The organism is Halomonas sp. GFAJ-1 (genome assembly GCA_002966495.1).
Taxonomy (GTDB): domain Bacteria; phylum Pseudomonadota; class Gammaproteobacteria; order Pseudomonadales; family Halomonadaceae; genus Vreelandella.
On record CP016490.1, the window covers coordinates 3,399,362 to 3,514,704 of the forward strand.

The 115,343-nt window shown below is 53.9% G+C and carries 108 protein-coding genes, 3 tRNA genes and 1 pseudogene (2 of these 112 running past the window's edge); 46 read left to right on the top strand and 66 right to left on the bottom strand.

Annotation, left to right across the window (positions count from 1 at the left end; genetic code table 11):
- The 7 genes from BB497_15310 to BB497_15340 form a co-directional block, all read right to left on the bottom strand.
- On the bottom strand, window positions 1-580 hold the 5' portion of the coding sequence (locus tag BB497_15310) for a hypothetical protein (protein AVI63978.1). Its footprint begins 3,692 nt before the window's first position; 580 of the gene's 4,272 nt are visible here — the first part of the coding sequence; it begins with the start codon at window positions 578-580; its stop codon lies beyond the left edge, outside the window.
- A 202-nt stretch (window positions 581-782) separates the two neighbouring features.
- Window positions 783-1,409, bottom strand: coding sequence for a helix-turn-helix transcriptional regulator (locus tag BB497_15315; protein AVI63979.1), 627 nt, complete (start codon window positions 1,407-1,409; stop codon window positions 783-785).
- Window positions 1,409-2,839, bottom strand: a complete 1,431-nt coding sequence (locus BB497_15320) for a secretion protein HylD (protein AVI63980.1) — start codon at window positions 2,837-2,839, stop codon at window positions 1,409-1,411. The genes BB497_15315 and BB497_15320 overlap by 1 nt, the downstream gene beginning before the upstream one ends.
- Window positions 2,839-5,016, bottom strand: a complete 2,178-nt coding sequence (locus BB497_15325) for an ABC transporter (GenBank protein ID AVI63981.1) — start codon at window positions 5,014-5,016, stop codon at window positions 2,839-2,841. The genes BB497_15320 and BB497_15325 overlap by 1 nt, the downstream gene beginning before the upstream one ends.
- Window positions 5,017-5,080: 64 nt before the next feature.
- Entirely contained in the window at window positions 5,081-6,877 is a 1,797-nt protein-coding gene (locus BB497_15330; GenBank protein AVI63982.1) for an agglutination protein, read from the bottom strand.
- Between the two features lie 248 nt (window positions 6,878-7,125).
- Window positions 7,126-8,016, bottom strand: coding sequence for a drug/metabolite transporter (locus BB497_15335; GenBank protein AVI63983.1), 891 nt, complete (start codon window positions 8,014-8,016; stop codon window positions 7,126-7,128).
- Complete coding sequence (locus BB497_15340) at window positions 8,013-8,282, bottom strand: selenoprotein W-like protein (protein AVI63984.1); 270 nt, start codon at window positions 8,280-8,282, stop codon at window positions 8,013-8,015. Before BB497_15340 ends, BB497_15335 begins: the two co-directional genes overlap by 4 nt.
- A 95-nt stretch (window positions 8,283-8,377) precedes the next feature.
- On the opposite strand from BB497_15340, the gene BB497_15345 reads away from it, so the two are divergent.
- From BB497_15345 to BB497_15360, 4 genes are all read left to right on the top strand, one after another.
- Window positions 8,378-9,691, top strand: a complete 1,314-nt coding sequence (locus BB497_15345; GenBank protein AVI63985.1) for an MFS transporter — start codon at window positions 8,378-8,380, stop codon at window positions 9,689-9,691.
- Between the two features lie 291 nt (window positions 9,692-9,982).
- Window positions 9,983-10,420, top strand: coding sequence for a histidine kinase (locus tag BB497_15350; GenBank protein AVI63986.1), 438 nt, complete (start codon window positions 9,983-9,985; stop codon window positions 10,418-10,420).
- Between the two features lie 182 nt (window positions 10,421-10,602).
- Entirely contained in the window at window positions 10,603-10,815 is a 213-nt protein-coding gene (locus BB497_15355; GenBank protein AVI63987.1) for a hypothetical protein, read from the top strand.
- 246 nt (window positions 10,816-11,061) lie between these two features.
- A complete protein-coding gene (locus BB497_15360; GenBank protein AVI63988.1) occupies window positions 11,062-12,723 on the top strand; it encodes an energy-dependent translational throttle protein EttA in 1,662 nt (553 codons plus the stop codon).
- A 126-nt stretch (window positions 12,724-12,849) separates the two neighbouring features.
- Here BB497_15360 and BB497_15365 read toward each other — a convergent pair whose 3' ends face one another.
- From BB497_15365 to BB497_15395, 7 genes are all read right to left on the bottom strand, one after another.
- Window positions 12,850-13,008: a DUF1328 domain-containing protein gene (locus BB497_15365; GenBank protein AVI63989.1), complete on the bottom strand. Its 159-nt coding sequence runs from the start codon at window positions 13,006-13,008 to the stop codon at window positions 12,850-12,852.
- Between the two features lie 184 nt (window positions 13,009-13,192).
- Window positions 13,193-13,834 (bottom strand): 2-octaprenyl-3-methyl-6-methoxy-1,4-benzoquinol hydroxylase, encoded by a 642-nt coding sequence (locus tag BB497_15370; GenBank protein ID AVI64376.1) that lies wholly within the window; start codon window positions 13,832-13,834, stop codon window positions 13,193-13,195.
- Window positions 13,835-13,884: 50 nt separating this feature from the next.
- Window positions 13,885-14,226, bottom strand: coding sequence for a histidine triad nucleotide-binding protein (locus BB497_15375; GenBank protein ID AVI63990.1), 342 nt, complete (start codon window positions 14,224-14,226; stop codon window positions 13,885-13,887).
- A gap of 70 nt (window positions 14,227-14,296) precedes the next feature.
- Window positions 14,297-15,169: a phosphoribulokinase gene (locus tag BB497_15380; protein ID AVI63991.1), complete on the bottom strand. Its 873-nt coding sequence runs from the start codon at window positions 15,167-15,169 to the stop codon at window positions 14,297-14,299.
- Window positions 15,169-15,609 (bottom strand): hypothetical protein, encoded by a 441-nt coding sequence (locus tag BB497_15385; GenBank protein AVI63992.1) that lies wholly within the window; start codon window positions 15,607-15,609, stop codon window positions 15,169-15,171. Before BB497_15385 ends, BB497_15380 begins: the two co-directional genes overlap by 1 nt.
- Window positions 15,610-15,664: 55 nt before the next feature.
- Window positions 15,665-16,951 (bottom strand): phosphoribosylamine--glycine ligase, encoded by a 1,287-nt coding sequence (locus BB497_15390; protein ID AVI63993.1) that lies wholly within the window; start codon window positions 16,949-16,951, stop codon window positions 15,665-15,667.
- Window positions 16,952-17,082: 131 nt separating this feature from the next.
- A complete protein-coding gene (locus BB497_15395) occupies window positions 17,083-17,559 on the bottom strand; it encodes a polyhydroxyalkanoate synthesis repressor PhaR (protein ID AVI63994.1) in 477 nt (158 codons plus the stop codon).
- A gap of 134 nt (window positions 17,560-17,693) precedes the next feature.
- On the opposite strand from BB497_15395, the gene BB497_15400 reads away from it, so the two are divergent.
- A complete protein-coding gene (locus tag BB497_15400) occupies window positions 17,694-18,407 on the top strand; it encodes a 16S rRNA (uracil(1498)-N(3))-methyltransferase (GenBank protein ID AVI63995.1) in 714 nt (237 codons plus the stop codon).
- Between the two features lie 44 nt (window positions 18,408-18,451).
- On the opposite strand, the gene BB497_15405 is transcribed toward BB497_15400, so the two are convergent.
- The 11 genes from BB497_15405 to BB497_15455 form a co-directional block, all read right to left on the bottom strand.
- On the bottom strand, window positions 18,452-19,024 hold the full coding sequence (locus tag BB497_15405; protein AVI63996.1) for a hypothetical protein: 573 nt from the start codon (window positions 19,022-19,024) through the stop codon (window positions 18,452-18,454).
- A gap of 27 nt (window positions 19,025-19,051) precedes the next feature.
- A complete protein-coding gene (locus tag BB497_15410) occupies window positions 19,052-20,311 on the bottom strand; it encodes a murein transglycosylase (protein ID AVI63997.1) in 1,260 nt (419 codons plus the stop codon).
- Between the two features lie 73 nt (window positions 20,312-20,384).
- Window positions 20,385-20,831, bottom strand: a complete 447-nt coding sequence (locus tag BB497_15415; GenBank protein AVI63998.1) for a hypothetical protein — start codon at window positions 20,829-20,831, stop codon at window positions 20,385-20,387.
- Entirely contained in the window at window positions 20,812-22,263 is a 1,452-nt protein-coding gene (locus tag BB497_15420; GenBank protein AVI63999.1) for a deoxyribodipyrimidine photolyase, read from the bottom strand. Before BB497_15420 ends, BB497_15415 begins: the two co-directional genes overlap by 20 nt.
- A gap of 411 nt (window positions 22,264-22,674) precedes the next feature.
- On the bottom strand, window positions 22,675-23,079 hold the full coding sequence (locus BB497_15425; protein AVI64000.1) for a Na+/H+ antiporter subunit G: 405 nt from the start codon (window positions 23,077-23,079) through the stop codon (window positions 22,675-22,677).
- Window positions 23,072-23,341 carry a pH regulation protein F gene (locus tag BB497_15430; GenBank protein ID AVI64001.1) on the bottom strand — a complete coding sequence of 90 codons (270 nt, stop codon included), beginning with the start codon at window positions 23,339-23,341 and terminating at the stop codon, window positions 23,072-23,074. Before BB497_15430 ends, BB497_15425 begins: the two co-directional genes overlap by 8 nt.
- Window positions 23,341-23,814 (bottom strand): cation:proton antiporter, encoded by a 474-nt coding sequence (locus tag BB497_15435; protein AVI64002.1) that lies wholly within the window; start codon window positions 23,812-23,814, stop codon window positions 23,341-23,343. Before BB497_15435 ends, BB497_15430 begins: the two co-directional genes overlap by 1 nt.
- The gene (locus tag BB497_15440; GenBank protein AVI64003.1) at window positions 23,811-25,412 is read right to left on the bottom strand and encodes an NADH/ubiquinone/plastoquinone; all 1,602 of its coding nucleotides are present in this window, start codon (window positions 25,410-25,412) and stop codon (window positions 23,811-23,813) included. Before BB497_15440 ends, BB497_15435 begins: the two co-directional genes overlap by 4 nt.
- Window positions 25,409-25,756, bottom strand: coding sequence for a cation:proton antiporter (locus tag BB497_15445; protein AVI64004.1), 348 nt, complete (start codon window positions 25,754-25,756; stop codon window positions 25,409-25,411). Before BB497_15445 ends, BB497_15440 begins: the two co-directional genes overlap by 4 nt.
- Before the next feature lie 18 nt (window positions 25,757-25,774).
- On the bottom strand, window positions 25,775-26,206 hold the full coding sequence (locus BB497_15450; protein ID AVI64005.1) for a Na(+)/H(+) antiporter subunit B: 432 nt from the start codon (window positions 26,204-26,206) through the stop codon (window positions 25,775-25,777).
- A complete protein-coding gene (locus BB497_15455) occupies window positions 26,199-28,547 on the bottom strand; it encodes a Na(+)/H(+) antiporter subunit A (protein AVI64006.1) in 2,349 nt (782 codons plus the stop codon). The genes BB497_15450 and BB497_15455 overlap by 8 nt, the downstream gene beginning before the upstream one ends.
- Window positions 28,548-28,598: 51 nt before the next feature.
- Between BB497_15455 and BB497_15460 the strand changes: the two genes are divergently transcribed.
- The 7 genes from BB497_15460 to BB497_15490 all read left to right on the top strand — a co-directional run bounded on the left by BB497_15460 (window position 28,599) and on the right by BB497_15490 (window position 34,833).
- Window positions 28,599-28,841, top strand: a complete 243-nt coding sequence (locus tag BB497_15460) for a hypothetical protein (protein ID AVI64007.1) — start codon at window positions 28,599-28,601, stop codon at window positions 28,839-28,841.
- An 81-nt stretch (window positions 28,842-28,922) separates the two neighbouring features.
- On the top strand, window positions 28,923-31,751 hold the full coding sequence (locus BB497_15465) for a monovalent cation/H+ antiporter subunit A (GenBank protein AVI64008.1): 2,829 nt from the start codon (window positions 28,923-28,925) through the stop codon (window positions 31,749-31,751).
- The gene (locus BB497_15470) at window positions 31,751-32,092 is read left to right on the top strand and encodes a Na+/H+ antiporter subunit C (protein AVI64009.1); all 342 of its coding nucleotides are present in this window, start codon (window positions 31,751-31,753) and stop codon (window positions 32,090-32,092) included. Before BB497_15465 ends, BB497_15470 begins: the two co-directional genes overlap by 1 nt.
- Entirely contained in the window at window positions 32,092-33,624 is a 1,533-nt protein-coding gene (locus BB497_15475) for a monovalent cation/H+ antiporter subunit D (protein ID AVI64010.1), read from the top strand. Before BB497_15470 ends, BB497_15475 begins: the two co-directional genes overlap by 1 nt.
- Entirely contained in the window at window positions 33,624-34,115 is a 492-nt protein-coding gene (locus tag BB497_15480) for a Na+/H+ antiporter subunit E (GenBank protein ID AVI64011.1), read from the top strand. The genes BB497_15475 and BB497_15480 overlap by 1 nt, the downstream gene beginning before the upstream one ends.
- Window positions 34,109-34,378: a K+/H+ antiporter subunit F gene (locus tag BB497_15485; protein ID AVI64012.1), complete on the top strand. Its 270-nt coding sequence runs from the start codon at window positions 34,109-34,111 to the stop codon at window positions 34,376-34,378. Before BB497_15480 ends, BB497_15485 begins: the two co-directional genes overlap by 7 nt.
- Before the next feature lie 11 nt (window positions 34,379-34,389).
- Window positions 34,390-34,833, top strand: coding sequence for a Na+/H+ antiporter subunit G (locus tag BB497_15490; GenBank protein ID AVI64013.1), 444 nt, complete (start codon window positions 34,390-34,392; stop codon window positions 34,831-34,833).
- A gap of 26 nt (window positions 34,834-34,859) precedes the next feature.
- Here BB497_15490 and BB497_15495 read toward each other — a convergent pair whose 3' ends face one another.
- A complete protein-coding gene (locus tag BB497_15495; protein ID AVI64014.1) occupies window positions 34,860-35,933 on the bottom strand; it encodes a ferrochelatase in 1,074 nt (357 codons plus the stop codon).
- Between the two features lie 111 nt (window positions 35,934-36,044).
- Between BB497_15495 and BB497_15500 the strand changes: the two genes are divergently transcribed.
- Both BB497_15500 and BB497_15505 read left to right on the top strand, forming a co-directional pair.
- Window positions 36,045-37,625, top strand: a complete 1,581-nt coding sequence (locus BB497_15500) for a deoxyribodipyrimidine photolyase (GenBank protein AVI64015.1) — start codon at window positions 36,045-36,047, stop codon at window positions 37,623-37,625.
- Window positions 37,622-38,017, top strand: coding sequence for a thiol-disulfide oxidoreductase (locus BB497_15505; protein AVI64016.1), 396 nt, complete (start codon window positions 37,622-37,624; stop codon window positions 38,015-38,017). Before BB497_15500 ends, BB497_15505 begins: the two co-directional genes overlap by 4 nt.
- 56 nt (window positions 38,018-38,073) lie before the next feature.
- Here BB497_15505 and BB497_15510 read toward each other — a convergent pair whose 3' ends face one another.
- From BB497_15510 to BB497_15550, 9 genes are all read right to left on the bottom strand, one after another.
- The gene (locus tag BB497_15510) at window positions 38,074-38,376 is read right to left on the bottom strand and encodes a hypothetical protein (protein ID AVI64017.1); all 303 of its coding nucleotides are present in this window, start codon (window positions 38,374-38,376) and stop codon (window positions 38,074-38,076) included.
- Window positions 38,377-38,515: 139 nt separating this feature from the next.
- Window positions 38,516-38,809, bottom strand: a complete 294-nt coding sequence (locus BB497_15515) for a hypothetical protein (protein ID AVI64018.1) — start codon at window positions 38,807-38,809, stop codon at window positions 38,516-38,518.
- Between the two features lie 106 nt (window positions 38,810-38,915).
- The gene (locus BB497_15520) at window positions 38,916-41,552 is read right to left on the bottom strand and encodes a replicative DNA helicase (protein ID AVI64019.1); all 2,637 of its coding nucleotides are present in this window, start codon (window positions 41,550-41,552) and stop codon (window positions 38,916-38,918) included.
- 256 nt (window positions 41,553-41,808) lie between these two features.
- Window positions 41,809-42,255, bottom strand: coding sequence for a 50S ribosomal protein L9 (locus tag BB497_15525; protein ID AVI64020.1), 447 nt, complete (start codon window positions 42,253-42,255; stop codon window positions 41,809-41,811).
- Window positions 42,256-42,270: 15 nt separating this feature from the next.
- A complete protein-coding gene (locus BB497_15530; protein AVI64021.1) occupies window positions 42,271-43,122 on the bottom strand; it encodes a hypothetical protein in 852 nt (283 codons plus the stop codon).
- Window positions 43,123-43,134: 12 nt separating this feature from the next.
- Window positions 43,135-43,362 carry a 30S ribosomal protein S18 gene (locus BB497_15535; GenBank protein ID AVI64022.1) on the bottom strand — a complete coding sequence of 76 codons (228 nt, stop codon included), beginning with the start codon at window positions 43,360-43,362 and terminating at the stop codon, window positions 43,135-43,137.
- A gap of 33 nt (window positions 43,363-43,395) precedes the next feature.
- Entirely contained in the window at window positions 43,396-43,773 is a 378-nt protein-coding gene (locus tag BB497_15540) for a 30S ribosomal protein S6 (protein AVI64023.1), read from the bottom strand.
- A gap of 211 nt (window positions 43,774-43,984) precedes the next feature.
- A complete protein-coding gene (locus BB497_15545) occupies window positions 43,985-44,782 on the bottom strand; it encodes a 23S rRNA (guanosine(2251)-2'-O)-methyltransferase RlmB (protein AVI64024.1) in 798 nt (265 codons plus the stop codon).
- A gap of 2 nt (window positions 44,783-44,784) precedes the next feature.
- A complete protein-coding gene (locus tag BB497_15550; protein AVI64025.1) occupies window positions 44,785-47,199 on the bottom strand; it encodes a ribonuclease R in 2,415 nt (804 codons plus the stop codon).
- A gap of 282 nt (window positions 47,200-47,481) precedes the next feature.
- On the opposite strand from BB497_15550, the gene BB497_15555 reads away from it, so the two are divergent.
- The 3 genes from BB497_15555 (at window position 47,482) to BB497_15565 (ending at window position 47,875) form a co-directional block, all read left to right on the top strand.
- A tRNA-Leu gene (locus tag BB497_15555) sits at window positions 47,482-47,568 on the top strand.
- Between the two features lie 102 nt (window positions 47,569-47,670).
- Window positions 47,671-47,757, top strand: a tRNA-Leu gene (locus BB497_15560).
- A gap of 31 nt (window positions 47,758-47,788) precedes the next feature.
- Window positions 47,789-47,875 (top strand) — tRNA-Leu (locus BB497_15565).
- A 244-nt stretch (window positions 47,876-48,119) separates the two neighbouring features.
- On the opposite strand, the gene BB497_15570 is transcribed toward BB497_15565, so the two are convergent.
- Together BB497_15570 and BB497_15575 are read right to left on the bottom strand one after the other, a co-directional pair.
- Entirely contained in the window at window positions 48,120-48,968 is an 849-nt protein-coding gene (locus tag BB497_15570) for an endonuclease (protein AVI64377.1), read from the bottom strand.
- Window positions 48,969-49,116: 148 nt separating this feature from the next.
- On the bottom strand, window positions 49,117-49,392 hold the full coding sequence (locus tag BB497_15575) for an AsnC family transcriptional regulator (GenBank protein AVI64026.1): 276 nt from the start codon (window positions 49,390-49,392) through the stop codon (window positions 49,117-49,119).
- A 257-nt stretch (window positions 49,393-49,649) separates the two neighbouring features.
- Between BB497_15575 and BB497_15580 the strand changes: the two genes are divergently transcribed.
- A complete protein-coding gene (locus tag BB497_15580) occupies window positions 49,650-49,964 on the top strand; it encodes a high potential iron-sulfur protein (protein AVI64027.1) in 315 nt (104 codons plus the stop codon).
- A gap of 70 nt (window positions 49,965-50,034) precedes the next feature.
- Here BB497_15580 and BB497_15585 read toward each other — a convergent pair whose 3' ends face one another.
- From BB497_15585 to fadH, 5 genes are all read right to left on the bottom strand, one after another.
- Window positions 50,035-51,597, bottom strand: a complete 1,563-nt coding sequence (locus tag BB497_15585; GenBank protein ID AVI64028.1) for a SpoVR family protein — start codon at window positions 51,595-51,597, stop codon at window positions 50,035-50,037.
- A 20-nt stretch (window positions 51,598-51,617) separates the two neighbouring features.
- Window positions 51,618-52,907, bottom strand: coding sequence for a hypothetical protein (locus BB497_15590; protein ID AVI64029.1), 1,290 nt, complete (start codon window positions 52,905-52,907; stop codon window positions 51,618-51,620).
- A 67-nt stretch (window positions 52,908-52,974) separates the two neighbouring features.
- Window positions 52,975-54,897, bottom strand: coding sequence for a PrkA family serine protein kinase (locus BB497_15595; protein ID AVI64030.1), 1,923 nt, complete (start codon window positions 54,895-54,897; stop codon window positions 52,975-52,977).
- Between the two features lie 279 nt (window positions 54,898-55,176).
- Complete coding sequence (locus BB497_15600) at window positions 55,177-56,220, bottom strand: threonine aldolase (protein AVI64031.1); 1,044 nt, start codon at window positions 56,218-56,220, stop codon at window positions 55,177-55,179.
- Window positions 56,221-56,364: 144 nt separating this feature from the next.
- Entirely contained in the window at window positions 56,365-58,386 is a 2,022-nt protein-coding gene (gene fadH, locus BB497_15605; protein AVI64032.1) for an NADPH-dependent 2,4-dienoyl-CoA reductase, read from the bottom strand.
- Between the two features lie 227 nt (window positions 58,387-58,613).
- On the opposite strand from fadH, the gene BB497_15610 reads away from it, so the two are divergent.
- The gene (locus BB497_15610; GenBank protein AVI64033.1) at window positions 58,614-59,531 is read left to right on the top strand and encodes a multidrug DMT transporter; all 918 of its coding nucleotides are present in this window, start codon (window positions 58,614-58,616) and stop codon (window positions 59,529-59,531) included.
- Between the two features lie 41 nt (window positions 59,532-59,572).
- The gene (locus tag BB497_15615) at window positions 59,573-61,141 is read left to right on the top strand and encodes a hydrolase (GenBank protein ID AVI64034.1); all 1,569 of its coding nucleotides are present in this window, start codon (window positions 59,573-59,575) and stop codon (window positions 61,139-61,141) included.
- A 55-nt stretch (window positions 61,142-61,196) separates the two neighbouring features.
- Here the strand turns inward: BB497_15615 and BB497_15620 are convergent, their stop codons facing one another.
- From BB497_15620 to BB497_15635, 4 genes are all read right to left on the bottom strand, one after another.
- Window positions 61,197-61,496 (bottom strand): cysteine methyltransferase, encoded by a 300-nt coding sequence (locus tag BB497_15620; GenBank protein AVI64035.1) that lies wholly within the window; start codon window positions 61,494-61,496, stop codon window positions 61,197-61,199.
- Between the two features lie 56 nt (window positions 61,497-61,552).
- On the bottom strand, window positions 61,553-62,161 hold the full coding sequence (locus BB497_15625) for an FMN-dependent NADH-azoreductase (protein AVI64036.1): 609 nt from the start codon (window positions 62,159-62,161) through the stop codon (window positions 61,553-61,555).
- Between the two features lie 171 nt (window positions 62,162-62,332).
- Window positions 62,333-63,784 (bottom strand): sodium:alanine symporter, encoded by a 1,452-nt coding sequence (locus BB497_15630; protein AVI64037.1) that lies wholly within the window; start codon window positions 63,782-63,784, stop codon window positions 62,333-62,335.
- A gap of 112 nt (window positions 63,785-63,896) precedes the next feature.
- A complete protein-coding gene (locus BB497_15635; protein AVI64038.1) occupies window positions 63,897-64,316 on the bottom strand; it encodes a hypothetical protein in 420 nt (139 codons plus the stop codon).
- A 159-nt stretch (window positions 64,317-64,475) separates the two neighbouring features.
- On the opposite strand from BB497_15635, the gene BB497_15640 reads away from it, so the two are divergent.
- Window positions 64,476-65,033, top strand: coding sequence for a lipocalin (locus BB497_15640; protein AVI64039.1), 558 nt, complete (start codon window positions 64,476-64,478; stop codon window positions 65,031-65,033).
- 20 nt (window positions 65,034-65,053) lie between these two features.
- On the opposite strand, the gene BB497_15645 is transcribed toward BB497_15640, so the two are convergent.
- Entirely contained in the window at window positions 65,054-65,977 is a 924-nt protein-coding gene (locus BB497_15645; GenBank protein AVI64040.1) for a LysR family transcriptional regulator, read from the bottom strand.
- Between the two features lie 135 nt (window positions 65,978-66,112).
- Between BB497_15645 and BB497_15650 the strand changes: the two genes are divergently transcribed.
- Complete coding sequence (locus tag BB497_15650) at window positions 66,113-67,186, top strand: tartrate dehydrogenase (GenBank protein AVI64041.1); 1,074 nt, start codon at window positions 66,113-66,115, stop codon at window positions 67,184-67,186.
- A gap of 54 nt (window positions 67,187-67,240) precedes the next feature.
- Here BB497_15650 and BB497_15655 read toward each other — a convergent pair whose 3' ends face one another.
- Window positions 67,241-67,840, bottom strand: coding sequence for an NAD(P)H:quinone oxidoreductase, type IV (locus BB497_15655; GenBank protein ID AVI64042.1), 600 nt, complete (start codon window positions 67,838-67,840; stop codon window positions 67,241-67,243).
- A 225-nt stretch (window positions 67,841-68,065) separates the two neighbouring features.
- Here BB497_15655 and BB497_15660 point away from each other — a divergent pair, with 225 nt between their 5' ends.
- The 9 genes from BB497_15660 (at window position 68,066) to BB497_15700 (ending at window position 76,347) form a co-directional block, all read left to right on the top strand.
- The gene (locus BB497_15660; protein AVI64043.1) at window positions 68,066-68,506 is read left to right on the top strand and encodes a hemerythrin; all 441 of its coding nucleotides are present in this window, start codon (window positions 68,066-68,068) and stop codon (window positions 68,504-68,506) included.
- Window positions 68,507-68,692: 186 nt separating this feature from the next.
- Entirely contained in the window at window positions 68,693-69,685 is a 993-nt protein-coding gene (locus tag BB497_15665; protein ID AVI64044.1) for a succinylglutamate desuccinylase, read from the top strand.
- Between the two features lie 223 nt (window positions 69,686-69,908).
- A complete protein-coding gene (locus BB497_15670; GenBank protein ID AVI64045.1) occupies window positions 69,909-70,679 on the top strand; it encodes a histidine/lysine/arginine/ornithine ABC transporter ATP-binding protein in 771 nt (256 codons plus the stop codon).
- Between the two features lie 19 nt (window positions 70,680-70,698).
- Window positions 70,699-71,400, top strand: a complete 702-nt coding sequence (locus BB497_15675) for an ABC transporter (protein AVI64046.1) — start codon at window positions 70,699-70,701, stop codon at window positions 71,398-71,400.
- A 1-nt stretch (window position 71,401) separates the two neighbouring features.
- Window positions 71,402-72,133, top strand: coding sequence for an amino acid ABC transporter permease (locus tag BB497_15680; GenBank protein AVI64047.1), 732 nt, complete (start codon window positions 71,402-71,404; stop codon window positions 72,131-72,133).
- Between the two features lie 141 nt (window positions 72,134-72,274).
- Window positions 72,275-73,045 carry a nickel transporter gene (locus BB497_15685; protein ID AVI64048.1) on the top strand — a complete coding sequence of 257 codons (771 nt, stop codon included), beginning with the start codon at window positions 72,275-72,277 and terminating at the stop codon, window positions 73,043-73,045.
- 342 nt (window positions 73,046-73,387) lie between these two features.
- Window positions 73,388-74,185 carry a nickel transporter gene (locus tag BB497_15690; protein ID AVI64049.1) on the top strand — a complete coding sequence of 266 codons (798 nt, stop codon included), beginning with the start codon at window positions 73,388-73,390 and terminating at the stop codon, window positions 74,183-74,185.
- A 92-nt stretch (window positions 74,186-74,277) separates the two neighbouring features.
- Window positions 74,278-75,441 (top strand): beta-aspartyl-peptidase, encoded by a 1,164-nt coding sequence (locus BB497_15695; GenBank protein ID AVI64050.1) that lies wholly within the window; start codon window positions 74,278-74,280, stop codon window positions 75,439-75,441.
- An 81-nt stretch (window positions 75,442-75,522) separates the two neighbouring features.
- The gene (locus BB497_15700; GenBank protein ID AVI64051.1) at window positions 75,523-76,347 is read left to right on the top strand and encodes a TraX; all 825 of its coding nucleotides are present in this window, start codon (window positions 75,523-75,525) and stop codon (window positions 76,345-76,347) included.
- Here the strand turns inward: BB497_15700 and BB497_15705 are convergent.
- The 3 genes from BB497_15705 to BB497_15715 form a co-directional block, all read right to left on the bottom strand.
- Window positions 76,325-77,950: a diguanylate cyclase gene (locus BB497_15705; protein AVI64052.1), complete on the bottom strand. Its 1,626-nt coding sequence runs from the start codon at window positions 77,948-77,950 to the stop codon at window positions 76,325-76,327. The two genes, BB497_15700 and BB497_15705, sit on opposite strands and share 23 nt — an antisense overlap.
- Window positions 77,951-78,116: 166 nt before the next feature.
- A complete protein-coding gene (locus BB497_15710) occupies window positions 78,117-79,256 on the bottom strand; it encodes a 5-(carboxyamino)imidazole ribonucleotide synthase (protein AVI64053.1) in 1,140 nt (379 codons plus the stop codon).
- A gap of 12 nt (window positions 79,257-79,268) precedes the next feature.
- Complete coding sequence (locus BB497_15715) at window positions 79,269-79,781, bottom strand: 5-(carboxyamino)imidazole ribonucleotide mutase (GenBank protein AVI64054.1); 513 nt, start codon at window positions 79,779-79,781, stop codon at window positions 79,269-79,271.
- A gap of 219 nt (window positions 79,782-80,000) precedes the next feature.
- On the opposite strand from BB497_15715, the gene BB497_15720 reads away from it, so the two are divergent.
- The 4 genes from BB497_15720 to BB497_15735 all read left to right on the top strand — a co-directional run bounded on the left by BB497_15720 (window position 80,001) and on the right by BB497_15735 (window position 85,572).
- Window positions 80,001-80,273 (top strand): hypothetical protein, encoded by a 273-nt coding sequence (locus tag BB497_15720; protein AVI64055.1) that lies wholly within the window; start codon window positions 80,001-80,003, stop codon window positions 80,271-80,273.
- Between the two features lie 257 nt (window positions 80,274-80,530).
- Window positions 80,531-81,307 (top strand): tetrathionate reductase subunit B, encoded by a 777-nt coding sequence (locus BB497_15725; GenBank protein ID AVI64056.1) that lies wholly within the window; start codon window positions 80,531-80,533, stop codon window positions 81,305-81,307.
- Window positions 81,291-82,484 (top strand): tetrathionate reductase, encoded by a 1,194-nt coding sequence (locus BB497_15730; protein AVI64057.1) that lies wholly within the window; start codon window positions 81,291-81,293, stop codon window positions 82,482-82,484. Before BB497_15725 ends, BB497_15730 begins: the two co-directional genes overlap by 17 nt.
- Window positions 82,477-85,572 (top strand): tetrathionate reductase subunit A, encoded by a 3,096-nt coding sequence (locus tag BB497_15735; protein ID AVI64058.1) that lies wholly within the window; start codon window positions 82,477-82,479, stop codon window positions 85,570-85,572. The genes BB497_15730 and BB497_15735 overlap by 8 nt, the downstream gene beginning before the upstream one ends.
- Window positions 85,573-85,591: 19 nt before the next feature.
- On the opposite strand, the gene BB497_15740 is transcribed toward BB497_15735, so the two are convergent.
- On the bottom strand, window positions 85,592-86,788 hold the full coding sequence (locus tag BB497_15740; protein AVI64059.1) for a chromate transporter: 1,197 nt from the start codon (window positions 86,786-86,788) through the stop codon (window positions 85,592-85,594).
- A 120-nt stretch (window positions 86,789-86,908) separates the two neighbouring features.
- Window positions 86,909-88,588 carry a dihydroxy-acid dehydratase gene (locus tag BB497_15745; GenBank protein AVI64060.1) on the bottom strand — a complete coding sequence of 560 codons (1,680 nt, stop codon included), beginning with the start codon at window positions 88,586-88,588 and terminating at the stop codon, window positions 86,909-86,911.
- Between the two features lie 134 nt (window positions 88,589-88,722).
- Here BB497_15745 and BB497_15750 point away from each other — a divergent pair, with 134 nt between their 5' ends.
- From BB497_15750 to BB497_15770, 5 genes are read left to right on the top strand one after another with little or no spacing between them, the layout of a single operon-like run.
- Window positions 88,723-92,292, top strand: a complete 3,570-nt coding sequence (locus tag BB497_15750; GenBank protein ID AVI64061.1) for an exodeoxyribonuclease V subunit gamma — start codon at window positions 88,723-88,725, stop codon at window positions 92,290-92,292.
- A 46-nt stretch (window positions 92,293-92,338) separates the two neighbouring features.
- Window positions 92,339-92,647 carry a hypothetical protein gene (locus BB497_15755; GenBank protein ID AVI64062.1) on the top strand — a complete coding sequence of 103 codons (309 nt, stop codon included), beginning with the start codon at window positions 92,339-92,341 and terminating at the stop codon, window positions 92,645-92,647.
- Window positions 92,644-93,171: a hypothetical protein gene (locus BB497_15760; protein AVI64063.1), complete on the top strand. Its 528-nt coding sequence runs from the start codon at window positions 92,644-92,646 to the stop codon at window positions 93,169-93,171. Before BB497_15755 ends, BB497_15760 begins: the two co-directional genes overlap by 4 nt.
- Window positions 93,168-96,854, top strand: a complete 3,687-nt coding sequence (locus BB497_15765) for an exodeoxyribonuclease V subunit beta (protein AVI64064.1) — start codon at window positions 93,168-93,170, stop codon at window positions 96,852-96,854. Before BB497_15760 ends, BB497_15765 begins: the two co-directional genes overlap by 4 nt.
- On the top strand, window positions 96,851-99,055 hold the full coding sequence (locus BB497_15770; GenBank protein AVI64065.1) for an exodeoxyribonuclease V subunit alpha: 2,205 nt from the start codon (window positions 96,851-96,853) through the stop codon (window positions 99,053-99,055). The genes BB497_15765 and BB497_15770 overlap by 4 nt, the downstream gene beginning before the upstream one ends.
- Window positions 99,056-99,063: 8 nt before the next feature.
- On the opposite strand, the gene BB497_15775 is transcribed toward BB497_15770, so the two are convergent.
- The 5 genes from BB497_15775 to BB497_15795 all read right to left on the bottom strand — a co-directional run bounded on the left by BB497_15775 (window position 99,064) and on the right by BB497_15795 (window position 102,169).
- Window positions 99,064-99,783, bottom strand: coding sequence for an endonuclease (locus tag BB497_15775; GenBank protein ID AVI64378.1), 720 nt, complete (start codon window positions 99,781-99,783; stop codon window positions 99,064-99,066).
- Between the two features lie 98 nt (window positions 99,784-99,881).
- Window positions 99,882-100,799: a restriction endonuclease gene (locus BB497_15780; protein ID AVI64066.1), complete on the bottom strand. Its 918-nt coding sequence runs from the start codon at window positions 100,797-100,799 to the stop codon at window positions 99,882-99,884.
- A 77-nt stretch (window positions 100,800-100,876) separates the two neighbouring features.
- Window positions 100,877-101,086, bottom strand: a complete 210-nt coding sequence (locus BB497_15785; protein ID AVI64379.1) for a hypothetical protein — start codon at window positions 101,084-101,086, stop codon at window positions 100,877-100,879.
- 82 nt (window positions 101,087-101,168) lie between these two features.
- A complete protein-coding gene (locus tag BB497_15790) occupies window positions 101,169-101,504 on the bottom strand; it encodes an alkylphosphonate utilization protein (protein AVI64067.1) in 336 nt (111 codons plus the stop codon).
- A 98-nt stretch (window positions 101,505-101,602) separates the two neighbouring features.
- Window positions 101,603-102,169, bottom strand: coding sequence for a pyridoxamine 5'-phosphate oxidase (locus BB497_15795; protein AVI64068.1), 567 nt, complete (start codon window positions 102,167-102,169; stop codon window positions 101,603-101,605).
- Between the two features lie 174 nt (window positions 102,170-102,343).
- Here BB497_15795 and BB497_15800 point away from each other — a divergent pair, with 174 nt between their 5' ends.
- A complete protein-coding gene (locus BB497_15800; GenBank protein ID AVI64069.1) occupies window positions 102,344-103,312 on the top strand; it encodes a hypothetical protein in 969 nt (322 codons plus the stop codon).
- A gap of 5 nt (window positions 103,313-103,317) precedes the next feature.
- Here BB497_15800 and BB497_15805 read toward each other — a convergent pair.
- The 6 genes and pseudogenes from BB497_15805 to BB497_15830 all read right to left on the bottom strand — a co-directional run bounded on the left by BB497_15805 (window position 103,318) and on the right by BB497_15830 (window position 107,325).
- Window positions 103,318-104,210 (bottom strand): annotated as a pseudogene (locus tag BB497_15805) (dihydrodipicolinate synthase family protein).
- A gap of 21 nt (window positions 104,211-104,231) precedes the next feature.
- Complete coding sequence (locus BB497_15810) at window positions 104,232-104,552, bottom strand: hypothetical protein (protein ID AVI64070.1); 321 nt, start codon at window positions 104,550-104,552, stop codon at window positions 104,232-104,234.
- A gap of 42 nt (window positions 104,553-104,594) precedes the next feature.
- Window positions 104,595-104,879, bottom strand: a complete 285-nt coding sequence (locus tag BB497_15815) for an addiction module toxin RelE (protein ID AVI64071.1) — start codon at window positions 104,877-104,879, stop codon at window positions 104,595-104,597.
- Window positions 104,869-105,120, bottom strand: coding sequence for an antitoxin (locus BB497_15820; GenBank protein AVI64072.1), 252 nt, complete (start codon window positions 105,118-105,120; stop codon window positions 104,869-104,871). The genes BB497_15815 and BB497_15820 overlap by 11 nt, the downstream gene beginning before the upstream one ends.
- A gap of 112 nt (window positions 105,121-105,232) precedes the next feature.
- Complete coding sequence (locus BB497_15825; protein ID AVI64073.1) at window positions 105,233-106,051, bottom strand: tryptophan synthase subunit alpha; 819 nt, start codon at window positions 106,049-106,051, stop codon at window positions 105,233-105,235.
- A 56-nt stretch (window positions 106,052-106,107) separates the two neighbouring features.
- Window positions 106,108-107,325 carry a tryptophan synthase subunit beta gene (locus BB497_15830; GenBank protein AVI64074.1) on the bottom strand — a complete coding sequence of 406 codons (1,218 nt, stop codon included), beginning with the start codon at window positions 107,323-107,325 and terminating at the stop codon, window positions 106,108-106,110.
- Between the two features lie 123 nt (window positions 107,326-107,448).
- Between BB497_15830 and BB497_15835 the strand changes: the two genes are divergently transcribed.
- Window positions 107,449-108,342: a transcriptional regulator gene (locus BB497_15835; GenBank protein AVI64075.1), complete on the top strand. Its 894-nt coding sequence runs from the start codon at window positions 107,449-107,451 to the stop codon at window positions 108,340-108,342.
- Between the two features lie 26 nt (window positions 108,343-108,368).
- Here BB497_15835 and BB497_15840 read toward each other — a convergent pair whose 3' ends face one another.
- Both BB497_15840 and BB497_15845 read right to left on the bottom strand, forming a co-directional pair.
- Entirely contained in the window at window positions 108,369-108,971 is a 603-nt protein-coding gene (locus tag BB497_15840) for a glutathione S-transferase (GenBank protein AVI64076.1), read from the bottom strand.
- A 70-nt stretch (window positions 108,972-109,041) separates the two neighbouring features.
- Window positions 109,042-110,646, bottom strand: coding sequence for a glucose sorbosone dehydrogenase (locus BB497_15845; protein ID AVI64077.1), 1,605 nt, complete (start codon window positions 110,644-110,646; stop codon window positions 109,042-109,044).
- Between the two features lie 208 nt (window positions 110,647-110,854).
- Between BB497_15845 and BB497_15850 the strand changes: the two genes are divergently transcribed.
- The 4 genes from BB497_15850 to BB497_15865 form a co-directional block, all read left to right on the top strand.
- Entirely contained in the window at window positions 110,855-111,790 is a 936-nt protein-coding gene (locus BB497_15850; protein AVI64078.1) for a glycerophosphodiester phosphodiesterase, read from the top strand.
- A 379-nt stretch (window positions 111,791-112,169) separates the two neighbouring features.
- The gene (locus BB497_15855) at window positions 112,170-112,580 is read left to right on the top strand and encodes a hypothetical protein (protein AVI64079.1); all 411 of its coding nucleotides are present in this window, start codon (window positions 112,170-112,172) and stop codon (window positions 112,578-112,580) included.
- A 22-nt stretch (window positions 112,581-112,602) separates the two neighbouring features.
- On the top strand, window positions 112,603-113,760 hold the full coding sequence (locus tag BB497_15860) for a hypothetical protein (GenBank protein ID AVI64080.1): 1,158 nt from the start codon (window positions 112,603-112,605) through the stop codon (window positions 113,758-113,760).
- Window positions 113,761-113,786: 26 nt separating this feature from the next.
- Window positions 113,787-115,343: the 5' portion of a diguanylate cyclase gene (locus tag BB497_15865; protein ID AVI64081.1), read on the top strand. 1,317 nt of this gene lie beyond the right edge of the window; the window shows 1,557 of its 2,874 coding nt (coding positions 1-1,557); its start codon is at window positions 113,787-113,789; its stop codon lies off the right edge, out of view.

Sequence of the window (115,343 nt, forward strand, 5' to 3'; positions counted from 1 at the left end):
CTTCATTGGAAGTGCCAGTAATTATCGGCGTATTGTCGTTGCCGCTGGGGGCGTCGACAGTAAGCGTGGGAGGTGTAGTATCAACAACGACAGTGTCTGCATCATCAGTGGCGGCAGCGACGGCTCCGCCATCAAACTCAACGAACTCCGCACCTTCTAGGCCTCCATCAGTGCTAAAGGCCAACGGGTCGGTTTCTTCCGCGACTCGCGCAACGCGCACGAAGCTACTCCCGCCACCGCCGCCAGCACCTGCTGCAGTGGCATCAAGTAACTCGAGTAGGTCACCGTCATCATCTAATGCTGACAAAAGTGCCTCAAGGTCATCATCCATCGCACTGGCGTCTTCTGTCGCTACGATGAGATCACTGTCTAACTCAGGAGTGACGGCAACTTCCTGACCACCTTCGACGACACTGGCGCCGCTGCCGTCGGCAAAATCTAGCTGCACTTGGCCATTGGCAGAGGTAATTAAGACCTCGCCTTCTTGCAGCACATCACCAATACGCAACTCGCGAATATTACCTGCTTCATCACGCGCCCAAGCTTGGCCAGAAATTGCAATAATGGTTGCAGCTGCCATGTGTCACTCCTCGATCACAAATGTAGAGCCACTGTTCTAGTAAATTGGCACCAGACTGAATAGCGGCATATATGTCGATACTAGGAGGTAAAACAACAGAAAAGTATTGTACCGATGGACAAAAAAGCGCGCCTTATGAGGAGGCGCGCTTCAGGTATCAACAAACTATCTCATTAGAGTAACTAGCTTATAGTAAGGGCTATTAATTAGCTGTTTGTTCAGAAACAGGCGCCAGCTTTAATATCAGCTGTAACCGGTCACGCACCGTTAGCTTTTTGAAAATAGCGCTTAGATGCGCTTTCACCGTACGCTCAGTAATATCTAACTGACGCGCTACCTCTTTATTAGTTGCACCGCGAGCAACTGCCAGGGCTACGCCCCGCTCACGCTCAGTAAGCACGTTCAAACATTCACTGTACTGATCCTCTTCCCCGCCTAAGCGGTTTTGCAGTGCCTTAAATGTTCCACCCATCACTTTTGCAAGCAGTTCTTGGCCCACCCAAACCCCTTGATTGGTCACGACAAGAGCCACTTGGTTAAGCACATCAGGCGCCGCAAACGTATGCACATAACCTCTCGCACCAAGGTCAAGTGCTTGCAAGGCTTCTCGCTCACCAGGGGCATAGCTCATCACTACTGCGATGGCTCCCTTTGTCGTAACTGCATTGATAAGAACATGCCAATCCTCAACCGTCGTTAGCAGCCAAACTACATCGTTGGGCTGAAGATGATCACTCAGCGTTTGAGGTGTCAAGATAGATGCCTCGGGGAACGCTTTTATCCAACGGGCTTTTAGGCTGCCATCTGTTGTTATAAACCAATGCTTCATTAACGCTCCCCCATGGAATCTCGCCATGCTCTTAAAACAGGCTTAAGCAGGAACTGCATCACCGTTCGCTTACCTGTCACAATGTCTACTTGTGCCGTCATGCCTGGAATAACCTGAAGCCGCTCGGCGATGTTTTCATCTTCCGTGCTACGCACACGCACCAAGTAGAAGGTATTGCCATCATCATCAGTGATAGTGTCCGCACTAATGTGATCAAGCTCTGCCTGCAATCCACCAAAAATGGCGTAATCGTAGGCAGTAAGCTTAATAGTCGCAGGCTGTCCAGGGTGCAGGAACGCAATATCTTGGGGGGCGATGCGCGCCTCTACCAGCAACTGCTCATCACTGGGCACAATTTCGACAACCTCTTGGCCGGGTTGGGCAACACCACCGATAGTGTTGATGTGAAGCCGCTGAACGACACCATCCACGGGCGAACGAATTTCGGTAAGTCGCACACGATCCTGTAAACCCGTACCCGATTGCTGAAGCGCATTGAGATCACCTGAGACTTGTGCCAGGTCGTTGCGCCACTCGCTCCTTCTCTCTGCCCCTAGCTCTCGTAGCTGTGTTTGGGCTTCCTCTACAGCGGCCTCTAAGCGTGATACGGCTGCATCTGCTTGATTACGCTCGCCGGTCGCTCTGGAAACTTCACGCTGCAGGCGAAGCACCTCCACTTCTGAAACAGCACCTGAAGCAAGTAGCGGCCGAGTTAAGTTCAGCTCTTGGCCAGCCATATTGGCTTCGCGTTGTGCAGTATCTCTGCGTGCCTGTGCTTCTCTGAGCTCTTCACGGCGCTGACGAATGCGATCATTCAGCACTGTTTCCTGCTCTCTAAGCTCCTCTCGTCTGCTTTCGTAGACATCGCGCTCTTGCATAACAATACCAGGCACTTCTTGTCGTAACTCCTCGGAAGGCTCAAACGCTGTATTAGTTGCTAACGCGCGTAAGCGCTCCGCCCGGGCTTCCAGCGCAAACCGCTGTGCTCGGTTTTCACGAAAGTCTGACACAAACCGAGTGGGGTCAATTTGCATAAGCACTTCGCCTGCACTGACCACCTGCCCCTCTCTTACCCTGATCTGCTCGACCACGCCACCATCAAACGACTGAATACGCTGTAACTGGCTAGCAGGTATCACGCGTCCAGAGCCACGGGTAACTTCATCAATTGGTGCAAAATATGCCCATGTTACTAATACAATAATCGTCAGCAACACCGTGTAGAGAAACAGACGAGCGCGAATAGGCTCTTGCTGCATTCGTGCCCAGTCAGTATCACTCGCCCAGTCACGACTGAGGTGCGCAGAAGTAACACGCCGTGCGAACAGGCGATCCATAAAGGGGCGAAACGGTTTTTGACCTTTTTCCGAGAAACGCCCTATGGCTTCGAAGCCTTTTTGCTCTGAGGTTGAAGAGGGTTTCTTAGTCATTACGACGCCCTCCCAATCTGCCCTTTCCGCAATGCTTCAACTACCGTATCACGAGGGCCATCGGCCACGACCTTACCGGCATCCATAACAACGATACGATCCACAAGGGAGAGTAACGAAGTGCGATGTGTCACCACCAGTATCGTTTTACCTGCGGCTACTTTGGTGAGATTGGCCTTAAACGCCTCTTCGCTGGCGTTATCCATCGAGCTAGTAGGCTCATCCAATAATAGGATAGGAGGGTCTTGCACCATCGCCCTGGCAATGGCGACTGCCTGTTTCTGCCCACCAGAGAGAGCCTGTCCACGCTCGCCTACCTGAAGATCAATGCCATTAGGATGGCTATTCACCAATGACTCTAAGCCAGCGATTTCGATAGCTCTTAGTAGCGCCTCATCATCTATGCGGTCACTTCCGCCGCCTGCCACAATGTTGTCGCGCAATGAGCCAGCGAAAAGACTTACATCTTGAGGTACATAACCAATGTGACGACGCAGCTGGAGAGGGTCTAACTGCCGAATATCGACGTTATCAATGAGCACCGCGCCCGATGTGGGTTGGTAAAAACCTAATAAAAGCTTATTGAGAGAAGACTTACCGCAACCAATACGGCCCAGCAAAGCAACTTTTTCGCCCGATTTTATAGAAATAGAAACATCTCGCAGCGCTTCGCGCTCTTCATCAGGGTAGCGTAACGTGACCTTATCCAAACGGATGCTGCCCGAAACACTCGGCTTTTCCACATAGGCTTTGCCTTCGTGACGCTCAACCTGTTTACCCATCACGTTATTCAGCGACTCTAATGCTGTCGAAGACTGGTGATACTGCGCCAACAAAGCGGCGGCTTGACTAATAGGCGCCATCGCTCGAGACGAAAGCATATAAGCCGCAATTAACCCACCTTGAGTCAGGTTGCCCTCAATGATCTGGTATACACCCACAATAATGACGCACACCGCTACGCTATGCTGGGCCCATTGAGCAACATTGGAGACTGATGTGCTCACCAGACGTAGTTGAGCAGAGGTTCTTGAAAGAAAAGCAGACGCTTTTTCCCAGTGCCGCTGAATCCGACTTTCCGCCCTTAATGCTTTTACATTTTCTAGCTGCGAGACCGACTCGACTAAAAGCGCGTTACGCTGTGCACTCACTTCCCAGGTGGTTTGTGAAAGCTCGTGAAGCTTGCCTTGCGCGGCCAGCGCATAAAGCAGCACAAATACGATACCCACCAGTACAGGTAGCACTAACCAAGGATTAATTAACGCAATAATGGCGGCAAAAAGCAGTACGAAGGGCAAATCAACAATGCCTATGACCGTCGCAGATCCGATAAACGCACGTACTGACTCAAACGACTGAAGTGTTGCCGTAAAAGAGCCAGTAGACGCTGGACGCTCTTCCAAACGCATCCCTAGCACTTTGGCCATGATTGAAGAGGAGAGCTTTACATCAGCACGACTAGCCGCCAAATCAACAAAACTACTGCGCATTAAGCGCAGCGCCAAATCGAAACACAACACAATAAAAATGCCTAACGCGAGCACCCAGAGGGTCTCCGTCGCCTGATTAGGCACTACGCGATCATAGACATTGAGCACAAACAGCGGCATCGCCAGTGCAAATAGGTTAATCGCGATTGAGCCAAGCACAATATCGCGATATAGCCGCCTATTTTCACGAATAACGCCCCAAAACCAGTGTTCATCCCGCCGTTTTTTAACGCCAGACTCCGAGGTGCTGTCAACGCGAAATTTAGGTCGTACGTAGATTGCCTCGCCACTGTAACCAGAATACAGCTCCTCCAAAGGCACTTCTATGTCGGCCTCTGAAAGCTCAGGGAAAATCACCCGAGCTTTTTGGTGCTTGAGGTCTAACCCTAAAAGCACGCAAGCGCGGCCAGGCTCCAACAGCAAAATCGCCGGAAAAAGAGCAGGATTGAGCGCTGACAAATTGCTTTTTACAATTCTGGCGGTTAACCCTGCCCGTGAAGCGGCTCGACCAAATACTGATGGAATAAGCTTGCCTTGCTCTAACGGCAAACCAGCCTTTAAAGCCTCAGATGACACTTCATGCTGATGATAGGAAGCAACCGTTTTCAAGCATTCCAACAGTTCATCGCTTGGCTCCTGCCCATTACTACGGGCAGCTTCAGACACTCTCAGCTGACTTTGCGCCACAGAAACCTCATTTTCCTTCCGAAATATGAACATCCCGGATGACTAGATGCACATAGCTCACAATTTAACCACGTGTAATAAACGCATCCGCATAGCCAAATCCTTGCAATTCAGACTGCAGTGACTTGGCATCATCAAAGGATTCAAAAGGCCCTACTTGCACACGGAAGTTCCCTGCGGCAGCTAACACTCTAGCGCCATCGGTTAACTGATTACTTAACTGGTTACTAAGCGCCTCAGCGCGCTCAATAGCACTTAAAGACGCCACCTGAACATAAAGACCTTGGACTGGTTTTGGCGCTGACATGTGTGTAACAGCCGCTTCAACAGGAGCAGCCATCACCACATTTTCAGATTCTGAGTAAGCGCTTTGCGGCATATCGTTTTGCCGCGCAGAGATTCCACGTGTGAAATCATCTAGGGTAAAACCACGCGGCCCCTCTACACCGCAAGCCATGCGAATATTGTCAGCCATATCCTCATAGCCAAGCTCGCTAAGGCTTGGGATGTCATCTCGGGTGACTTGCAGGGTATGCATGAGCTGACCCATCGCAGCAAGCGTACGCGCCTGGGCCAATGTCAGATCAAACTGCGCATTGGAATACGCGCGACTGGCTTCAAAGAACTCGTTTTCACTGTCCAGTACGTCTAGCAAGGTACGCTGACCAATATCAAACTGCTGTTGATACGCGCCACGGACGCGATCAATCGACTGGCGATGCTCATTTAAATAGCTAAGTTGCTCGCTCAAACGCTGAGTGTCGTTATAAGCAATTTGCGTCGTCTGCCTCACATTAGTGCAAGCGGTTTCACGCTGATTTTCAGCTTGTTCAATGCGTGTGCTTGCCGCATTAAAAGCTGCTTGGTCGGAACCACCACGATAGAGGTTCATGCTAGCGACTAACTGAATGCTATGCTCGTCCCGGCGACCTGCAATCGCATCATCCTGGTTATTGGTGCCTGTGCGCCCTTGAATATCCAACCGGGGCATGTATGCGGACCGAGCACCCTCTAACTCCGCCCGTTGCACGGCAATGTTCTCAATGGCCGCGTGGAATTCAGGGTTACCCTGAAACGCCATTTCTACCGCTTGGCTAACATCCTCTGGTAACTCATTTGCCAATGAAGGAGCTGGCAGCATATTTTGCGCGGGTAGCGTGCCTACAATACGCTGAAAACGTGCCGTTACGTCATGGAGGTTGGACGCCTCGGTCATGAGATTCGATTCAGCAAGTGCTAGGCGGCCGCTGATTTGCTCTAAATCAACACCGCGCCCCGCTCCCGAAAGCGCCCTTTCCTCAATTTGGCTAAAAACACGCTGGTGCTCTCGGTAATTATCTTGTGCTAAACGGACCAGTTCGCGATGCCGAAGCACATCAACGTAGGCCCTAAAAGCCTCTAGCGTTATCTCTTCACTTGCACCAAGTAATTGAAAATATGCGATCAGCCTAGCACGGTCTAAACGCTCAACTTCACTGCGGGTAGCAAAACCATCGAACACCATTTGCGTAAGCGTTAATTCTGCGAAATCAGAGCTATAGCTGCCACGACCGTCATTTTGCTGATCTTGCCGACCCACTCCAGCACGTACATCAATTGACGGCAGGTAATTGCCCCTTGCACCCCTTGCGTCACTACCCGTGGCACTAAAGTTAGCCCAGGCTGCATTTACTTCAGGGTTAGTAACAATGGTTTGCTGGATGGTGCTTGGCAAGTCAGTGGCACCAGGTGCGTACAAACTCGCTGGAAGCGATTGTGCAAGCGCTGAAAGTGGTAAAAACGCCAGGGTAGTGACCGTTAACGGCCGAAAAGCGTGTTGTGAAAATAGTTTTTTCAATTTCAAAGTGACGTTGCTTTTCATGGTCATAATTTCCTTGTGAACGTTTGAGGCTGCTCACAAACAAGCAGCCTGCACTTTTCAGCACCTGTAGAACCACTTACTTGGCTTTTTCTCACAGCCAAAATAAAAGAACTAGTTTGCCAACCAAAAACATCTCATAAAGCAAACTTCGTTTTAGTGAGACTAGCTTAATTTAATTACGCTAGCATTTCTATTCTCCCATCAAAGCAAAAGTCACAAAAACTTACAATAAAACTATTAAAAAAACATTACCCCTTGGTGCTAGTTTGCCCATGCCCTGGCAGCTGCTGAATCGCCAATCCCGATAAAATTAATGCTAATCCCACAAGCGTAGAAGCCAGCAACGGTTCACCAGCCACGAGATAGAGAAGCAACAATGAAACAGGCGGGGATAGAAAAATCAGATTAGACACCTTAGCTGTACGAGAGACTTTTTGAACCGCCATTTGCCAAAGTATGAAAGCGATGCCCATTTCAAATAGCCCCACGTACACACCTGCACCAATGGCTGGCCAACCAGGCCACTCAAAGCCAGGGCCCAAAAGCAATAACACCGTTAACACAGGCAGCCCAACGCTAAAATTCTGCCATTGGCCAACCAGGGGTTGACGCTTGTCCTTGGTATTGAGCAGCCAATAGAGCGCCCAAAGCAGTGTCGATGACAGCGCCAATACCACGCCTAATGGGTCTTCAAACGCAACGTCGATCACCTGCCCCCGTGTCGCAATTACCCATACGCCGGAATAGGCCACTAAACCCGCCAAAACGTCTAACCGCGTCAGCCGTTGACCCAGTAAGGGAACGGCTAAAAATGCCATGGCAAGCGCCCAGGTATAGTTCAGCGCCATCGCTTCTTGCCCAGGCAATCGGTCGTAAGCCCCGAAAAGAGCCAGGTAATACGCAACTGGATTCATCAACCCTGCCCAGGCGGCGGTCTTCCAGCCACTGCGTAAGGCCGATGCAAGGTTGCCTTGCTTAATCACTACCACGCCCATCAGTACCCATGACACCAGTGCGGCCAGCCACATAAGCTCCAGAGGACTCATCCAGACAAGGGCCACTTTGAAAGCAGTCGCAACCGTTGACCATAACGCAACGGCACCTAACCCATAAAAAATGGCCTGGCGATCCTGATTCATCGATCTACATGCCCAAGATTAAGGCTCGGCTCGATATGGTCTCTTACCTGTTGCTTTAGGGATTTAATGTCAGGGAAACCGCCATCACGCTGACGTTCCCACAGCAACGAGCCGTCACACCATATTTCAAATGTGCCACCATGGGAGGGTGAAAGCGCTACTTCAGATAAGCGCTCGCCGAAGGTGGATAGCAACTCCTGTGCGTACCAAGCACTGCGAAGCAACCATTGGCACTGGGTACAATAACGAATATGAATTCGCGACATACTGAACTCCGTAAGCTGTTAAAGCGTGTATGTTATTAAGGTGTAATAGCCCGGCATTTTGTCACCATCCATCAGCAACCGCCAAGGACCCCCTAATGGCTGAACACAACGTATCTCAATCACGTTTATACGAGTGGCTGACAGGGGACGACGACAGCCGCATGTGTGATGACATCCCTGAAGAAGCCTGCAATGAACAGCCTCGTAACTTTTTCAAGCATCTCATCGCATCGCTAGGTAATAAGCTGGCCGACGAGCTATCCAGCGCTCGCTTGGTGTTACCGTGGTTAATGGGCATTATCGGTGCGCCAGTTTGGATGGTGGGCCTTTTAGTCCCTATTCGTGAAGCAGGCGCGCTGCTGCCGCAGTTATTTGTGGCGGGCTTTATTCGCTTACGACCACAACGTAAATGGGCGTGGGTAGTCGGCGCTGCTCTACAAGCCCTGGCCGCCTTTGCTTTAGCACTGCTTGCCTTAATGGGCAGCGGCTCTTTGGGGGGTATGTTGGTGCTGTGCGTGCTGGTATTGCTTGCACTGGCACGAGGACTATCATCCATTGCCACCAAGGATGTATTGGGCAAAACCATTGCCAAGCGGCGGCGTGGCACACTAATGGGCTGGAGTGGCAGCGTAGCAGGTGCTGCCACGCTGGTGGCTGGCGGGGTACTGATGTGGTTCGGAGACCGCCCCGGCAATGTGGCTCTGGCCATTTTGCTTAGCGTGGCAGGTTTGGGGTGGCTGCTTAACGCCTTTTGCGCAGCCCGTATAAAAGAAACCCCAGGCGCGGTCGAGGGTGGCGAAAATGCCTGGGACAGCATTAAGCTAGGCCTCTCGTTAATGAAATCAGACCCCACTTTTTTACACTTTAACCTCTCCCGCTCTTTGCTCCTATCAAGTGCTTTGGCTCTGCCCTACTTAGCCCTTCTCGGCCAACAACAGAGCGGCACTGAACTAGGGGGGCTGGGGCTGCTAGTAGTCGTCTCTGGCATCGCTGCAATAGTAGCAAGCCCTGTATGGGGCAAGCGGGCTGACCAGTCGAGCCGCCGTGTGATGCGCGACGCTGCCATCGGCACAGTACTGTGCTGTCTGCTAGGGGCTAGTCTTGGCTGGCTTCCCGGGGAGTGGACCCAAAGCGTGTGGCCTTATGCGGTTATTTACGCCTTGCTAGTCATTGTGCACCATGGCGTACGCTTAGGGCGTAAAACTTACCTCGTTGATATGGCGAGCCAGGATAACCGCGCGCTCTATGTTGCTCTTTCTAATACACTAACAGGCGTTTTAATGCTTATCGTCGGGGGTATCATTGGCGCCATTGCGCAGTGGCTAGGCAGCGCTATGTTACTGGTGATACTTGCCGTGACTGCTTTCTGCGCCATGCTCAGCGCCCAGCGTTTACCTGAAGTAGAATAGCGCTATCGGTACTCTTTTTAGCATTCGCTTACGTTAAGGTTTGTCAATCGCCTTAACCCACCCGAATAGTTAACCTCAATAGTAGCAATAGTGGTTTGCAAAGCATGGCAACGCTCGCCATGATAGGGAGTAGATAGCGGTGGCTAGTTGGTTTTTTTTGCTATTTTTGCTTTGTTAGCGAACATAAAATGCAGCATAGTCCCGCATCAAGAGATTTCCACAAGGCAAGCCCCGCGTTGACTTACAACGTCATGGCTACGAAAGAATGAGAGCGGCAACAGGAACCCATTGATGAAACGATCTCCTTTAATTAGCCCTGAGCTACTCGAACGCATTGTTGACGCTTCAGAAGATGGTATTGTCGTTGCGGAGCAGGAAGGCGACGAAAATATACTCATCTATGTAAACAAGGGGTTTGAACGCTTAACCGGCTATAGTGCTGATGAAATTCTTTACCGCGACTGCCGTTTCTTACAAAACGAAGACCGCGACCAAGATGCCTTAGCATCCATTAGGGACGCCCTGAAAGATGGTCACCCCTCGCGAGAAGTGCTGCGCAACTATCGTAAAGACGGCACCATGTTCTGGAATGAACTGTCGATCACACCAGTCTATGACGAAGCCGATAACTTGATGTACTACATTGGCGTACAAAAAGATGTTACTGAGCGTGTAGAAGCGCAGCTAGCGCTTGCCGCGCTGCAAAAGCAGCAGGAGCATGCCAAATAATATTATTTGAGCGAATTTAAAAAATTGCGCTTGATCTTTAACCCAAGCAGCGTTATATAGCGGCTAAGTACTTATGAAGCAGTACATAGTGCTAGGCGCTTCTTATCTAACTAACGTTTAAGCAACGTAAGATAGGAAGCCATTGTGATGCCGGCGCGCCGGCTTGGGTTGGAGGGCATACCGTGAGCCGTGACCCCTTAAATCGTGAAACCTACACCACCGAGACACTTGACGCTGACGAGTTTGATAACTTGGATGCTGTTAACGATGATCATTACGGTAAAAGCAAACCCAGCAAAGCAGATACCCTACGCGCTCGACGACAAGTTGAAGCTTGGCTGGAAGAGCGGCGACTGCAACGTGCTATAAAAGACGACTGGGAGGAAGAAGAGTAGCTGATCGCCAATATAGCCGGCCGTGCACATAGCGCTATCAAGCCCGGGCATCAATGATTACGCTTCTTTATTTCAAAACCCTCTAGGTATTTATTGTTCAGCCGTTACCTTCTTGATGCTCCGCTTTGTCCAGAATAGCCGCAGCTTTATCGCTATTCTGGCCTTTGTGCGCCCTGAGCACTATCATCTAAGCCTAACGCCAGCACTCAGTGGCGTCTCTTTTTTCCATCAACCTAACGGATCTCCATGGCGCAATACGTATTCACCATGAACCGGGTTGGCAAAGTTGTGCCACCCAAAAAGCAAATTCTCAAGGATATATCGCTATCGTTCTTCCCTGGCGCCAAAATTGGTGTGCTCGGCTTGAACGGTGCTGGTAAGTCCACACTGCTGCGGATCATGGCCGGTGTCGATAAAGAGTTTGAAGGTGAAGCTCGTCCGATGCCTGGCATTAATGTGGGCTACCTCCCCCAGGAGCCGCAGCTCGATGACGAAAAGAGTGTGCGCGACACTGTTGAAGAAGCATTAGGCGCTATTAAAGAAGCCCAAGAGAAGCTGGATGCCGTTTATTCTGCCTATGCCGAACCTGATGCTGACTTTGATGCCCTAGCCAGTGAACAAGCGCGCCTTGAGAACATTATCGAAGCCGCTGACGCACACAACCTTGAGCGAAAGCTTGAAGTTGCAGCCGAAGCCCTGCGCCTGCCGCCCTGGGATGCCAAAGTAGGCAACCTATCCGGTGGTGAGCGCCGTCGCGTGGCGCTTTGCCGCCTGCTGCTCTCCAGCCCAGATATGCTCTTGCTGGATGAGCCTACTAACCACTTGGACGCAGAATCAGTTGCCTGGCTGGAGCGTTTCCTCCACGACTACAACGGCACCGTAGTGGCTATCACCCACGACCGCTACTTCCTTGATAATGTAGCTGGCTGGATTTTAGAGCTGGATCGTGGTCAAGGCATCCCGTTTGAAGGCAACTACTCTCAGTGGCTTGAGCAGAAGGATCAGCGCCTCTCTCAAGAAGCGAAGCAAGAAGCCACCCGCCAAAAAGCGATTAAGCAAGAACTTGAGTGGGTACGCAGTAACGCTAAAGGACGCCAAGCTAAAAGCAAAGCTCGCCTTAACCGTTTTGAAGAAATGCAGTCAGGCGACTTTCAAAAGCGTAACGAAACCAATGAAATCTATATTCCACCTGGCCCACGCCTAGGGGATAAGGTCATTGACTTTCACAACGTGGCTAAGCGCTTTGATGACAAACTGCTCTACCAAGACCTGTCGTTTAGTATTCCTCAGGGCGCTATCGTGGGCATTGTGGGCGGTAACGGTGCAGGTAAATCGACACTGTTTAAGCTAATCACAGGCAAAGAGCAGCCTGATGCAGGCGAGGTGGTGATTGGCGAAACGGTCAATATCGCTTATGTCGAACAGCTTCGCGATGCACTGGATGATAAGCAAACCGTCTGGGAAGCCGTCTCCGATGGCCAAGATGTTCTCAATATTAACGGGTATGAAGTTTCATCACGCGCTTACGTTGGCCGTTTCAACTTTAAGGGTAACGACCAGCAAAAGCGGCTAGACGAACTCTCCGGGGGTGAGCGTGGCCGACTCCAGCTTGCACAGACGCTGAAACAGGGCGCAAACGTGCTGTTGCTGGATGAACCCTCTAATGACCTGGACATTGAGACTCTACGGGCACTTGAGGAAGCGTTATTGGCTTTCCCTGGCTGCGCCATGGTGATCTCGCATGATCGCTGGTTCTTAGACCGTATCGCGACGCATATTCTGGCATTTGAAGGAGACTCTGAAGTAGTGTTCTTTGATGGCAACTACACAGATTATGAAGCTGATCATAAAAAGCGGGTCGGCAACGATACACCTAAGCGAATGAAATATAAGCGCATTGATGCCTAAAGTTGATGCCTAAAGAGCTATTACCGGCCCACACCTAGCTTGTATAAGCAAAGCATCTAAGTAGCAAAAAGCCCCTGGCTATTATATATAGACAGGGGCTTTTTGTTGTTCTCACATTACGTCACTTCAACGACGCCGACCGGTAAAAATCGATACCAAAAACAGAATCAAAAAGATTGCAAATAAAACCTGAGCAATAGTTGAAGCTACCCCAGCGATACCTGAGAAACCTAATACACCCGCAATAATGGCGATAATCAAAAACAGCATTGCATTGCCTAGCATCGTCTTACTCCTTTTCCATGGTGACGTTTCTGCTATAGCCGATAATAATCCTGTCATCAGAGAATACGCTCGAAAGCATATCTATCTCAGCGCTTATAGGGCACTTTTCTCCGCCTATCGACTACTTACCCTCATAAGGTTTGGCTATAAAACGCTATCCGTCAAGGACAAATATCCGCCAACCCTACGCATAATAGGCAATTTTCATAACGCCACTGGCCAGCAGACCCACTCCCCACTTGATCGGCGTGGGAAACCGGGTGCCACTAGCCTCAATAGCAAGCCGAGCATGATGGCCGTTATCCGCCGCCATTTGACGAAAAAGGGGACGAGAATTAAGGTCTTCAACAGGCAACTGGGTGGACTGCTCACTGAGTTGCTGGCTCATTAATTCTTTTGTGACCGCCGTCATACCCAAACCAAAACGGTCGCCGATAGCGCCCGCTGTTAATCCCAGCCCAAGAGAGAAACCATACCAAACAGGTGTAAAGTAACTTGTGCGGCTCTTAAGCTGGGCAAGCCGCTGATGGCACCAGGCAAGATGGTCCAGCGTTTCCCCGCACAGTGACTCAATTTGCCGACGTGAAGCCGGCAGTTTAATAAGCGCCATTTGCCCTTGATAAAACCCCTGAACACCTACTGTCGCAATATGGGCCGCCCGTACCAGCCCGGCAACATGTTGACGCTCAAACTCATCCAGCGCCACTTCAGCAACGGCAGCGGCTGGGTTGATTCGGCTTGCCACAACGGCATTAGGCACCAGGGTACGTAAAGCACTATCCATGTGAACAATTAGACGATCTGAACGGCTCAGCTGACGCTCCATCATAACGCTTACTCCGTTAAGCAGTGTTGTGGGCGACGTTACCTGCCCTACTAACCTGCAGGCCACGTAAATTGGCGCCCACCCATTAGATGCATATGAATGTGATAAACCGTTTGGCCCCCCATTTCATTACAGTTCATGACTACACGATAGCCATCATCGGCAAATCCTTGCTGCTTAGCTAACTGAGCAGCGGTGTACTGTAATCGACCAATAATCGCCAAGTCACCTGACTCAATATCGTTTAGCGTTGCAATGTGCTTTTTAGGGATAATGAGATGATGGGTAGGCGCTTGAGGGCTTATGTCATTGAAGGCGAGGACATGTTCATCCTCAAATACGATATCGGCGGGAATTTCACGGTTAATAATTTTGCAAAACAGGCATTCCATAGCGGCCTCCTTCATTATTGTAATAAAGCGAATTTCAATACAACAACACGTTCAAACGTAAACCAATAGGCTAGCGAAAACGGCGTTGAGCGAGCAAATGACGCACCAAAGGCGCTAGTATCAACTCCATCGCCAGCGACATACGTGCCCCAGGCACTACCAAGGTATGTGGGCGGGTCATAAAGGCGTCTTTAATCATCGCTAATAACCAAGGGAAGTCTACCGTTGATGGGTCCCTAAACCGTATGACCACGAACGACTCTGCATCCGTTGGAATATCCTGCACCTCAAAGGGGTTTGAGGTATCTACCGTAGGCACCCGCTGAAAATTAATGTGTGTACGGGAGAACTGCGGCTGGATATAACGCACATAGTCATCCATACGCCCTAGAATAGTATCGATGACCGCTTCTTGAGAGTAACCACGGAGCTTCGTATCACGGTCAATTTTCTGGATCCATTCCAGGTTCATGGTTGGCGCGACACCCACTAACAAATCAACATGGCGCGCAATATCATACTCCTGGGTCACCAACCCGCCATGCAACCCTTCATAAAAAAGCAGATCCGTGCCACAAGGTAGAGACTGCCACTCGGTAAAGGTGCCCACCCGATACCCTGCTTCGATTTTTTGCTTATCTTCGGCATGAATATAGTGGCGGAAAGTGCCGGTTCCGTGTTCGCCGTACTCAACAAAAAGCCCTTCTAGCCGATCAAGAAGATTAGCCTCCACTGCAAAGTGAGATAGCTCATCTTTGCGCTCTGGCTCTTCACGGAACATACGCTGCAAATCATCACGGGTATAACGATGAAACGCATCGCCATCTACCATAGCAGCATGCACATCTTCACGTAGGAACATGCGCTCAAAGCTACGCCTAACCGTGGTGGTTCCCGCGCCTGATGAGCCAGTTATCCCAATGATGGGGTACTCCCGGGACATTAGGTTCCCCTCGCCTGGGCTAAGGCCTGTTTAACGCTCTCAGGAACATCCACAGGCCGCCCAGTCGAAAGGTCCAGCAGCAGCTGATTCACCCTCGCGGTCGCTACTACTTTATCCTTTTCAGCGTTGCGAATACGCTGGTAAACCGTGAGTGCTTTGCCGGTCGGCTCGGGTACCGCCGTATCAATAACCAGTGCATCAGGCCAGCGTGCTTCATATTGATACTGAACCGCCAAATCCACCACCACGCTGGGATACCCCTGCATGTCCCACTCCGGCAAGCCAAGTGCCGCGAAGGCGTGCACCCGCGCTTCGTGGAGCAGCGACACCAGGGCATCATGCCCCAAGTGTCGCCCGTAATTCATATCGGTTACTCGTACCGTTAAGGGGTGACGATGAATAACCGCTGCCGCAGGAAACTCCAGCGTAACTCGCTCCATACATGACTCCTTATCGGTGAAAACAGGCGGTAAAACGTACTCTTTTGATTCGTGTTCACTCTTCCCGAGCAATGGCACGAAACGCAATATCCCGGCGATACTCTGCGCCATCCCAGTGAATCTTGCTGACGCCTTGGTAGGCCAGTTGCTGCGCAGCAGATACGCTCTCTCCTAACGCGGTAACACACAGCACTCGGCCGCCAGCGGTGGCGATACTGCCTTGATCGGTTTGCACGGTTCCTGCATGAAAAACTTTACAGTGTGTTTTCTCTGCCGCTTCCAACCCCTGGATAACATCGCCTTTACGATAGCTACCCGGGTAACCGCCTGCCGCTATCACAACGCCTACAGCAGCCCGGCTATCCCATTCGCACTGCTGTCCGGCAAGCTCGCCTTTTGCTCCAGCCAAGCAAAGTGCAGCAAGGTCTGACTGCAAACGCAGCATAATTGGCTGTGTTTCAGGATCACCAAAGCGACAGTTGTACTCAATGACTTTAGGATTTCCTTCGGCGTCAATCATAAGCCCAGCATAAAGAAAGCCCGTATACGCATTGCCCTCTTTCGCCATGCCCCGCACGGTTGGCAGAATGACCTGCTCCATGATGCGTTCGTCTACTTCTGGAGTAACTACCGGGGCTGGTGAATATGCACCCATGCCTCCCGTATTTGGGCCAGTGTCGCCATCGTAGGCACGCTTGTGGTCTTGGCTAGTGGCCATTGGCACCACATTCTCACCATCCACCATGACGATAAAGCTCGCTTCTTCTCCCTCAAGAAACTCTTCAATAACCACGCGAGCACCCGCGTCCCCGAAAGCATTAGCGTCAAGCATATCGCGAACCGCTGATTCCGCCTCCGCTTCACTCATCGCCACAATGACGCCTTTACCAGCGGCTAACCCGTCCGCTTTAATCACAATCGGCGCGCCTACTTCCGCTAAGTAAGCGAGCGCTGGCTCTACGGTGGTGAATGTTTGATAGTCAGCGGTAGGAATTTTATGGCGGGCCAAAAAATCTTTCGTGAACGACTTGGAGCCTTCCAGCTGAGCGGCCTGTTGAGTAGGACCAAAAATCGTTAGCCCTGCTGCCTGAAAACGGTCAACAACACCGTCAACCAAGGGGGCTTCAGGCCCTACTACAGTTAAACCAATTTGCTCGCGCTGAGCAAACGCGACTAATTCAGCCAAATCGGTCGCGGCAATATCAACATTGGTGAGGCCAGGCTCCGTTGCCGTGCCCGCATTACCTGGGGCGACAAACACCTGTTCGACATCACTAGATTGAGCCAATTTCCATGCCAACGCATGTTCACGGCCACCGCCACCTATCATCAAAACTTTCATGGTCGTCCTTCTTAAACGAGAGAGCGTTTATGGGGCGCATTATGCCACAACGCAGCCCCAAGTGGTCTTATGTGTAAGTAGAGGCTCTGACAGCGACAACGTGGATAAGTAGCGGCTTATGAACAGTGGCGTTACGGCTTTTTATCCTCTTTAGGTTCCGGCTTCTCTTCGTCTTCCGGTGGCGTTGGCTGGTTGATCGCTTTTTGCCAAAAACGCATGTTCTCTTCCGCCAGTTCGCGCATAAACTCTATGGGCGAATGGCGCATGGCCTGCTTCCACTGGGTTTGCATACGTTTTTGCTGTTCCAGCATCAGCTGAGTGCCCTGCTCAAGATAGCGAGCCAAAGGTAGCGGAGAAGACATATCGTAAACACGAATCAACTGGGCCAACAGGTCATTAGAAAACACCTCTGCCTCGCTATCCGCTTGCTCCTGTTCGATAATAATCGACAGTAAAATCGTGCGCGTTAAGTCTTCACCGCTTTTAGCATCCTCGACGCGAAAAGGCTCTTCTTCAATAATCAAACACCGCAGATCTTCAAGCGTTACGTAACGACTCTGTTGAGTATCGTATAACCTGCGGTTGGCATATTTGCGAATTACGCGCACTGCGCATCTCCTTAAACGTGATAGAGGCTTTTGTCGCCGTTGCTGGTATTGTGCCTGCAACACACGCTCATGCAAGCCAGCTTAACCGATTAGCCGCGTTAAGCGAGCCTCTCTTATGACAATAGACGACCACCATGAACCTGATTCTGCTTGATCCCAACGACATAGGCGCTGACCACCATGTTCGCATTACCGATGCCCGCCGTCTCAAACATTTAATAGAGGTTAATCGCGCCACCGAAGGCGAAAGCTTCAACGTGGGCATTCAAGGCGGCAACATGGGCAAAGCCGAACTTATTGAGCTAAGCCATGAGCAAGCTATTTTCTCACTAGGCCAGTTAGAAGAATTACCGCCACCTCCCCTGCCCGTTCATTTGGTACTGGCCCTGCCTCGCCCTCGCATGCTGGCTCGCACCCTGGAGCACGTCACTGCCCTAGGGGTAAAACAGATCACTCTGCTGCACACCAAGCGGGTAGAGAAAAGTTACTGGCAGTCGCCAGAGCTTCGCCCGGATAAAATACATCAGCACCTGTTACTCGGCCTTGAACAAGCCAGAGATACTCAGCTGCCCACCATCACTCTACGTAAAGGCTTTAGGCCGTTTATTGAGGTGCAGTTGCCGGCATTGCTGAATGAACGGCGTGGCTTAGTCGCCCACCCCGGCATGCCAAACCCATGCCCTAGAGGCATTAGCGATGAAACGCTGCTGCTTGTTGGCCCAGAAGGGGGATTCATAGAGTGGGAAGTAGAGCAGTTGCTTGCCGCAGGCTGCCAAGGCATGCACCTAGGCCCTCGCATTCTGCGGGTCGAAACGGCAGTTACAGCGCTGTTATCACGGCTGTTTTAAGAGGCTATGAGACAGACGACCCTGCGCCTGTGATTACACACTCATTAGGTCTGCTCATCGTCGGGGTCGTAAGGCACGTGCTCTGCATTATCCCCACACTTAGGGTTTTGCAAAAACGTGCTACGTACATCAAGCAAGCCTAAGTGACTGATCGTGCGGCGGCCTAAGAGCAGTGGGTAGATCATCTCTTCGCGATCACGCAGGCTAAACTGCTCTTCGTAAAGTGTATCGCCCATACAGACATCCATCAGTACTACTGGACGTTCATCGCGTCCCCCGGCGCCTCGCACCGTAAGCTCGCGATATAGTGGACGCTCAATTTGATCGCTAAACGTTTCACCACTCTCTTGATCTTCGAGCTTTAGGCGAAAACGTACCCACTCTTCGCCCGCTTTTTCAAAAAGCTCGATATCACGTGCATCCATCGATGACGTAAGGGCGCCGCTATCCAACTTCGCCTTAACCGCAATACCCCAAGGCTCGATAGTGGCATTTTCAACCCAACCAAAGACATCAGGCTTCTCAGCGTTAGCGTTGGTACCTATCATTAAGGTACCGACCATTACCGTAGTTGCTAATGCGCCTGCCCATGTCGCGCCTAAAAACGTTTTACCCATTGCATCTCGTCCCTGTTGAGAAATTAATTAGCGAAGCAGATCCAGCAACGCCTGGGTTGCGAAACCATCCGGCGTCAGCCCCTGATCACGCTGGAAAGCGCGCACTCCTTCCCGCGTATTGGGTCCCATAATACCGTCTGCGGTACCCACCGAATAACCAGCACTGTTCAAACGCTGCTGGAGAGTTCTGACATCATCACGGGTTAAAGGTGCCTGATCTCTCGGCCAAGAGCCGCTGATACCCGCTCGACCAGCAATGGCGTCGGCAAGTGTCGCCACGGCTAACGCGTAGCTGGTCGCGTTGTTGTAACGCAAAATAGCGCGGAAATTAGCCCCTACTATAAAGGCAGGCCCTTCTGCCCCCGCAGGGACTATAACGGCAGCGCTCTCAAATGCTGGAAGCTCACCACTCACCGCACGTACACCCTGCGCTGCCCACTCCGCACTACTGCGCCGCTCGGTTTGCGAATAATCAAACGATGACGGTAGCACGACCTCTGCGCCCCACGGCTGCCCTGACTGCCAGCCAGCACGCGCCAAGTAATTGGCCGTTGAGGCCATCACATCAGGAATACTACCCCAAATATCACGGCGGCCGTCGTTGTCGCCATCCACTGCATAGGCTTCAAAACTACTGGGTATGAACTGAGTATGTCCCATAGCCCCTGCCCACGAACCGCGCATTTGCTCAGCGGCGATATCCCCCTGATCTATAATCCGCAGCGCGGCGAGAAGCTCTCCCCGGGCAAAATCCTGGCGGCGCCCGTCATACGCCAGCGTCGCGAGTGACTCTAGCGTTGAGAAGTCGCCAAAATTGCTACCGTAGTTACTTTCGATACCCCAAATCGAGACAATAATTTCAGCGGGAACACCATAGCGTCGCTGCATTTCGAGAGCCGTGTCACGATGCTGTTCAAGCTTTTCACGACCATTATTGATACGTGTACTAGACACAGCCGTGTCCAAGTAGTCCCATATCGGGCGGACAAACTCAGGCTGATGGCGATCAAGTTCAATGACACGCTCGCGATAGCGCAGCCCGTCAAAAGCAGAAACAAGCGTTGCTTCACTAATGCCTTGAGCAGCAGCATAACGCCTAAACTCACTCAACCATTGATTAAAACTGGCATAGCGAAGCTCTTCTGCTGCCCGCGCATCTACTTCAGTCATTAACCGCTGGCTCGCCTGTGCGTCGACACTCACTACAGAGGCCGCACCTGTCGCGAGCAGTAATGATAAGCAAAACGCCGCACCAGAACCTAGTGACCCTTTATTTTTCAATAACATAGCAACACTCTCTCGGCAATCCTTAGCGTGAGCCTGATAATGACGTAGAAAGCCGACAGATACTAGCCCCGCGCTAGCCGCGTAAGCGTAACAACAGAAACCCATGGAGAATAGCAACCACCAACGTAAGCACAGCGCGAAGCAGAAGGTACCAGCGAGGAAAACCGACCCGCCCTTCGCGGCTCATGTCGTAACCACCTATTAGTATAAAACCCGCTAATAAAATCCAGAGACCAGAGACTGTGTTCATCATGAGTGCTGGCCAAGCAAGTAAACTCGGCACCATAGCGAGCACTAATCGGCGGCGACTGCCCTCCTGAGCGTTTTGAACAGCCGCCCCCCAATGCACCCCACCTAAGAAAGATAGGATCACCGCGCTGTAATAAACAAAACTGTAAGTGGCCACTACTTGCCACACAGTAGGGCCCCACCATACGAGCAACAGCGCAACCGCAAAAGGAATTAACCCAGCAACGCCCAATCCCCAGGCTAAACGGCGATCACTGCACAGCAGCTTCATTACTCCCCCCTTGTTTGTGCTCGGCATTTAAAGGCTCAGCTTCCGCAATCAACCAGCGCTGCCACTCGTCAGGCATCACCAGTGGCTCAGGGAACTGCGTCGGCGCTACGCGCCAAGGTTGATGACGCTCTAAGCCACACGGCAGTGACGCTAAAGCGGGTAGCCAATAGGCAACATACAGCCCTTTTGGATCATAGTGCCCAGCCTGCTTGAGTACATTAAAATAGCGATCCTGACGGGGGTCACGTCCAACGCCTGCAATATAGCGCCAGTTGCCCCAATTACTGGCAACGTCGTAATCAATCAAGCAGTGTTCGAACCACCACGCGCCTAGCCGCCAATCTACCTCTAAATCTTTTACCAAAAAGCTCGCTACATTCTGACGCGAGCGATTAGATATCCACCCAGTACGATAAAGCTCAAGCATAGCAGCATCAATAAAAGGCACACCGGTGGAAGCGTTGCGCCATGCATTAAAGGCTTCGGTTGGCTCGGGTAACTCTTCACGACCGAACAGTAAACGGCCTTCAAGCTGGGCTGCACGATGGAAATAGTCGCGCCACAGCAGTTCAAAAATAATCCAGTAGCTTGACTCCGTGCTGCCGTTCACCTCTTCCCATGCCTTAACCTCTTGATGGACTTGCCGCGCTGATAAGCAGCCGCGCGCTAGCCAGGGAGAAAGTCGCGTCGAAAAACTAGCACCTAATAAACCATTGCGAGTTTTCTTATACGACTCACCCCCTTTTTGCTGCCACAAATAGTTCTTCAGCCTATCGACTGCAGCAGCCTCACCGCCTATAAACGTAAAGCCTTGCCGATCATCCGGCTGCCATGCATCACTGTCTTGGCATACTGACTTAAGCGGCGGAAAGCCACGTGGCGCGTCTGGCCAGGATGGCAAGGTCACTGGCGCATGCATAGGGGGAGCAATGACACATTGTTTTTCAACACTTCTACGAAATGCTGAAAAATTTGCGGGCAGCAGCTCTGCTGCGAAGGGTAACGTATCGGCGCTAATTAAGTAGCCACTATCAACACAGGCTAACTGAATTGAGGCTGGAAGCTGCTGTGACACTTTAGCGATATGTGCCACTTCTTCGCTACCAGAGTGTGCTGCCGTTCGGACTTGCCGGGCATTTAATGACGTTGCTAGCTGAACAACCACCTCAGCAGGGTCGCCAATACGCACTAATAAGTCACTGCCACGTTGCAACAGCTCGCCACGGAGTTCCATTAAGCTTTGCCAGAGAAACCTCAGCCGGGCAGGGCCTAACCTGGGCGTTGGCTCTCCTGCCACACAAGGCTGCAACCAGTTCTGATCTAGCACGTAAAGGCAAAGCAATTGTTCAGGAGGAGAATCAAATTGTAATAACGGATTATCGGCTACGCGCAAGTTGTCTTGCAGCCAGACAATGTCAATCGTAGTGGTCATGCACTTGCCTCCTAGGCGTGCTTTACTGCTTGGATTCGCGACGACAGCGTTCGCTGCAGTAGCGCACTTCATCCCAACAGCGCGCCCATTTCTTTCGCCAACTAAAGGGGCGTAAGCAGTGGGCGCACTCTTTTTGCGGTAGATTTTGCTTGTGATGCATGAGTCTTTCTCTGTATCTCGCAGCGCGCTAACCTTAAATGTAACCTCAAAAGATAGACACGCCGAACACATTGGTACAATTATTGTACATGAAAAATATATTTATACGGCGCTATTTGTGATTTTCAGGCGTAAAAAAAGCCACCCCGTAGGATGGCTTGTGCTGATAGCGAGCGGAGAGAGCTTAATCTCAAACCCACATTAACGGTGATGTTTGTGCGGCCGCCATTAACAATAGCGTTTAGCGTCTGCTTAACTGGGATCAGTTTCCCGTGGATGACGTTTAGCGTTTTCGTGGGTTTCAAGGCCACTTTTTAGCTCATGGGTTAGCGGATCATAGTTAGGGCGCAGCTCATCTTTAACGGTGCCACTCCATAGCCGTGAACCAACAAAGTAGGCTGCTCGGCCAATCACGTGAGCGGCTACCGGCGCCGTCATTAGAATAAACACAATAATGGCAAACGAACGGGCCACTATACCCACTTCTGCAAAGTGCATGGCTGCTGCGAGCATGATCAAAATTACCCCTAGTGCAGCCGCCTTGGTAGTGGCATGCATGCGGGTTAATAGATCCGGCAAACGTAATAGGCCAATGGCCGCTAGCAGCATAAATAGTGAGCCCGCTATCAGCAGCGTACCTTTGATAAACTCAATCATCCCGCGGCCCCCCACGTTCCAAAAAGCGTGCAAAACCAATGGCCGCCAAAAAGCCCATTAGTGCAATAACAATGGCAGCATCAAGAAAGCTCGCCACGCCAGACTGAATAGCGTAGACCCCCACCAGACCAACCACCGTGGTAGAGAAAAGCTCCAAAGCTACTACACGGTCTGGCAGGCTAGGGCCTCGCACAACTCGTACAAAAGTCAAGACAAGCGCCATACCCATAATAATTTGGCTGATTAATATAACGGTATCCATCAACGAAATAACTCCAGTGCGCGATGCTCCATGTTTTTAAGGCTGCGCCGTAGCTCATCTTCATCATCTAAGAACATCGCATGAATATAGAGCACTTTACGATCATCAGACACGTCTAAACTTAGTGTGCCTGGTGTTAACGAGATAAGACTCGCCACCATGGTAATTTCCATTTCAGTCCGGGCCGAAAGGGGGAAGGCAATGACGCCAGGCTGCATATGCCAAGGAGGCGTGAGCACGTCAAACGCTACGCGTAGGTTGGCTTGCATTAGCTCTTTGATAAAAAAGCAAATAAAGCCAATTATTCTTGGCACTCGCGCTGGGTAGCCTTTTAGTGAGTCTACCTGCGGCTCAATGAGCACCAGCGCTATATAGCCAAACACCACACCGACCAGCATATTCAGCCCTGAAAAGTCGCCGCTTAACAGCACCCAGGCCAAGCCTAGCATAAGGTTCCAAATTGCACCGGTCATGGGGTTCCCTCCATGCTTTCACCTACCTGCTCTGCCTGTATCTCGGTGGGCGTTAGCAGCGCCGACTCAGCACTGGCAGAAGGCCCCAATACTGCTTCAATATAACCAGCGGGCGTCATGAGCTGATCACCAATAAGGTTCATTACCTGCATAATGGGCTCCGCAAAGACACCTATTAACAGCGACATCGCGGCTAATACCACTACCGGCAGGTACATAATCCAAAGGCTAGGTTTCAATAAGCGGCCATCATCCCCCACGGGGGTTTGCGATGCAGGCACGTGATTCTCTTCTGGCAAGGCCTTCCAAAACACCTCGTTCCAAATTTTCACCATGGAGTAAAGCGTCATAACACCCACTGCAAGGGCAATACCCGTCGCTACATAAGCCCCGGCCTCGATGCCAGCCCGCACCAGCACGAATTTGGCAAAGAAACCCGATAGCGGGGGAATACCCGCCAGCGAAAAGGCAGAGATAAAGAAGGCAACGGCTAACCATGGGCGCTCACGATAAAGCCCGCCCATTTTTTTAAGCTGATAAGTACCTTGTAAACGATGGGTGATACCACTGATCAAGAAAAGATTCGTCTTAACAATAATGTTGTGCATGATGGCAAAAACACCACCGGCAATCGCCAAGGGAGTGTAAAGCGCCAGCCCCAATATCATGTAGCCAATCTGGCTAACGATGTGAAAAGAGAGGATACGCCTGAACTCATATTGGGCGGCCGCCCCTAACACGCCAGTCACCATGGTCAACACGGCCCCCCACAGCATAATATCCTGCAGGTACCCCATGGTCTGATCAAACATCAGTGTAAAGACACGGAAAAGTGAATAAACGCCCACTTTTGTTAACAAACCGGCAAACAGCGCCGAAACCGCCACCGGTGGGGTGTGATAAGACGCCGGTAACCAGAAAAACAGTGGAAAAGCTGCCGCTTTAATACCGAAGGCCACCATAAACATGACGGCCAACACTTCAACCATGCCGCTGTGCTCGGCTTCGTCCAAGCGCAGCGCAATATCGGCCATATTGAGCGTACCGACAGTGCCGTATAAAAGGCCAATGGCGGTTAAGAAGATAACCGATGCCAGCAGGTTCAAGGTCACGTACTTAATTGCACCTTCCATCTGCGCCCGCTCACCGCCCAAGATCAGCAGCGCAAACGAGGCAACCAGCATGACCTCGAACCATACGTAGAGGTTAAAGATATCGCCCGTTAGAAAGCCACCGGCTACCCCTGCTAACAGCAAATGCATAAGGGGATAGTAGCCAAACTTTTCATGCCCTCGGCCGGTCGAGGCCAGCGAGTAAACCCCCATCGCCAACCCGATGATACCTGTCATCAGTATCATGACCGCACTGAGCATATCCGCGATTAACGTGATACCAAAGGGCGCTGGCCAATTGCCCATTTGCATAGTGACGTAGCCATCTGACAGTACTGCAACAAACAGCCATAAACTAGCTAGCAGGAGCGCTACGTTGCCCGCAACAGCAAAAAAGCGCTGCATAGGGCGTGAACGCCAAAAAAGCAGTGAAATTGCTCCAGAAAGCAGCGGCAACAGGACGGGAAGTGCAACTTCAGGCCTCACGTGTCGGTATCCTTCATTTTGTCCAAATCATCTGCCTTAACAATCTCGTAGGCTCGGCGAATCAATACCACCGCGAACGCCAGCACGCCAAAAGCGATCACAATAGCGGTCAAAACCACCGCTTGGGGGAGCGGGTCAGCCACCTCTCCCAAAGGCTGCAGCATGCCTTCAGGTATCAAGGGGGGTGCGCCTCTTGTCATTCCGGCCGTTGTAAAAATAAGTAGATTGGCGCCGTTGGAAAGCAGTAATAGGCCAATCACTAATTTAACAATTGAGCGGCGAAGCATCATAAAAATGGCGGCGGCGTACAGTAGCCCAATCGCCAATGCCATTATTGGTTCCATTGAAGGCCTCCTGTTAACTTAGGGTTCATCCTTATCCACCTCCATCAAGGCCATGACCATTCCCATTACCGAGCCAAGTACCGCAAGGTAAACCCCAACATCAAAAATAAGCGGGGTAGAGGCTTTAAAATCGATAACAGGGATCGTCCACCACTGAGCTGTTAGGAAGGGCTGCCCCATAAACCAAGCTGGCACCACAGAGATCATGCCAAGCAGTAGCCCCACGCCAATCAAATCCCGGGGGTCCACCATACGCAGCACTGCTTTAGTGGCACTGACGCCAAATGCAAACAGGTAGAGCGTGAACGCCCCTGCTGCCACTAGCCCGGCAATAAACCCACCGCCGGGTTCATCATGGCCACGCAGCAATAAAAAGACCGAAAACATTAACTGCAACGGCATTAAAAAGCGCGCGGCCGTATTAAGAATAATGGTGCCTGACTTAACCATCGTACGGCTCCTTAGCGCTATTTTTGTCGCCCTCGTTGGCTTTATCACCAGTGGTGTCATGACGCAGCTTCAGCATGGCGATTACGCCAATCGCGGCCAATGCAAGAACGAACATTTCTCCTAAGGTGTCGAGTGCACGGTAATCCACCAGAATGACGTTTACGATATTGCGGCCATGTGCCAGCGGCGCGCTATTCTCCACCATATAGGTGGAGATTGTTTCAAACTGATCGATACTCCACGCAGTCATGATGAGCAGAAAAATCAACACCCCCATCATGGCTGCGACAAAGCCGTCTCGTATACGCTCAAGACTGGTTGAGAGGTTCGAAAACCGCGGCAACCGGAACAATACTAATACCAGTAAGATAACGGTAAGGGTCTCGACCAGTAGCTGGGTAATCCCCAGGTCAGGAGCGCTAAAGAGAATAAAGAGCAGCGCGATAGAGAAGCCCATAATGCCGACGGACACCACAGCACCTAGACGAGAGCGGGAAATCGTCGCAAAGAGCGCACCCATCACCATCGTGCCCACAACGATTATTTCGTGAAAGCGAACATCCAACGTAAACGCTAGCTGGGGGGAGTGACGCAGCAAGATTGAGTTGCCGATCAATCCAATAAGCACCAGCAGCATCACCAGAATGTAATTTCGCATGTAGCCGTTTTGCAGCAGATGCGTTTGCCACTCGGAGAAGCGCACAACACCGTTCATGAATCCTTCGTAGCCAGCCTCAGGACCATGGCGCATGACCGGCGCCAATATAGACAGTTTTGCGCGAACGCGATCCCACCGCTTAAACAGTAAAAAGCCCAGCCCGAGGCTAACGATCGACATAATCAACGCAGCATTAATGCCGTGCCAAAGCGAGAGAGATACCGCTAGCGGCTTCCCGGCCACCGCCGTTGCGGCCGCTGTCAAGAGTGCATCGCCACCCAGTACGGCGGGGAGCAGCCCCAGCGAAAGTGACCCCACTACCAATAAGCCTGGGCCAAGCAACATACTAAAAGGTGCTTCATGGGGTGTTTTAGGCGTTTCGTGGCGATGCCCATAAAACGGCCGTAGGGCAATAATCGCCGCCACCGCGATGGTTAGAATGGCAGACATAAACGCAAAGAGTATCAATAATGCTCTGAACCCATCAGCGCCAAACACTGCCTCAAGCATCAACTCCTTTCCGATAAATCCAAAGAGCGGCGGCACACCCGCTAGCGAAAGTGCCGCTATCATGGCAATGGCTGCCGTTATTGGCATTTGCTTGCGTAACCCGCCCATGGCCGTCACGTCTTTGGTGCCGGTTTCATGATCCAAAATACCGGCCACCATAAAGAGCGCGCCTTTATACATGGAGTGGCCCAGCAAGAACGTCACAAAGGCAGTCATTGCATAATCAGTGCCGATCCCCACTAGCATGGTCAAGGTGCCCAAGGCCATGATGGTGGAGTATGCGAGCAGCTTCTTAATATTGGTATGCTGGATCGCCAGGAAAGCGCCCGTAAGCATCGTAGTCGCACCCACTACAGAGAGAATACCTACCCACAGCGCTGTACCGCCTAACTCCGGCTGCAACCGCGCCAGTAGATAAATGCCCGCTTTCACCATGGTCGCCGAGTGTAAGTAAGCGGATACAGGGGTGGGCGCCGCCATGGCGTTGGGCAACCAGAAATGGAAAGGGAACTGGGCCGATTTGGTAAAAGCGCCAAGCAGTAAGCAAATTAACATAGGTGTATAAAGAGCATGCTCACGCAAGTCGCTCTCCATTTGGCCGATGTCTGAGAATGACCAGCCACCGCTTGCCACACCTAGCAGCACTAGACCTGCCATCAGCGCAAGGCCGCCCGCTACGGTGACAAACAGCCCCTGACGTGCCGACTTCCGCGCCTCAATATCGGTGTGATTAAAACCGATTAGCAGGTAAGAGGTAATACTGGTGAGCTCCCAAAATATAAACAGGGTAATCAGCCCGTCAGCAAGCACTAACCCAAGCATCGAGACCATGAAGGCCAGCAGTGCTAAATGAAAGCGCGCAATATCCTCGTGCCCTTTTAAGTAGCCACCTGCGTAAATTAAAACGCAGGTGCCTATCACGGTAATCAGCAGCCCAAAGAGCAGTGATAACCCATCAAGCATAAACGTCAAGCTAATGCCTAGCGAAGGTACCCACTGCCATTCCAGTAGCAACGGGCCGTCATTAAGTACTGAGGGGGCTTGGCTGAATAGCCAAGCAGCCATCAAGGCTGGATACAGCGCTAGCACCATGCTTGCACGCTGACCAAACCAGCGGTTAAGCAGTGGCGACGACGCGGCCAGCACAAATCCTAATAATACGGCGAGTTGCATCTAGCAAAATCTCCTGAGTAACAAACTGCTTTTCCCGTATGGAAAAACCCCATGCGGCATGACGCCTTTTCACTATTATCCAAGGCTGCAAGCGGGCATAGAATCACTTATGCCTATGATGTAACACTAAAGTACGATAGGCGTAAGTCGCCTACCATCCAAGCGGCTGCCTCTATAAACTTGGCTGCGTTAGCAGACAAGGCCGTGTTAGATAACAGGAATCTTCAGGTTATAAACCTTATATCAGGCACCTGCGGGTTACCAGTCATGCATCTTAACGCGCCTTTTCGCTAGCACTAACCCCTCAGTCCTTATCTGCAGCGTAGTCTATCTATTGATAGCATCCGCTGCCGCCCAGAATGTGGAACGCTAGCAATGCCGCTGCTATGGATACCACTGTTAACCCTGGTTGGCACGTTAGTGCCGTTACTAACCGTCTCTCGCGGACGATTGTTCTGCACCGCCGCGACAGCAATCGTTCCCATTACCGCCCTAGCCTTACTGCTTAGCCACCTGCCAATACTACTAGACGATGGTACGGTATCACAGCAGCTAAGCTGGATACCGTTGTTAGGACTAGACCTTGCCCTACGAGTTGATGGCCTAACCCTACTGTTTGGTCTGCTCATCTTGGGCATCGGCAGTTTAATCATCATTTACGCGGGCTATTACCTCTCTAGCAGCGAAAATGACGGGCGGTTCTTCTCTTACATGATGCTGTTCATGACCGCTATGCTCGGCATTGTCATGGCCGACAATTTGCTGCTTTTATGGCTGTTCTGGGAACTTACTAGCGTTGCCTCTTTTTTACTGATTGGTTTTTGGGGACACCGTAGTGATGCGCGGCGCGGAGCACGCATGGCCCTTACCGTCACTGGTGCTGGCGGTTTGGCATTGCTAGCCGGTATTTTGCTTATAGGCCATGAAGTAGGTAGTTTTGCGCTGCCCGACGTACTGGCCGCTGGCGATCAGTTGCGCCAAGCATCCACCTACCCTGTCATTATGGCCTTGGTATTACTGGGCGCCTTTACTAAATCGGCCCAGTTCCCCTTCCATTTTTGGTTACCCCACGCCATGGCCGCGCCCACCCCGGTGTCCGCCTACCTGCACTCATCCACCATGGTAAAAGCAGGGATTTTTCTTCTCGCTCGGCTACATCCAGCATTAGGCGACACATCATTATGGTCGATCAGTCTAACACTAGCAGGCTTGGCTACGCTCGTGTACGGCGCTTGGTTCGCCTTATTAGAGCGTGATTTAAAAGGCACTTTAGCCTTTTCAACGGTAAGCCACCTTGGATTAGTGGTGCTACTGCTTGGCTTGGATACACCGCTGGCGATTGTCGCAGCCCTTTTTCATATTCTTAACCATGCGCTGTTTAAAGCAACGCTGTTTATGAGCGCTGGCATTATCGACCACGAAACCGGCACACGGGATATCAGGCGCCTAGGTGGGTTATGGTCCCTTATGCCTATCACCGGAACATTAACGCTCATGGCCGGCGCGGCAATGGCGGGTTTCCCTCCGTTTAATGGCTTTCTAACGAAAGAGATGCTGCTGACCAAGGCCTTAGCCACCGATCTATTTGGTGGCCTAGGCAGCGTGATTCCATTACTGGTGCTGGTAGGCGCCACCCTGTCAGTGGCTTACTCACTGCGCTTGGTATATTGCGTATTTTTTGCTCCTAGCGATAATCCGCCGGAGGAATCACACACTCCCCACGACCCGCCTAAAGGCATGTACCTACCGGGTTTAATGCTTGCCTGCTTGTGCCTGCTCGTAGGCCTGTTCCCCATGACGCTAGCCGCTCCCCTCATTCGCACGGCAAGCATCGCAGTACAAGGGGATAACACACCGCTTTTCGTTTTTGCACTGTGGCACGGGATTAACCTACCGCTCTTAATGAGCTTGTTCGCAATCCTCGGCGGTATCATTTTATTGTGGCGGCATAAAAACATTAGCAGCTTAGCCTCTTTGCTACCTACACCTAGCGCCCCGGCTCTGTTTGAAAAAGCTGTCACCCGCCTTATTAAAGCCTCGCTTTGGATAACGCTACGTTTAGAAAACGGCTCCCTACAGCGTTATCAAGCGCTGCTTCTATTATCGGCTCTTGGCATGACTGCTCTCGGCCTTAGTCAATTGGATACATTGTCTGGAAACATAGACATGCAGCCAATTGACGGGCTTACCCTACTAGGTGCCAGCGTGATGATGATTGGCGCCATTGGCAGCGCGCTTGCACACCGCTGGCGACTAGTATCACTGTTAATGCTTTCCATGGTGGGGCTTACTGTCTCGCTTACGTTTATCCGCTTTTCAGCACCCGACCTCGCAATGACGCAGCTATCCGTTGAAGTGGCGTCAATGATACTGCTAATACTGGCCCTGTTTTTCCTCCCTCAGCGGCCCCCTCGCTGGGTCTCCTCGCAGCGAATCGTACGGGATGTTTTACTGGCAGGTTCATTAGGGTTAGTTATTGCTGGATTGAACTACGCCCTTCTAACCCGGGAAGTGCTGAGCATTTCTGATTACTTCCTCACCAACAGTGTGCCTGGCGGCGGCGGCACCAACGTCGTCAACGTAATTTTGGTTGATTTCCGCGGGTTCGATACGTTAGGGGAAATTACCGTACTCACTCTTGCCGGGCTAGCGACCTATAAACTGCTTAACCGGCTGCGGCTGTTTAAGCCCTCCGGTAACCTTGAAGGGATTCGCTGGTCGCGCCACCGCTACCCGATGATTCTTGAAGTAGTCGCTCAAATCATTTTGCCGCTGGCACTGCTTGTCTCGGTCTATATTTTCTTACGTGGGCACAACCAACCTGGCGGCGGCTTTATTGCGGGGTTGATTACCGCTATTGCACTACTATTGCAGTACATTGCACGGGGCTACGAATGGACCAGCCGCCGCTTGCCGCTATCGTATCCAGTTATTTCAGTCATTGGTCTTGTCATAGCCGTACTCACCGGCTTGGGAAGCTGGCTGTTCGGGTATCCCTTCTTAACCTCCTCGTTCGGCTACTTTAATATTCCGCTTGTTGGCAAAACAGAGCTAGCAACGGCGCTACTGTTCGACTTGGGGGTCTATCTTGCGGTAGTGGGCGCCACACTGATGATTTTGGTGAACCTGGGCAGCGTTACCACAGCGCATCGCCCTACGCTCAAAACTACGGAACAAACGGCATCAAAAGAGGGCAATAAGTAATGGAGCTGCTTTTTTCGTTGGTAACCGGAGTATTAAGCGCTAGCGGTATTTATTTACTGCTTCGAGGCCGCACCTTCTCAATTATCGTAGGACTTGCGTTGCTCTCCTATGCGGTCAACCTGTTTTTATTTTCAACCGGTGGCCTGCATACCCATTCAGCGGCGGTGATAGGTGCCTCAGCCGCACCTGCCGACCCTCTCCCTCAGGCACTGGTGTTAACGGCCATCGTAATTGGTTTTGCCATGTCTGCGTTCATGGTCATTCTTGCGATACGAGCGCGCGCCGAGCTAGGTAATGACCACGTGGATGGTAAGCAAGGTGAAGAAGGAAGCACCCGCTAATGAGCCAGCACCTGCTAGTTTTTCCTATTCTTTTACCCATGCTGACTGCGCTTGGTTTACTGCTCATGGGGCAAGCCCCCAGCGCGCTACAGCGGCGTATTAGCATTATCTCAACCGCACTATTAGTGGTGCTATCGGGCTTACTACTGGTACATGCCAATAGCGATATTATCAATATTTATAACCTGGGGAACTGGCAGGCACCGTTTGGCATTGTGCTGGTATTAGATCGTCTCTCAGCACTGATGGTGGCACTCACCGCCGTACTGGCTTTAGGGTGCATCCTGTTTGCCAGCGCAGGAGATGATAGCCGCGGGAGTAACTTTCACGGCATTTTTCAGCTTCAATTGCTGGGTTTAAACGGCGCCTTTTTAACTGGAGACTTATTCAACCTCTTTGTATTTTTTGAAATCTTACTGCTGGCTTCCTACGCGTTGCTTATGCATGGCGGTGGTAAAGCGCGCATTGGCGCAGGACTTCACTATGTTGTGCTTAATCTAGTGGGTTCAGCGCTGTTCATAATTGCCCTTGGGATACTGTATGGCGCCACTGGCACGCTCAACATGGCAGATATGGGGCGTCGCATTGCCCAGATGGATGAAGCTAATGCCGCGCTGGTGACCGCGGGGGCTTTGCTGCTTACCGTCGTATTTAGTTTGAAGGCCGCTATTTTACCCCTCTATTTTTGGTTACCGAGCACCTATGCCTCTGCGCCCGCACCGGTAGCAGCGCTGTTTGCGATTATGACAAAGGTCGGTTTATACGCCCTGCTTCGGGTTCAAACGCTCGTATTTTCGGAAAGCCCAGCCATTGTTTATATCGATAATTGGCTTTGGTGGGGCGGCTTGGCAACCCTTTTGTTGGCGGGCATTGGCGTTTTAGCCGCTCGTGATCTTCGCACCCTAGTGGCATATTTAGTGCTTGTTTCTGTCGGCACGCTAATGAGCGGGGCTGGTATGGGTCACATCTCAGGCACGGGGGCTTTGCTCTATTACCTCGTGCACACCACGCTCATCGCTGGAGCGCTGTTCCTGCTAGCTGAGCTGATCGGTCTACAGCGGGGCAAGGCGGGCACGCGCTTAGTACGTGCCCGCAAGCTTCATCAACCAGCCCTGCTTGGCGGTATGTTTTTGATAGGAGCCGTCGCCATGGCGGGCTTGCCCCCCTTAGCTGGGGCATTGGGCAAATTGCTCTTGATGCAGGCTGCGGATAGCGCACAGAGGCCATGGCTGTGGCCACTATTACTTTTGGCTGGTTTAGCGGCCATGATTGCCCTCTCTCGGGCTGGCTCGGTGTTTTTCTGGGCGAGCTACAAAGGTGCTCCCAGCGGGCCACGTATCACTCCCTTGCAGCTATCTGGCGTAACGTGGTTATTGATTAGCGCGCCGCTGTTAGTGTTACTGGCGGGGCCTGTAAGCGAATACACCCAAGCCACTGCTGAGCAACTTGCTTCGCCACAGCGGACTATTCAGACCATACTGCCCGAAGTAAATCCTTCAGATTTTGCTTTGCGCGATGAGGAGGAGCAGTAATGTTTGCCCGCTATTTTCCCGCACCTGCCCTGTCACTAATACTATTAATCACCTGGCTTCTAATGGTGAGAAGCTTGGCTTTCGGCCAACTGCTACTAGGGGTGCTGCTAGCAATTGGCATACCGCTGCTAACCCGCGCTTTTTGGCTGCCTTTCCCCCGGGTTAAACACCCTATAAAGCTCGTACGCTTTGTCTTACGGGTACTTGCCGATATCGTAGTCGCCAACTTGCACGTTAGCTTATTAATTTTGAGCCCTAAGCGGACACCGCACCCTGGCTTTATTGAGTACCCACTACAAGTACAGGATCGGCTAGCCATTACTCTCTTGGCCAATACCATCACCATGACGCCTGGCACTGTTTCCACCAATATTCGGCTAGATCATACGTCGCTGCTTATTCATGTATTGGATATGGAGGATGAGCAGGCTCTTATTCAAGACATTCATGAGCGTTACGAGCGTCCCATAAAGGAGATTTTCGAATGCTAGCCATCGCCCTTTGGATCAGTTTGACGCTAATAGTGTTAGCACTCGCAATGAATGTTTACCGCTTACTTATAGGCCCAGACATACCCGATCGATTGCTAGCGCTAGATACCATGTATGTCAACGCAATTGCGCTTATCGTAATTGCTGGGCTTTGGTTCAACACAAAAACGTACTTTGAAGCTGCCATGTTAATCGCCTTACTCGGCTTTATCAGCACCATGGCAATTTGTCGATACTTGCTACGCGGCGATATTATCGAGTAACGGAGGCTGACATGACATTTGCTATTATGATTGAGGCTTTGGTATCGCTTCTGCTTATTTGCGGCGGGATGTTTGCCTTTACTGGCTCGCTTGGCATGCTGCAGTTCAAAGACTTTTTCATGCGCTTACACGGACCCACCAAAGGCACTACGCTAGGCATCGGCTGTGTGCTGATTGCTTCAATGGTTTACTTTACAACCACCCAGCGTGAACCCCACATGCAAGAGCTATTAATTACCCTGTTTCTGTTTTTAACTGCCCCCGTGACAGGGCACATGCTGGCAAAAACAGGACTACACATGCATTTACGCTTTACCACCAGCACTCGTGGCTCACTGCCTGAACTGCTGGATGAAGATGTGGGGCAAAACCGAGTAGCAAAACCCGGCCGCCCCAAACGCCCTGGCAGTATCAAAAACCGCCGCCGCCAGCTGCTAAAAACCCGTGGCAGATAAGCGCATTACGCTATACAGGTAGATAATTAACACAGCCAACCCGATAGTTCATTATTCACGACGGCTAACAACGCATCGATATGATCATCCCGGTCATTTAAGCAAGGGATATAGCTGAAGGTTTCGCCCCCGGCTTCCATAAAGCTGTCGTGGATTTCCTCTTTAATCTCCTCAAGTGTTTCCACACAGTCCGATGAGAAGGCGGGTGACATAATCGCGATGTGCTTATGCCCCTGCTTAGCCAACGCCGCCACGTGATCAACGGTTTGTGGCCCTACCCATTTTTCGGGGCCAAACTGTGACTGAAAAGCGGTATCTACTTCTTCTTTGGTGAAGCCAAGCTTCTCACGCATTAGCCGCGTCGTTTTCTGGCACTGGCAGTGGTAGGGGTCACCTTCTAACAGGTAGCGCTCCGGCACCCCGTGGTAACTCGCCACCAGTTTCGTGGGGCGGCTTTCAAAACTGTCGTAAGCCTCTTGCACCGAGTTAGCTAACGCCTGAATGTACGCTGGGTGTTCAAAGTAGGCAGGTACGGTCCTAATATAAGGCTGCCATTTCATCTTCATCAGTGTACGAAACGCCTGGTCATTAGCGGTGGCCGTGGTGGGCGAACCATACTGGGGATAAAGCGGGAAAAAGACGATGCGCTCGCATCCCTTCTCCTTCATCCGGTTTAGCACACTTTCAGTGGAGGGATTACCGTAACGCATACAAAAATCAACCTCTACATTATCGCCGTAGAGGGCTTTGAGTCGCTCGGCCATCTTTTCCGTTTGCGCACGGGTAGTCGTTAGCAGAGGGCTTTCGTTTTTATCGGTATTCCAAATACTTTTGTACGCATGACCCGACGAAAAGGGACGTTTCGTCAAAATAATGAGCTGAAGCAGTGGCTGCCATTTCCAACCGGCATAATCCACCACCCGCTTGTCGGATAGGAACTCATTCAGGTAGCGACGCATTGACCAGTAGTCGGTAGCATCCGGCGTGCCAAGATTGGCCAGCACTACCCCTACCTTCGCACGGGGCACAGCCGGATGGTCACTTGGCGCGTGGGCCAAGCGGCCTGCTCCTGGCTGATCCTTCACAACGCTATCGGTCATACGTCTACTCCTAAAAGACTACTTTTAATGGCTAAAATAGTAACACTTTCCAGCAAAGTTACGGCATAAAGTTATACTATCAACATTATTTGTATAACTATAGGCAAATTCATGTCCAAGCCTTTACTGCTCGTACTCGGTGATCAGCTGTCCCTTTCACTCACAGCGATAAAAGATGCCCCCCCTAATGCGGTGGTAGCCATGTGCGAAGTCGCGGATGAAGCTCGCTATGTCCCCCATCATATACATAAAATCGGCCTCTTTATGGCCGCCATGCGACACTTTGCCCAAACCCTGAGAGATAAAGGCTTCCAGGTTCACTACAGCCGAATTGACGATGCAGACAACACTCAGTCACTTCTTAATGAAGCCGAACGGATTGCCAAACAGTACGGCTGCGATCAGATACGTGTTACCCGCCCTGGAGAGTGGCGACTGTGGAACGATATAACGGCGCGCAAAGACGCCGCCTTGCCATGGACATTATTAGAAGATGAGCGTTTTTTCACCACCCCAGACGACTTCGCTAGTTGGGCCAGAGGGCGTAAACAGCTGCGCCTAGAATACTTCTATCGCGAACAGCGTAAGCGCACGGGGCTGTTGATGGAAGGCGATGCACCAGCCGGTGGTAAGTGGAATTTTGATCACGATAACCGTGAACCTATTAGTGCAGCGCTTAGCTTTCCAGCGCTGCCCCAGCACAGCCAAGATGAGTTAACCCGGGAAGCGCTCAGAGATGCGCAGCACCATTTTAGCGAGCATATGGGGTCACTGGATAACTTCAACTTGCCCGTGACACGCCGCCAAGCGCTGGTAGATTTAAAACACTTTATTGACCATGGGCTAGCGGACTTTGGCCGCTATCAGGATGCCATTAGTGATACCGAGCCGTTTTTATATCATTCTCGACTATCTGCGGCCCTCAATATTGGCCTGCTAACCCCCCATGAAGTGTGCGAAGCGGCGGAACAACAGTATCACATAGGCAAGGCCCCCATTAATGCCGTAGAGGGTTTTATCCGCCAAATACTCGGCTGGCGGGAGTATGTACGCGGGCTTTATTGGACGCAAATGCCCAGCTATAAGCAAAAAAACGGACTCAGCGCCAAGCGCGATCTACCAAATTTTTATTGGGACGGAAACACCGACATGCGCTGCCTACAGCGCGCCATACAAATGACCATCGACAATAGCTATGCCCACCATATCCAGCGATTAATGGTGACGGGTAACTTTGCCCTGCTATGTGGTGTAAAGCCTGAAGCGCTTTGCGACTGGTACTTAGCCGTGTATGCCGATGCCTGCGAGTGGGTGGAGCTACCCAATACGCTGGGTATGGTTCTCCATGCCGACGATGGCTTGATGGGCTCCAAGCCTTACTGTGCATCGGGTAAGTATATCGACAAAATGTCTGACCACTGCCAACACTGTCGCTACACCCCTAAACAAGTAACAGGGCCTAACGCCTGCCCCCTTAACAGTCTTTATTGGCATTTTTTAGAAACTAACGCCGAGCAACTAAATCGCAACCCCAGGATGAAGCTGATTTACGGCTCCCTTTCCCGCATGAAGGAAGAGAAGCGCGAGGCTATCCGTCAACAGGCAGAGCAGTTTCTCTCAACATTAGAAACGCGCCCAGGTTATGGGCTACCTAGCCACACTCAAGGTTATCAAAAGGAGTCGTATCAATGAGCCGTTTTTCTACGCTTCAAGCAGCTGCGCCCGTCACACTTTTTCACGATGGTCACTGCCCTTTTTGTCGGGTCGAAGTTGAATGGCTTTCGAAGCACCGACATCAAGAGCGGGTCAAACTGATAGATATTCAAAGCAACGACTTCAACGCCGCTAAACTTGGGCGTTCGTTTGATGACATGATGGGGCAGCTTCACTTACTTGATAATAAAGGGATATGGTATGTAGGCATGGATGCCAGCCGGGCCCTTTATGCAGTACTGGGTTACCGGCGGCTAGTAAGGCTATCTTGCTTACCGGGCCTGCGCAGCGCAATGGATGCAGGCTACCGATTTTTTGCCCGCCGCAGAATCTGGCTAGGGCAGTGGTGGGAAAAACGACAAGCTAAATAATGAACCGATTACACATATGCAGGCGTTTTTTTGACCAAACTCGCCAAACCCACTGCTTAAAACACGAGCGGCATGCGAGATGTTAACGGCTCGCTATAGTGGGCATCGCGTCCGATCACTTCATCTTGCGGCACATGCTGAACTAGATACGCGCGATGAATGCCTGCTCGCTTAAGTTCCAGATAGACGTCATCTAGCGAGCGAAACAGCATCGGTTTATGACGTTGCGTCAGCATATGTCGCTCACCTTCAACATCTTCAAGCTCAACCTGATAGAAGCGGCTGCCTGAGTGGGTAATAACGCGAATTTCGAAGTTGTCGTGGTTTGCGACAAACTGTTTAAGCTCTTTTAGCTCCATGGTTCCCTCCTGTTATTAGACATTGTCATGGGCAAAGCATCCCGTAAACCCATGACAATAATGTTACCTTGGCACTAACTTCATGAGACGGCAACTTAACAAAAGAGTTCCTGACCAAAACGTCAACTTATGCGTTCAATTATTGATATTCAGACGGGTCGATAGCCTTGCCTAGTGAATTGCGATCAATCCAGTTTCCGCCTTTGGTTTCCTTATAACGAAAGACAACCTTGTCACCAACCGCCACAGGCAACTCACCATCTTCGGTTTGGTAACTGTACTTCTCCCCTTCCACCACCAGGAAGTAGCGGTAAAGGTCAGGCATTCCCAACCACTCTTTAAATGGCCCTTCGCGCTCTAGCGACTGCAACTCCCCGCGGCCCTCCAGCTTAGGAAGACGCTTTCGGTTACCACGTCTAAAACCACCTGCCATTTTCTACTCCTGTCTATCTGCTTCGAAAGAGGGGCGAGCATTATACGACCTGCCCTGTTCCACACAAGTTAATTACCCGCATCTGCGTTAACCGCCTGCGCATACGTTAATCGCCAAACGCTTCGCCATAGCGATCGGGCGCTAGATCTTCAAACCGGGTGTATTTACCTATAAACGCCATGTGCACCGTGCCGATAGGCCCGTTACGCTGCTTGCCAATAATCAGTTCCGCAATCCCTTGGTTGTCAGGGTTGTCCGGATTATAGACTTCATCACGATAAACAAAGGCGATAACGTCCGCATCCTGTTCAATCGCGCCCGAGTTATGGCTAACGATACCGTCGGCTAGCCAACAAGCATCACCCGGCACCGTCAAATCAAAGACCTCCTCCTCTCCGCAGGGACGTATCTCGACAATTTGATCCCAAAAGAGGTCACTGGAAGCAACCTGCGATAAAGCATCATCACCGAGCAAGTCAGCATAGCTGCTTAACGTCGCCCTAGAAGGTGAAAAACTAAAGTGCGAAGAGCCTCCGTAAGCAGTACCCCGCATCGATGCCATTTGACGCTGGCTGATCCCCTTCTCCACCATAGCCTGCTTAACGTAATCAAATACTTCTTGTGGCAGGGTATCGATATTGGTGTTTAGATTGGCAGCCCCAGATTTAAGCGACTCTAATGCCGCTTTCTGGTGGCCAAACGCGCCAATGTACTTAGCAAAGCGCTTTTGCTGCTCTCCCCCAGACACATCGGCGGTATACCAGCCATCACCTTTCCCAGATACCACGTGACGAATTCTGGCTACAATGCCGAAGCGCAGCAGCAGTGCGCTAACATCATCAATTAAGCGGCGACTAACCGTAGAGAAATATAACCGAGTACGGCCATTTTTATCCGACGTAATGCTACCGTCGGTCGCCCAAAGGTGGCGCACAAATAAAGCAAGCTGCTGATTGGAAAGCTTAAAAATATCGCTAGGAATATATTTTTCGGCTGAACGCTGCCCAAAAATGCCCAGCATCTTCAACCAACGCCCTACCCCTTTTGCATGCCAACGGTTGCCATTACCGGCAATGACTAGCTGATGCCAGTTACCACGCCCAGCATGGCGGGTAACGGTTGAACCAAACTGCTCAGCAGAGCACTTAACGACCTCGCTATTCGCTTCACTGGCGGTGGTGTAACGCAGCGGCTGTCCTTTGACATAGCTGCCGTCACCCAGCAAATGGGCTAATAGAATAAGCGCATGCTCATCCCACTCCACCGGACTCTCAGGCTCGGGCAATTGCCTGGCGACTGCAACACGGTCACCCACCGCTAGATCGGCTACGGTTTTCCAATCCCACAGTGCTTTTAAGCGATGCTTGGCAGTGGCGCGAATACGCCGACCACTGGCGAGGGAAACTTCAAACACAGGCTTGGTGCCCACTGACCACACTAAATCCGTAGCGGAGCGATGGAGTCTTCCGTTTTCCCCTAACGAGACAACATTAGGCGTTTGCTCCACCAGCTCACGAATCGGCAATCGTTCTCCGCTTGCCAGCATAACTAATGTGTCTCCCGTGACACACTCCCTTAGATCCGACATCACTGGACGTTTGTTGGGACGCTGCTCCAGCGAGCGGTTAAGCTGCGAAAGCGCCACCACGGGGCACTGAAACTCTTTTGCCAACCCTTTTAAAGAGCGAGAAATCTCAGAAATTTCGCCCGTACGGTTTTCGGAAAAGCCAGGGATCTGCATAAGCTGCAGGTAGTCGATCATAACTAACGCCATATTGCCGTGCTCACGCACGACCCGACGCAGCCGCGAGCGCATCTCGTTAGGTGAGAGTGCTGCCGTATCGTCAATAAACAGTTGCTTGTCTTTCAGCAGGTTGACCGCTGAGGTAAGGCGCGGCCAGTCTTCGTCTTCTAACTGGCCTGAACGCACCCGAGTTTGGTCAATCCGGCCAAGGGATGAAAGCATACGTAGCATTAGCGATTCGGCAGGCATCTCCATAGAGAACACCATGACCGGTTTATCGCTGGCAATAACCGCGTGCTCTACCAAATTCATAGCGAAAGTGGTTTTACCCATGGAGGGGCGCCCGGCGATAATTACCAAATCAGAGGGCTGCAGCCCAGATGTCATCTCATCCAAATCGCGGAACCCGCTGGAAAGCCCGGTCATTTCACCTTTGAGATTGAACAGCTCATCAATGCGGTCAACTGCTTTGGTGAGTAGCTCACTCATGCCGATCGGGCCACCGGTTTTCGGACGCTCTTCAGCGATCTGAAATACCAGCCGTTCGGCCTCATTGAGCAGTTCGTCAGCTGGCCGCCCTTGTGGGGAGAAAGCTCCGTCGGCTATTTGATTTGCCGCCCGGATAAGCTTACGTAGCGTCGCACGTTCACGCACAATATCCGCATAGGCGCGGATATTACTAGCTGAGGGGGTATTACGGGCAAGCTCGGCTAGAAATGCCAGCCCACCCACCGTATCGAGCTGATCTCTGGCTTCAAGCGCTTCAGAGAGCGTTATCACGTCCAGCGGCTGCCCAGACTCCGCTAAATGAATCATCACGTTGAAGACGAGGCGATGTTCGTAGCGATAAAAGTCGTCGGTTACCAAGCGCTCTGAAACGTTATCCCAGGCTTGATTATCCAACATTAGCCCGCCTAACACCGACTGCTCCGCCTCTAGCGAATGCGGCGGCAACTTCAGCGCTGCCGTTTCCTGATCAGCAGAAGGCTTGTCCTGCATAGCGAGCTCCTTGACAGTAATACGTAGCCAACAACGATACTTATCTTAATGAGAAACCACTGCCCCAACCACGGAAGTTAGCAGATCCAATGGCGTTCTAAAAACAACGGCCTACCTATACAGCCGAGGGTTTTGAACGACACTTGGCTGGCATTTCATATAGCCAAAACAATGCCGATTACAATCGGGCGTCTACAAATAACAAAGGGCGCGGGAATCCCCGCGCCCTTTGAGGCGTCAGCGTTGGCGAGAGCGTTTACTCTGCGACAACGACCACGCGTACAACAGCGTCAACATCTACATGCAGGTGAAGAGCGATGTCATATTCGCCAGTTTGACGAATCGGGCCTTGCGGCATACGCACTTCGCTCTTGGCAACGTCGATGCCAGCGGAGGAAATAGCGTCAGCCAGATCGCGAGGACCAATAGAGCCGAACAGTTTGCCTTCATCACCGGCTTTAGAAACCAACGACAGTTCGATGTCGTTAAGTTGCTCTGCACGGGCTTCGGCTTCTGCTTTACGCTCAGCGGCTTGGGCTTCAAGCTCAGCACGCTGCGCTTTAAACGCCTCTACGTTCTCTTTGGTGGCCGGTACGGCTAAGCCGTAAGGTACCAAGTAGTTACGACCATAACCAGGCTTCACAGTGACCTTGTCACCCAGGCCGCCCAACTTACCAATATTATCGAGCAGAATGACTTCCATCTCGTAAACCTCTTGTCAATTGCTGCGGGCAAGGCGTGCGCGAACGTTCGCGAATGTGTCAATCAGCCCCAACAGCAGCACAATGAGAATCGTGGGCCAGGTCGTGATCAGTAGCACATAAAATGCTACCAGCCACAGCCCGTTCATCCCCTTTAATCCAATAAACCCGTGCACTAACGCAACGCCAGCAACCAATAGCGGAATCCAGCCCAACATTGCCAAAGCATGCGCCCCTAGCATCATCCCAGCCGCCCCGAGCACTACTAGAATAGCCAGCTCTTTGGGGGCTAGACGTAGCGAGTGAAACTCTTCACGAAAGCCGCCTGGGTTATAAAGCCCAGCCTGCCAACTTCGTGCTAAAGCTAAACACGCAATGCCTGCTAAAAGTACAACCAAGCCCGTCACACCTCCCACCACTATCGCGGCAAGTGTCTGGGTGTCATACCCCTGGTTAGCAAACTCTGTGAGCATACGATCGACTTCGTCGGAACCCTCTCGCAACTGCTCCAGCATTAGCTGGGTTCCACCTGGTGGGCTAAAGATGCCAAGCTGAACCATTACCGCAGCGGCTATTGCCCCTACGATTAAGGCTTCGCTCCAACGCATCCTTTCTCTCAAGATGACGGCCATTAGCGTTACCAGCAATACGCTGGCAAGCGGAATCACGTCACCCTGTGCCCACCAAAAACCTGCCGGCAGCGCGGCTGAGATAATGACCGGTAGCGCAGGGGCAAAGCCTTTGCGCAAGGTCATTAACGCTGCAATGGCTGCTCCTAACCAAAACAGCCAAGGCACTAGCGTTGCTAGCGCTGCCCCGCCTGCGGCATAGGGCGTGCCCCGCATCAGCCATCGTGCTAGTGCCAGCATCACGTTAAACGCTTACTGGTGGCTATCGGAGTAGGGCAGCAGTGCCAGATAACGCGAACGCTTGATAGCAGTCGCAAGCTGACGCTGATAGCGTGCTTTGGTACCGGTGATACGGCTCGGAACGATCTTACCGGTTTCGGTGATGTAAGCCTTCAGCGTGTCGAGATCTTTGTAATCGATCTGCTTGACGCCTTCAGCGGTGAAGCGGCAAAACTTACGGCGACGGAAAAAACGTGCCATGGACTAGCTCCTTAAAACGTGCAGTGGATAGAATCAGGCAGTTTCTTCAGCTTCTTCGCGCGGCTTTTCTTCGCGACGCGGACGCTTTTCTTCTGCCGGTTTCATCATCGGAGAAGCTTCAGTGATCGCTTCTTTGCAGCGAACTACTAGGCTGCGGATGATGGCATCGTTGAAACGGAAGATGTTCTCGATCTCGTCGAGTGTCTCGCCGGTACATTCAACGTTCATCAGCACGTAGTGGGCTTTGTGGATCTTGTTGATCGGGTAAGCCAAGTGACGGCGACCCCAATCTTCTAAGCGATGCACAGTACCCGCATTCTCGGTAACAATGCTGGTGTAGCGCTCGACCATAGCCGGCACTTGCTCGCTCTGATCCGGGTGGACCATAAACACGATTTCGTAATGACGCATGGAATCTCCTTGCGGTTTGACAGCTTCCGGTGTGTTTGCGCAAAAACGCTAGACGACAGGGAAGCAAGGAGTTAACTGAAATGCCCGGGCTTACCGCAAACAGCAATGGGAGCCAAGACATCAAGCAGAACTGTGTTTTGTACTGGCTATCAGCCAATAACGTGCGCCCGCTTATAGATAAACGGGCGCAAGTATTTTAGTGGGCAGGTAGTTAACTTGCAAGCTGTCGTTGACGAACAGCTTCAAACAAACAAATACCCGTGGCGACTGAAACGTTCAGACTAGAGACCTGCCCTGCCATAGGCAGCTTGGCTAAATTGTCGCAAGCCTCCCGCGTCAGGCGGCGCATCCCCTTCCCTTCGGCACCCATAACAAGCGCTGTTGGCCCGGTCATATCAATCTCAAACACACTAGCCTCAGCCTCCCCAGCCGTCCCGGTAATCCAAACGCCGGCGTCTTTTAGCTTGGCTAAGGTGCGTGAAAGGTTGGTCACTTGGTAAACGGGCACCACTTCGGCGGCTCCACAGGCTACTTTGCGCACAGTGGCATTCAGGGGCGCTGCTTTATCCTTAGCGACAATGACACCATGGGCACCCGCAGCATCGGCACTCCGCAAGCAGGCGCCAAAATTATGCACGTCGGTAACCCCGTCTAGCACCAACAGCAGCGGAGGTGTCGGCGCCTGCCAAGCACGCAGTTTTAGCCAAAGCGATTCTTCTCCCTCGGGCACCAGCGGCGGGCAAAATGCCACAACGCCCTGATGAGCCGCACCTTGGGTGAGCTGATCTAACAGCTCCCGAGGCTGCTCTTTAATACGTGCACCCCGCGCCTGCGCATTGGCAACCACTTCTTTTAGGCGAGTGCCTGCACCTTGCTGAACCCATAATTCACGGGGCGTTTCGCCTCGCTCTAACAGGCTTTCAAGTGCGTGAACGCCGTACACGTGATCTAACCCATCAGGGGTACGGACAACCGGACGCGAGCTGCGCCGAGATGACGCCGACTTCATGCTCACTCCTTATTCGGCGCAGGTTTACGCGAGCCGTTACGCGTACGACGCGGCCCCCGGCGCGTTGGCTGTTTATCTGATGGAGCCGCAGATTTTTCAGCGCCCCCGTCTTTTCCACCACTCTTTCCACCACTCTCTCCACCACGACGTTTGCGCGGCTGACGACGCGGGCGCGGCTTCTCATCGGCCAAGCCAAAATCAATCTTGCGGTCATCCATATCGACCCGCGCTACCTGCACCGTTAGGCCGTCGCCCAGTCGATAGGTAGTGCCTGTGCGCTCGCCCTTGAGCCGATGTTTTTCTGCCTCATAGTGGTAGTAGTCAGAGGGCAGCGAAGTAACGTGCACTAAACCTTCCACATAGAACGCATCAAGGCGCACAAACAAGCCAAACTGAGTCACCGAGGCAATGGTGCCGTCAAAGGTTTCACCCAGCTTATCTGACATAAACTCACACTTAAGCCAGCTTTCAACGTCGCGGGTTGCCTCATCAGCACGCCGCTCGGTCATTGAGCAGTGTTCACCCAGCTCAAGCATTTGCTCAAAGGTGTAAGGACACCACTTGCTCGGCGGCTCGACGGGCGCGCCTTCGACACGCACCACGGTGTTAGTCTGGCGCGGCCCGCGAATAACCGAGCGTATAGCCCGGTGCACCAGCAGGTCAGGATAGCGACGAATTGGCGAGGTAAAATGCGCATACGCCTGATACGCCAAACCGAAGTGGCCTTCATTCTGGGGCGAATAGACTGCCTGATTCATCGAGCGCAGCATCACCGTTTGGATGATGTCAGCGTCTGGGCGATCAATAATCACTTCGCGCAGCGCCTGATAGTCCTGCGGAGTAGGCATATCACCACCACCCACCGAAAGCCCTAGTTCGCTTAAGAAAAGGCGCAGCTTATCAAGTCGCTCTGGGGTTGGGCGCTCGTGGATGCGGTAAAGCGCCGGCAAGTCGTGCTTATCTAAGAAGCGTGCCGTAGCGACGTTTGCGGCAAGCATGCACTCTTCGATGATCTTATGAGCATTGTTGCGGGTGCGAGGCACAATTTTTTCAATCTTGCGCTCATCGTTAAAGATAATTGCCGTTTCGGTGGTATCAAAATCAAGCGCCCCGCGCTCTTCCCGAGCCTCACGCAGCAAATGATAAAGCTCGTGCAGATTTTGCAGCGGCTTCACCAGATCCTGGTGCTGATTGCGCAGCGCCTCACCCTCTTCGCTCTCATTATCAAGTATGGCCGCCACCTTGTTATAAGTAAGGCGAGCATGTGACTTCATGACCGCTTCATAGAAGGAGTAGCGGCTAATGGCGCCGGTCTTTGAGATATTCATCTCACAGACCATCACCAAGCGATCGACATGGGGATTGAGTGAACACAAGCCATTAGAGAGTAACTCAGGCAGCATGGGCACTACTTGGCCAGGGAAATAGACCGAGTTGCCGCGCGTACGCGCCTCATCATCAAGCGCAGAGCCCGGACGCACATAGTGGGAAACATCAGCAATCGCGACCAACAGTTTCCAGCTACCCGACTTGGTTTTCCAGGCACATACCGCGTCATCAAAGTCTTTCGCAGACTCATCATCAATAGTCACCAGCGGTGTATCGCGCAGATCTATCCGATGCTGCTTATCCGCTTCCAGCACTTCCGCTGAAATACCGCTTGTTTGATCCAGCACTTCAGGCGGGAACTCAGCAGGAATATCGTAGCTGCGGATGGCGATATCAATTTCCATGCCGGGGTCCATACGCTCACCCAACACCTCAATCACTTCACCCACCGGCTGAACGCGGGTTTCCGGCTGCTTAACAACTTTAGCGGAAATCACCTGACCATCTTTAGCACCTGCGCTGGCCGTATGAGGAATTATCACTTCTTGAGTGATGCGCGGATTCTCAGGAATAAGCACGCCAAACTCCGGCGTATTGCTACGATATACGCCCACTATGGTTTGGGTGTTACGTGAAATCACATCCGCAATAGTGGCTTCATCCCGGCCTCGGCGGTCACGCCCGCTCACTCGAACCAGCACGTGATCACCGTGGAAAACGCGACGCATTTGCCGCGGAGGCAGTACCAAGTCCGGCTTTTTGCCATCATCACGCAAAATAAAGCCAAAACCATCACGATGCCCCAGCACCTTGCCTTTGATCAAATCAAGCTTATCAATGAGTGCGTAGGCACCACGACGATCGCGCAGCACTTGGCCGTCGCGCTCCATCGCCGCCATCCGACGACGCACCGCCTCAAGATGATCCTCATCTTCAATGCCGAGCATCCGACTCATGTTTTCATGCGTAATCGGTTTGCCGTAGCTTTCTAAAGCAGCTAGCAAGTATTCGCGGCTAGGCGCTGGATTATCGTACTTTTGCGCCTCGCGCTCGGCGTGCGGATCATCACTCAACGTCCAATACTTCATGCGATCAACATCCTTAATTGCGTCTGCGGGAGGCGAATAATAGACGCAGCCAGTAAATGCTGCGGGTGAGAGTATTCAGCTAGCGTTTTACAAGCTGGCTCAGCGGCTGGTTCAATTCCCATAAGGCTGAGTAAATTCATGTTTTGTTTGGTCATGTATGCAGTATAGCGCCGCATGTTCAATCACCCAACCATCTGGCGTCGTAAATGTGCGATTTATGGTATAAAAAAGGCCCTCTGGGGCTTGCATTTAACCGCGACCCGGGTATCATACGCGCCACTTGCCCAGATGGCGGAATTGGTAGACGCGCTAGCTTCAGGTGCTAGTGTCCGTATGGACGTGGAGGTTCAAGTCCTCTTCTGGGCACCAAACTACGTTGTGTTACCCCCTTTACACGATGTAGCTAGGTGCAGCCAAGTAGTAAGACTTTAAGCAGTAAGGCTTATAGCAATAGGCAGTATGTTTGTATTCGCCCAGGTGGCGGAATTGGTAGACGCGCTAGCTTCAGGTGCTAGTGTCCGTATGGACGTGGAGGTTCAAGTCCTCTCCTGGGCACCATACGAATACAAACAGTTGTTAGAGATGATGCGCCCAGGTGGCGGAATTGGTAGACGCGCTAGCTTCAGGTGCTAGTGTCCGTATGGACGTGGAGGTTCAAGTCCTCTCCTGGGCACCATTTTCAATAGCCCCGTTTGCATCTCTTTAAACGAAATTCTACGTAAAATTATTTCTGTTTATACCCCCCTCTGTTTATCCATTGACTTAGAATCCATTATAGCCCAAAGCTAATACGCTCTCTGTGGCGATACTTTTCTAAGCGTAGCCAGTCGCATTTGCAGGCATGGCGCCTTAATCAACTCTCGACGCCACTGCCCACCAGATATTAGCTAATCGCTTTCTTTCTAATCCCTTTTTTTGTTCTATTGAAAGCGCCCGGGCCTACGAGAGACATCTTCCAGCGCCCACCCTTGGGTACGTAGCTCTCCTTCCAGTACAGCCTCAAGCTCTGCCGATAGGTCTGGAAAAAAGTTAAGCCCTGTTCGCGCTTCAACTTCATCAATGGTGACAAGGTAATCTTCAAGCGGCTCATTGCCCCTCACGTCTTGGGGCATAATAAAGGCAAGTGCAAGCGGTGCCTCATCGTGAGGCGCTACGATAATTTTGTAAAAGGCCTCAGGCACTTCTACAAAGCCCACCCGATTAAACACGTTATCCATAAAGCGCTCAGGGAATACTGGCCCGGTTACCACCTGCAAGCGCTCAAAGCGCGGAGCAAAATGATCCATCACGGACTGTTCAAGACGCTGCCAAAGCTGACGATTTAAGTTGGGCCGCTGGGGCGTCATATTGCTCATTAAGAACGTATCCACTTGAGCACTTCGTCCGTGCACGGCAGCAATGGCATAGTTGGGCGCTAGATGGCCTCTGTCGTAGCCACTGCCTGCATAGCTATCAGCACTAATAGGCCATAACGTGCGCCAATCAGCTTGAAAGTTAGGCCTTGAGCCAATCCTCATATCATCTGGCACCGCAGTAACTTGATAGCTAACCCAGAGAGGGTTTACCCGCACGTCTGACCACCCCACTAGAAACCCATCGTTACGCAACACCCGGTGAAACGTAGTGGGATGAAACCCATCCCAGGTGGGCACGCCCATCCACGTGTAGGCATCCTGATGCTGGCGCCCCTGGAACTCCCATAGTCCGGTTCCCACCACCACAAACAGCACGGCAATACCCAGACGTCGACCCTGGCGACGCCAGCGCAAAAGCGATTTCCCCAACTACCTTACTCCCCTGGAATACTTACCTACTAAGCACCTATCTTCTAAGCACTTATTTTAGTTGATTTTTCTATTTGATTATTTTTACGTGTTTGTAGTGTTCATTTGGCACTAACGTTCGCAGGTGAAACGGCTACCAGCCAACCGAGAACATCGTTTCTAAATCGTGACGGGAGTGCACCTGCATGGCATTAAGGGTTTCGGTATCACTGATTCCCTCTACGGCGTTAAGCCGCTCGGTAACCAGTTCGGCCAGGCTTTCAAAGTCGCGGGTTCGCGCAATAGCAACCAAGTCGTAGCGGCCACAAGTGGAGTAAACCTCGCTGATGCCTTCAACATCGGCTAGACGCTCGGCGACCGCTTTGACCTGGCCCTTTTCAGTATTAATTAAAATAACTGCGTTTTGCATGGCGCCCTCCTTGAAAAATAAATATAAAAACCGCAAAGCGGCAATCGGCCGAGTATAACAGCCCACCGGACAAGACCAAGCACTGCGGCGTAACGTGACCAATTGTCGCGCTTTTCATAAGGTTATTCGCACAAATTTTTAGCATGCGCTAGCATATAGCTGGCAACGTTTATGCACCATGTGTTGAAACGTTAAAGAGGTGGAACCACCACCCGTAACTATGATCTAACGTCAGTCCGTGACGATAAGGAGATACCATGGCTAATCAAAGCCGTCGTAAGTTCATGCGTAACAGCGTTTTAGGTCTTGCTGCTCTGCCGCTGGGTGCTGGGATTCTTTCTAAAACTGCATTTGCACAAGAACTGCCGCGCCTAGACCCTTCTTCATCCACCGCTCAAGCACTTAACTACGTTGAAGTTGCAAGTGACGCAAGCGATCACCCCGCCTATGAAGAAGGCGAAGTTTGCGATAACTGCATGTTCTGGGTCGCCGATACAGAAGGTTGCCAACTGTTCCCGCAGAACAGCGTTGAGCCCAAAGGCTGGTGTCAGTCTTGGACCGCGCAAGCATAACGCCTAATCGCTTTGCTAACGCTATAAGTCATTACCCCGCGCCTGTCGCGGGGTAATTTTTTGGGAACCACTAGCCAGTGTCTTTGTTTTCCTCTTCTACCGGCCAGCGAAATCGATGGGTAACTCTACCCTCCTCTATTGACACCAGCTGTACCGGAAACCCCCAGAGCTGCTGTAAATGGCGTATAACTGGATAAACACTGCGGCTTAAGGGTCGACGGCTATCCTGAACGTGGTGCAGTGTTAACGAGCGATCACCGCGAATGGCGGCTTCTACCACTTGGATATTAGGTTCACGCAATGAAAGCGCATACTGGCTTGAAAGTGCATTGCGCACTCGCTTATACCCTCGGTCGTCATGAATCGCGGCCACCTCCATCGTTTCTGACTGATCATCATCGACGATTAAAAAAAGCTTAAGATCGCGCATGACCTTGGGCGACAAAAACTGCTGGATGAAGGATTCATCTTTAAAGTTACGCATAGCAAACTCAAGGGTGTCTCGCCACGCGCTGCCCGCTATATCCGGGAACCACTCTTTGTCCTCCTCAGTGGGAGCTTCACAGATACGCTTGATATCCATAAAAATCGCAAAGCCCAACGCATAGGGATTAAGGCCGCTGTAGTGGGAACTATCAAAGCCTGGCTGATTGATGACCGCCGCGTGGGATTGCAAAAACTCCAGCATCAGGCCTTCATCCACCTTGCCTTCGTCATAGAGCCGATTCATTAAGGTGTAGTGCCAAAAACAGGCCCAGCCTTCGTTCATCACCTGGGTTTGCCGCTGTGGATAAAAGTATTGCGCCAGCTTACGCACAATCCGCACAATTTCACGCTGCCAGGGCGCCAGTAACGGGGCATTTTTCTCGATAAAGTAGAGCAGGTTCTCCTGCGGCTCCGGTGGGTAGGAGACCCCATCATGCAACCCCAACGGATCATCATTGCTTGGTAGGCTACCCGGCAGCGGAACGATACCGCTAGGCGGCTCTGGGATCGTTCGCCAAAGCATGTTGACCTGGGTTTGCAGGTAAGTTTCGCGCTCCTCTTGCCGCTTGGCTTCTTCCTCCGCAGAAATAGGCGAAGGACGCTTATAGCGATCGACACCATAGTTTTGCAGCGCGTGACAGGCATCCAATAGCTGCTCTACCGCATGAACGCCATGGCGCTCTTCGCACTGAGCAATGTATTTACGGGCAAAAACCAGATAATCAACAATGGAGTCTGCATCAGTCCAGGTGCGAAACAGGTAGTTGCCTTTGAAAAACGAGTTATGCCCATAGCAGGCGTGGGCAATGACCAGCACCTGCATCATCAGGGTGTTCTCTTCCATCAAGTAGGCAATACAAGGGTTAGAGTTAATCACCAGTTCGTAGGCAAGCCCCATCTGACCACGTTTATATGCTTGCTCGACAGCAAGAAATTGTTTGCCAAACGACCAGTGATGGTAGCCCACCGGCATACCTACACTGGCATAAGCATCCATCATCTGCTCGGTGGTGATTACCTCTATTTGGTTGGGATAGGTGTCCAGCCGATACTCATCAGCGAGCCTGGCGAGTTCTTCGTCAAAGCGCTCTAGTACACTAAAATTCCAGTCGGAACCGGTGGCTATTGGTTTGCGGGTTACACTCATAGCGCACTCCTCTACTCGCGTTACCGCTCCTGGCTTAAGCGGCGCTTAAACAGCTCACGGAAGACAGGGTAGATATCTCCCGCATCAACAATCTGACGCATGGCAAACCGCTCAGAAAACTGTGCGGCCACCGTTTCATACTCATGCCAAAGCGACTGATGGTCGTGAGGGGTAATTTCTACATAAGCGTAGTACTGCAGTTGCGGCATAAGCTGTTTGATCAGCAAATCCCGACAAATATTTGAGTCGTCGTCCCAGTTATCACCGTCGGAAGCTTGCGCCACATAGAGATTCCACAGCCCGGCCGGGTAGCGCTTCTCAATGATTTTATTCACCAACGTGAGCGCACTAGAAACAATCGTACCGCCCGTTTCCCGGGAGTAGAAAAACTCTTCTTCGCTGACCTCCCGCGCCGCTGTGTGGTGGCGCACAAACACCAGCTCGACCTTTTCGTAATGTTTCTCTAAAAACAGATAGAGCAATAAAAAGAATCGCTTAGCGATGTCTTTATGGTTTTGCGTCATGGAGCCGGATACATCCATCACACAGAACATCACTGCTTGGCTTGAGGGCTGAGGCTGTGCGGCCAGCTGGTGATAACGCAGGTCGTAGGTATCAATGAACGGCACCGCTTCGATGCGTTTCTCCAGGCGCTCGACCTCGGCCTTCAGCTCGGCAACACGTGCAGGGTTGCGCAATACTGGGTCTTTACGCTCTTCGGCAGCTAGCGCGTCTTGAGCCTCTTTTAACGCCCGCTTGATAGGCGCACGCATGGCAATACGGCGTGCATAGGCTTCCCGCATTGAGCGGGTAATGCTAATACGTGATGGCACACCATCCCGAGCTAGCCCTGCCCGCACCATCTTGATTTCTTCGAGGGATTTAAGCGGCTTGCGTTGCAAATGAGGCAGCTCTAAACCGTCGAACACAAACTCCAGAAACTCCTCGCGGCTAAGGGTGAAGGCAAATTCATCGTTACCCTCGCCCTGGTTAGAAGCCCCCCCTTCCCCTGCGCCATCACCACCGCCCTGACCGCTAGGGCGGCGTATTTTATCGCCTTCCAAGAACTCCTTATTCCCCGGCGATACAATATTTCGCGCACCGCCGGGGCCGTGTTGAAAGACCGGCTCAGAGATATCTTTAGTGGGTATGGATATTTTCTCTCCCCGCTCCATGTCGGTGATGGAGCGGCGGTTCACCGCCTCCTCCACCGAACGCTTGATGTGCTTACGATAACGCTCTAGGAAGCGCTGTCGATTGACCGCGCTTTTGTGCTTAGCGTTGGGTCTGCGATCAATAAAGTAGGTCATACGACCTCCTTAACCGTGGCCTTAAGCGCTAGCCCTATTACCCGGCACTAGCCTTAAGAACCATCCGCTACTGGGATTTGCGTACACGTAAGTACCACTCCGACAGTAGCCTAACCTGTTTTTCGGTGTAGCCACGGTCTACCATGCGCGCCACAAAATCCTCGTGTTTTTTCTGGTCAGACTTCGAGGCCTTGGCATTAAACGAGATCACCGGTAGCAGCTCTTCAGTATTGGCGAACATTTTGTGTTCGATAACACCTTTGAGTTTTTCATAGGACTGCCAACTGGGGTTCATGCCGTTATTTTGCGCCCTAGCACGCAACACAAAGTTAACTACCTCATGGCGGAAGTCTTTCGGATTGGAAATCCCTGCCGGTTTCTCAATTTTCTCAAGCTCCTCGTTCAGCGATTGGCGGTTAAGCAGCTCGCCGGTTTCGGGGTCGCGGTACTCTTGATCCTGAATCCAAAAATCAGCATAGGTTACATAACGGTCGAAAATATTCTGGCCATACTCGCTGTAAGACTCCAGGTAGGCGGTTTGGATCTCTTTGCCAATGAAGTCCACATAGCGGGGCGCCAAAAACTCTTTAATAAAACCGATATAGCGCTCAAACACTTCAGAGGGTAGCTGCTCGCGCTCTAGCGCCTGCTCCAGCACATAGAGTAAGTGCACGGGGTTGGCCGCGACTTCTGTGCTATCGAAATTGAATACTTTGGAGAGAATCTTGAATGCAAAACGGGTCGATAACCCTTGCATCCCCTCATCAACACCGGCCGCGTCACGATACTCTTGAATCGACTTAGCCCGAGGGTCAGTGTCTTTCAGGTTCTCGCCATCATAAACGCGCATCTTCGAATAAATGCTGGAATTTTCTGGCAACTTTAGCCGCGAAAGCACCGAAAACTGAGCCAGCATACGCAGCGTATCCGGCGCGCAGGGCGCTGCGTTGAGGGAAGAGTCCTCCAGTAGCTTTTGGTAAATCTTGATCTCTTCAGAGACCCGTAGGCAGTAAGGCACCTTGACGATATAAACCCGGTCTAGAAACGCCTCGTTGTTGCGGTTATTACGAAACGCCTGCCATTCCGACTCATTGGAGTGGGCTAAAATCACGCCGTCAAAAGGAATAGCCCCCATGCCTTCGGTGGGGTTGTAATTCCCCTCTTGGGTCGCGGTAAGTAGCGGGTGCAGCACCTTTATCGGCGCTTTAAACATCTCCACAAACTCCATCAGCCCCTGGTTAGCGCGGCACAGCCCGCCTGAGAAGCTGTAAGCATCGGGGTCATCTTGTGAGTAAAGCTCTAGCTGACGGATATCCACCTTACCTACTAAGGAGGAGATATCCTGATTGTTTTCATCGCCCGGCTCAGTTTTAGAAATGGCGATCTGATTCAGCCGTGAGGGGTAAAGCCGCACTACCCGAAACTGGGAGATATCACCACCGGCTTCTTTAAGTCGTTTAGCAGCCCAGGGCGACATCACGCTGCGCAGGTAGCGGTGGGGAATGCCGTACTCCTGTTCCAGTAGTTCGCCGTCCTCCTCAGGAGAAAATAGCCCTAGCGGCGACTCATAAACGGGGGAGTCTTTAATGGCATAAAAGGGGATACGCTCCATCAGCAGTTTCAAGCGCTCAGCCAACGACGACTTACCGCCACCCACCGGCCCTAATAAATAGAGGATCTGCTTACGCTCTTCTAGCCCTTGGGCTGCATGGCGGAAGTAAGCCACAATTTGCTCAATGGCTTCTTCCATGCCGTGAAATTCGGCAAAGGCAGGGTAGCGGCGAATCACCTTATTCGAAAAAATGCGTGACAGACGCGGGTCTTTCGCCGTGTCGATCACTTCAGGTTCGCCTATTGCTTCAAGCATGCGCTCAGAGGCACTCGCATAGACCTTAGGGTCTCTGCGGCAAAGCGCTAGATACTCCTCCAGGCTAATGTCTTCTTGCTGTACGCGGGCGAATCGGTCTTGGACGTGATCAAAGATGCTCATTGAACTCTCCTGTAGCCCATCCTCAGGCAGCTACCGCACAAACACAGCGTTGTAACGGCGTACAAAACGAGGTGTCGCTTTATCAGCGTAGTCAGCATTAGCAAAAAGTAATTACTAATTCTTCAACGCTGCAGCGTTATGGTTATGAGCATGACAGAAGAGGTTTAGTTGCGTTGAAATCGCTCAGCGCATATTCGCTAAATCAAAATCAGCAGCCGTGAATAGAACGCAAAACGCCGCCATAAGGCGGCGCATCGACAATAAAAGCTGCATGGCGCGTTACTCTAGTACTGCTTTTACATCGACTAATAGCTGATCTAACAATTCAACGGTGGTGTTCCAAGCGCAGACAAAACGCGCACCACCGGCGCCAATAAAGGTGTAGAAGGTCCAACCTTTAGCTTTCAACGCTTCGATGGCCTGGGGGGGCAGTTCAACAAAGACGCTGTTCGCCTGGGTAGGAAACATCAGTGAAACACCGGGAAGTGCCTGCAACCCTTCCGATAAATAGCGTGCCATCGCGTTAGCGTGCTCAGCATTGGTCAACCATGCACCGCTTTCCAAAAGCCCCAACCAAGGCGCGGAAACATAGCGCATTTTTGATGCCAACTGCCCTGCCTGCTTACAACGGTAGGCAAAGTCTTCAGCCAAATCACGGTTGAAAAACAGAATAGCCTCACCAAACGCAAGGCCGTTCTTAGTGCCTGAAAAGCACAGAACATCGACACCCACCTGCCACGTGAGCTCGGCGGGGCTCGCATTGAGACCGGCGCAGGCATTGGCGAACCGCGCGCCGTCCATGTGCAGACGTAGGTCATGTTTATCGGCCATCGCGCGAATGGCGAGCAGCTCTTCACGCGAATACACCGTGCCTACTTCAGTCGCCTGGGTAAGCGAAACCACTTTGGGCTTGGGGTAGTGAATATCGCTGCGCTTGGTTACTAACGCCTCAATACCTTGCGGCGTTAACTTGCCATTCGCCCCTGGTGAGGTAAGCAGCTTAGCTCCATTGGAAAAGAACTCGGGCCCACCGCATTCGTCAGTTTCGATATGCGCCAGCTCATGGCAAATGACGCTGTGATAACTACGCCCCATCGCAGAGAGCGCCAATGAATTAGCGGCAGTGCCGTTAAAGACAAAAAACACATCGCAATCGTAGTCGAACATTTCACGAAAACGATCAGCAGCACGGGCGGTCCAACGGTCGTTACCGTAGGCTAAGTCATCGGCTTGATTAGCTTCTAGCAGATATTGCATGGCCTCCGGACAAATTCCGGACGTATTATCACTGGCTAAAAATCGTGGGGTGCACTCCGAGGGCATGGCAATAGTCCTTTTTATCTCGCGGTCGTACAGCGCGGGCTGGGTGCCACCCGCGCCTTGGAGATTTAACCGTGGTTAACAGCTAAATTGGTTAACCAGTCTATCGCCATTTAAACGTTTACGTCACCCGCGCTAATAACTTGACTAAAGCGCAGCGGCAAGACGCGTGCCTTGGTCAATAGCACGCTTGGCATCCAGTTCGGCCGCTTCATCTGCACCACCAATCACGTGGACACGACCGCCAGCCTGGCTGAGGGGGGCAATTAAATCACGCACCGACTCCTGGCCTGCACAAACAACAATCGAATCTACCGCCAGCACCTGCTCCTCGTCATCACGACGGATATGTAAGCCTGCATCGTCGATTTTAAGGTATTCGCAGCCGGTCAGGGTTTTCACACCACGCTGTTTTAGCGATGCGCGGTGCACCCAGCCCGTGGTTTTACCCAGATTCTTGCCGGGCTTAGAACTTTTACGCTGCAGCATAACAATTTCACGGGATGAGGCTGGTGGCATTGGCGATTTTAAACCACCCCGCTCGCCCATAGCGAGGTCGACACCCCACTCATCGCACCAGGCATCTAGATCCAGTGAGGGATGCCCTTGGTGGGCCAATAGCTCTGATACATCAAACCCAATGCCACCCGCGCCAATGACCGCTACGCGCTTGCCTACCCGCTCGGGTTGCTCAATCGCTTCAGCGTAGCTAAGCACGCTGGGGTGATCAGCCCCTGGGAGTGCCAGCTCTCTGGGCATCACGCCGGTGGCAACCACCACCTCATCAAACTCAGCGAGGTTGTCGGGAGTGGCCGCCGTGTTTAAACGCACTTCTACCCCATGCTTTTCCAACATAACGCGGAAGTAACGGAGGGTTTCATTGAACTCCTCTTTGCCGGGGATTTTGCGGGCATAGTTAAACTGCCCGCCCAGCTCGCTGCGGCGCTCAAACAGGACCACGTGGTGCCCTCTACTTGCCGCTGCGACAGCAGAAGCCAGCCCCGCTGGACCACCGCCCACCACTGCTACCTGCTTAGGCGTTTGCGCGGGGTCAAGGTTTAACTCGGTTTCGTGACAAGCACGGGGGTTTACCAAGCATGAAGTCAGCTTGCCCATAAAGGTGTGATCCAAGCAGGCCTGGTTACAGGCGATGCAGGTATTAATTTCTTCCGCCAAGCCTGCTTCGGCTTTGCTTACCCACTCTGGGTCAGCCAGAAAAGGACGCGCCATGGAAACCATATCGGCGTGACCTTCAGCCAGCACGCGCTCGGCCACCTCCGGCATATTGATGCGATTGGTGGTAATCAGCGGGATAGAGAGCGCTGATTTAATACGCTTAGTGACTTCGGTAAAGGCGGCGCGGGGAACGCTGGTGACAATGGTTGGCACCCGCGCTTCATGCCAGCCAATACCGGTATTAATCACGTTAGCGCCGGCAGCTTCAATGGCCTGCCCAAGCTGAACCACCTCTTCCCACGTGCTGCCCTCCTCCACTAGGTCAATCATCGAGAGGCGGAAAATCAGCAAGAAACGCTCGCCGACCGCTGCACGAATACGCGCAACAATTTCCACGGGGAAGCGGATACGCTGCTCGAAGCTACCGCCCCATTCATCATCGCGCTGATTAGTACGCTGGCAAATAAACTGATTGATCAGATAGCCTTCGGACCCCATGACCTCAACACCGTCATAACCCGCCTGCTGGGCAAGCGTTGCGCAGCGCACGTAGTCAGCGATTTGCTGCTCAACGTCATCGCTTGAAAGCGCCCGCGGGGTGAATGGGTTGATAGGCGCCTGTATAGCGGAGGGGGCCACTAGCTCAGGAGAGTAAGCATATCGGCCAGCGTGAAGGATCTGCATACAGAGATGCCCCCCCGCCTCATGCACAGCGTCCACCACCTGCCGATGCTCTTGTACCTGGGACTCATCCATCAGCGCATTAGCGCCCTGAAAAACCGCGCCTTCGGCATTTGGAGCAATACCCCCGGTAACGATCAGACTAACGCCCGCGCGCGCGCGCTCGGCATAAAACGCGGCCAAGCGCTCAAAGCCGTTGGGCGCCTCTTCTAAATTGGTATGCATCGATCCCATCAGCACACGATTGGGAAGCGTTAAATGGCCGAGGGTCAGCGGGCGAAAAAGGTTGGGATAAGCGGGCGTATGGTTCATCACGGTGCTCCTACAGTGTTAGAGCTTCACTATTGTTAGAACTTCTAAATTTTAGAACTTCTTGCCGAAAACATTCAAACAAGCGTATGACATACTTGCCACGACGTACAGACCTTTACCCATCTTAATATCACGCTTTGAAATCACGACGGTACTGGGCCGCCTTAGGCCTTGCTCATCACGGCAAAGCGCGTCACATTAACCGGCTAACAATTAGGGAACGTGCTATGCCATTGATTTATTTTTTACCGCCACTGGCCACGGTGTTGATCTGGTCAGGGAATATGACTATTAACCAATTAACCGTCGGTGCTATTGCCCCCAGCAGCATCGCTTTTTTACGCTGGTTGTTAGCTCTGGTGGTCATGACTCCGTTTGTGCTGCCTGCAGTACTACGCCACCGTGAGGAGATATATCGCAACTGGCCTAAACTGGCGCTACTAGGGCTATTAGGCATGGGGCTGTGGCAAGGCTTAGCTTATGTGGCGGCTGAAACGACCACTGCAACCAATATGGGCATACTAGCGGCCATGGTGCCTCTATTAACAGTGCTGTTAAGCGCGCTCATTTTACGCGAACCGCCCACCTTAGGCGGGGTCGTTGGCGGTGTGCTGGCTTTTGTGGGGGTAACCGTGCTGCTTGGCCGAGGTAACCCGCTCTCCTTACTGCAGCTCCAGGTCGCCTACGGTGACGCGCTGATGGTCGTCGCCGCTACCTGTTACGCCTTGTATGGCGTGATGCTTAAGCGCTGGGCAATGAACTTACCGCCCTGGGTAATGCTCTATGCTCAGGTCTGCTTTGCGGTGCTGTTCTTGCTACCACCTTATTTAATGGGCCCAATGACACCGGTGGATAGCCACAATATTTGGCTGATTCTCTACGCGGGCATTCCTGCCTCAATTATCACTACTTTTTTATGGATGCGCGCAGTGCGCCAAATCGGCGCTAACCAGTCGAGTATTTTTATCAACCTGATGCCGCTGTTTAGTGCGCTTATTGCGATGGCATTTTTAGGTGAGCGGGTGGCTGGATTCCACTTCATCGGCGGGCTGTTAATTTTGGCGGGTGTGATCATGGCGCAGACGCTAACGCGGCCGCTGGTGCGTTCGGTGGCAGCAGATAAAACGAGCAGCGCTCAGCAATGATACAATAGGCTAACTTCATTCGACGGCCGGGAACCTTATACATGTCCCTAGAAGACCTGCATCTTAATCTTCGCAATCTCAACAGCGATGACTACGAACAGCTCAAAACGCTGATGGACGCGGTGTATCACGACATCGGCGGTGCGTGGCCAAAGCACACCATTGACAAGCTCATCAAGGAATTTCCCGATGGCCAAATTGCCATTGAGGATGATGGAATATTGGTGGGCGTAGCACTTACTGTACAGGTAGATTACGACGAGTTTTCTAATCCGCATAAATATGACGACCTCATCGGCCATCGTGAAACGATCCTCAACAATGAGGATGGCGATGCCATGTACGGGCTGGATGTGCTGATCCACCCCGACTACCGTGGCTACCGTCTAGGACGGCGTTTATATGAAGCACGCAAAGAGCTGTGCCGGTCACACAACTTGCGCGCTATTTTAGCCGGGGGGCGGATACCTGAATATCATCAACACGCGGTAGAACTTACGCCAGCCCAATATATTGAAAAAGTCTCTCGTAAAGAGATTTACGACCCCATTTTATCGTTTCAACTGGCAAATGATTTCCAGGTAAAGCGACTACTGCGTAAGTACCTGCCAGAAGATGAACAGTCACGTGGCTACGCCACTCTACTTGAGTGGAATAACATCCTGTTTGAACCCGCTGAAAGCGTGCTCGATACCCGCCCCACGCAAGTTCGCGTAGGTGCCGTGCAGTGGCAAATGCGTGAGTTCGCGTCTGCTGAAGCAGCACTACAGCAGATTGAATACTTTGTAGATGCGTTATCAGATTACCAAAGTGACTTTGCCGTTTTTCCCGAGCTATTCACAACGCCACTGATGGGCTTGCAAGATCGCGCCGCCCAAAAAGACCAGACGGCCGCTATACGCTTCCTTGCAAGCTTTACCGACCGATTCAAGAGCGAGCTGTCGAGAATGGCAGTCTCATACAACATCAACATTGTTGGTGGCTCTATGATTGAGGTGGGTGAAGATGATCGACTCTATAATGTCGCTTATCTCTTCCACCGAGACGGCGAAGTAGAGAAGCAGTTTAAACTGCATATCACCCCACAAGAGCGCCGCGATTGGGTGATTGAGGGTGGCGACGAACTGCAAGTATTCGACACCGACGCAGGACGCGTAGGCATTTTAATCTGTTATGACGTGGAGTTCCCGGAGCTTGGCCGCCTACTGGCTGACCAGGATATGGATATTCTTTTCGTACCATTTTGGGTCGACACCAAAAACGGCTACCTGCGTGTACGCCACTGTGCACAGGCACGTGCCATCGAAAACGAGTGCTACGTGGTGATATGCGGCAGCGTCGGCAACTTACCCTCGATTGAAAACTTGGATATCCAGTACGCGCAATCAGCTGTGTTTACGCCGTCTGACTTTGCCTTCCCCCATGATGCAGTACTGGCAGAAACGACGCCTAACACCGAAATGATCTTCTTCTCGGATCTCGATTTAACGCGCCTGACGGTGGTGCGTGCCGAAGGCTCGGTGACCAACCTAAAAGACCGCCGCAAAGATCTGTTTGACCTTCGCTGGCGCGACTGGTCCTGGAAGTCTGGGGCTAACCTGGAAGAGTAAACCAATAACGCCGCTCAATTCGAGCGGCGTTATTTTTTAGCGCGCGTCACTTAGCTCAATCAGGCCAGACAAGATGAGCGGGCACCCGCCCTTTGCTATCAAACACCACGCCTTCGTCACGTAGCTTTTGATGCTGGCGCGCAGCACCACCATGGTCAGCTAGCGTCAGCGACGCGGCGATTACCCGGTGCCAGGGCAACTGATGCCCGTCTGGCAAGTGACGCATGGCCGAGCCCACCATGCGCGGGGTAGCGCCCTCTGTCATTGCTGCAACACGCCCATAGGTCGTCACCCGTCCAGCGGGAATCTGATCAACGATGGTATAGATTTGTTCAAGCAGCTCCGGGCGCGGCATTGCTTTCTCGACTGGTTTTTCTTAATGACTGCTTGTCTCAGCGGCTAGACGGTGTTTTAGAGCGCTTCGACCAACTGATCAATGGCTTGAAACGCTTCTTTTAGCGCCGCATCGCGCTTTTCATCGCCCATGTTTAAACCTTCAGCAAAAACGACCTCGACATCGCTAATGCCCATCAAACCAAGCATGGTTTTTAGATGTGGCGTTTGGCTATCAAGCTCGGTGCCCGCGTACTGACCACCACGGGCAGCGAGAATAATCGCCCGTTTGCCTTCAATCAAACCCTGGGGGCCATTTTCAGTGTAGCGGAAGGTTTCACCGGCACGTAGTACCCGATCGAACCACGCTTTTAACTGAGAAGGAATGCCTAGGTTATACATCGGCACCGCCAGTACCAGCACATCGTTGGCACGCAGTTCTGCCAATAGCTCATCGGAGTAGGCCGCTAACGCTTTCTGCTCAGCACTGCGCTCTTCGGCAGGGGTTTGCCAGGCACCTAGTTCCTCAATCGCCAAATGGGGGAGTGCATTGGCTACCACGTCCCGGTGAGTGACCGCTACGCCAGAGCGAGACTCCGCCAGCGCTTTAAAATGGTGGGCAAGCGCATTCGACTGCCCGTTGTCGCCCAAAATAGAAGAAGTCACCAGCAGCGCTTGAGTGGTCATAAGATAGCCTTTAACAAATAAGTAGTTGGTATTGGGGCTATTTTACGGTGCTTTTAGATAAGCAAAAGCGCAACGTTTTCCCAGTTTTATTCGACAAAATCGAATCATGATGTCGTAAAAAAGCCCCACCCTGCTTTTTCAGGGTGGGGCTAGACGACCATTAAGATCAGGTTACTGCTTTTTAGGCCAAGCGTTCGGGTCTACCTTGTTAGCCAGTTTGGGGAATCGGCTAGGGTCGAACACCGGCTCTTTGCCCGCTTTAAGCTGCTCGTCATAATCTCGGAACAGCGCAAACGCGATGGGCGACAGCAGTAAGATAGCCACCAGGTTGATAATCGCCATCATCCCCATGGAAAGGTCGGCAAAGTTCCAGATAGCACCAAGACTCGCCACCGAACCCACCATAATCATACCCAGTACCGCTAAGCGATAGATCAGCACAGCGACCGGTGCCCGGCGTCCTGCCAAGTACTCGATATTCGATTCACCGTAGGAGTAGTTAGCAATGACCGAGGTAAACGCAAATAGCAAGATAGCCACGGCAATAAACATACCGCCCCATTCACCCACGTGGCTGGAAAGCGCCATCTGGGTTAGCTGAATACCGTTACTCTCTTCGCTGGTTAACAGCTCAGGCCCCGCCATAATGATAATCGCCGCCGTCGCAGTACAAATCACTAGCGTATCCAAAAACACACCCAGCATTTGGATAAACCCCTGGGCAGCGGGGTGGTTAGGTCGTGTACTGGCGGTAGCTGCCGCGTTAGGTGCCGACCCCATACCCGCCTCGTTGGAGAACAGACCACGCTGAATACCGTTCATAATCGCCTGAGAAATGGCGTAGCCCATTGCGCCACCGGCCGCCTGCTCCAAGCCAAACGCGCTTTGTATAATGGTCATAAAGGCAGCGGGTAAATCGCTAATATTCAGCGCCACAACGATCAGCGCAAGCACCAGATACAGCAGCGCCATTAACGGCACCACCAGCTCGGCTACTTTGGCGATCGACTTCAGACCGCCAAAAATAATCGGCGCCACTACAACCATTAACACCAGCCCCATCACCCAAGTGGGAACTGCAAAAGCCTGCTCCATCGCTTGGGCAATAGAGTTGGCCTGCACACTGTTAAAAGCCAGCCCAAAGGCAATAATCAAGCAGATAGAAAACAGCACCGCTAGCCAACGCAACCCAAGACCGCGCTCAATATAACGGGCAGGGCCACCACGGAAGGTGTTATCACCGTGGTCGGTTTTGTATGCCTGAGCCAGGGTAGACTCCACAAAGCTGGTAGCCATACCCACCATGGCGGTCATCCACATCCAGAAAATCGCGCCGGGGCCGCCAAAGTAAATAGCCACCGCCACACCCGCAAGGTTGCCAGTACCTACCCGTGCCGCCAAGCTGGTGGAGAGCGCCTGGAAAGAGGAAATACCACCGTTAGATTGGCGAGATGTGCGCAGCAGTTTGAACATATGGCCGAAATAGCGCACCTGAATGCCACGTGTCATCACAGTGAAATAGAGGCCCGCGCCGATCAAAAGATAAATCAGCACGCTGCCCCACAGCAGTCCGTTGCCGCGATCAACCATCGCCGTCAACAGAGGAGGAAGAGTAAAATCCATACCAAACACGCCTTTTTGAAACTATGAAGGCGCATCATTCTTCACGGCTGCACTAAAATGGCAAGAAAATTGGAAAAATAATCTAAAAATAGCAAGAAAACCCTTACTAACCTTAACATCCAGTCAATGTCACCAACAAACGCCGCAGACCGCCCTGCTCCCGATGCTCCCCGAGCCACACACCCTGCCATGTACCTAGCGCTAAACGCCCATCGCGCACAGCTAAGGTAAGCTGTGTCCCAAAAAGGCTCGCCGCCACATGGGCGGGCATGTCATCTGGCCCTTCAAGCGTATGACGAAAATAAGTCAGCCCATCGGGCACCAAACGGCGTATAAACGCATCCATATCGAGACATACATCAGGGTCGGTGTTTTCATTTAAAGTAAGCGATGCGGAAGTGTGCATAAGCTGCAAATGAAGCAACCCTTGGCTGCAATCAGCCAAACAGGGCAATGCCCTGGCAATATCATCGGTCACATGATGAAAGCCCCGCGGCATTTCTGGGAAATGGATCTCCTGCTGATGCCACATAGACACTCCTTGTTTGTTGTTAAAATTATTGATCGTGCTGCCGAAGAGTATGAGTGGTAAGCCACTGCTGCCGTTAAGTGTAGTCGACGACAACCATGGCGCTTACTCCTCGACACTGCTAGCGTTAGCGTTTTTAAGTTAAATGAATAGGAGAGCATGATGCTTAAATCGGCCTGTTACGCTGCGGCAAAGCCAGGGATCGCAGCATGTTGCGGCCTATTGTTAGCAGGCTGTACCGGCATACCTGCAGGTACCGAACCTGTCACCGACTTTGAACTTAACCGCTACCTAGGCAAATGGTATGAAATAGCGCGCCTGGATCACTCTTTTGAACGTGGTCTTGACTGCGTCACCGCCGACTATAGCCTGCGTAGCGACGGGGGCGTAAGAGTCATTAACCGGGGCTATAGCCTAGACGATCAAGAGTGGAATGAAGCTGAAGGGCGCGCCTATTTTATTGACGACGAAAGCGTTGGACGTCTTAAAGTCAGCTTCTTTGGCCCCTTTTACGGTGGCTATAATGTGCTTGAGCTAGATGACGACTACCAGTGGGCGCTGGTCTCTGGCCCCAACCGCAACTATCTCTGGATTCTCGCTCGCACACCGCAAATCGATAGCGAGCTAGAACAAAGCCTGCGCCAGCGGGCAGCCGAGCTTAACTTCCCAACCGATGAGTTGATCGACGTCGTGCAGGATCAAAACTGCCCGCCGCGCTAAAAGGTACTGCCTTAATAAGTTCAGCCTTGGGGCAACGCAGGCACCCGACCGGCCATTTGGTCGGCTAAAAACGCTACAAAGGTATTGATGCGGGCAGGAACATGGCGGCGGTGCTCATATACCGCATAGAAATCCGCCCGCACCCCCTGCCAGCTTGGCAATAGTGGTAAAAGCGCCCCGCTGGCAAGATGCTCGTTAACATCCCACCAAGAGCGCAGCATGACACCATGCCCATCAAGCGCTAAGCGGGTAATCACCTCGCCGTCATTGCTGGCAAGCGGGCCACTCACTTTGACGGATTGAACATTCTCAGGGGCATCGCAGCGCTCAAAACGCCACAGCGGAAAATCGCTATCGTTTTCACGGATCACCAAACAGCTGTGCTGAGTAAGATCAGCGGGCACGTTTAACCCCGGCATGCGTTTAATGTAGCTAGGCGATGCACATAGCACACGCCGGTTCGCCAAAATGCGCCGCGCCACCAAGCGAGAGTCTGGCGGCGCCCCAATTCGTACGCCTACGTCAAAGCCGTGGTCACTCAAGTTAAGCGGGAAATTGGTCAACTCCAGCCAGCTTTCGACACCTGGGTTCTGAGTCCTAAAGCGCGACAGCAGCGGTGCAATATGACGTCGACCAAAACCAAAAGTGGCGTTTACCCGCAGCCGTCCACTCAGCATTTGGCTGGTAGAATCGCTTAAGGCAGCTTCCAGTTCCTTAAGCTCTTCCAGAATCAGCCCACCCTGTGAAAGGTAGCGCTCGCCTTCGGCGGTGAGCGTTAAACGCCGCGTGGTGCGTGCAGCAAGCGACACCCCAAGCCGCCCTTCCAGCTGCTTGAGCCGTTTGCTCACCGCCGAGAGTGAAAGCCCCAACTCACGGGCAGTGGCGGTTAAGCTACCTGCCCGCGCCAGCTGCTGAAAAAAAGCCAAGTCATCTAATGGGGCCATCAATTCTTCACTTTAAAGCAATAGTAAATTGAAGTTTAGCCTGATTATCTCTACTGCCATAGGTACTACACTCATCTCCCATAAGGATATTTTTCATCGTCTACTCTTAATAACTTATTACCTAAGGAAGTCTCCATGGCCCACCGTATTGCAGTAATTGCTGGCGACGGTATTGGCACCGAAGTAATGCCTGAGGGCCTAAGCGCCCTGGAAGCAGCTGCGAGGCAGTTCAACATCGCCCTTGAGTTCACCACCTTTGAATTTGGCAACTGCGACTACTACCTTGAGCATGGCAAAATGATGCCCGATGACTGGTTTGAGCAGTTAAAAGAGTTCGACGCGCTGTTTTACGGTGCCGTGGGCTGGCCCGACAAAGTGCCCGACCATATTTCTTTATGGGGATCCCTACTGCAATTCCGCCGCCAGTTTGACCAATACATTAACCTACGCCCCTGCAAGCTAATGCCCGGCATTAAAAGCCCGCTAGCAGGACGCAATGCAGGCGATATCGACTTCTACGTTGTGCGCGAAAACACCGAGGGTGAGTACTCAAGCATTGGGGGCAAAATGTTTGAGGGCACGGAGCGTGAGATTGTTATTCAAGAAACAGTGATGACCCGCACTGGCGTTGACCGCGTACTGAAATATGCCTTTGATTTGGCCCAAACCCGCCCGCGCAAAAAGCTTACTTCCGCAACTAAATCCAACGGCATCTCAATCACCATGCCCTACTGGGACGAGCGCGTTGCTGAAATGGCGAAACAGTACCCGGATATCGAGGTGGATAAATTCCACATTGATATTCTCACCGCTAACTTTGTCTTACATCCAGACTGGTTTGATGTCGTGGTCGGCAGCAACCTGTTCGGCGATATTCTTTCCGATCTTGGCCCCGCCTGTACCGGTACTATCGGCATTGCTCCCTCGGCCAATATCAACCCGGAAGGCAAGTTCCCCAGCTTATTTGAGCCGGTACACGGCAGCGCGCCAGATATCGCCGGTAAAGGGATCGCCAACCCTATTGGCCAGATCTGGTCCGGCGCTATGATGCTGGAGCATCTAGGTTATAAAGAGGCCGCTGACGCCATGGTAAGCGCCATTGAAGCGGTACTCAGCGAAGGCGATAGCCAAGTGCTTACCCGCGATGTAGGCGGCCAAGGCACCACGGCAAGCCTGGGTAAAGCCATTGCTGAGCGTATTAGCCGTTAAAAAAAGCCTCACTGCAACAGCAGTGAGGCTTGTCTGGGCATCAGCGTGTGAGTGCTAGCTCGCCAGTTTGGCGGCAATCCCGGCAACGTGTTTGCCCTGGAAACGAGCAATTTTAAGTTCACGCTCGTCTGGCTGGCGGGAACCGTCGCCACCAGCCAGGGTAGCGGCACCGTAAGGCGTGCCACCGCTGACTTTAGAAATATCAAACTGCTCTTCAATACCGTAGCCAATCGGCACAATCACCATGCCGTGGTGGGCAAGGGTGGTCCAGGTAGAGGTAATGGTCATCTCATCACCGCCACCGGTACCCGTCGAGGTGAACACACTGGCCACCTTACCGCGCAGCGCGCCTTTGGCCCACAGGCCACCGGTTTGATCAAGGAAGGTACGCATTTGGCCCGCCATGTTGCCAAACCGCGTTGGGGTGCCAAAAATAATCGCGTCGTAATCGGCAAGCTCCTGGGGGGATGCTTCAGGCGTCGTAAAATCCTGCTTACCGCCAGCATTTTTAAACGCATCTTCTGGCATCGTCTCAGGTATACGTTTAACAGTGACCTCTACGCCATCCACCTCTTTAACGCCTTCCGCTACGGCGGCGGCTAGGGTATCGATATGGCCGTACATAGAATAATAAAGCACCAATACTTTCGTCATTGTTCACTCCTTTGCATTGCGATGGGCCGCCCTTAGCGGGCTTACGAAAATCAGACTGAATACGATTTTGAAAGGCTGGCTACACTTTAGACCAGGGTGAGGTAGAAAAAAGCGAATGTTTTCGACGCCCTCCTTCGATTTCATCGATGTGAGCGCCTTGCGCTTTATAGGGTTGAGCACTAGCTTTTTAACATCCCGCAAACGTTCTAATCCAAGGAGCCTGGAATGACCATTTTTGAAGCCCTACGCAAGGATCACGACATTCAACGGGATTTACTGGCTCGCCTAGTAGAAACTCACGGCGATAGCGAAGAGCGCGACACGCTCTATCAGCAGGTGCGCGCCGAATTGAAATACCATGCTAACGCTGAGGAGCGTGCCCTCTATATACCCATGATGGATATCGATCTCACCCAGGAAAAAGCCCGCCATAGCGTTGCCGAGCACCACGAAATTGACGAGCTGATCGAGCTTTTAGATACAACCGACTATAGCGCTACCAACTGGTTAACCCACGCCAAGCAACTTCAGCACTTGGTTACCCACCACCTAGACGAAGAAGAGCAGGAGGTTTTCCAATTGGCAGGCCGTGGCCTGCAAGAGAAGCAGAAAACCGCGCTGGCGAGTGAGTACCAATCAGAAATGAAGCGTCAGCGTACTGAGTAATTAAGACGCCTCTCGTCGCTAACCTAAGCGCTTATACCCGAATGGATATAAGCGTTTTTTTATCCACGTATTTTCATGTTCGCACCCACCATTTTCATGCGAACGACGCATCCTCTTGTGGCGAAGCTCATGCATGGTAAAGGTAGAGCATCTTAAAAGCTGATTCCCTATGCCAAGGAACCTCCCATGCTAGGCCAATGGCTCGACTGGACGCTCGACGACGAAAGCCCCACACCTCGCAAGGGTCGCTTTGCGAGCGGTACCTATGACTTTCATGCGCCAGGCATTTTGGAGCTAACGCCCGATGTTGTGCGCCCTAATGCTTACGCCTGCGTGTTTTCAGCGGCTGTTCATGGCAATGAAACCGCGCCGGTAGAGCTACTCGGAAACTGGCTATGTGCCCTTGAAGCCAGCACAGTGCAGTTAGGTGCTCCAACACTGGTGATACTGGGCAATATACCGGCCCTGAAAAAACAGCAGCGCTTTCTTACTACTAATCTAAACCGCTTATTTAAACGGGACTTGGAAGATAAAGGCGACGAGCCCGACCGCGCCCGTGAGCTAATGGCAGCTGTCGACACTTTTTACGCCCGGCATCAGGCGCTACCAGCGCTGCATTACGACCTGCATACCGCCATTAGAGAGAGCCTCTTTACACGCTTTGTGGTGGAGCCCTTCGCAGAGAGCCCTACCGAACCCGCCCAATGGGCGTGGCTAGCCGCAGCGGATATGCAGGCGGTATTGCACCAGCATCAACATAGCTGGACGTTTTCCCATTACAGCAAGCACTACCACAGTGCCCAATCGTTTACCTTCGAGCTGGGACGTGTGGCGCCGTTTGGGCAAAACGATATGGCCGCCCTTGAGCCTATGCTCACGCTTATTTGTGCGCTGGGCAGTGGTGATGAGCCGCCCCGTCAACCCGCTGATACCATGACGTTTTTTCGAGTAAAGCACGAGCTAATGCGGCAGTCAGAAACATTCTCCCTCTGTTTTGACGACGATGTGCCCAATTTTAGCCGCTTTGAACCAGGCACCTGCCTTGCTCAAGACAGCATCGCCGGTGATTTTATTGTGGAAGAAACGCCGCTACGCGTGGTATTTCCCAATGCAAACGTAGAAATAGGCGCACGGGCAGCGCTGCTTGTGGTGCCCTGCCAACCGGCAAAGCCACTTTAAAGCCACTAACCACACAACCAAAATATTTTTAAAAAGCTTTGATAACAACAACGTAGAGGTGGCTTCAGGCTGGCAGGTAGGCGTTAAGATAAAAGCCAATCTTATAAAACACGCGTATCATGCAGAGTCCTGATAGAATCGCCCCTTTTTCGCGCCAGCCGCCTACCAAGCACGCGTTTTAAACTCGTTGCTACCGCGGCAACCCTGTACTGGAGCCTAAGTTATGGCTAATACGCCTACTCCCCTTGAAGTGCGTAATATAAAAAAGCGCTTTGGCGATACAGAAGTCCTTAAAGGCCTCTCCCTTGAAGCCCAAAAAGGTGACGTGATCACCCTCATTGGTGCATCAGGGTCAGGCAAAAGTACCTTCTTACGCTGTATGAACCTGCTGGAACAGCCTGATGAAGGCGAGTTGTTTGTCCACGGCGAACAGATCCTCTTCAAAACCACCCGACATGGCCGTGAGCCTGCGGACTGGAAACAAGTGGTGCAGATGCGCGCCAAGCTATCGATGGTGTTTCAGAGCTTCAATCTCTGGGCTCATATGACACTGCTCGAAAACATTATCGAAGCGCCTATTCACGTGCTAGGTAAGCCCAAAAAAGAGGCCCTCGAGCATGCCCACGCGCTGCTAGAGCGGGTTGGGTTAAGTGCACGCGCAAACGCCTACCCTGCCCAAATGTCCGGCGGCCAGCAGCAGCGCGGTGCCATTGCCCGAGCGCTGGCCATGGACCCAGAAGTGATGCTGTTCGATGAGCCCACGTCTGCCCTCGATCCAGAGCTGGTGGGCGACGTTTTGAAGGTAATGCACGGCTTGGCCGAGGAAGGGCGCACCATGGTAGTGGTCACCCACGAGATGAGCTTTGCACGGGATGTTTCCAGCAAAGTGGTTTATCTCCACCAAGGCTTGGTAGAGGAAGCGGGGGCCCCAGCAGAAGTACTCGGTAACCCGCAGTCACCGCGCTTAAAACAGTTTCTAGCCCCCAAATATTGATCTGCGAGGCACGTACACTATGCTTGATTTGCAAGGTTACGGCCCCCGCCTGATCGAAGGGGCGGGCGTCACCATTCAGCTAGCGGTGCTATCGCTGATACTGGCCATTGTACTTGGCCTGCTCACTGCTACCGCCAAAATGTCACGCAGCTGGCTACTTCACCGCACTGCAACGGTCTATACCACTGTGATTCGCGGTGTTCCTGACCTTGTATTGATGATGCTGCTGTTTTTCGGTGGGCAAATCGGCGTGAATGCCATCAGCGACGCGCTGTATTACAACTATGGCATTGATATTTACATCAATTTCAATGCCTTCGCGGCAGGTGTAATTACCATCGGCTTTATATTCGGTGCTTATATGGGCGAGACGTTCCGCGGCGCCTTTATGGCGGTGGAAAACGGCCAAATTGAAGCAGGTAAAGCCTATGGAATGAGCAATGCGCTGGTCTTTCGACGCATCCGCTTTCCACAAATGATGCGCCACGCGCTGCCGGGGCTTTCCAACAACTGGATGGTACTGCTCAAAACCACCGCTTTGGTCTCTGTTATCGGTTTAACCGATATGGTGCGTGTCGCCGCCGAGGCATCTCGAGCCACTCACGAACCCTTTGTGTTTCTACTGCCGGTAGCGGCGGTTTACCTGCTCATTGCCAGCGTGTCCGAGTGGATTTTCGCACGGCTACAAAAACGTTACGACATTGGCTTTGGGGGGCAGTGAGATGCTAGATATTTCTGCGTGGTTCAACGACCTGCTCGCTGGCAATCTGATTTTCACTCCCACGACGCTGGGCTACTACTGGGAAGGACTGGTCACTACGACGCAGCTTGTCTTCTTATCCCTGGTAGCAGGTTTAGTGCTCGCGGTGCCGCTGGCCATCATGCGCAGCTCTAAGCGTAAGTGGATCAGCCTGCCGGTTTATCTGTATACCTATGTGTTTCGCGGCACGCCGCTACTCATTCAGCTCTATATCATTTACTACGGCGTCGTGTTTATCGACGGCATTCAAGAAACATTTCTGTGGCCAATTCTGCGAGAAGCGTTCTACCCCGCGCTAATCGCCTTTACGCTTAACACCGCAGCCTACACCACCGAGATTTTCCGTGGGGCGATCAAGGCAACGTCTAAAGGTGAAATTGAGGCAGCAAGGGCCTACGGCATGTCCCAAAGCTTAATGATGCGTCGCATTATTATGCCCAGTGCGTTTCGGCGCGCGCTGCCCGCTTATGGCAACGAAGTGATCTTTATGCTGCATGCCAGTGCTATTGCCAGCGTTGTCACACTGATGGATCTCACAGGCGCTGCACGTTTTGTATATGCACGCTTTTACGCCCCTTTCGAAGCCTTTCTGTTTGTGGCAGCCATCTACCTTTGCCTCACTTTTGCAATTTTGTACTTTTTCCGTTTTCTGGAGAAAAAGCTGCTGGCCCACTTAAGGCCACAAACGAACTAAGCCGTCAGCTGTAAATAAAAATAAAACAACCGTCAAACAAACGTTGGTTCTGAATAAAACTCCCTCTTTCCGTTAGCCTCAACCTGGGGTACGTTAAGAGGGATCACTTCACGTGAACCTGTTAACTACGGAGTATAAAAAATGAAAAAACTCTTAACTGTTTCGGTACTTGGCTTTGCCATTGCTGCAGCCTCTTCCGCTCAAGCGCGCAATTATGATCACGTGCGCATTGGTGTTGACGTACCTTATGAGCCCATGGAGTACCGCACCGCTGATGGCGAGCTAACCGGTTTCGACATTGATCTTGGTAACGCCCTGTGCGAGAAAATCGGCATTACTTGTGAGTGGATCGAGCAGGAGTGGGACGGCATTATTCCTGGCCTAATGTCGCGTAACTACGACGCGATCATGTCCTCTATGACGATTAACGAAGAGCGTCGCCAGCAGGTGCTGTTCTCTGACCCCTACATCACGATGCCTTCCGCTTGGTTCGCGCCCAGCAGCTTAGATATCAGCGAAGCTAACGAAGAAACCCTGGCGGGTAAAACCATTGGTGTTCAGCGCGGCACACTACAAGATAATTTCGTGACCGATAATTTCAACAGTGTTGCCAATATCAGCCGCTACTCCACCGCTGATGACATGGTGCTGGATATGCAGGCACAGCGCCTGGACATCGTGTTCCTAGACTTCCCAATCGGCCAGTCTACGCTGCTAAACAACGATAATGCTGATTATGTTGTGGTCGGCGAACGCATCAGCGAGCCTAAAGAGTACTTTGGCGACGGCTTTGGCATTGCCTTCCGCCAGCGCGACGAAGCACTGGCAGAAAAATTCAATGACGCCCTCGCCGAGCTGAAAGACGATGGCACCTATGATGAAATCTTCGAGCGTTACTTCAGCGAAGATTAATTCTAGCGAGTTTTATAAGCCTCCCCGACTTGGGGAGGCTTATACCGCCAGAGGCCAATATGCATACACCTCTTTCTCTTTTTATAGCGCAAGTACTGTGCACACTTCGCCCAGGAAATAGCGGCAACATTGCTTGTTTCTACCTGAGCGAATGGTTCGACGAATAGCCTTCCCTTCTTGGCACGCCCGTGCCATCTCACGCCCCTACGCGTGATCCTTGCTATACGTTAATAATAACGTAAAGCAACTCTACGCTTAGCGCACTCCCCTACTATAGCTAACGTGAATTACCGCTAAGCATGCCATTATCAATATCAAAAAAAATCGCTTCAGGAGACTACTATGCGTTATGCAACGCTACCCCTCGCCGCTATGCTCGCGGCTGGTGTTTCTATGCCTTTCGTGACCACGACTGCAGTGGCGCGTGACTATACAGATATTCGCCTTGGGGTCGACATCCCCTACGAGCCTTTCATGTACCGAGAAGCAGACGGGACACTTACCGGCTTTGAAATTGAGTTAGGTAACGCGGTTTGTGATTACTTAGAAGCTAACTGCACCTGGGTTGAGCAAGACTGGGACGGCATTATTCCTGGGCTGCTCGCCCGTAACTACGATGCCATTATGTCCTCTATGGCGATTACCGATGAGCGTGCACAGCGGGTGCTGTTCTCTGAACCTTACTACACGACGCCCAGCGCCTGGATTACCACCCACGAACACGACATTGATATTGAAGACCGCGCCAGCCTTGAAGGCCTAACCGTAGGCGTTCAGCGCGCCACGCTGCAGGATAACTATGTCACTGAGCTATATGGCGACGTGCTTGAAATCCGCCGCTACACGGGTGTGGATGATGTCGTCACCGATCTTTTGGCCGGACGCTTAGACCTTACCTTCATGGATTACCCCATTGCCGAAGCAGCGATTGATATCGATACACCTGAGAGCGATTTCCAACGCATCAGTGATTTCATCAAAGAACCAGAGCATATCTTTGGTAAAGGCGTTGGCGTTGCTTTCCGTCCCCGTGACGAAGCTCTGGCAGAGCGTTTCAATGAAGCCTTGAGCGCACTCAAAGAGGACGGTACCTACGATGAAATCATGGGCCGTTACTTCAATTACGATGTGCGTTTATAAATACGCTTCGTACTCACTTTTCATAGGCACGATCTCTGCGCCGACCACTGGTCGGCGCATATTCACCACCTGCTGATTCCCCCGGGAAACACATGCTGACACTTGTTAAAAACGCCCAGCTGTTTACGCCAGAACCTCGCGGCCTTTGCCACCTATTAATTGCCGACCAGCGTATCGCAGCGGTATTGGATGCCGCTGAACCAGTAAACGCAGGGGCGCTAATTGCCACTATAGACCTTGAAGGACGCAGGGTAATTCCTGGGCTAGTTGACTCGCTAGTTCACTATATTGGTGGCGGCGGCGAAGGTGGGTTTGGCAACCGCACCGCCGAACTTAGCTTAGAAGATGCCTGCGCATCAGGCGTCACCACGTTAATTGGCGCGCTAGGCACCGATGCCCTAACCCGCACGCCGGCTAACTTAATTGGCAAAGCACGAGAACTCGCCGCTGGCGGCTTGACCACCTACGCCTATACCGGCTCTTACCAGCTGCCGCCGGTAACGCTTACCGGTTCGATTGCCAGCGATATTCTCTATATCCCAGAGTTTATCGGCGTAGGTGAAGTGGCGATTAGCGACCATCGCGGCTCTCAGCCCAGCACCCATGAACTAACACGGCTAGCCTCCGATGCCCGCACCGCTGGCTTGCTGGCAGGAAAATCCGGCATTGTGTTTATTCACACCGGAGACGCCGACACTCACCTGGAGCCGCTTCGCCAAGTGGCAAAGCATAGTGCTATACCGCTTTCACAGTTCTACCCCACTCACATCAATCGTACCGCCACTCTGTTTGAAGATGGCCTACGCTTTGCCCGGGAGGGTGGCCGAATCGACTTCACCACCAGCACAACACCGGAATTGCTGGCGGGCGGCGAAGTCCCTGCATCAGAGGCAGTGGCACGGGCACTAAAAGCACGTATTGAGCCTAGCCAGCTAAGTCTCTCTTCAGATGCCAATGCCTCGCTGCCAGAATTTGATAAGCAGCACCGTTTTATTGGTTTAAAACCCGGCAGACTAAGCAGTTTGTTTGACGTACTGGGCGAGTGCGTGAACGAGCATTGCATTCCTATGGAACAGGCGCTGCGCTGCGCTGCTACGACTGCCGCAGATGCACTAAAATTGCCCCATAAAGGCCGCTTACACGCCGGTGCTGACGCTGACTTTATCGTGCTTGCTGAAAATCGCTGGTCGATTGATCAAGTATGGGCATTAGGCAAACCGATTTACGATAGTGAATCCAATGGTAAAGTGCGCTAGCAAATAGCACTGTTTCAAAAACCGAACTTGCGCAGCCAAATCGGGTCTTTACTCCAGCATGGACACTTACAAGGAGGTACCATGGCTGAACAAATGGCAGCGCACTCGTCACCCGCGCCAGGTAAGGTGGAGGCGTTTCGCCCTTCATCGCACTGGACCGCATGGGGGCAGTGGCTCGCGCTTTTCACCATGACGGTGGATCATCTCACCCGCTATGTGCTGCCCGGCGCATGGGAATTAGACTGGGCAGGCTCGTCTATTGGCCGCATTGCTTTTCCGCTATTTGCGGCTATGGTGGCGTGGCATGGGCTGTTTAACACCCGTAACCCGTTGCGCTATTCCTGGCGAATTTTAATTATTGGGCTAGCGGCTCAAGTGCCTTATATGATGATGCCGCGCGCCTCCGATGCCTTTATTCTTAACGTCTGTTTTACCTTGGCAAGCGGTTTAGCCCTAGGTGCTTTAGTACGCCAGGGCTGGCAACACTATCTTCAGCAAACCCTTAGTTTGGGCTGGCTGATGCTGGGTGCCGGGCTTGGGGTGACTGCTTGGTACTTGCTAGGATTTTGGGTGGAGTATGGCCATAACGGACTGCTGCTGATACCGCTATTTATGTTCGCTATGCAGGCGCTTAGTGAAACCCGCGATGCGCTAATATCACGCCTTTGGGCGGGGTTAGCTGCTTTTCCCGTGTTATGGATTGCAGGTCAGATGAACGCCTCCGACATGGCAAAGTCGTTCACGGTGGCTACCTGTGTGGTTGTGCTCATGCTGGCCGCAGGCGCGGCACAGCGTGTACCACCCGTGGCGCTCGCCATGCCGCGACGACTCTGGTTAGCCTGGTACCCGGGGCACTTTGCACTTATTGCCCTGTGGCTACTGCTTAGCGGCCAGCTGGCAGGCTAGAAATTTCTTCAGCCACACGCTTGTTTACTTCATCACGCATCCAGGGCTGGTAGCGCTTTAGCCGCGCCCGGCCTTCGGTTTTCGCTTGGTACATCGCCGTATCAGCTTCTTTTAACACTTCAGCATGGTCGCACTTAGCCGCATTAAAACAGGTGTAGCCCATGCTAGGTGTTACCTCAACGGCACGATTCTCTAGCTGATACTTGCCAGATAAACTCTGCTGAACATTTTGCATATAGCTCTTCGCCTGGGCTTCCAATGCCTTAGGGGCCACCTCGTCAAACAGTGCTAGCAATACAAACTCGTCGCCACTTAAACGTGCGGCCATATCGCTCTCTTTTAAGCACTGCTCCAGGCGGCGAGCAACCTGTACCAATAGCTCATCACCAGCGGCGTGGCCCATGGTGTCGTTGATCAGCTTGAAACGATCCATATCTAGAAACATCACCAAGCCGCTACGCTGCTCGCTTTCATGCTCATTGCACAACGCTTTTAAACGCTCAATAAAGCACCGGCGGTTGGGCAGGTCAGTGAGCGCATCATAGAACGCCTGGCGATAAATAATCGCCTCATTGTGTTTACGCTCAGTGAAGTCTTCAATAATCGCCACTCCACCTACGCGCTCATCGTTGGCACTATTCACACCGTTAAAAAAAGCACGGAGCGGGGTGCCTTCTTTAGCGCTAGGCATGCGGAAAGTACCTTCGTAATACCCCGAGCCGTTTTCCAGGGCATCCTTGACTGCTTGCGCTACCTCACCATCCGCTGAGCGCGCCAGCATCCGGTAACCAATGAGCTGGGCACGGTCAACGCCGAGTATCTCTAGAAGTTTATGGTTACAGTCGGTGATCCAGCCATGGGCATCAAAATGCAGCACTCCTAATGGCGAATGGTGGAAAATAGAGCGGTAGCGATTCTCACTCTCTTGCAGCTGCGCTTCCCGTGCTGCCATGCTCACTCGAAGGGCAATATTATCGTGAATCGTGTAGCTAAAGCGCCGGCTGGCAATCAGAATCAGTGCTAAAAACAGCACGAGCATCAAGCCGATCAAAATCGACAGAGACGTGCCCATCAGCATGAACTGAATTTTTAATGGCAATAAAATGGGCAGCACAAAGCCCAGCGCTACCCACCATACCGAAGAGAGCGTTGTGACGCCGCCTGCCGCAATGCCTGCTAATACAATGGAAAGCGCCGCCACTTGTCCTGGGTGTTCCGTGCTAAATAGCAGTATCCCCGAGGCCCCCCACACACAGCCAGCAGCAATTGCTCCCATGGTAAACCAGCGCAGCCAGCGGTGGCGCTGCTGCTGCGTAATAGGCAGCTGTTTAAAGCGATAGGCCAATGAGAGTCGCAAGCCGGACACGACCGCAAGCGTCACAAACCAGCCAACCAGTAAAACAGCGTTAACCACGGGCCACATAGCGGCGACCAGTAACCCACCCGCGAGCACGCTACTTAGCACCGGCTGCCACAGGTTATCGTAGAGTAAACGTACTTTTTCGCAGCGTAAGCGCTGCTGTGTCAGAAGATGGTCGCGCTGATAACCACTGCGCAGCCCAGACGCCGTAGCCGTTGTGGCTAAAAAGCTGGGGGGCGGCATACAAACTCCCTGTATTTATGTCGGCTTATAACCAATCTTATTTGCTTGTGCGAACAATGTTCACACGTTTGTTTTAGCACGTTTACGAAATAAAAGTAGCCTATGAGCTAATAAAAAGCCGCCTGAGGTTAGGCGGCTGGTAAAAAAAGCTTTAAAAGAAGCTTTTTTACTGAGAAATATTAAAACTCCACGCCACGGGCGGGGCATCAGGTATCAGCGCTTGGCAGGCGCGCACCTTTTCAATCAGTTCAGCGTGGTTAGCGGCGACGACGTTCACATGGGCCAGCTTACGTCCGGTGCGCTCGGCTTTATCGTAGCGGTGAAGGTGCGCATGCCCCAGCGCCAGCAGCGCAGCGTTGTCGCCTTCGCGGCCAATCACATTAACCATGCAGGTAGGGGCTATCGCCTCAGTGCTGCCCAGCGGCAACCCCTGCACGGCGCGCAGGTGATTCTCAAACTGGCTAGTGACCGCACCATCCATGGTCCAGTGCCCAGAGTTGTGCACGCGGGGCGCCATTTCATTCGCTAACAGCCCACCATCGCGGGTTTGGAACAGCTCTAGCGCCAGCACGCCTACGTAGTCCAATTCATCCAACAAGGCACGGATATAGCCATCGGCGGTTTGCTGAACGCTGGCGTCTAAATCGGGCAGTGGCGCAACGGAGTAACGCAAAATACCATCAACGTGCTGATTTTCTGCCATGGGGTAGAACACCACCTCACCATCGCGGCCGCGCACAGCAATCATCGAGACTTCGCGCACAAAATCCACAAAGGCCTCAACGACCAGCTGCGGGTGGCCAATAGCCTTCCACGCGTCATGCGCTTGCTCTGGTGCTTTTAGTACCGCCTGCCCTTTGCCGTCGTAGCCCTCAGTCACCGACTTAGCCACCACCGGGCAGCCTAACTCAACCGCTGCAGCTTCAAGCTGCTCTGCGCTCTCCACCACACGGTAAGCAGGCGTGGGGATACCCAAACGATCAAACAGGGTTTTCTCTTCAACACGATTTTGACACACCGCAATCGCGCGGCTGCTGGGGTATACCGGTTTGTGCTGCTCAATCTGCTGCACAAGCTCAACCGGCAAGTGCTCAAACTCGTAGGTCACCACATCGACCTTATCGAGAAACTCCGCCAAACGCTGGTTATCAGGGTCGACAATCACCTCACCAATCCCCGCGCTCGGGTTGCCGGTAGTATCTAAAAACGTAAAGCGATTACCTAGAGGGTAGCCCGCCAGCGCTAACATGCGACCCAACTGGCCGGCACCTAAGATGCCAATGTTCTTTGAGATGCCAGAACTCATTACCAGAACTCCTTAGTTCGCTTCCGCATCGGGGCGCGGGTCAGGGTTATCCAGCACTAGCTGGGTTTGCTCGGCACGGAAAGCTTCCACTGCTTCGCGGATAGCGGTGTCTTGCAAACCAACAATTTGCGCTGCCAGCAAACCGGCATTGGTGGCCCCGGCCTTGCCAATGGCCAGCGTACCCACCGCAATACCGCCGGGCATTTGCGCAATAGAGAGCAGCGAATCCAAGCCTTTCAACGCTTTGGATTCAACCGGCACGCCCAGCACCGGAAGCGCCGTTTGCGAGGCCACCATGCCTGGCAAGTGGGCCGCACCGCCTGCACCCGCCACAATTACCTGGAGGCCACGCTCAGCAGCACTTTTCGCATATTCGAACAGCAGGTCTGGGGTCCGATGCGCTGACACCACGCGGGTTTCATAGGCAACGCCCAACCGCTCTAACATCGCCACCGCGTGCTCCATGACCGGCCAATCAGATTTTGACCCCATGATCACGCCCACTTTAGGTGCGCTGTTCGACATGCAAAAACTCCTCGGCCAACGGCCTCGTTAAGCAAAAAAGCAGTGGAAAAAGCCGCACACAGTGCGCAGCTCACTCAGAAATAGGAAGGCGCGTAGTTTACCAGAGCCGTAACCGTTTGCGGGCGTTTGCGTGATCGTGAAATTTTCATCAAATTAGGCATTGAAAAGCGCGCGACTTGGCGGCATTGTGTGATTGTCATTTCAGACTGATGGAGTCCCATGAGTACGGCATACTCAACCGCTTACGCAGAAACGCTGGATCCTCCGCGAAGCAGCCCTGACCTCGACGTCAGGGATTTAGAAAAACGTACGCGCCTAATGCGTATTATTACCCGTCTGATTGCTATTTCAGACCTAGGAAGTCGTGATATCGCCCGCCGGGCGGGTCTTCCAGTGCAAAAGGTCAGCGACCTGCTCGCCGGAAGGCTTGAGCACCTCAACATTGACGAACTCAATGTACTGCGTCGCACCCTAGAGCTGGAGGCGCCATAGCAACAGCTGCTACATCAGAATCTCCCCTCTTTTCAATACAGGCTGGCCCATTGGGTCAGCCTGTTTTTATTTGTACCGCTTAATAGACGATATTTCGTTAAAACAATCAGTTAGCGCTCTAAGATTAAGAAAGCATTAAGAAATCCACGCTAACCCATTGACGGTAATCAATTTTTTCCTTCAGCTTGAGGCGTAACCTTAGCCTATACCGACCATTCGCCCCCTGCGAATGACGCTTTATCCGCTAAGGAGGCGCTATGGACGCCATACGCCGTTCGCTACTCGGCCAATTAGCCCGCTTAAGCGCAGGCGCTGCGCTAGTACCGCTTTCAAGCCTTGCCCAAGCCGGCATTAATCAACAGCCGGCCCGCCGCGAAGGTGACCCCACTAAACGCTACGGCATGCTGATTGATCTTCGCCAGTGCATCGGCTGCCAAGCCTGCACGGTGTCGTGCCATATTGAGAACGCCGCTCCGCTTGGCCAATTTCGCACCACGGTCTCCCAGTACGAAGTGCAACACCAGGAGAGTGGTGAACTTGCCACGTTTATGCTGCCGAGGCTGTGCAATCACTGCGAAAACCCACCCTGCGTGCCCGTTTGCCCCGTTGAAGCCACCTATCAACAGCAAGATGGCATCGTCGTGGTGGACAGTGACCGCTGCGTGGGCTGCGCTTATTGTGTTAACGCCTGCCCTTACGATGCCCGCTTTATTAACGAGCGAACCCAAACCGCCGACAAGTGCACGTTCTGTGCGCATCGTTTAGAGGCGGGACTACTGCCCGCCTGTGTCGAAAGCTGTGTTGGAGGGGCGCGGATTATTGGTGATATGCGCAATCCGGACAGCCAAATCAGCCGCATGATTCAGGAGCACCGTGATGCACTGATGGTGCTTCAGCCAGAAAAAAATACGCTTCCCCAAGTGTTTTACCTCGGTATGGATGAGCGGTTCACCACACGCCCCGTAGCGGAACCGGTGGCTCTTGAAGTGCTCGACCCCCACGGCCAGGAGATGGGCTATGAATTCCACCATTGAACTACTCGCTCCCCGCTATGACATCGCCTGGTACCCCTGGGCGGTACAGTACTTTTTTCTGATCGCAATCTCCTACGCAAGTGTGTGGCTAACTGCCCCGGCCTTAATATTTGGCAAACAAGCGTGGTTACCTACAGCACGTCTGGCGCTTATCGCCTGCGTTAGTACGACGCTAGTAGCACCGGTAGCCTTACTGGCAGATTTACACCAGCCGTTGCGTTTCTGGCACTTCTACGCCTACGCCAACACCCATTCGTGGATGTCGATTGGCAGCGTGGTACTGCCAGTTTACCTGATCAGTGTATTAGGCCTTGCCTGGCTGGCCTGGCGCCCTGCATTGCAGGCTCAGCGGAGTGCGTCAGGGCTTGGCGGGCTTATCGCAAAGTGGCTGAGCCTAGGCAATGGAGCCACGCCGAGAGTGCTGGTGGCCATTGTTGGGCTAACCGCGCTACTGCTTTCTAGCGGCATTATGCTCTACACCGGGGCGGAGCTGGCCGTTGTTAAAGCGCGTCCGTTATGGAACACCCTATGGCTGCCACCCATGCTGGTCGCCACCGGATTTATCGCTGCGGCTGGACTAGTGCTGGTACTAAACCGTGCAAGCGGGCTGCGTTCAAACGACGCTACCCGGCAAATGCTCTATGTACTGTTAGCCTTCTGTGCAGTCGCTGGTTTGATAGCGCTTAGCTGGTTATTAGATGGCATGAATGCCCACGTAGGTTCTGTGGCGGCGGCGCTTGAATCTGTGCGCCACAGTCCCTCTTGGCGCAGCACTGCGCTGTGGGGCAGTGTGACCGGAGCAGCACTCTTTGCAGTTGTTGCGCTTTTACTCTTGCGCCCACCCCATCGCCAGCCCGCACTTTTTGCCTGGGCATGGCTACTAGGCCTCGTGGCGATTCATATGGGCTGGATGTTCCGCTGGGTAGTACTGATGGATGTTCAACATGTGGCCCGTAACAGCGCAGGTTTCCACCACTACGGCATTCCCGCTGGCTCTTCCGGCATCTTAGGCATCGTGGGTACGTTTGGGCTTTGGCTCGCCGCTATCTTACTGATTGAGCTATTTATTCCATGGCGGCAAGCCCAGCAAGGTGGCGTTAAACCGCCGCCCTCTTTCGATACCAATACACCCAGTGACTCGCTTAACGCCGAACAAGGAGCGCCTAACCATGGCTAAGTCTGCTCAAGACCCCTCACGCCGCCGGTTTCTAAAAGGCGCTGCTGCCGCGGGCGGTGCCGCCACCTTTGCGGTGGGCTATGCCGACCCACTGGCCAAAATGGCCAAGGGCGTTAGCGGCAGCGCGGGTGAAAAACCTAAGCACAATATTCATGGCAACTCGCTAACACCGGAATACCGCGTTGATTTAGACACCGGCGAGCTAACCCTCACACCCGACCAACGCACCGCCTTTACCATTTGCTACGGCTGCACCACCCAGTGCGGCGTCAGGGTGCGAGTTGATGACACCCAGGGCGAAGTGCTGCGAGTGTCTGGTAACCCTTACCACCCTCTCTCTGCCGACGATCATCTACCTATGCGCACCCCAGTGGCCGATGCGCTTCGCAGCGTCAGCGCTTACGGCGAACAGGGCCAAGTAAATCGCTCTACCGCTTGCGCCCGTGGTAACTCAATGATGAGCCAGATCACCAACCCTTTCAGGATCGACCACTGCCTTAAACGGGTGGGTAAGCGCGGTAATCGGGAGTGGCAAAAAATCTCGTTTGAACAGCTGATTGAAGAGATTTGTGAGGGGGGCGATCTGTTTGGTGAAGGCCATGTGGATGGGCTGCGCGCCATTCACGACCACGACACGCCTATCGACCCTGCCAACCCAGAGTACGGCCCCAAGGCGAACCAGCTGATGGTGATGGAAGCCACCGACTACGGGCGCTCCGATTTACTCAAGCGCTTCACGCTCAACGCCTTTGCTACCCGCAACTACGGCCACCACGGCGCTTATTGCGGCTTGGCGTTCCGCATGGGGTCGGGGGCCGTGATGAACAATATTGTCACTAATGCCCATGTAAAACCCGATATTCAGAACGCACAGTTCATCATGTATATCGGCTGCGCGCCCAGCCAAGCAGGCAACCCGTTTAAGCGTCAAGGCCGCTTGCTTGCTCAGGCACGCGCCGCAGGAACCCTTGAGTACGTGGTAGTCGACCCCGCGCTAAATGCCGCCACTTCCCACGCGGCGGATAATAACCGCTGGGTGCCCATTCGCCCCGGCACCGACAGCGCCTTTGCCATGGCGATGATTCAGTGGCTACTGGATAACGAGGGTTACGCCAGCGACTTCCTCGCCCTGCCGGGCCAGTCCGCCGCCGATGCCGCAGGCGAGACCACACACTCCAACGCGACGCATTTGGTCATTGATACCTTCGAGCACCCACGCCGTGGCTACTTTTTGCGCGCCAGCGATTTGGGCCTTTCCGAAGCCAGTAGCGATGCGGATATACCGGTCGTGGTGGCCGACGGCGAACTCGCCCTAAGCGAAGATGTCATGGCCGCCGAGCTATTTGCCGAGCGCGCGGTAGAGCTGGCCGATGGCAGCACCGTCACCGTTAAAACCAGCCTAACGTTGCTGCGTGAATCGGCCCATGAATACGACATGGACACCTACGCGGAACACTGTGGTATTCCCAAAGCAACGATTATCGATTTAGCCAAAAAGTACGCCAGCCACGGGCGTAAGGCAGCCGTTAATTGCCACGGCGGTATGATGTCAGGCAACGGCTTCTACGCTGCCTTTGGCGTTCAAATGCTCAACCTATTGGCTGCCAACTACAACATAAAAGGTGGCAGCGCGGTGGGGGGTGGCACCTACAGCGGTACGGGAGAAGGCCCGCGCTACGATTTAGCCAACTTCCCCGGCAAGCGTGGCCCTCAGGGCGTGTTCCTTTCACGCTCACGCTTTCCTTATGAAAAATCATCGGAGTACCAGCGCAAGGTCGCCGCCGGGGAAAACCCATACCCTGCCAAGGCGCCCTGGCGCTCCTTAGCACCACCTACACTCACCGAGCATTTACCTTCAGCACTCGATGGCTACCCTTATCCCATTAAAGCGGTGATTGGCTGCATGGCTAACCCGGTTTATGGCCAAGCGGGCTTAAAAGGCGTGGTTGTTGATAAGTTGAAAGATCCCAAGCGCTTGGGGCTGTTTGTCGCGGTTGATGGCTTTATCAACGAGACCAACCGCTACGCCGATTACATCGTACCGGACTCAGTGATGTACGAAGTATGGGGCTTTGCAGGCTCCTGGAAAGGCACGCTGGGCAAGCTGACTACCGCCTGCTGGCCAGTGGTGGAACCGCGCCAACAAAAGACCGCCGACGGTGAGCCGGTATCCATGGACAGCTTCTTTATTGCCGTGGCCAAACGGCTAGGGCTACCCGGCTTTGGGGACAACGCCATTCCCGATGCCGACGGCAACCTTCACCCGCTCAACCGCGCCGAAGACTATTACTTGCGTGCGGCCGCCAATATCGCCTTTCAGGACGAGCCGCTGCCGGAAGCAAATGACGCCGATGTTGCTCATAGCGGTATTGCGCCACTGCTACCCAAGCTTGAACGCACGCTGAAAGCCGCCGAGCGCAAACGTGTAGCGTACCTTTACGCACGAGGTGGGCGCTTTGAAGATGCCAGCGAACACTTTGTTGGCGAGCATTTGAAACACCAGTGGAAACAGACCTTATGCGTTTACAACGAAGCGGTAGGCACCAGCATTGACACCACTAACGGCCTGCCCAACATCGGCGTGCCGTGCCATAAGCTGCCCCAGCTGGCGAACAAACAGGCCATGCGTGAGGTGTTCTCAGAACAGGAATGGCCGCTGCTGGCGTTTTCGTTCAAATCTAACCTGATGAACTCCTATGCTATCGGCAACGAGCGGCTGCGGATGATCAAGCCTTATAACCCAGTACAAATGCACCGCCAAGACGCCGAGCGCTTTGGTATTCAGCATGGCGACACCATTCGCATTGAAAGCCCTGGCGGCAGCGTGGTGGGGCTAGCCCTGGTAAGCGAAAGCGTTGTGCCCGGCGCCCTGGGCATAGAGCATGGCTACGGCCATAAAGATTTAGGCGCCACACCGCATATTATTGACGGTAAGTCCCAGCCAGATATGCCGTGGATGCGGGCAGGCATCAACATCAACGACTTGGGGTTTAAAGACCCTACGCGGTCGGTAGATGGCACTTGGCTGGAGCCTATTAGCGGTGCCAGCGTGCGCCAAGGGTTACCGGTTAAAGTAAGCCGCGTATAAACCGTTTGGGGTAGTGACGCTACAGAGTGATCACTACCCCACCTAAAGCAACCACAATCACCACTGCCCATGCAGGCAGTTTCCAGATGGTTAACAGTAAGAACCCAGTGAGCGCCAGCGCAAACTCGTAAGGCCCTACAATGGCGCTGGTCCACACGGGGTTGTACAACGCTGCCCCTAAAATGCCCACTACCGCCGCATTGGCCCCGCGCATCAACGCCTGAGCGCTGCCCCACTGGCGGAAGCGGTTCCAAAACGGCAGCACGCCTACCAACAGCAAAAAGCCTGGCACGAAAATCGCCAGCAGCGCCAACAGTGTGCCGATCATGCTGGGCAACCCAGGTAGTAGTGCCCCTAGGTAGGCCGCAAAGGTGAACAGCGGCCCCGGCACGGCCTGTGCAGCCCCATAGCCAGTCAAGAACTCATCCGCCGTTATCCAGCCCGACTGCACTACTTCAGCTTCCAGCAGCGGCAACACCACATGACCACCACCAAAGACCAGCGCACCCGAACGGTAGAACGCATCCACCACGGCCAACCACATCGCCCCACCGGCCAGTAGCGGCAATAGCACCAGCAGTGAAACAAACAGCCCCAAAGAGATCATGCCCACCTTCCGGGACACCGCAACATGCAGCGAGTCCGCCAGCTCGCCCTGAGCGCTTTCGCGGCAGAGCATTAGCCCCGCCAAACCACCCAGCACAATCGCACTCACCTGACCCAACGGCCCACTTACCATGACCACCACGGCAAACACCGCCGCAAGCGCAATACCTGCTCGGGTTTTATCCGGGCAGAGGTTACGCGCCATCCCCCACACCGCATGGGCCACAATGGCCACCGCCACAACCTTCAAGCCGTGAATAATGCCACTGGCAATTGGCCCATCCAGCACTGCCGCACCCATGGCAAACAGCGCCAACACCGACGCCGAAGGCAGCGTGAATGCCAGCCATGCCATGGCCGCGCCCCAAGGGCCTGCCCGCATTAACCCCAACGCAAAGCCTACCTGACTGCTAGCCGGCCCCGGCAAAAACTGGCATAGCGCGACTAAATCCGCGTAGGCCTGCTCAGTAAGCCATTTGCGCCGCGCCACAAACTCCGTGCGAAAGTAGCCAAGGTGTGCGACCGGCCCACCAAACGAGGTAAGCCCCAGGGCCAGAAACGCCCAAAACACTTCACTTATCCGCCCTTTTGGCGGCGCCTGTTCTGCCATTGTTCCCACCGTTTAGCCAATTAAAAAGCGCAAGGCTCAATGTTAAGCCTTGCGCTTGACTGCTTGATGACATTCCCTATGGTCATCTATAAGGGGCAGCATGGTGACGCCGCTTTACGCTTAGTCGGTGACCGCACCCGTACTCGCAGAACTGACCAACTTGGCGTATTTCGCCAGTACACCGCGCGTATAACGAGGTGCTGGCTGCTGCCAAGCCGCGCGGCGGCGCATCATCTCCTCGTCACTGATATGTACATCAATGGTGTCCTCTTCGGCGTCGATGGTGATGGCATCGCCATCTTCTACCAGCGCCAGCGGGCCACCGTCGAAGGCTTCCGGCGACACATGCCCCACCACAAACCCGTGGCTACCGCCAGAGAAGCGGCCGTCGGTAATCAGCGCCACATCGTTGCCCAGTCCACGGCCCATAATCGCCGAGGTAGGCGTGAGCATTTCGCGCATGCCAGGGCCGCCTTTCGGGCCTTCGTAGCGAATCACCACCACATCGCCCGCCACCACGGTGCCGTCGTTGATGCGTGCCTGGGCTTCCTCTTCCGAGCCAAACACCCGCGCCGAGCCGCTAAAGCGCGTGCCCTCTTTGCCGGTGATTTTCGCCACCGCGCCTTCCGGCGCTAAGTTACCAAACAAAATACGCAGATGGCTTTCGCCTTTAAGCGGGTTACCCAGCGGCGCGATGATCTGCTGATCAATGGGATAAGGCTCCACATCGGCTAAGTTCTCTGCCAGCGTTTTACCCGTGACCGTTAGGCAGTCGCCGTTAAGTAGCCCGGCATCCAGCAGGATTTTCATCAGCGGCTGAATACCGCCAATCGCCACCAGCTCGCTCATCATATAGTGGCCACTGGGGCGCAGGTCGGCCAGCACCGGCACGCGCTTACCAATCTCGGTAAAGTCTGACAGGGTCAGCTCAACGTCGATAGTGCGAGCCATGCCAATCAGGTGCAGCACCGCATTGGTCGACCCCCCAAGGGCGATGACCACCGTAATCGCGTTCTCGAACGCTTCGCGGGTCATGATATCGGAGGGTTTGATATTTTGAGCCAGCAGCGCCAGCACGGCCTCACCGGCGGCTTTACAGTCGTCGCGCTTTTCCTGAGAAATGGCGTTCTGCGCTGAACTACCCGGCAGGCTCATGCCCAATGCTTCAATGGCAGACGCCATGGTGTTGGCGGTATACATACCGCCACAGGAACCCGGGCCAGGGATGGCGGTTTCTTCGATGTTTTTAAGCTCAATTAGATCAATATCACCACGAGAATGGGCGCCCATCGCCTCAAACACCGAAACAATATCAGTGTGCCCTTTGCCGGGCATGATGGTGCCGCCATAAACAAACACGCTGGGGCGATTCAGTCGCGCCAAGCCCATCACGCAGCCCGGCATATTTTTATCGCAACCACCTATAGCTACCAGCCCATCAAACCCTTCACAGCCCGCCACGGTTTCAATCGAATCGGCAATCACTTCCCGCGAGACCAGCGAGTACTTCATGCCTTCGGTGCCGTTGGCAATGCCATCAGAAATAGTGATGGTATTAAAAATCACCCCTTTGCCACCCGCCGCGTCGGCACCAGCGCAGGCGAACTCTGCCAGCTCACCAATATGGCTATTACACGGCGTCACCATGCTCCAAGTGGAAGCGATACCCACCTGAGGCTTTTGAAAATCGTCGTCGTTGAAGCCCACGGCGCGCAGCATGGCGCGGCTAGCCGCTTTACCGGGGCCATCCACCACTTGGGCAGAGTGGCGGCGGGTATTATGGTTGGTCGGCTCGGTCATAACGGACTCCTCTCAATGGCATGGCAAAGGGCACAGCTTGGCGATATATCTGACATCCCGCAAGCTGCTTAACTTATGGCACCATAGCGTCACCACCACCCGTGACGCTGATTGCCGTGAAGGAACGCCGCCGTATGCCTGCCAATGCCTTGTTCTCCCCTACTCCGCTCCCTCCTGGCTTTATGGTGGTACATGCTAACCGCTTGGAAGATTTACGCGGTTTGGCGGTGGAGTGGATGCGCCGCCAGCCGTTGGGGCCGCTGGAGAACGAAACCATTCTGGTGCAGAGCAACGGTATTGGGCAGTGGCTGAAGCTGGCGCTGGCGGAAGACCCCAAAAACGGCGGCGCGGGTATTGCGGCGGCACTCGACGTAATGCTGCCCGCGCGGTTTCTATGGCAGGCCTACCGCACGGTGCTCACGCACGTTTCCCAAAACGCCGATGCCGTGCCGGAAACCTCGCCGTTCGATAAATCGCGCTTGGTGTGGCGGCTACTGCGCCTGCTGCCTACCCTGGCCGGGCAGCCGGTGTTCGAGCCGCTGGCGCAGTTTCTAGAAATCGACCGCGACCAGCGCAAGCACTACCAATTGGCCGAACGGCTGGCGGATCTGTTTGACCAGTATCAGGTGTACCGCGCCGACTGGCTGGATGCCTGGGCCAACGGCCACGATGTACTGATTACCGCAAAAGGCGAGCACCGCCCGCTGGAAGAGCACCAGCGCTGGCAGCCCGCGCTATGGCGCATCCTGCGTGACGACGTGGCTGCCACCCAAGGCGATGCCGGGCTGAACAGCAGCCGCGCCCAGGTGCACCAGCGCTTTTTGAAGGCCACCGAGCACTTGGAAGGCCAAGACTGCCCGCCGGGGCTGCCCCGGCGGCTGATTATCTTCGGGATTTCATCGCTGCCCCAGCAAACCCTGGAAGCGCTGGCGGCGCTCTCACGCTGCTGCCAAATCGTGCTGTGCGTGCACAACCCCTGCCAGTTCTACTGGGCGGATATTATCGAACACAAAGACCTGCTGCGCGCCCAGCGCTACCGCCAGCGGCGCAAAACCGGCATGCCCGAAGCGCTGGATGTACTGGGCACCGGCGACGCCGACGATGCCCTGCACCTGCACGCCCAACCGCTGCTGGCCGCCTGGGGCAAGCAGGGCCGCGACTACCTGCGCCTGCTCGATGAGCACGACGACTCTGGCAACTACCAAACCCTATTCGAGCAGCAGGCACTGCGCATCGATATGTTTGAGCCGTTCAGCGGTGAAGATCGCCACTGCCTGCTCAGCCAGCTGCAAGACGACATCCGCGAGCTGCGCCCCGTGGCGGAAACGCAAGGCCACTGGCCTGCACTGCCCGCTTCCGATGACTCCATCGTGTTTCATATCGCCCACGGCCCCCAGCGGGAAGTGGAGATTCTCCACGACCAGCTGCTAGCCGCCTTTAGCGCCGATCCACACCTGCGCCCGCGAGACATCATCGTTATGGTGCCGGATATCGACCGCTACGCGCCGCACATCGAAGCGGTATTTGGCCAGCTGCCCACGGACGACCCACGGCACATTCCCTACACGCTCTCGGACCAAGCCAGTCGCCACCGCCTGCCGCTAATGATTGCGCTGGAAAAGCTGCTGCGGCTGCCGGAGCTGCGCCTGTCGGTGAGCGATTTGCTCGACCTGCTAGAAGTACCCGCCCTGCGCCAGCGCTTCGGCCTAGAAGAACGCGACCTGCCGGTACTAGAGCGCTGGATGGAAGGCGCGGGCATCCGCTGGGGGCTCAACGCCAAGCAGCGCCAAAAGCTGGAACTGCCCGGCGGGCTAAGCCAAAACACCTGGGCCTTCGGCCTGCGCCGCCTGCTGTTGGGCTACACTGTGGGCGACGGCCACGCGTGGCAAGGCATCGAACCGTTTGATGATATTGGCGGGTTGGAAGCGGGCTTAGCGGGGCCCCTGGCCACGCTGCTAGAGAAGCTCGAAGCCACCTGGGAGACCTTCTGCCAACCCACCGATGCCGCCACCTGGGTCGCGCGGCTACGGGAACTGCTGGAGACTTTCTTCCTGACCGACGACGCCCAAGAGAGCGTCATGCTCTCCAAGCTGGAAAGCGGCTTGCAGCAGATGCTGGAAAGCAGCCGGGAAGCCGAACTCAACGACCCGCTGCCGCTCTCTATGGTGCGGGAGCACTGGCTGGCGCAGATTGATGAGCACAACCTTTCCCAACGCTTCTTGGCCGGTGCGGTCAACTTCGCCACGCTGATGCCCATGCGCGCCATCCCCTTCAAGCGGGTGTGCCTGCTGGGCATGAACGACGGCGAGTACCCCCGCTCCCAGCCGCCGCTGGATTTCGACCTGATGGGCAGCGACTACCGCCCCGGCGACCGCTCCCGCCGGGAAGACGACCGCTACCTGTTTTTGGAAGCGCTGCTCTCCGCCCGCGACCAGCTCTACGTGAGTTGGGTCGGCCGCAGCCAGATCGACAATACGCCGCTGCCACCTTCCGTACTGGTGGGCCAACTGCGCGACCACTTAGAAGCCGGCTGGCAAACGGAAGACGGCGCCCCGCTGCTGGAAACACTCACCACCGAGCATCCGCTGCAGCCGTTCAGCCGCGCCTACTTCACTCCCTCAACAAGCCGACTGTTCACCTATGCCCACGAATGGCGGGAAGTACACGCCCCGCGTACGCCCACCGCCGCGAGCCGTACGCTGCCGCCGCCAGAAAACGCCCCCACCACGCTGTCCCTTGGGCAACTGGGCGGCTTTCTGCGCGAGCCGGTGCGCAGCTTCTTCAATACCCGCCTCGGCGTCTATTTCGAGCAGGAGGCGATTGCCGAGCTAGACGCCGAACCCTTCGCCCTGGATGGCCTGCAAAACTGGCAGCTACAAGACCAGCTGATTGCCGCCCAACGCCACGCGGTGGATAACGGCCAGCCGCGTATTGAAGCATTGCACGAAGCATTGGAGCGCTTTCAAGGCCAGGGCGTGCTGGCCATGGGCGCGTTTGGCGAACGCATGCGCGATACCCTCGCCGAACCCATGGAAGCCCTTTTCAACGACTACGAAGAAGCGCTAGCCGCGTGGCCCATCGCCCTTAACGAACCCGAAGCGATTTACCTGGAAAGCCACGAGGGCAGCGTGTTGGAAGACTGGCTAAACGAACTGCGCCAGGATGAAGCAGGCCAACGCTGCCGCCTGCTGCTGCTCAGCAGCAGCTTGATCAAGAACAGCAAATACCAGTGGCACCTGCTGCTGCGCCCCTGGGTAGCGCACTTGGCAGGCAACTTGAGCGGCCCGATGACCACACAGCTGCTCTCCAAAGCGGGGCACGTCACGCTAGAGCCTGTGGATGCCGAAACCGCTCGCCAGCACTTGGAAACCCAGCTCGCCGCCTGGAAAGCCGGGTTAGCAACCCCACTGCCGCTTTCACCCCACGCCGCGTTTGCCTGGTTAACCAAACAAGGCACGCCGGAAATAGCCCAAGAGACCGACCGAGACAGCGACGCCTTTGCTGCCGCCGAAGCCGCTTACGAAGGCGGCTACAAAGTGACCGGGGAAGTAGCGCAAAGCGCCTATCTAGGCCACCAATGGCCCCGCTTCGAGCGGCTGTTTTTTGAGCAGGCCAACGGGCACACCTTTGCCACGCTGGCTGAAGCGCTGTACGCGCCGCTGTTCAAAGCAGTGAAAAAGCCCAATATCAGCAAAACCCAGTAAAGTGCTAACCTTTAAACACAGCACATGTAAGCAAGGAGCAGCCGCCATGCGTCTCACCCAAGCACAGCGCGATACCATTCTGTCAGGCGTTCGCGAGTTCGCCGGGGCCTCAACAGACACATACGTGTTTGGCTCTCGATTAGATGATACAAGGCGAGGCGGCGATGTTGATTTACTGCTGATATCCCCAGCGGCCATACCGCTGCTTGCTTGTGCCGAACTCAAAATGGCGTTGGAAAAGCGTCTCCAGCTACCTGTCGATATCCTGACCTATGTATCGAGTACAAAACCCACCCCCTTCCAAGCAATTGCCTTAGCGCAGGCACGCTCCATTAATAGTGAGAAAGCCGCATGAGTCAGGATATTCTCGGCGATCAACAACGCCACCTTGCGCAACTACTTGAAGCCATTCAGCGCTGCGCCTGGTTTCTACAGCAGTCACGCAACAAAGTTACCTGGCCAATGGATGGCGAGTGGCTAGCGGATCACAAAAAAGATGTAGCACTATTCGAAACACTTGCCGCTATCAATGAGCGGTTTGCCAAGCTGCAAGACTCTTTAGCGTCAGCCATGCGACACAGCGCTTTACTGGCTGGCGAACCCACTGACAGCTTTCTCAAAGTGCTGGCTCTATTTGAAAAGCAAAGGGTGATTGATGACATTAGCGATTGGCAGCGCTGCCGAGCTATTCGCAATATAGCGGCGCATGACTACGCAACGCACTACGCCCAAATAGCAGAACACTTTAATCTACTGAACGAACTCGCCGACATGCTCCTTCTAACGTCACAACGTCTTGTGAACTGGAGCGCAGAGCAACTACAGATTTTGCCCGCAAGTCAGGATTTCTCTACTGAGTTTGACAGTATTTTCATATGAGTCAGCCAACCCCACTCAACCCTCTTAAGCTCCCACTCCACGGCAGCCGTTTGATTGAAGCCAGCGCGGGCACGGGGAAAACTTTCACCATCGCGCTGCTCTACGTGCGCCTGGTGCTGGGCGGGCAGCACAGCAAGGACGACACCGCCTTCGTACGCCCGCTCACCCCGCCGGAAATTCTGGTGGTCACGTTCACCAACGCCGCCACGCAAGAATTGCGTGAACGTATCCGCCACCGGCTGGTAGAAGCGGCGGCGGTGTTTCGTCATCAGGGTGAAGACTCTCTTCTGTTAGCGCTACGCAGCCAATACCCCGAGGCCACCTGGCCCGCCTGCGCCCGCCGCTTAGAGTTAGCCGCCGAGTGGATGGACGAAGCCGCGGTTTCCACCATCCACAGTTGGTGCTACCGCATGCTGCGCGAGCACGCCTTCGATAGCGGCAGCCTGTTCTCGCTCAATTTAGAAAACGACCAGCAAGAGCTAGAGCAAGAGGTAGTGCGCGACTACTGGCGCACCTTCTACTACCCGCTAGACGCCGAGGCGCTGGGCAGCATCACCAGCTACTGGAAATCGCCCGACCAGCTGCACCAAGACGTACGCAAACTGCTCCACGAAAGCGATGCACTGGGCGCCCCACGCCCCGAGCCCACGCACACCTTAAGCACCGCCGCCGCCGAGCGCAGCGCCCTGCTCAGTACCCTGAAAGCCCCCTGGCCCGCCTGGCTGGACGACCTAGTGCCCGCGCTGGAAGACGCCGCCAAACGCAAAGCCTTCAAAGGCCAAAGCTTCAACGCCAAAAGCCGTGCCAACTGGCTAGGCGCCCTGCGGGTGTGGTGCGACAGCGACGCCACCCGCCCTGCGCTCACCCCCGCCGCCTGGAAACGCCTCACCCCAGAGGGCATGGCGGAAATATGGAAAGAGGGCGCGCCCCCTTGCCCCGCCGCCTGGCAAGCGCTGGCCGAGCTGCCCGCCGCACTGAATGCCCTGCCCGAGCCGCGCAACGACCTGCTGATTCACGCCGTGCAGTGGTGCAAAGTGCGCCTGGAGCGGGAGCAAGAGCGCCGCGCCGAAATGGGCCCCAACGATCTGCTCACCCATTTAGACCGCGCCCTGCAAGGCCCCAATAAAGAGGCGCTGGCCGCGCAAATTCTGCGCCAGTTCCCCGTAGCGCTGATCGACGAATTCCAGGACACCGACCCCATCCAGTACCGCATTTTCAACGCGGTGTATGAGGTCGCCAAGCCCCGCCGAGACGCCGCCATGCTTCTGATAGGCGACCCCAAGCAGGCCATTTACGCCTTTCGCGGCGCGGATATCTTCACCTACTTAAAAGCCCGCGAAGACACCGCAGGCCGCCACGTCACCCTGGGCACCAACTACCGCTCCAGCCGCGCCATGGTAAACGCAGTGAACCACTGCTTCCGCTACGCCGATGAGCACCCGGCCGGGGCGTTTCTGTTCCGCGAAGAAGGCGGCGACAACCCGCTGCCGTTTCTGCCGGTAGAGGCCAAAGGCCGCAGTGAGCAGCTTGTACACCAGGGCCAGCCGCTGCCCGCCATGACGCTTTGGCCGCTGGAAGCCGACGAGCCGCTCTCCAAAACCGCCTACCAAACCGAGATGGCCGAACGCTGCGCCTCGTACATGGCGGAACTGCTCAGCGCGGGCCAACAAGGCGAGAGCGGCTTTCAAACCGATGAGACGCTCACCCCGCTCAAGCCATCGGATATGGCGGTACTGGTGAACGGCCTACAGGAAGCCCGCGCCATTCGCCTAGCGCTGGCCAGCCGTGGGGTGAAGAGCGTGTATCTCTCTGACCACGATAAGGTGTTTAGCTCGCCTATGGCCGCCCAGGTAGAGCGCTGGCTGCGCGCCTGCGCCGAGCCGCTGGCCAGCTCCCGCCAGGCCGAAGCACACCTGCGCGCAGCACTGGCCACGCCGGTGCTGGGGCTGAGCTTGGCGGACCTAGACCACCTGCAGCAAAACGAGCTGGCCTGGGAAGAGCGAGTAGAACAGTTCAGCCGCTACCACCGCCTGTGGCAGCGCCAAGGCATGCTGCCGCTGGTGCGCCGCATCATGGTGGATTTTGATATTCCCGCCCGCCTGCTGGCGGAGTTTGAAGAGGGTGAGCGCTTGCTCACCGACCTGCTACACCTGGGCGAACTGCTGCAGCAGGCGAGCGCCGAACTGGACGGCGAACACGCGCTGATTCGCTTTCTGTTTGACGCCATTGCCGACCCGGAAAGCCACGGCGACAGCCACAAGCTGCGCCTGGAGAGCGACGCGGATTTGGTCAAAGTGGTCACCATCCACAAATCCAAAGGGCTGGAGTATCCGCTGGTGTTTCTGCCCTTCATTGCCAACCACCGCCCGGTCAAAGCTGAGGACGTACCGCTGCGCTGGCACGACGGCGAGGGCAACCTACAGCTCAGCCTAGAAGCGGATGACGCGATACTCGCCACCGCCGACCGCGAACGGCTGGGGGAAGACCTGCGCAAACTCTACGTGGCGCTCACCCGCGCCCGCCACGCCACCTGGCTAGGGCTGGCCCCGCTGAAAGCCCTGGAAAACAGCGCACTGGGCTACCTGCTAAAAGGCGGCAGCGCCCTGTCACCGGAGGCGCTCAATAACGCGCTTGATGAACTGGTGGAAGGCAGCGAGATACAGATTCACCAACCCCCCGCGCCCACCGCAGAGCGCGTGGCCCAAGTGGAGCAAAGCAGTGCGCTGGGCCACGCCCGCACGCCCACGCGCCCCGCTAAAGAGCACTGGTGGATTGCCAGCTACTCCGCGCTGCGGCTTTCCGGCACGCTTACCGCTCCGGTGCTGCCACCGCTGGAACCCACCACCGCCCAGGAAGCCACCGCGTTTGAAGTGCTGGATGAACCCCAAGAACTATCTCAAGAACGATCCCAGCTAGAAGCGTTTCACTTACATAAGTTTCCACGCGGCCCCGGCCCCGGCACCTTTCTGCACGGGCTGCTGGAGTGGGCGGGCAAGCAAGGCTTCGATAGTGCCGCCAACGATATGGAAGCACTCAACGATATGCTGTGGCGGCGGGTGCAGCTACGCGGCTGGCAGGCATGGCAAGAACCGCTGGCGGGTTGGCTAAGCGCCCTGCTCACCACGCCGCTACCGCTGGCCGCGCCCACCCCGCAAAGCGTGGCGCTGAATGAGTTAGAAAGCTATCAGGTAGAGCTAGAGTTCTGGTTTGCCGCCAAGCGGGTGAACACACAAGCCATCGATGCGCTGGTGAGCAAGCACTTACTGCCAGGGGTAGAGCGCCCCGCGCTGGATGCCGACACCCTGAACGGCATGCTGAAAGGCTTCATTGACTTGGCCTTCGAGCACCAGGGGCGCTTTTACGTGCTGGACTGGAAATCGAACTACTTGGGCCCCAACGACAGCGCCTACGACCCCGAAGCCCTGCGCCACGCGCTGCTGGCCAAACGCTACGACCTGCAGGCCGCGCTCTACTTACTCGCTATGCACCGGCTGTTAAAAGCGCGCCTGCCAGATTACGACCCGCACCAGCATTTGGGCGGCTCGATGACGGTATTCCTGCGCGGCAGCCGCAGCCCTGGGCGCGGCGTGGTGGGCGAGCCCGCCCCGGTTGAACTCATCGAAGCCCTGGATAGCCTGTTTGCAGGCGAGCCCCACGCCACCCAGCAGGAGGCCACGGCATGAGCCGCCAGCACGACACCCACACCTTCGATATGTTTGGCGATGCGCCCACCGCCAGCGCCCACCCGGCACTCAGCAGCACTCCGGAACTGCTGGCCCTGTGCGAACGCTGGGTAGCACGAGGCTGGCTGCGGGATTTAGACCGCGCCCTGGTGCGCTTTTTAGCCAGCGAAGCCCCAGACGCCCCCACGCTGCTGCTACTGGCCGCCGCGCTGGCCAGCCACCAGCTAGGCCACGGCCACGTATGCCTGGATATTAACGCCACGCTCAACGCGCCGGATTTCGCCCTTTCGCTACCGCCCGAAGGGGACGACCTCACCGACCCGCCGCCGCTGCCCAGCGATGTGCTGGCCACGCTCACGCTCAGCGAATGGCAAGCCGCCCTGCACCACCCGCTGCTCACAAGCAAAGGTCCAGGCAACACGCCGCTAGTCGTAGTGACCACTCACTCAGCCAACGGCGACCCCAGCACACGGCTCTACCTGCGCCGCTACTGGCAGTACGAACAAAGCCTGCACCAACACATCGCCGCACGCCTGGAAGAGATGAATGACGCCAGCGCCTCGGGGTTACTCCCCCAAGCGCTCAACATCCTGTTCAAGCAAGGCAACGGCCTAGACTGGCAAAAAACCGCCTGCGCCCTGGCCGCCCGCAGCCGCTTCGGCATCATTACCGGCGGCCCCGGCACCGGCAAAACCACCACCGTGGTACGCCTGCTCGCCCTGCTGCAAACCCTACAACTGGCCCAGCACCCCAGCCAAGCGCTGCGCATTCGCCTAGCCGCCCCCACCGGCAAAGCCGCCGCCCGCTTGAACGAATCTATCGCTGGGCAGGTGAATGCGTTACCGCTTGATGAGTTGGCAACGCTGTTAAGTGAACACTCACCTTCTGCGGCAGCCAGCGAGATCGCGATTCCTACGGAAGTGACAACACTGCACCGTTTACTCGGCGCACGCCCCGACACCCGCCACTTCCGCCACAGCGCCGCCAACCCGCTAGCGCTGGATGTACTGGTGATCGACGAAGCCTCAATGGTGGATATCGAAATGATGGCCGCCACCCTCAGTGCCCTACCCGCCCACGCCCAGTGCATTCTGCTGGGGGATAAAGACCAGCTCGCCTCGGTAGAGGCAGGCTCGGTACTGGGCGACCTATGCCGCCGCGCCGACGCCGCCCACTACACCCCGGCCACCGCCGAATGGCTGGCACAAGCTACCGGCCAGCCGATGCCCGCAGATTTCATCGACCCCGAAGGCCAACCGCTCGACCAAGCCATTACCATGCTGCGGGTTAGCCACCGCTTTAATGAACACAGCGGCATCGGCCAACTGGCGAAAGCCATTAACCAGCCAAGCCATGCGCAAAGCGAACGGGAAAAACAGCAGGTGGTAAGCGCCGTGCTGCGCCACGGCTACCCGGATGTGCACCACTTGGTAATGAACGACGACGCCGCGCTAGATAAGCTGGTGATTCACGGCAGCCCCAGCGGTTTTGCAAGCAACGGCGAAGGCCGCACCGACCACCAAGGCCAGCCCATCGCCCCGCCCACCGGCTACCGCCACTACCTCAACGTGCTGCACGCACAGCGCCCACGAGGGGAGTCGTTCGAGGAGAACCAAGCCGTTTATAACACCTGGGCGAGTGAGGTACTCAGCGCCTACAGCCACTTCCAACTGCTGTGCGCGCTGCGCAAAGGCCCCTGGGGGGTTGAAGGCTTAAACCAGCGCATCGCCAGCACATTGCGCCGCGAAAAACTGCTGTTAGTCAGCGACTACACCTTGGAGAAAGGCTGGTATGAAGGCCGCCCGGTACTGGTCACCCAAAACGACTACGGCCTGAAACTAATGAACGGCGATATCGGCATCACCCTGGCCGTGCCCGACCCACGCAATCCACAGCAAACGCTATTAAGAGTCGCGTTCCCCAGCAGCGACACCGAAAAGCCCATCCGCTGGGTGCTGCCTTCCCGTCTGCACGCGGTGGAAACCGTGTTTGCGATGACAGTGCACAAATCCCAAGGCTCGGAGTTCTTGCACACCGCCCTACTGCTACCGCCCACGCTAAACCCCATTCTGACCCGCGAGCTGGTGTACACCGGCATCACCCGCGCCCGCGAATGGCTCACGGTGGTGGAAGCCAAACGCGGGGTGTTGAATGAGTCGGTGGTGAGGGAAGTGGTTAGGGTTAGTGGGGTTGGGGGTTAATATCAATGTTAGCTGTTAATATCCAAGGTTAACGGAACATGATCACTTGTTGAGATCCAATCATCATGCTGGCCGATACGCAAAGAACATGTTTCAGTTAAGTCAGAAGAAGTAAAAACATAATCAATGTGATAGGCCTTGCGGCGATTCCGCTGTAAAAAAAACGTTGGGCTGGTCTCCTTGCCTTGTTCTTCTCCGAACAGGCTATGATACTGGCTCTTGAAACCCATCTCGCCGAGTTCAGCAACTACATTTGAGTGATTCCACCATCGATCTGGCTTATCCCAGCGTGCATTGCTATTAAAATCACCGAGAATGATGGTCTTGGGCCCGCTGAGTTCGTTACGGTGAATCTGAAGGTACTTCCAGAATTGGCCCATGTAGCCAAATGCTTCTTCGTTGCGCCCCTTTGTCCAAACGGCAAGCACGATGAAATCTTTATTAATGGTGAAAGGGAGAAAAAGCCTGAGATCTTCCGTGCTCCATCTCAGTGTTGCACTTTTGCTGAACAGCCCAGAGATGGAAAAGCTGCCGCTCCAATTTAACTTTTCAACTTGATGACCGTTTCGCGAAAAAATGCCGATGCCACGATTTTTTGACTCACCCAACCACAAGTAAGAACCAGCCCATTCCCTATATTCAGGGGTCGATAATGCAGGATCTTCACATTCCTGAACCACCAAGACATCAGCTCGCAAACTATCTGCTTCTGCAAGCTTTCGTCTCAGTGCTCCATTACAATTCCAAGTTACGATTTTCATAGAGAGATAGTTGCAGTCAAGGGGGCCAACATACGCTGCGTTTGGCTTTTTTATAAGCTTCTCGGTTAGTCTTCGACAAAAAAATCAGTATCCACTTTCTTAACTTCATATACTGCGGCAGAACTAACGCCCACGCCATGATCAATCATCAGTTGCACGAGATCCGTGCCGTCTAGCAGAACAACTTTGGGATCAATTTGTCCGACGTAATCCAATGCCTCCTTTGAGAATCGACTAGTTGTAATGAAGACTCCTTTCCTAGCCCGCTGACCATGCAAAGCTCCAACAAATTTCTGAATCTCCGGTCGCCCTACCACTGACTCCCAACGTTTTGCCTGGAGATATATAGTTTCCAGTCCAAGACGATCTTCTTTAATGACGCCATCAATACCTTCATCGGCCGTTTTACGGGTAGCTCTGCCTGCTTCTTTTACAGAACCTCCATATCCCATCGAAACGATAAGGTGAACAACGAGTTTTTCGAAAAATTCAGGCGTATTACTCTTTATGAGATGAAGAAGCTCGTTTGCAACTTCGTCTCGTAACTGCTGATAGGCTTGCTCCAATGTTTCTTCAGGAGTTGTAGTCGTTGTCTCACTATCACAACTATGAGTTACTTTTTCAGTTCGATTTTTACTGCTTGCTTGCCTGAACTCCTGAAACTCTTCAAATCGCTGCAGATACTGGATGTCTATCCGCTCTGGGCTTTCTGAAAGAGCTTTTCGGCCGCGATTGGAAATATAAAACTTACCCCGCTTAGGTGATTCCAAGACCCCAGCTTGGGTTAAGTAAACCTTAGCCCAGGCTACACGGTTTGCGAAGGTAGATTGTCGGCCGCTTGGCAGCCTTTCCTCAAGATCTTCTTGGGACAGGCACATCATTTTTGCCAATCTCTCACGAGCTTCTTGCATAGTATGCTCTTCACCATCAGCAGAGATCTTGAGTAATGGCAACATCAGTGATTGAAAATCAGGTACAGCCAAGAACGTCTCCTGTTGTATTAACGGTGGATGCAAGCTCTAAGTGCAACATGTCCAGACCAACAATAGAAGCAGCTATATTAAATTTGACAATTGCGATATTGCTCTATTGAACGGCTTAGATGCGTTGCATTCCTGGGTGAACGAAGCAGATGTACTGTTTCCATGAGGCTATGATGATAAACCAATGACATCAAAACAAAATTGTCGGGCCCCTTGCGGGTGATAATCATTATATCTGCTAGCTCATGGGTACGCAGAGCCACGTTACCTTTCTTGAAGTGCTGGATCTCGTGGATACCATTGAGGATTTCTGCACCCAGGTTTCGATCAGCCATGTTTGACGGCCTCTTGGAACAGTCCTTCGTTAATTCAAGCTTTCTTCACAAATTGCGCGGTCACCATCATGTCGCCTGCGCCGTCTACTTTGCAGTCTAGCTGGTGGTCTTTGCCCTCTTTTAGCCGTTTGATGACGGCTTTGGTGCCGATCTTGAGCACTTGGGAGCTGCCTTTCACCTTGAGGTCTTTGATCAGCGTGACCTTGTCGCCTTCGGCGAGCGGCGTGCCGTTGGCATCCGCCACGTTCACGGCCTCTTCGGCGGCGGCTTCTTCAGGGTTCCATTCGTGGGCGCATTCGGGGCAGATGAACAGGCGTTGATCCTGATAGACAAATTCAGACTGGCAGCGGGGGCATGGCGGGCAAGACATAAGCAGTGGCTTCTATAGTGAATGAGCGGCTGATAATACTCAGCCAGGGCGGCCTTGGCGACTGGGGCGTGGCGGTGGCCGTTTGCGTTGCCAGTGCGTTAGGGAACCACCCACTGCCCTGCCCAGCCGTCTTCACGCGTAAACAGGGCGCGGCGGTGCTGCGGGCCGAGGTGCAGCGCATCAATGGTGTTGACCTGGAGTAACAGCACGGCGAAGGCCTGCTGATCTGGCGTTTTGGTGTACGCCAACGCATCGGTAATTGGCTCGCCAGGGGTAGGGCCACTGCTGTAGGCGCTGCGCGAGTGTTCAGGCACCCGCTGCCAGTGTTCGTGAGCAGTATCTCCCGTTAACACCGTCACGCTTGCCTCAATACGCGTTTGCAGATGGGCGGTGCCATCCCATACATGCAGCGCGGCAACGGGAGTGGTATGTAGTGCCTTTACCTTATCTGAATGAACATCTGTATATAGCGTGAGTGTGGCGGCCTGTTTGTCTGCGCTACGCAGCACCACCGTGCGTGCCTGGGGCATGCCGCTTGGGCTGACGGTTGCCAAGGTAGGGTGCCGAGCAGGTGCGTGGCGGTCGTGTACGCCGCGAATCAAGCGTGCCCACAGGTGGTCGTGAAGCTGTGGCAGCGTTTCGGCCCAAGGGTGGAGAGTTTGCATAACATGTCCCCTTAGCTGTGCATCGATGTTTAGGATAATCAATTTACCATTGCATCACGGCGCGGGTGGCAGTATATGGCTTTAACGCAATAGAGCACGCTATGCAATCGCCGTTGGACGTAACTGGGTCTCGGCTCCTAGACTGTAAGCTCATTTCTTTTGAGTTACCGACCTATGCGTGTCTTTTCTAATCCGGTCGGTGCCGGTTCACTCTGGTTTGATAATTTGGTCACGGCGGATGGTGTGCCGGTGGCTTACGACCCCCAGGCGCGGGCGTTTATTCCCATGCCGCCCTTCTGTGCCAACCGCGAGGTGATTGGCTGTAACTGGATTGCCCCGAAACAGGGCGAGTTCTGCCGCGCCTGCGCGATGACGGCGCTGGCGCCCGACCCTTCCATTGCCGGTGCGATCCCCAACTGGGCGCAAACCGAGGCAGCCAAGCGCTGGGTGATTGACAACCTGGGCCGCTGGAACTGGTTTCGCCCGGAAGACCCCGGCGCACCGCCGGTGTTTCATATGCTGGCGGAAGGCGGCATCCCGGTGCCCATGGGGCATGTGGGCGGCGTGGTAACGATTAGCGTGGCCGAGGCAGATCCGGTGCTGCGCACCACCCGCAAAGAGGCGTTGGATGAGCCTTACCGCACCATGATTGGCCATATGCGCCATGAAATTGCCCACATGCTGTGGTGGCGGCTGAGCCTGCGGGATGACTTTTTGGATGCGTTTCGTGAGATGTTTGGCGATGAGCGAGCGGACTACCCAGCGGCGTTGCAGCGCCATTACCAAGATGGCCCGCCGCCGGACTGGCGCCAGCGTTTCCTCACTACCTACGCATCGGCACACCCGCATGAAGACTTTGCTGAAACCGCATCGCACTTGCTGCACTTAACCGATATTACCGACAGCTTTGTGTCTTCAGGCATGACCTCTCCAGCCTTGCCCAATACCTATAACTGGGATGCCTACGCCGAGCCGGATGCCGAGCGGCTGATTCACATTGCCGCCTCGTTAGTGGCGGGCGTGAACCATGTGAACCGCTCGATGGGGCTGTCGGATCTTTATCCGTTTGTGCTTTCCGATGTCGCGATGAAAAAGCTGGCGTTTGTTCACGACTGGCTGCGGCGCGGCGCACAAGGGCTTTGAGCGATTTAGTGAAGTCCAAGCGCCTCAACTACCGCTGCAACCTTCTGGCGGGCTTCCCCTTGCAGGGTATTCAACGGCTGGGGTAGGCAGGGGCGCTAACGCGACCGGTGAGTTCAGCAATGGTCGCTGCCACCCGCAGGCTGCCGCCATACTCGTTGTACAGCGCCCATAGCCGCGCTAAGGTTTCTGAACGGGCTTGGGCTTGTTCGGCATCGCCCGCTTGGGCGGCGCGGGTGAGCGCCAGCGCAATCTCTGGGTACAACCCGCCAATCACCGAATACCACGCCTCACAGCCCGCCAGCAGGCCCGTGGCGGCGGCGGGGTCGCCGCTGATGCCGATGGTCACATCATTAGGAATCAGCGCCCGCAGCCGCGCCACGCGGGCTTTGGCATCTTCCAAGTCAGTAGACACTGGCGGAATTTTGATCGAGCGCACCTGGGGCAGCTCAGCAATGCGACCATGCATCTCGTCGCTGAACGTAAAGTGGGTGGTGCCCGGGTTGTCGTACACGCACAGCGGCACGCTGATGGCGCGGCTGACGCTGCTGAACAGGTTGAACACGTCGTCATCGGTCAGCTTTTGGTACGAAACAGGCGCTAACAGCAGCCCGCTCGCCCCGGCCTGTTGGGCATGTTCGGCATTGGCCAACACATCGCGGGTGCGCAGCGCACCAATGCCCACCACCACCGGCACCCCCGCCGCACTCTCCACGCTCAGCTTGGCCACCCGCGCCCGCTCTTCCACGCTTAGATAAGCGTAGCTGCCGGTAGAACCCAGCACGCCAATGGAATCCACCTGTGCTTGCGCCAAGCGGGCCACGAGCTGGATAAACTCCTGCTCGTTAATGCCCTGCTCATTCATGGGGGTTAGCGGAAACGCACTCAGGCCGGTAAACATGGCAGTGTCCTTTCAGAAGTTTTATTGACCGAAACTAATCCCCAAACGCAGTGCTTGCAGGCCGTCCAGCTGTACCGTGACCTCATCAGACAACAGCGGGTGGCCTTGCACGCGCACGTTGACCGCTGCCTGGGAGCCACGGTAGCTAAGCGTTACGGCAATATTGGCGCTCTTGCTAACGGGGGCCAGCAGGTCATATTCGACGTTATCCACGCTGACCGATGACAGTCCACGGGCTTCTAACTGCTGCTCGACTTCCTTCTCGATCACCACGCCGTAGTAGAAATGGATGCCTGCGTAGCCGAGTCCCAGCAGTACCAGTAATGAAAAGAGCTTGCCCATTATTTGCCTCTGTTTGTGGTCATTTGCACGATAGGTGATGGATTACATCCGGCGCTTTAGCGACGCGTAGACGTTGCCTTTGTCACGCTTACCCACAGCAATAACGTAGATAAACAGTTCATCATCCACTACTTCATAAACCAGACGATAGCCTACGCTTCGAAGCTTTATTTTGTAGCAGGAATCGAAACCACTGAGTTTATCGGCAGGCACACGTGGAGTTTCTAGCCTTTCAGCTAGCTTCTTTTTGAACTGTTGTTTGACGGGTGGGCTAAGCTTTTCCCACTCTTTCAAGGCCGCGGGCAAAAAGCGTAGCTTATAAGTCATCCAGTGATACCGTGACCGCCTTGTCTTTATCGGCGCGACGCTCCTCCACTAGCTTGGCCAGCTCGTAGTCTTCCAGCATCTCCATCATCGCCTCGTAAGTTTCTACAGGGACTAGGTAAGCGGCGGGCTTGTTGTGATTCAACACAGCAATGGGGGCACCGCTTGCTTGGGTCAGCAGTGCCGAAGGGTTTTTCTTTAGCTCAGAAATACTGACCGAAAAGTTAGCTAATACTTGGTGCATAGAAACCTCCTGAAGCCATAAAAAAGCTCCTTTTCTAGCCCTCATATTAGCTCTTTTTTTGCGACAACTCCAAGCGTTCGCTGTTTACATTCACCGCTCAACGATGCGATGCCTAATGCCTGCACCCTCTCACACTCTCCGCCAGCGCTTTCACCAGCCCATGCACCCGCGCCACGGCCTCTTCGCCGCTGCTGGCGTGTTCGATGCAATCTACCAGCGCAGAGCCCACTACCACGGCGTCGCTAAAGCGGCCAATGGTGGCGGCCTGTTCGGCGGTGCGGATGCCAAAGCCCACGGCGATGGGCAGCGGCGTGTGTTCGCGCAGCTGATTCACGGCGCTTTCCAACCGCTCCGTCGTGGGTGCGCTGCCGCCCGTCACACCCGCCACGGAAACGTAGTAGATAAACCCGGAGGCGTTGGCCAGCACTTTGGGCAGCCGCTTGGCATCGGTGGTGGGCGTGGCGAGACGGATAAAATCAATGCCGTGCTGGGCAGCAGGCTGGCACAGCTCTTCGTCGTGTTCGGGCGGTAGATCCACCACGATCAGCCCGTCTACTCCGGCCTTGGCGGCATCGGTTAAGAAGCGCTCGACGCCGTAGCAGTAAATCGGGTTGTAGTAGCCCATCAGCACAATGGGGGTGGTGCTGTTTTGTTCACGGAACTGGCACACCATTTCCAGGGTTTTGGCTTGGGTTTGGCCGTTTTCCAGCGCTCGCAGGGCGGCTTTTTGAATGGCGGGCCCATCGGCCATGGGGTCGCTGAACGGCATGCCGAGTTCGATGATATCCACACCCGCTTCCGGCAGCCCGTGCAGCAGGCGGCGGGAGGTCTCGGGGTCTGGGTCGCCAGCGGTGAGGTAGCTTACCAGCGCCGGGCGGTTTTGCTGTTTGAGCGCGGCAAAGCACGCTTCAAGACGCGACGTTGTGTTCATGCTGCTCTCCTCCACTAGCCTGTTCTCCTCCACTACATTGCTCTCGCGTAGGGCGCTCATACGTTTTTTACTCCGAACTTATCCCCCAGGTGATGGGCAACGCTCACCATGTCTTTATCGCCACGACCACTGAGGTTGACCACCATCAGATGCTCGCGGGGCAGTGTTGGCGCGCGCTTAGCCACTTCGGCCAGGGCGTGGGCGGTTTCCAGCGCAGGGATGATGCCCTCTTGGCGACAGCAGATTTGGAATGCTTCCAGCGCTTCGTCATCGGTGGCGGAAACGTACTCAACCCGCCCCTGCTCGTGCAACCAGGCGTGCTCGGGGCCAATGCCGGGGTAATCTAGCCCGGCGGAAATCGAGTGGGCGTCGATAATCTGGCCATCTTCGTTTTGCAGCAGGTAAGTACGGTTGCCGTGCAGCACGCCGGGGGTGCCGCCGTTCAGGCTAGCGGCGTGCAGGCCGCTGTTAACGCCTTTACCGCCCGCCTCCACGCCCACCATGTGAACGCTTTCATCATCAATAAACGGGTAGAACAGGCCCATGGCATTAGAGCCACCGCCCACGCAGGCAATCAGCGAATCCGGCAGGCGGCCCTGCTTTTCAAGCATTTGGGTGCGGGTTTCATGGCCAATCACCGCTTGGAAATCGCGCACCATGGCCGGGTACGGGTGCGGGCCTGCCACGGTGCCGATGATGTAAAAGGTGTCGTCGACGTTTGTTACCCAGTCGCGCAGCGCTTCGTTCATGGCGTCTTTGAGGGTGCCGGTGCCAGAGGTCACTGGCACGATCTCCGCGCCCAACAGCTTCATGCGGAACACGTTGGGCTGTTGGCGTTCGATGTCGGTGGCGCCCATGTAAATCACGCAGGGCAAACCAAAGCGGGCCGCGACGGTGGCTGTCGCCACGCCGTGCATGCCCGCACCGGTTTCCGCGATGATGCGCTTTTTGCCCATCTGCTTGGCCAGCAGCACCTGACCAATGCAGTTGTTAATCTTGTGCGCGCCGGTGTGGTTCAGCTCTTCGCGCTTGAGGTAAATGCTCGCACCGCCGAAGTGCTCGGTGAGGCGCTCGGCAAAGTAGAGCGGGCTGGGGCGGCCAACGTAGTCGCCCTGAAAATAGGCGAGCTGGCGCTGAAATTCCGGGTCGTTTTTGGCGGTGGTGTACTCATCCTGCAGCTCAAGAATCAGCGGCATCAGGGTTTCAGCGACAAAGCGGCCACCGAAACTGCCAAACAGCCCGTTGGCATCGGGTAGGCTTAAGGGTTTGTTCATCACGACCTCTGCGGTATCGGGGCGATTTAAGATGCTAACGACGTTAACGCAGGCAGGCGGGAAGAAAAATCGATAAGATGGCAAGCACCTGTGAGTTTTACGCAACTATTGAAAGAGGCACTCATGCAACATAGCCTGCCGCCGTTGAGCGCCCTGCGCGCCTTTGAAGCCACCGCTCGGCTAGGCAGCGTGACCGCCGCCGCCAACGAGCTAAGCGTTACCCACGGTGCGGTTAGCCGCCAGCTAAAGAGCCTGGATGAGCATTTTGGCGTGGCGCTATTCACCAAAGTGGGCCGTGGGCTAGTGCTCACTCACCACGGCGAACGGCTGCAAAGTGGCGTGGGGGAAGCCTTCGCGAAACTGAGAGATAGTTGCACTTTGCTCAAGCATGAGGTGGAAGAAGCGCCGTTTACCCTGGCCTGCCCCGGCAGCCTGCTGGCGCGCTGGCTGATCCCCCGTTTAGACCGCTTAAACCAGGCGCTGCCGGAGCTAAAACTTCAGGTAGTGGTGAGCGATTCCGAGCAGCCCGGCACGCCCTCAGATGCCAGCGCCACACTGGCGTTTACTGAACCGCCTTGGCCTGCCGACATGGTGGTTATACCACTAATGCCCGAACAGATTTGTGCAGTAGTGAGCCCATCGTTGGCCGCGCAAACCGAGCCGGCCAACCCGGTATCGCTGTTTGCTAACAAGCTTCTCTACACCGCCTCACGCCCTCAAGCGTGGCCCCAGTGGGCTGCTGCTAAAAGGTTGGAGCAAAGTAAGCTGGAGACCGCCCTTCAGCAGGGCCAAGGCTTTGCCCATCTTTATTATTTGATTGAAGCAGCAGTGGCCGGTTTGGGTATCGCCATCGCCCCCAAATTATTAGTAGAGGATGATGTGAACAGCGGACGATTAGTCGCCCCGTGGGGAAGTATCGAAACGCCTGCGCGGCTCTGCCTGTTGCTACCTAAACACGCCAACGTTCGCCGCAGCGAGCCGCTGGCAGAGTGGTTTAAGCAGGCGCTTAAAGGGTGAGCGCGGTGTCAGCGCCGCTAGTGCGGCTAGCTAAATGCTGTCTGTTGAAAACTATCCCTGGTAATCACTGCGGCGTGCCATGCCTGAAGCTGCGGATACGCTTCTTTCCAGCTCACCTCGGGCAGCCTGAAGGCTAAATAGTCCAACGCCACCGCCGTGGAGATTTCACCAAGGTTGAGTGATTCGGTTAGCTGGTTTTGGTGAAGTTCATCGCCTAACTGTTTTATTAGACGCTGGATGGCACGCTGGCGTCTTAGGCCAAGTTCGCTTTGATCAATCTCAGCCCCATAATGTTTTCGAGCGATCACCGTAGTGAAGGAGGCATCCATTAGGTTTTGCCCCAGCCCGACTAGGTGCAGTACGTCAGCCCGTTGGGAGCTGGGTACTATTGGCATGCTGGGGCTAAAATCATCAAGATAAAAGGCAATCAGCAGCGACTCGCTGAGTGTTTTGCCATCCGGAGTAACGAGCGCCGGAATGCGCCCTGCGGGATTAACCGCTAGCAGCGCTTTGTCGTCTGCCCAGGGGTCACACCAGCGCAGCGTTACACTCTCCATGAGCCCTTTTTCCAGCAGGATGATGCGCGCCATACGCGCATAGGGGGACGTTGCGTTTAGAAAGAGTTCCATGCTTGCCTCAGGTGGTTACAAAATGAAGAGCGTTCGCGACGGCGGTATTAGCTAAGGTGCACAAGGTACATTACTGACTCGGCGTCACTTTTAGCACTCTGCCTTCTGGGTTGTCAGTCAGCAGGTAAATAGCACCTTCCGGGCCTACCCGCACATCGCGAATACGCTCTTCAAGCTCGCCAAATAAGCTTTCCACATCTTCCGCATGGGTAGCATCTGCTGAGAGGCGTACCCTGCGCACTTCTTTGTCGACTAAGGCGCCCACTAGAAGATCACCCCGCCATTCGGGAAATAGCTCGCCGGTATACAGCGCCATACCAGATGGCGCGATGGAAGGCGTCCACTCAAGCAGCGGTGGAATGGTGCCAGGGTATTGGTTGAACGGCGTAATGCGCGCGCCCGTATAATCCAGCCCGCCCGTTGCGATAGGCCAGCCAAAGTTAGCGCCTGCAGTAATTATATTGAGCTCATCACCACCGCGCGGGCCGTGCTCATGGGCAATCAGCCGCTGGTTCTGCTCATCCACCACCAGCCCTTGGATATTGCGGTGGCCATAGCTGTAAATTTCCGGCCGAGTATCCGCATCCCCGATAAACGGGTTGTCATCCGGCACACTGCCATCAGGGTGTATACGCACAATGCTGCCGATATGATTGCCAAGGTTCTGCGCTTGTTCGCGGTAGTCGAACCCATCGCCTAATGTCACGATTAAGGTTCCATCCGGTAGCCAAGCTAACCGGCCACCGTAGTGGGCATCCCCCCGTTTGGCGGGGTCAACGCGGAAGATCTCTTCGACCTCTTCAAGCCCGCGCTCAGTGAGTGTTCCATAGGCAATGCAGGTGTGGTTGGCGCTATGGTTGCCGCAGGCATAGCTGAGAAAAATCTGTTGATTCTGCTCAAACTGTGGGGAAGGCAAAACATCAAATAGCCCCGCTTGCCCGGACGCGTATACCGGCGGCAAACCGCTTAATGACGCCACCTGGGTATCGCCTTGCGCCGTTAACAACCGCAGCCGCCCGGGGCGCTCGGTCACTAACATTCGCCCATCCGGCAGAAATGCCAACGACCACGGGTGTTCAAGACCCTCAGCGATAGTGTCAATGTGATACGGCACGGTACCGGCCGTTGTTGCCTGGGCTTGCAGGTTTTCAGAATAACCCGGGAGAGCTAGAGCGCTCATGCCAAGCACCACAATCAGAAATTTTGGTTGGCGCGCGCGGCCCGTTGTCTGACTGTTAAGCAATCCAAACACCAACCCCGCAATGGCTGCCGTTCCTAGCATGGCAAGTAGCCCAAAAGTGTCACGAGTGGCGGCAATCAGGGTGGGCATGGGGGCTACACGGTTCACCAAAAGAAACGTCACCCATAACCCAGTAGCCCCCGCAATAGCGCACAGCGGTGCTAGCCACGGCTTACCTAACCTACGTGCGACCAGCATTGCAAACGCTTGGGAAATGATGAACCCCACCGAAAACAGCGCCGCATAAATAGGCCCGAAGTGAATTAAATCTTCGCGCGTTGAGACAATACGTAAGCCAAGCGGGATATCCACACCTATTGATTGCAGCGCCGCCATATTAAATTGGGTTTGCACGATGCTACCCAGTATCACACCTACAAACATCGCGATAATAAAACGTAAGCATAGGGCGGCCCAACTCGGCATTTGATTCATAAGGTATCTCATTTGTCGTGTAGATAAAGCATATGCAGTGACTCTCGATTAGGGAAGTAAACGCTACTACTGCCATGTTAACTCTACTAAGAAACGCCTTATGTTGCTTGACAAACCGATCAGCTTGCCAATCAAAGGTGGCCAAATTTGGCATTTATACACCACGACCTGTAAGGTAATTGAACGACCATTCAATTAAGGAGCTTTTATGCAACGTCATCCGCTAATTGCCGCTATATCGCTAGGTCTTTTCGCTGGTGCTGCCACCACTTCTGCGCTGGCTGAAGCCACCCCGCTGGAGCAGCAGCTAAAAGACCTCGAATCCTTTCAAGTCATTGCCCACCGTGGCGCCAGCGGCCATGCCCCAGAAAGCACGATGGCCGCCTACGAACTGGCCCATGAATGGGGCGTCGATTATTTAGAGCTGGATGTTCAAATCACCGCCGATGGTGAGTTGGTGGTGTTTCATGATGACGCCATTGGTCGCACCAGCACCGGTGAAGGCGCCATCAATGACCACACTCTAGAAGAACTACAAGCGTTGGATACCGGCACTTGGTTCAACGACGCTAACCCTGAAAACGCCGATGCGGCGTTTGAAGGCGCTCAAATTGTGACGCTTGATGAGTTGTTTGAGCGTTTCGGCCATGATGAGCGGTATTACATTGAAACTAAATCACCGCAATTAAACCCTGGCTTGGAAGAAGCCCTGGTTGAGTCGTTAGAAGCCCACGATATGATTGAGACAGGACGCGTGTTGGTCCAGTCATTCGAGCAGGACAGTCTACTTAAAATACGCGAGCTAAATGAGAACGTGCCACTCATTCAACTAGTGTGGTACCACACTAATGAAGAGGATGATTCGCAGCTACAAGAGTGGACAGGCGTCACACCGGGCCCAGCCGAGATCACCGATGAAGACTTCCAAGCAATCGCTGAATACGCAGTGGGCATCGGTACTAACGTCACTTACGATGGAAACGACGTTATTGATGCAGACTTTATTCGCCAAGCACAGGCAAATGGTTTGCCCGTTCATATTTATACGATCAACGAGACCGACGAGATGCAGCGCTTACTCGACTGGGGCGTAAATGGGTTGTTTACTGACTACCCTGACCGCCTGCTTGAACTCGTTGAGTAACCATGTGCCGTTACATGAAAACGCCCGGCTTTTTGCCGGGCGTTTTAGTTATGTAGGCTTAATGTAATGCGGTAGTGATATGTTTTATGTGCCTGGAGATATCCTAAAGATGGTGTAGTGTTACTAGGTATTTCAGGTTACTTTGGCCTAGCTATTTTGTAGTTTCCGTCAATAAGAAAAGCCGATAAGCTCCTCACCCAAGGACTTTTTAAGTAGCGGCTGCAAGGGAGACACGTCATTTACTTATTCACATCAGCAGTGTGGGCGATGCCTGCAGGGTGCATGGCCTGGCGTTTAGCGGGCAATGACTAACCATTCCTCGCCGTTCTCTTTTTTGAGCAGCACACGCAGGCAGTTGGCTTGGATAACAGCCTGCCTGATGCTTGTACTGTTTTCGGGGTTAGCAAAGGCACAAACGGTTGCCGATGAAAGCGTCATTGTTTTAGTAGCTCATCCTGACGTCCCCATCAGCTGGTTAACCCGTGATACCACTCGGGCAATTTTCGCCATGCGCCAACGTACTTGGCCGAATGGCCAAGCCGTACAGGTGTTTGTGCTGCCCAACCGCGACCCTGTACATGCGCGTTTTACCAAAGAGCAGCTCGCTGTTTACCCTCACCAGCTTCAATTGGCCTGGGATCGAGTGGTGTTTTCTGGCAGGGGGCAAGCACCCAACCGTGTTCGCAACCTGACTGAAATGCACGAAAAAGTGGCCAGTACGCCCGGTGCGCTGGGATACCTTGAAAGGGAGTACCTGGATGAAAGCGTCCAAGTCATTTCAATGGAGTGATCGCAAACTCGCCAAGAGGCTGATGGCGTGCCTTGTGTTGTTAACGCCCACCGCTGCCAGCTTAGCCGATGAGCACGTACTGGATACGCTGCAGGTGCATGGTTTTTTGAGCCAGGCGCTTATCGTGACCGACGACAACAACTTCTTTGGCCCCAGCAGTAACGGTTCGGGGAGTGTAGAGTTTACTGAGCTTGGGATTAACGCCTCGCTTCGACCGCACCGAGATGTACTGGTAGCTGCCCAGTTACTAAGTCGCCGTGCAGGCGGTGAAACCAGCGATGCACAACCCACGCTGGACTACGGCGTGATTGATTATCAGATGGTCTCAAACCAGGCGCGAACCCTGGGCGTACAGGCGGGTAGGTTTAAAAATCCCTTTGGCCTTTATAACCAAACCCGGGATGTAGCGTTCACCCGGCCAAGTATCTTACTACCTCAATCGATCTACTTTGACCGTACCCGGGCACTGGGTATAGCCGCAGATGGCGTCAATGTGTATCTGGAAGAGCGCATCCCCTCAGGCACGCTTAGGGTCAGCAGCGGCATTGGCCGACCACAAACAGGCTCCTTACTCGCTAAGCAGCTATTTGGTGATACTGGCAATAGTATCTCTTCTTCTTCGTTATCGGCCATTGCACAGGTTTTATACGAAGACCAGAGCGGTAAGTTTCTTGCAGCGTTAAGTGCTGCCAACGTTAACTTAGATGCCAACTTTGCCGACAACGCCGCAGACTTCAGCTTTCAGCCCTGGATTGCCTCGCTGCAATACAATGAAGAGCTATGGAGCTTGACAGCTGAGTTCGCCCTACGAAAACAGTCCCTTGAAGGTGACAATCTATCTCGAAACTTCGACATTACCGGCCATAGCTGGTACTTACAGTATCAACGACGTATGACGCCGAGCTGGAGCTGGCTGGTGAGGTACGACAGCCTCGTCAACAATACCGCCGACCGCTCAGGCCGCGACTATGAACAAAACGGCTTTGGACCAGCCCACTCGCAGTTTGCAGATGATGTAACCCTAGGCCTTCAGTGGACGCCCAACTCTCGCCTGATGCTTGCAGGGGAATACCATCACGTGAATGGCACTGGCTGGCTGCCAACACAGGATAACCCTGACGCTTCAGCCACTCGCCAGCACTGGAATATGCTGCTCTTTCAGCTTTCGCTGCGTTTTTAACACAGCAAGACAACGGAGCGTCCGTGATGAAGGCGTTTACAAATACACGAGCACGACAACGGCTTAGCCTAACCTGGCGCGTCACGGCGCTTAGTAGCCTGCTGCTGCTGGTACTAGTGGCGCTTTCCACTTGGCTGGGGCAGCACTACCTAACGCAGCAGTTTGAAAACAACCGCTTATTACATCATGAACGCCAACAGCGTGAAGTGCGCTTGGCGATGCAGCGCTCCGCCGACAATTTGCGCCAACTAGCGGGCTTAACAGCCGCTGCGCCTGATTTGGCTGAAGCATTAGTCCGTCGTAGCGATTCCGCATTAGAGACCGCTCTGAATGCTCGCTGGCCATCCTTACAGCTTGAAGCTGGCGTCGACGAAGTGTTTGTATTCGATACCCAGGGGAGGCTGGCAGGCCACTCAGGAACCAGCCTAGCCCCTACCGATCTCCCCTTAGAAAGCTGGATTGGCGAAGTATTAGCCACCGACTCGCCAGTGACCACGCTACGCTGCGCAGCAGACTGCCAACAATTTGCGGCGGTGCCCATGCTGATGGAAGGGGAAAGTATTGGTACAGTGGTGCTCTCGCGCTCGCTGGCCGATGTGACTCGACAGGCGAAAGAGGTCTCGGGCAGCGAAATTGCGCTGCTGGTAATCGGCGATAGCGAGATCCCAGCGGTTTTAGAAGAGCGCCGTTTAAAAGCCTGGAACGGCCACTTAGTCGCGCTCACCAACCGCGAGCCTACACTTTCATTACTCCAACTTGCCGCTACTAAAACACCGATCTATCCGCTGGCCAGCACTCCTTTCAGGATTGAGTATGCCAACCGCTATTTAGAGCTCGGCGCCGTCTATATGGAGGATGATGCGGATTGGCGCAGCACCAGCTACTTCCTTCTGATCTCCGATACTACCTCTCAAATGGCTGCAATTAACTCAGCCACTAATACGCTGCTCTTTGTTGGGGTTATGGGTTGGCTGGCCGCTCAGATACTGCTGTTGATGATCTTATTAGGGCCAATGGCACGGCTGCGCCGCATAGCAGGCCTCCTCCCGGCTCTGGCAAGCGGGCAGTTTAGTCGCGTTACGGCTATCTTGCCTCGTTCAACGCCGCGACTTTCCAATGAAATTGATGTGCTGGAGTACTCTACCCGCGAACTCGCTTATCAGCTTGAGTCTCTGGAAACCGCAGTACAAGAGCGCAGCAACCAGCTTGCAGAACGCATTGAAGAACTCGCCAAAGAGCGCGATTTTGTAAGTAGCCTTTTAGATACCGCCCGGGTCTTTATCGTGGTGCAAAACAGTGCCGGCCGTATCCAACTGGTGAATGACTACACGCGGGAGCGGCTCAGCCTCAATGATAGCGAGCTGCTAGGTCGCCACTTCATTGATATTTTTGATCAGCACGACCCTTTAACACTCAGCCATCGTCCTTCCTCACTGGCTGATGGTAGTCACAAAGTCCCTCGTGACGAGCCTTTGGGCATTCCCACCCAGGAAGAAAAAACCTTTCACACCGTCGATAAACGCTTTTACACCGTCGTTTGGTACCATGCTCCTCTAGCCGACAACCACAGTGGCAGCGCTGCC

Excerpts from the sequence above, each read along its gene's own strand:
- BB497_15315 (AVI63979.1), bottom strand. The coding sequence starts at position 1,409 with ATGAAGCATTGGTTTATAACAACAGATGGCAGCCTAAAAGCCCGTTGG.
- BB497_15320 (AVI63980.1), bottom strand. The coding sequence starts at position 2,839 with ATGACTAAGAAACCCTCTTCAACCTCAGAGCAAAAAGGCTTCGAAGCC.
- BB497_15330 (AVI63982.1), bottom strand. The coding sequence starts at position 6,877 with ATGAAAAGCAACGTCACTTTGAAATTGAAAAAACTATTTTCACAACAC.
- BB497_15335 (AVI63983.1), bottom strand. The coding sequence starts at position 8,016 with ATGAATCAGGATCGCCAGGCCATTTTTTATGGGTTAGGTGCCGTTGCG.
- BB497_15340 (AVI63984.1), bottom strand. The coding sequence starts at position 8,282 with ATGTCGCGAATTCATATTCGTTATTGTACCCAGTGCCAATGGTTGCTT.
- BB497_15345 (AVI63985.1), top strand. The coding sequence starts at position 8,378 with ATGGCTGAACACAACGTATCTCAATCACGTTTATACGAGTGGCTGACA.
- BB497_15350 (AVI63986.1), top strand. The coding sequence starts at position 9,983 with ATGAAACGATCTCCTTTAATTAGCCCTGAGCTACTCGAACGCATTGTT.
- BB497_15360 (AVI63988.1), top strand. The coding sequence starts at position 11,062 with ATGGCGCAATACGTATTCACCATGAACCGGGTTGGCAAAGTTGTGCCA.
- BB497_15365 (AVI63989.1), bottom strand. The coding sequence starts at position 13,008 with ATGCTAGGCAATGCAATGCTGTTTTTGATTATCGCCATTATTGCGGGT.
- BB497_15370 (AVI64376.1), bottom strand. The coding sequence starts at position 13,834 with ATGGAGCGTCAGCTGAGCCGTTCAGATCGTCTAATTGTTCACATGGAT.
- BB497_15375 (AVI63990.1), bottom strand. The coding sequence starts at position 14,226 with ATGGAATGCCTGTTTTGCAAAATTATTAACCGTGAAATTCCCGCCGAT.
- BB497_15380 (AVI63991.1), bottom strand. The coding sequence starts at position 15,169 with ATGTCCCGGGAGTACCCCATCATTGGGATAACTGGCTCATCAGGCGCG.
- BB497_15385 (AVI63992.1), bottom strand. The coding sequence starts at position 15,609 with ATGGAGCGAGTTACGCTGGAGTTTCCTGCGGCAGCGGTTATTCATCGT.
- BB497_15390 (AVI63993.1), bottom strand. The coding sequence starts at position 16,951 with ATGAAAGTTTTGATGATAGGTGGCGGTGGCCGTGAACATGCGTTGGCA.
- BB497_15400 (AVI63995.1), top strand. The coding sequence starts at position 17,694 with ATGAACCTGATTCTGCTTGATCCCAACGACATAGGCGCTGACCACCAT.
- BB497_15405 (AVI63996.1), bottom strand. The coding sequence starts at position 19,024 with ATGGGTAAAACGTTTTTAGGCGCGACATGGGCAGGCGCATTAGCAACT.
- BB497_15410 (AVI63997.1), bottom strand. The coding sequence starts at position 20,311 with ATGTTATTGAAAAATAAAGGGTCACTAGGTTCTGGTGCGGCGTTTTGC.
- BB497_15415 (AVI63998.1), bottom strand. The coding sequence starts at position 20,831 with ATGAAGCTGCTGTGCAGTGATCGCCGTTTAGCCTGGGGATTGGGCGTT.
- BB497_15420 (AVI63999.1), bottom strand. The coding sequence starts at position 22,263 with ATGACCACTACGATTGACATTGTCTGGCTGCAAGACAACTTGCGCGTA.
- BB497_15425 (AVI64000.1), bottom strand. The coding sequence starts at position 23,079 with ATGATTGAGTTTATCAAAGGTACGCTGCTGATAGCGGGCTCACTATTT.
- BB497_15430 (AVI64001.1), bottom strand. The coding sequence starts at position 23,341 with ATGGATACCGTTATATTAATCAGCCAAATTATTATGGGTATGGCGCTT.
- BB497_15435 (AVI64002.1), bottom strand. The coding sequence starts at position 23,814 with ATGACCGGTGCAATTTGGAACCTTATGCTAGGCTTGGCCTGGGTGCTG.
- BB497_15445 (AVI64004.1), bottom strand. The coding sequence starts at position 25,756 with ATGGAACCAATAATGGCATTGGCGATTGGGCTACTGTACGCCGCCGCC.
- BB497_15450 (AVI64005.1), bottom strand. The coding sequence starts at position 26,206 with ATGGTTAAGTCAGGCACCATTATTCTTAATACGGCCGCGCGCTTTTTA.
- BB497_15455 (AVI64006.1), bottom strand. The coding sequence starts at position 28,547 with ATGCAACTCGCCGTATTATTAGGATTTGTGCTGGCCGCGTCGTCGCCA.
- BB497_15460 (AVI64007.1), top strand. The coding sequence starts at position 28,599 with ATGCGGCATGACGCCTTTTCACTATTATCCAAGGCTGCAAGCGGGCAT.
- BB497_15465 (AVI64008.1), top strand. The coding sequence starts at position 28,923 with ATGCCGCTGCTATGGATACCACTGTTAACCCTGGTTGGCACGTTAGTG.
- BB497_15470 (AVI64009.1), top strand. The coding sequence starts at position 31,751 with ATGGAGCTGCTTTTTTCGTTGGTAACCGGAGTATTAAGCGCTAGCGGT.
- BB497_15475 (AVI64010.1), top strand. The coding sequence starts at position 32,092 with ATGAGCCAGCACCTGCTAGTTTTTCCTATTCTTTTACCCATGCTGACT.
- BB497_15480 (AVI64011.1), top strand. The coding sequence starts at position 33,624 with ATGTTTGCCCGCTATTTTCCCGCACCTGCCCTGTCACTAATACTATTA.
- BB497_15485 (AVI64012.1), top strand. The coding sequence starts at position 34,109 with ATGCTAGCCATCGCCCTTTGGATCAGTTTGACGCTAATAGTGTTAGCA.
- BB497_15490 (AVI64013.1), top strand. The coding sequence starts at position 34,390 with ATGACATTTGCTATTATGATTGAGGCTTTGGTATCGCTTCTGCTTATT.
- BB497_15495 (AVI64014.1), bottom strand. The coding sequence starts at position 35,933 with ATGACCGATAGCGTTGTGAAGGATCAGCCAGGAGCAGGCCGCTTGGCC.
- BB497_15500 (AVI64015.1), top strand. The coding sequence starts at position 36,045 with ATGTCCAAGCCTTTACTGCTCGTACTCGGTGATCAGCTGTCCCTTTCA.
- BB497_15505 (AVI64016.1), top strand. The coding sequence starts at position 37,622 with ATGAGCCGTTTTTCTACGCTTCAAGCAGCTGCGCCCGTCACACTTTTT.
- BB497_15510 (AVI64017.1), bottom strand. The coding sequence starts at position 38,376 with ATGGAGCTAAAAGAGCTTAAACAGTTTGTCGCAAACCACGACAACTTC.
- BB497_15515 (AVI64018.1), bottom strand. The coding sequence starts at position 38,809 with ATGGCAGGTGGTTTTAGACGTGGTAACCGAAAGCGTCTTCCTAAGCTG.
- BB497_15520 (AVI64019.1), bottom strand. The coding sequence starts at position 41,552 with ATGCAGGACAAGCCTTCTGCTGATCAGGAAACGGCAGCGCTGAAGTTG.
- BB497_15525 (AVI64020.1), bottom strand. The coding sequence starts at position 42,255 with ATGGAAGTCATTCTGCTCGATAATATTGGTAAGTTGGGCGGCCTGGGT.
- BB497_15530 (AVI64021.1), bottom strand. The coding sequence starts at position 43,122 with ATGCTGGCACTAGCACGATGGCTGATGCGGGGCACGCCCTATGCCGCA.
- BB497_15535 (AVI64022.1), bottom strand. The coding sequence starts at position 43,362 with ATGGCACGTTTTTTCCGTCGCCGTAAGTTTTGCCGCTTCACCGCTGAA.
- BB497_15540 (AVI64023.1), bottom strand. The coding sequence starts at position 43,773 with ATGCGTCATTACGAAATCGTGTTTATGGTCCACCCGGATCAGAGCGAG.
- BB497_15545 (AVI64024.1), bottom strand. The coding sequence starts at position 44,782 with ATGAAGTCGGCGTCATCTCGGCGCAGCTCGCGTCCGGTTGTCCGTACC.
- BB497_15550 (AVI64025.1), bottom strand. The coding sequence starts at position 47,199 with ATGAAGTATTGGACGTTGAGTGATGATCCGCACGCCGAGCGCGAGGCG.
- BB497_15575 (AVI64026.1), bottom strand. The coding sequence starts at position 49,392 with ATGCAAAACGCAGTTATTTTAATTAATACTGAAAAGGGCCAGGTCAAA.
- BB497_15580 (AVI64027.1), top strand. The coding sequence starts at position 49,650 with ATGGCTAATCAAAGCCGTCGTAAGTTCATGCGTAACAGCGTTTTAGGT.
- BB497_15585 (AVI64028.1), bottom strand. The coding sequence starts at position 51,597 with ATGAGTGTAACCCGCAAACCAATAGCCACCGGTTCCGACTGGAATTTT.
- BB497_15590 (AVI64029.1), bottom strand. The coding sequence starts at position 52,907 with ATGACCTACTTTATTGATCGCAGACCCAACGCTAAGCACAAAAGCGCG.
- BB497_15595 (AVI64030.1), bottom strand. The coding sequence starts at position 54,897 with ATGAGCATCTTTGATCACGTCCAAGACCGATTCGCCCGCGTACAGCAA.
- BB497_15600 (AVI64031.1), bottom strand. The coding sequence starts at position 56,220 with ATGCCCTCGGAGTGCACCCCACGATTTTTAGCCAGTGATAATACGTCC.
- fadH (AVI64032.1), bottom strand. The coding sequence starts at position 58,386 with ATGAACCATACGCCCGCTTATCCCAACCTTTTTCGCCCGCTGACCCTC.
- BB497_15610 (AVI64033.1), top strand. The coding sequence starts at position 58,614 with ATGCCATTGATTTATTTTTTACCGCCACTGGCCACGGTGTTGATCTGG.
- BB497_15615 (AVI64034.1), top strand. The coding sequence starts at position 59,573 with ATGTCCCTAGAAGACCTGCATCTTAATCTTCGCAATCTCAACAGCGAT.
- BB497_15620 (AVI64035.1), bottom strand. The coding sequence starts at position 61,496 with ATGCCGCGCCCGGAGCTGCTTGAACAAATCTATACCATCGTTGATCAG.
- BB497_15625 (AVI64036.1), bottom strand. The coding sequence starts at position 62,161 with ATGACCACTCAAGCGCTGCTGGTGACTTCTTCTATTTTGGGCGACAAC.
- BB497_15630 (AVI64037.1), bottom strand. The coding sequence starts at position 63,784 with ATGGATTTTACTCTTCCTCCTCTGTTGACGGCGATGGTTGATCGCGGC.
- BB497_15635 (AVI64038.1), bottom strand. The coding sequence starts at position 64,316 with ATGTGGCATCAGCAGGAGATCCATTTCCCAGAAATGCCGCGGGGCTTT.
- BB497_15640 (AVI64039.1), top strand. The coding sequence starts at position 64,476 with ATGCTTAAATCGGCCTGTTACGCTGCGGCAAAGCCAGGGATCGCAGCA.
- BB497_15645 (AVI64040.1), bottom strand. The coding sequence starts at position 65,977 with ATGGCCCCATTAGATGACTTGGCTTTTTTTCAGCAGCTGGCGCGGGCA.
- BB497_15650 (AVI64041.1), top strand. The coding sequence starts at position 66,113 with ATGGCCCACCGTATTGCAGTAATTGCTGGCGACGGTATTGGCACCGAA.
- BB497_15655 (AVI64042.1), bottom strand. The coding sequence starts at position 67,840 with ATGACGAAAGTATTGGTGCTTTATTATTCTATGTACGGCCATATCGAT.
- BB497_15660 (AVI64043.1), top strand. The coding sequence starts at position 68,066 with ATGACCATTTTTGAAGCCCTACGCAAGGATCACGACATTCAACGGGAT.
- BB497_15665 (AVI64044.1), top strand. The coding sequence starts at position 68,693 with ATGCTAGGCCAATGGCTCGACTGGACGCTCGACGACGAAAGCCCCACA.
- BB497_15670 (AVI64045.1), top strand. The coding sequence starts at position 69,909 with ATGGCTAATACGCCTACTCCCCTTGAAGTGCGTAATATAAAAAAGCGC.
- BB497_15675 (AVI64046.1), top strand. The coding sequence starts at position 70,699 with ATGCTTGATTTGCAAGGTTACGGCCCCCGCCTGATCGAAGGGGCGGGC.
- BB497_15680 (AVI64047.1), top strand. The coding sequence starts at position 71,402 with ATGCTAGATATTTCTGCGTGGTTCAACGACCTGCTCGCTGGCAATCTG.
- BB497_15685 (AVI64048.1), top strand. The coding sequence starts at position 72,275 with ATGAAAAAACTCTTAACTGTTTCGGTACTTGGCTTTGCCATTGCTGCA.
- BB497_15690 (AVI64049.1), top strand. The coding sequence starts at position 73,388 with ATGCGTTATGCAACGCTACCCCTCGCCGCTATGCTCGCGGCTGGTGTT.
- BB497_15695 (AVI64050.1), top strand. The coding sequence starts at position 74,278 with ATGCTGACACTTGTTAAAAACGCCCAGCTGTTTACGCCAGAACCTCGC.
- BB497_15700 (AVI64051.1), top strand. The coding sequence starts at position 75,523 with ATGGCTGAACAAATGGCAGCGCACTCGTCACCCGCGCCAGGTAAGGTG.
- BB497_15705 (AVI64052.1), bottom strand. The coding sequence starts at position 77,950 with ATGCCGCCCCCCAGCTTTTTAGCCACAACGGCTACGGCGTCTGGGCTG.
- BB497_15710 (AVI64053.1), bottom strand. The coding sequence starts at position 79,256 with ATGAGTTCTGGCATCTCAAAGAACATTGGCATCTTAGGTGCCGGCCAG.
- BB497_15715 (AVI64054.1), bottom strand. The coding sequence starts at position 79,781 with ATGTCGAACAGCGCACCTAAAGTGGGCGTGATCATGGGGTCAAAATCT.
- BB497_15720 (AVI64055.1), top strand. The coding sequence starts at position 80,001 with ATGAGTACGGCATACTCAACCGCTTACGCAGAAACGCTGGATCCTCCG.
- BB497_15725 (AVI64056.1), top strand. The coding sequence starts at position 80,531 with ATGGACGCCATACGCCGTTCGCTACTCGGCCAATTAGCCCGCTTAAGC.
- BB497_15730 (AVI64057.1), top strand. The coding sequence starts at position 81,291 with ATGAATTCCACCATTGAACTACTCGCTCCCCGCTATGACATCGCCTGG.
- BB497_15735 (AVI64058.1), top strand. The coding sequence starts at position 82,477 with ATGGCTAAGTCTGCTCAAGACCCCTCACGCCGCCGGTTTCTAAAAGGC.
- BB497_15740 (AVI64059.1), bottom strand. The coding sequence starts at position 86,788 with ATGGCAGAACAGGCGCCGCCAAAAGGGCGGATAAGTGAAGTGTTTTGG.
- BB497_15745 (AVI64060.1), bottom strand. The coding sequence starts at position 88,588 with ATGACCGAGCCGACCAACCATAATACCCGCCGCCACTCTGCCCAAGTG.
- BB497_15750 (AVI64061.1), top strand. The coding sequence starts at position 88,723 with ATGCCTGCCAATGCCTTGTTCTCCCCTACTCCGCTCCCTCCTGGCTTT.
- BB497_15755 (AVI64062.1), top strand. The coding sequence starts at position 92,339 with ATGCGTCTCACCCAAGCACAGCGCGATACCATTCTGTCAGGCGTTCGC.
- BB497_15760 (AVI64063.1), top strand. The coding sequence starts at position 92,644 with ATGAGTCAGGATATTCTCGGCGATCAACAACGCCACCTTGCGCAACTA.
- BB497_15765 (AVI64064.1), top strand. The coding sequence starts at position 93,168 with ATGAGTCAGCCAACCCCACTCAACCCTCTTAAGCTCCCACTCCACGGC.
- BB497_15770 (AVI64065.1), top strand. The coding sequence starts at position 96,851 with ATGAGCCGCCAGCACGACACCCACACCTTCGATATGTTTGGCGATGCG.
- BB497_15790 (AVI64067.1), bottom strand. The coding sequence starts at position 101,504 with ATGTCTTGCCCGCCATGCCCCCGCTGCCAGTCTGAATTTGTCTATCAG.
- BB497_15795 (AVI64068.1), bottom strand. The coding sequence starts at position 102,169 with ATGCAAACTCTCCACCCTTGGGCCGAAACGCTGCCACAGCTTCACGAC.
- BB497_15800 (AVI64069.1), top strand. The coding sequence starts at position 102,344 with ATGCGTGTCTTTTCTAATCCGGTCGGTGCCGGTTCACTCTGGTTTGAT.
- BB497_15810 (AVI64070.1), bottom strand. The coding sequence starts at position 104,552 with ATGGGCAAGCTCTTTTCATTACTGGTACTGCTGGGACTCGGCTACGCA.
- BB497_15815 (AVI64071.1), bottom strand. The coding sequence starts at position 104,879 with ATGACTTATAAGCTACGCTTTTTGCCCGCGGCCTTGAAAGAGTGGGAA.
- BB497_15820 (AVI64072.1), bottom strand. The coding sequence starts at position 105,120 with ATGCACCAAGTATTAGCTAACTTTTCGGTCAGTATTTCTGAGCTAAAG.
- BB497_15825 (AVI64073.1), bottom strand. The coding sequence starts at position 106,051 with ATGAACACAACGTCGCGTCTTGAAGCGTGCTTTGCCGCGCTCAAACAG.
- BB497_15830 (AVI64074.1), bottom strand. The coding sequence starts at position 107,325 with ATGAACAAACCCTTAAGCCTACCCGATGCCAACGGGCTGTTTGGCAGT.
- BB497_15835 (AVI64075.1), top strand. The coding sequence starts at position 107,449 with ATGCAACATAGCCTGCCGCCGTTGAGCGCCCTGCGCGCCTTTGAAGCC.
- BB497_15840 (AVI64076.1), bottom strand. The coding sequence starts at position 108,971 with ATGGAACTCTTTCTAAACGCAACGTCCCCCTATGCGCGTATGGCGCGC.
- BB497_15845 (AVI64077.1), bottom strand. The coding sequence starts at position 110,646 with ATGAATCAAATGCCGAGTTGGGCCGCCCTATGCTTACGTTTTATTATC.
- BB497_15850 (AVI64078.1), top strand. The coding sequence starts at position 110,855 with ATGCAACGTCATCCGCTAATTGCCGCTATATCGCTAGGTCTTTTCGCT.
- BB497_15855 (AVI64079.1), top strand. The coding sequence starts at position 112,170 with ATGCTTGTACTGTTTTCGGGGTTAGCAAAGGCACAAACGGTTGCCGAT.
- BB497_15860 (AVI64080.1), top strand. The coding sequence starts at position 112,603 with ATGGCGTGCCTTGTGTTGTTAACGCCCACCGCTGCCAGCTTAGCCGAT.